113 protein-coding genes and 3 pseudogenes (1 of these 116 only partly in view) are annotated in these 112,485 nt (G+C 67.9%); 51 read left to right on the forward strand and 65 right to left on the reverse strand.

The window, feature by feature from the left end; genetic code table 11:
* Positions 1-218 precede the first annotated feature (218 nt).
* Positions 219-1,703 carry a transposase gene (locus ACFXHE_RS31855; RefSeq protein WP_379388213.1) on the reverse strand — a complete coding sequence of 495 codons (1,485 nt, stop codon included), beginning with the start codon at positions 1,701-1,703 and terminating at the stop codon, positions 219-221.
* Positions 1,704-1,747: 44 nt separating this feature from the next.
* Positions 1,748-1,960, reverse strand: a complete 213-nt coding sequence (locus ACFXHE_RS31860) for a hypothetical protein (protein WP_379388214.1) — start codon at positions 1,958-1,960, stop codon at positions 1,748-1,750.
* Between the two features lie 400 nt (positions 1,961-2,360).
* On the opposite strand from ACFXHE_RS31860, the gene ACFXHE_RS31865 reads away from it, so the two are divergent.
* From ACFXHE_RS31865 to ACFXHE_RS31880, 4 genes are all read left to right on the forward strand, one after another.
* The gene (locus ACFXHE_RS31865) at positions 2,361-4,232 is read left to right on the forward strand and encodes a DUF222 domain-containing protein (RefSeq protein WP_379388215.1); all 1,872 of its coding nucleotides are present in this window, start codon (positions 2,361-2,363) and stop codon (positions 4,230-4,232) included.
* A 199-nt stretch (positions 4,233-4,431) separates the two neighbouring features.
* Complete coding sequence (locus tag ACFXHE_RS31870; RefSeq protein ID WP_379388217.1) at positions 4,432-5,274, forward strand: acyl-CoA thioesterase; 843 nt, start codon at positions 4,432-4,434, stop codon at positions 5,272-5,274.
* Between the two features lie 83 nt (positions 5,275-5,357).
* Positions 5,358-6,218: a helix-turn-helix domain-containing protein gene (locus ACFXHE_RS31875; RefSeq protein ID WP_379388218.1), complete on the forward strand. Its 861-nt coding sequence runs from the start codon at positions 5,358-5,360 to the stop codon at positions 6,216-6,218.
* Positions 6,219-6,268: 50 nt separating this feature from the next.
* Positions 6,269-7,378 (forward strand): serine hydrolase domain-containing protein, encoded by a 1,110-nt coding sequence (locus ACFXHE_RS31880; protein WP_379388220.1) that lies wholly within the window; start codon positions 6,269-6,271, stop codon positions 7,376-7,378.
* Positions 7,379-7,495: 117 nt separating this feature from the next.
* Here ACFXHE_RS31880 and ACFXHE_RS31885 read toward each other — a convergent pair whose 3' ends face one another.
* The 5 genes and pseudogenes from ACFXHE_RS31885 to ACFXHE_RS31905 all read right to left on the reverse strand — a co-directional run bounded on the left by ACFXHE_RS31885 (position 7,496) and on the right by ACFXHE_RS31905 (position 11,351).
* Positions 7,496-7,642: a DUF1059 domain-containing protein gene (locus ACFXHE_RS31885; RefSeq protein WP_354845559.1), complete on the reverse strand. Its 147-nt coding sequence runs from the start codon at positions 7,640-7,642 to the stop codon at positions 7,496-7,498.
* 97 nt (positions 7,643-7,739) lie between these two features.
* Positions 7,740-8,305, reverse strand: a pseudogene (locus tag ACFXHE_RS31890) (cytochrome P450).
* 44 nt (positions 8,306-8,349) lie between these two features.
* On the reverse strand, positions 8,350-9,702 hold the full coding sequence (locus ACFXHE_RS31895) for a cytochrome P450 (protein ID WP_379388222.1): 1,353 nt from the start codon (positions 9,700-9,702) through the stop codon (positions 8,350-8,352).
* Between the two features lie 159 nt (positions 9,703-9,861).
* Positions 9,862-10,452: a TetR/AcrR family transcriptional regulator gene (locus tag ACFXHE_RS31900; protein ID WP_379388224.1), complete on the reverse strand. Its 591-nt coding sequence runs from the start codon at positions 10,450-10,452 to the stop codon at positions 9,862-9,864.
* Positions 10,453-10,916: 464 nt separating this feature from the next.
* The gene (locus ACFXHE_RS31905) at positions 10,917-11,351 is read right to left on the reverse strand and encodes a hypothetical protein (protein WP_379388226.1); all 435 of its coding nucleotides are present in this window, start codon (positions 11,349-11,351) and stop codon (positions 10,917-10,919) included.
* Positions 11,352-11,779: 428 nt separating this feature from the next.
* On the opposite strand from ACFXHE_RS31905, the gene ACFXHE_RS31910 reads away from it, so the two are divergent.
* Both ACFXHE_RS31910 and ACFXHE_RS31915 read left to right on the forward strand, forming a co-directional pair.
* Positions 11,780-13,702: a glycoside hydrolase family 9 protein gene (locus tag ACFXHE_RS31910; protein ID WP_379388227.1), complete on the forward strand. Its 1,923-nt coding sequence runs from the start codon at positions 11,780-11,782 to the stop codon at positions 13,700-13,702.
* Between the two features lie 176 nt (positions 13,703-13,878).
* A complete protein-coding gene (locus ACFXHE_RS31915) occupies positions 13,879-14,349 on the forward strand; it encodes a DDE-type integrase/transposase/recombinase (protein WP_379388229.1) in 471 nt (156 codons plus the stop codon).
* Here the strand turns inward: ACFXHE_RS31915 and ACFXHE_RS31920 are convergent.
* The 7 genes from ACFXHE_RS31920 to ACFXHE_RS31950 all read right to left on the reverse strand — a co-directional run bounded on the left by ACFXHE_RS31920 (position 14,346) and on the right by ACFXHE_RS31950 (position 19,712).
* Positions 14,346-14,786 carry a hypothetical protein gene (locus ACFXHE_RS31920; protein ID WP_379388231.1) on the reverse strand — a complete coding sequence of 147 codons (441 nt, stop codon included), beginning with the start codon at positions 14,784-14,786 and terminating at the stop codon, positions 14,346-14,348. The two genes, ACFXHE_RS31915 and ACFXHE_RS31920, sit on opposite strands and share 4 nt — an antisense overlap.
* Before the next feature lie 85 nt (positions 14,787-14,871).
* On the reverse strand, positions 14,872-15,165 hold the full coding sequence (locus tag ACFXHE_RS31925) for a hypothetical protein (protein WP_379388233.1): 294 nt from the start codon (positions 15,163-15,165) through the stop codon (positions 14,872-14,874).
* Between the two features lie 227 nt (positions 15,166-15,392).
* Positions 15,393-15,554 (reverse strand): hypothetical protein, encoded by a 162-nt coding sequence (locus tag ACFXHE_RS31930; RefSeq protein ID WP_379388235.1) that lies wholly within the window; start codon positions 15,552-15,554, stop codon positions 15,393-15,395.
* Positions 15,555-15,574: 20 nt separating this feature from the next.
* Complete coding sequence (locus ACFXHE_RS31935; protein WP_379388237.1) at positions 15,575-15,970, reverse strand: carboxymuconolactone decarboxylase family protein; 396 nt, start codon at positions 15,968-15,970, stop codon at positions 15,575-15,577.
* A gap of 193 nt (positions 15,971-16,163) precedes the next feature.
* Positions 16,164-16,832, reverse strand: coding sequence for a hypothetical protein (locus ACFXHE_RS31940; protein ID WP_379388239.1), 669 nt, complete (start codon positions 16,830-16,832; stop codon positions 16,164-16,166).
* A 172-nt stretch (positions 16,833-17,004) separates the two neighbouring features.
* Positions 17,005-18,720 (reverse strand): GAF domain-containing protein, encoded by a 1,716-nt coding sequence (locus tag ACFXHE_RS31945; protein WP_379388241.1) that lies wholly within the window; start codon positions 18,718-18,720, stop codon positions 17,005-17,007.
* A 113-nt stretch (positions 18,721-18,833) separates the two neighbouring features.
* Positions 18,834-19,712, reverse strand: a complete 879-nt coding sequence (locus tag ACFXHE_RS31950) for a DUF302 domain-containing protein (RefSeq protein WP_379388243.1) — start codon at positions 19,710-19,712, stop codon at positions 18,834-18,836.
* 199 nt (positions 19,713-19,911) lie between these two features.
* Here ACFXHE_RS31950 and ACFXHE_RS31955 point away from each other — a divergent pair, with 199 nt between their 5' ends.
* The 3 genes from ACFXHE_RS31955 to ACFXHE_RS31965 all read left to right on the forward strand — a co-directional run bounded on the left by ACFXHE_RS31955 (position 19,912) and on the right by ACFXHE_RS31965 (position 21,720).
* Complete coding sequence (locus ACFXHE_RS31955; protein WP_379388245.1) at positions 19,912-20,412, forward strand: pyridoxamine 5'-phosphate oxidase family protein; 501 nt, start codon at positions 19,912-19,914, stop codon at positions 20,410-20,412.
* A gap of 96 nt (positions 20,413-20,508) precedes the next feature.
* Positions 20,509-20,640, forward strand: a complete 132-nt coding sequence (locus ACFXHE_RS31960) for a hypothetical protein (RefSeq protein ID WP_354845525.1) — start codon at positions 20,509-20,511, stop codon at positions 20,638-20,640.
* 156 nt (positions 20,641-20,796) lie between these two features.
* On the forward strand, positions 20,797-21,720 hold the full coding sequence (locus ACFXHE_RS31965) for a universal stress protein (RefSeq protein ID WP_379388247.1): 924 nt from the start codon (positions 20,797-20,799) through the stop codon (positions 21,718-21,720).
* A gap of 92 nt (positions 21,721-21,812) precedes the next feature.
* Here ACFXHE_RS31965 and ACFXHE_RS31970 read toward each other — a convergent pair whose 3' ends face one another.
* Positions 21,813-22,292, reverse strand: a complete 480-nt coding sequence (locus ACFXHE_RS31970; RefSeq protein ID WP_379388249.1) for a nuclear transport factor 2 family protein — start codon at positions 22,290-22,292, stop codon at positions 21,813-21,815.
* A 120-nt stretch (positions 22,293-22,412) separates the two neighbouring features.
* On the opposite strand from ACFXHE_RS31970, the gene ACFXHE_RS31975 reads away from it, so the two are divergent.
* Together ACFXHE_RS31975 and ACFXHE_RS31980 are read left to right on the forward strand one after the other, a co-directional pair.
* Positions 22,413-22,691 (forward strand): metalloregulator ArsR/SmtB family transcription factor, encoded by a 279-nt coding sequence (locus tag ACFXHE_RS31975; RefSeq protein ID WP_354845514.1) that lies wholly within the window; start codon positions 22,413-22,415, stop codon positions 22,689-22,691.
* A gap of 5 nt (positions 22,692-22,696) precedes the next feature.
* Complete coding sequence (locus ACFXHE_RS31980; protein ID WP_379388251.1) at positions 22,697-23,086, forward strand: VOC family protein; 390 nt, start codon at positions 22,697-22,699, stop codon at positions 23,084-23,086.
* 9 nt (positions 23,087-23,095) lie between these two features.
* Here ACFXHE_RS31980 and ACFXHE_RS31985 read toward each other — a convergent pair whose 3' ends face one another.
* Complete coding sequence (locus ACFXHE_RS31985; RefSeq protein ID WP_379388252.1) at positions 23,096-24,055, reverse strand: acyl-ACP desaturase; 960 nt, start codon at positions 24,053-24,055, stop codon at positions 23,096-23,098.
* Positions 24,056-24,307: 252 nt separating this feature from the next.
* On the opposite strand from ACFXHE_RS31985, the gene ACFXHE_RS31990 reads away from it, so the two are divergent.
* Both ACFXHE_RS31990 and ACFXHE_RS31995 read left to right on the forward strand, forming a co-directional pair.
* Entirely contained in the window at positions 24,308-25,063 is a 756-nt protein-coding gene (locus tag ACFXHE_RS31990; protein ID WP_379388253.1) for a sigma 54 modulation/S30EA ribosomal C-terminal domain-containing protein, read from the forward strand.
* Between the two features lie 120 nt (positions 25,064-25,183).
* Positions 25,184-25,696: a DUF2231 domain-containing protein gene (locus ACFXHE_RS31995; protein ID WP_379388254.1), complete on the forward strand. Its 513-nt coding sequence runs from the start codon at positions 25,184-25,186 to the stop codon at positions 25,694-25,696.
* A gap of 19 nt (positions 25,697-25,715) precedes the next feature.
* On the opposite strand, the gene ACFXHE_RS32000 is transcribed toward ACFXHE_RS31995, so the two are convergent.
* From ACFXHE_RS32000 to ACFXHE_RS32055, 12 genes are read right to left on the reverse strand one after another with little or no spacing between them, the layout of a single operon-like run.
* Complete coding sequence (locus tag ACFXHE_RS32000; protein ID WP_379388255.1) at positions 25,716-26,945, reverse strand: TetR/AcrR family transcriptional regulator; 1,230 nt, start codon at positions 26,943-26,945, stop codon at positions 25,716-25,718.
* Positions 26,942-27,667, reverse strand: a complete 726-nt coding sequence (locus ACFXHE_RS32005; protein WP_379388256.1) for a hypothetical protein — start codon at positions 27,665-27,667, stop codon at positions 26,942-26,944. The genes ACFXHE_RS32000 and ACFXHE_RS32005 overlap by 4 nt, the downstream gene beginning before the upstream one ends.
* A 10-nt stretch (positions 27,668-27,677) precedes the next feature.
* Positions 27,678-28,853, reverse strand: a complete 1,176-nt coding sequence (locus tag ACFXHE_RS32010; protein WP_379388257.1) for an MCE family protein — start codon at positions 28,851-28,853, stop codon at positions 27,678-27,680.
* The gene (locus ACFXHE_RS32015) at positions 28,850-29,980 is read right to left on the reverse strand and encodes an MCE family protein (protein ID WP_379388258.1); all 1,131 of its coding nucleotides are present in this window, start codon (positions 29,978-29,980) and stop codon (positions 28,850-28,852) included. The genes ACFXHE_RS32010 and ACFXHE_RS32015 overlap by 4 nt, the downstream gene beginning before the upstream one ends.
* Entirely contained in the window at positions 29,977-31,083 is a 1,107-nt protein-coding gene (locus tag ACFXHE_RS32020; RefSeq protein ID WP_379388259.1) for an MCE family protein, read from the reverse strand. Before ACFXHE_RS32020 ends, ACFXHE_RS32015 begins: the two co-directional genes overlap by 4 nt.
* Positions 31,083-32,123, reverse strand: coding sequence for an MlaD family protein (locus tag ACFXHE_RS32025; protein WP_379388261.1), 1,041 nt, complete (start codon positions 32,121-32,123; stop codon positions 31,083-31,085). The genes ACFXHE_RS32020 and ACFXHE_RS32025 overlap by 1 nt, the downstream gene beginning before the upstream one ends.
* Positions 32,120-33,142 carry an MlaD family protein gene (locus ACFXHE_RS32030; RefSeq protein WP_379388262.1) on the reverse strand — a complete coding sequence of 341 codons (1,023 nt, stop codon included), beginning with the start codon at positions 33,140-33,142 and terminating at the stop codon, positions 32,120-32,122. Before ACFXHE_RS32030 ends, ACFXHE_RS32025 begins: the two co-directional genes overlap by 4 nt.
* Positions 33,139-34,542 carry an MCE family protein gene (locus tag ACFXHE_RS32035; protein ID WP_379388264.1) on the reverse strand — a complete coding sequence of 468 codons (1,404 nt, stop codon included), beginning with the start codon at positions 34,540-34,542 and terminating at the stop codon, positions 33,139-33,141. The genes ACFXHE_RS32030 and ACFXHE_RS32035 overlap by 4 nt, the downstream gene beginning before the upstream one ends.
* Before the next feature lie 8 nt (positions 34,543-34,550).
* Positions 34,551-35,414, reverse strand: a complete 864-nt coding sequence (locus tag ACFXHE_RS32040; RefSeq protein WP_379388266.1) for an ABC transporter permease — start codon at positions 35,412-35,414, stop codon at positions 34,551-34,553.
* Position 35,415: 1 nt separating this feature from the next.
* Entirely contained in the window at positions 35,416-36,285 is an 870-nt protein-coding gene (locus ACFXHE_RS32045) for an MlaE family ABC transporter permease (protein ID WP_379388267.1), read from the reverse strand.
* On the reverse strand, positions 36,285-36,473 hold the full coding sequence (locus ACFXHE_RS32050; RefSeq protein WP_379388269.1) for a hypothetical protein: 189 nt from the start codon (positions 36,471-36,473) through the stop codon (positions 36,285-36,287). Before ACFXHE_RS32050 ends, ACFXHE_RS32045 begins: the two co-directional genes overlap by 1 nt.
* Positions 36,474-36,698, reverse strand: coding sequence for a hypothetical protein (locus tag ACFXHE_RS32055; RefSeq protein WP_354845474.1), 225 nt, complete (start codon positions 36,696-36,698; stop codon positions 36,474-36,476).
* Positions 36,699-37,192: 494 nt separating this feature from the next.
* On the opposite strand from ACFXHE_RS32055, the gene ACFXHE_RS32060 reads away from it, so the two are divergent.
* Entirely contained in the window at positions 37,193-38,092 is a 900-nt protein-coding gene (locus ACFXHE_RS32060) for an oxygenase MpaB family protein (protein WP_379388270.1), read from the forward strand.
* A 12-nt stretch (positions 38,093-38,104) separates the two neighbouring features.
* Here ACFXHE_RS32060 and ACFXHE_RS32065 read toward each other — a convergent pair whose 3' ends face one another.
* Together ACFXHE_RS32065 and ACFXHE_RS32070 are read right to left on the reverse strand one after the other, a co-directional pair.
* Positions 38,105-38,227, reverse strand: coding sequence for a hypothetical protein (locus tag ACFXHE_RS32065; protein ID WP_379388271.1), 123 nt, complete (start codon positions 38,225-38,227; stop codon positions 38,105-38,107).
* Entirely contained in the window at positions 38,224-40,284 is a 2,061-nt protein-coding gene (locus ACFXHE_RS32070; protein WP_379388273.1) for an ArnT family glycosyltransferase, read from the reverse strand. Before ACFXHE_RS32070 ends, ACFXHE_RS32065 begins: the two co-directional genes overlap by 4 nt.
* Positions 40,285-40,807: 523 nt before the next feature.
* Here ACFXHE_RS32070 and ACFXHE_RS32075 point away from each other — a divergent pair.
* Positions 40,808-42,427, forward strand: a complete 1,620-nt coding sequence (locus ACFXHE_RS32075) for a sensor histidine kinase (RefSeq protein ID WP_379388274.1) — start codon at positions 40,808-40,810, stop codon at positions 42,425-42,427.
* A gap of 83 nt (positions 42,428-42,510) precedes the next feature.
* The gene (locus tag ACFXHE_RS32080; RefSeq protein ID WP_379388275.1) at positions 42,511-43,218 is read left to right on the forward strand and encodes a response regulator transcription factor; all 708 of its coding nucleotides are present in this window, start codon (positions 42,511-42,513) and stop codon (positions 43,216-43,218) included.
* Between the two features lie 15 nt (positions 43,219-43,233).
* Here ACFXHE_RS32080 and ACFXHE_RS32085 read toward each other — a convergent pair whose 3' ends face one another.
* Positions 43,234-44,262, reverse strand: coding sequence for a hypothetical protein (locus tag ACFXHE_RS32085; protein WP_379388277.1), 1,029 nt, complete (start codon positions 44,260-44,262; stop codon positions 43,234-43,236).
* 307 nt (positions 44,263-44,569) lie between these two features.
* Positions 44,570-44,830, reverse strand: coding sequence for a hypothetical protein (locus tag ACFXHE_RS32090; protein ID WP_379388279.1), 261 nt, complete (start codon positions 44,828-44,830; stop codon positions 44,570-44,572).
* Between the two features lie 42 nt (positions 44,831-44,872).
* Here ACFXHE_RS32090 and ACFXHE_RS32095 point away from each other — a divergent pair, with 42 nt between their 5' ends.
* Complete coding sequence (locus tag ACFXHE_RS32095) at positions 44,873-45,772, forward strand: hypothetical protein (RefSeq protein WP_379388280.1); 900 nt, start codon at positions 44,873-44,875, stop codon at positions 45,770-45,772.
* 89 nt (positions 45,773-45,861) lie between these two features.
* Positions 45,862-46,842: an AraC family transcriptional regulator gene (locus tag ACFXHE_RS32100; protein ID WP_379388281.1), complete on the forward strand. Its 981-nt coding sequence runs from the start codon at positions 45,862-45,864 to the stop codon at positions 46,840-46,842.
* Between the two features lie 101 nt (positions 46,843-46,943).
* On the opposite strand, the pseudogene ACFXHE_RS32105 reads toward ACFXHE_RS32100, so the two are convergent.
* A pseudogene (locus ACFXHE_RS32105) lies at positions 46,944-47,232 on the reverse strand (hypothetical protein); the annotation flags it as partial.
* Positions 47,233-47,537: 305 nt separating this feature from the next.
* Between ACFXHE_RS32105 and ACFXHE_RS32110 the strand changes: the two are divergent.
* Positions 47,538-48,308 carry a 2-phosphosulfolactate phosphatase gene (locus ACFXHE_RS32110; RefSeq protein WP_379388283.1) on the forward strand — a complete coding sequence of 257 codons (771 nt, stop codon included), beginning with the start codon at positions 47,538-47,540 and terminating at the stop codon, positions 48,306-48,308.
* Between the two features lie 56 nt (positions 48,309-48,364).
* Here ACFXHE_RS32110 and ACFXHE_RS32115 read toward each other — a convergent pair whose 3' ends face one another.
* A complete protein-coding gene (locus ACFXHE_RS32115) occupies positions 48,365-48,853 on the reverse strand; it encodes a MarR family winged helix-turn-helix transcriptional regulator (protein ID WP_379388284.1) in 489 nt (162 codons plus the stop codon).
* A gap of 56 nt (positions 48,854-48,909) precedes the next feature.
* On the opposite strand from ACFXHE_RS32115, the gene ACFXHE_RS32120 reads away from it, so the two are divergent.
* The 4 genes from ACFXHE_RS32120 (at position 48,910) to ACFXHE_RS32135 (ending at position 52,345) form a co-directional block, all read left to right on the forward strand.
* On the forward strand, positions 48,910-49,116 hold the full coding sequence (locus ACFXHE_RS32120; RefSeq protein WP_379388286.1) for a hypothetical protein: 207 nt from the start codon (positions 48,910-48,912) through the stop codon (positions 49,114-49,116).
* Positions 49,117-49,376: 260 nt separating this feature from the next.
* A complete protein-coding gene (locus ACFXHE_RS32125; protein ID WP_379388287.1) occupies positions 49,377-50,036 on the forward strand; it encodes an arsenate reductase ArsC in 660 nt (219 codons plus the stop codon).
* A 48-nt stretch (positions 50,037-50,084) separates the two neighbouring features.
* Positions 50,085-51,044: a LysR family transcriptional regulator gene (locus ACFXHE_RS32130; protein ID WP_379388289.1), complete on the forward strand. Its 960-nt coding sequence runs from the start codon at positions 50,085-50,087 to the stop codon at positions 51,042-51,044.
* A gap of 176 nt (positions 51,045-51,220) precedes the next feature.
* Positions 51,221-52,345, forward strand: a complete 1,125-nt coding sequence (locus ACFXHE_RS32135) for a PLP-dependent cysteine synthase family protein (protein ID WP_379388291.1) — start codon at positions 51,221-51,223, stop codon at positions 52,343-52,345.
* A 27-nt stretch (positions 52,346-52,372) separates the two neighbouring features.
* Here the strand turns inward: ACFXHE_RS32135 and ACFXHE_RS32140 are convergent, their stop codons facing one another.
* Entirely contained in the window at positions 52,373-53,572 is a 1,200-nt protein-coding gene (locus ACFXHE_RS32140) for an erythromycin esterase family protein (RefSeq protein WP_379388293.1), read from the reverse strand.
* A gap of 112 nt (positions 53,573-53,684) precedes the next feature.
* Here ACFXHE_RS32140 and ACFXHE_RS32145 point away from each other — a divergent pair, with 112 nt between their 5' ends.
* Positions 53,685-54,404 carry a MerR family transcriptional regulator gene (locus ACFXHE_RS32145; protein ID WP_379388511.1) on the forward strand — a complete coding sequence of 240 codons (720 nt, stop codon included), beginning with the start codon at positions 53,685-53,687 and terminating at the stop codon, positions 54,402-54,404.
* 60 nt (positions 54,405-54,464) lie between these two features.
* Here the strand turns inward: ACFXHE_RS32145 and ACFXHE_RS32150 are convergent.
* From ACFXHE_RS32150 to ACFXHE_RS32165, 4 genes and pseudogenes are all read right to left on the reverse strand, one after another.
* Positions 54,465-55,274 (reverse strand): annotated as a pseudogene (locus tag ACFXHE_RS32150) (GAF domain-containing protein); the annotation flags it as partial.
* Entirely contained in the window at positions 55,265-55,543 is a 279-nt protein-coding gene (locus ACFXHE_RS32155; RefSeq protein ID WP_379388294.1) for a hypothetical protein, read from the reverse strand. The gene ACFXHE_RS32155 and the pseudogene ACFXHE_RS32150, both read right to left, overlap by 10 nt.
* Before the next feature lie 138 nt (positions 55,544-55,681).
* Positions 55,682-56,083, reverse strand: coding sequence for a nuclear transport factor 2 family protein (locus ACFXHE_RS32160; protein ID WP_379388296.1), 402 nt, complete (start codon positions 56,081-56,083; stop codon positions 55,682-55,684).
* A gap of 50 nt (positions 56,084-56,133) precedes the next feature.
* Positions 56,134-56,712, reverse strand: coding sequence for a TetR/AcrR family transcriptional regulator (locus ACFXHE_RS32165; protein WP_379388297.1), 579 nt, complete (start codon positions 56,710-56,712; stop codon positions 56,134-56,136).
* Between the two features lie 42 nt (positions 56,713-56,754).
* On the opposite strand from ACFXHE_RS32165, the gene ACFXHE_RS32170 reads away from it, so the two are divergent.
* A complete protein-coding gene (locus ACFXHE_RS32170) occupies positions 56,755-57,612 on the forward strand; it encodes a phytanoyl-CoA dioxygenase family protein (RefSeq protein ID WP_379388299.1) in 858 nt (285 codons plus the stop codon).
* Positions 57,613-57,615: 3 nt separating this feature from the next.
* On the opposite strand, the gene ACFXHE_RS32175 is transcribed toward ACFXHE_RS32170, so the two are convergent.
* The 7 genes from ACFXHE_RS32175 to ACFXHE_RS32205 form a co-directional block, all read right to left on the reverse strand.
* Positions 57,616-57,780 (reverse strand): hypothetical protein, encoded by a 165-nt coding sequence (locus ACFXHE_RS32175; RefSeq protein WP_364611846.1) that lies wholly within the window; start codon positions 57,778-57,780, stop codon positions 57,616-57,618.
* 210 nt (positions 57,781-57,990) lie between these two features.
* Positions 57,991-59,646 (reverse strand): DEAD/DEAH box helicase, encoded by a 1,656-nt coding sequence (locus ACFXHE_RS32180; protein ID WP_379388301.1) that lies wholly within the window; start codon positions 59,644-59,646, stop codon positions 57,991-57,993.
* 236 nt (positions 59,647-59,882) lie between these two features.
* Positions 59,883-61,238: a M1 family metallopeptidase gene (locus ACFXHE_RS32185; protein WP_379388302.1), complete on the reverse strand. Its 1,356-nt coding sequence runs from the start codon at positions 61,236-61,238 to the stop codon at positions 59,883-59,885.
* A complete protein-coding gene (locus tag ACFXHE_RS32190) occupies positions 61,238-65,137 on the reverse strand; it encodes a Pls/PosA family non-ribosomal peptide synthetase (RefSeq protein WP_379388304.1) in 3,900 nt (1,299 codons plus the stop codon). The genes ACFXHE_RS32185 and ACFXHE_RS32190 overlap by 1 nt, the downstream gene beginning before the upstream one ends.
* A 164-nt stretch (positions 65,138-65,301) precedes the next feature.
* Positions 65,302-66,246, reverse strand: a complete 945-nt coding sequence (locus ACFXHE_RS32195; protein WP_379388306.1) for an alpha/beta hydrolase family esterase — start codon at positions 66,244-66,246, stop codon at positions 65,302-65,304.
* A 47-nt stretch (positions 66,247-66,293) separates the two neighbouring features.
* The gene (locus ACFXHE_RS32200) at positions 66,294-66,830 is read right to left on the reverse strand and encodes a gluconokinase (protein ID WP_379388307.1); all 537 of its coding nucleotides are present in this window, start codon (positions 66,828-66,830) and stop codon (positions 66,294-66,296) included.
* An 8-nt stretch (positions 66,831-66,838) separates the two neighbouring features.
* Positions 66,839-68,248: a GntP family permease gene (locus tag ACFXHE_RS32205; protein ID WP_379388308.1), complete on the reverse strand. Its 1,410-nt coding sequence runs from the start codon at positions 68,246-68,248 to the stop codon at positions 66,839-66,841.
* Positions 68,249-68,389: 141 nt separating this feature from the next.
* Between ACFXHE_RS32205 and ACFXHE_RS32210 the strand changes: the two genes are divergently transcribed.
* A complete protein-coding gene (locus ACFXHE_RS32210; RefSeq protein WP_379388309.1) occupies positions 68,390-69,109 on the forward strand; it encodes a FadR/GntR family transcriptional regulator in 720 nt (239 codons plus the stop codon).
* A 48-nt stretch (positions 69,110-69,157) separates the two neighbouring features.
* Here ACFXHE_RS32210 and ACFXHE_RS32215 read toward each other — a convergent pair whose 3' ends face one another.
* Positions 69,158-69,601, reverse strand: coding sequence for a hypothetical protein (locus ACFXHE_RS32215; RefSeq protein ID WP_379388310.1), 444 nt, complete (start codon positions 69,599-69,601; stop codon positions 69,158-69,160).
* 253 nt (positions 69,602-69,854) lie between these two features.
* Between ACFXHE_RS32215 and ACFXHE_RS32220 the strand changes: the two genes are divergently transcribed.
* The 3 genes from ACFXHE_RS32220 (at position 69,855) to ACFXHE_RS32230 (ending at position 73,990) form a co-directional block, all read left to right on the forward strand.
* The gene (locus ACFXHE_RS32220) at positions 69,855-71,357 is read left to right on the forward strand and encodes a serine/threonine-protein kinase (protein WP_379388311.1); all 1,503 of its coding nucleotides are present in this window, start codon (positions 69,855-69,857) and stop codon (positions 71,355-71,357) included.
* A gap of 217 nt (positions 71,358-71,574) precedes the next feature.
* Positions 71,575-72,750 (forward strand): cytochrome P450, encoded by a 1,176-nt coding sequence (locus ACFXHE_RS32225; RefSeq protein ID WP_379388312.1) that lies wholly within the window; start codon positions 71,575-71,577, stop codon positions 72,748-72,750.
* Positions 72,751-72,760: 10 nt separating this feature from the next.
* On the forward strand, positions 72,761-73,990 hold the full coding sequence (locus tag ACFXHE_RS32230; protein ID WP_379388313.1) for a cytochrome P450: 1,230 nt from the start codon (positions 72,761-72,763) through the stop codon (positions 73,988-73,990).
* A gap of 95 nt (positions 73,991-74,085) precedes the next feature.
* Here ACFXHE_RS32230 and ACFXHE_RS32235 read toward each other — a convergent pair whose 3' ends face one another.
* The gene (locus tag ACFXHE_RS32235; protein ID WP_379388314.1) at positions 74,086-75,504 is read right to left on the reverse strand and encodes an amidase; all 1,419 of its coding nucleotides are present in this window, start codon (positions 75,502-75,504) and stop codon (positions 74,086-74,088) included.
* A 264-nt stretch (positions 75,505-75,768) separates the two neighbouring features.
* On the opposite strand from ACFXHE_RS32235, the gene ACFXHE_RS32240 reads away from it, so the two are divergent.
* Both ACFXHE_RS32240 and ACFXHE_RS32245 read left to right on the forward strand, forming a co-directional pair.
* On the forward strand, positions 75,769-76,176 hold the full coding sequence (locus tag ACFXHE_RS32240; RefSeq protein ID WP_379388315.1) for a hypothetical protein: 408 nt from the start codon (positions 75,769-75,771) through the stop codon (positions 76,174-76,176).
* A gap of 213 nt (positions 76,177-76,389) precedes the next feature.
* Positions 76,390-77,415 carry an alpha/beta hydrolase gene (locus ACFXHE_RS32245; protein WP_379388317.1) on the forward strand — a complete coding sequence of 342 codons (1,026 nt, stop codon included), beginning with the start codon at positions 76,390-76,392 and terminating at the stop codon, positions 77,413-77,415.
* A gap of 10 nt (positions 77,416-77,425) precedes the next feature.
* Here ACFXHE_RS32245 and ACFXHE_RS32250 read toward each other — a convergent pair whose 3' ends face one another.
* Positions 77,426-77,950: a PadR family transcriptional regulator gene (locus ACFXHE_RS32250; RefSeq protein ID WP_379388318.1), complete on the reverse strand. Its 525-nt coding sequence runs from the start codon at positions 77,948-77,950 to the stop codon at positions 77,426-77,428.
* Between the two features lie 118 nt (positions 77,951-78,068).
* On the opposite strand from ACFXHE_RS32250, the gene ACFXHE_RS32255 reads away from it, so the two are divergent.
* On the forward strand, positions 78,069-79,373 hold the full coding sequence (locus ACFXHE_RS32255; RefSeq protein ID WP_379388320.1) for a carotenoid oxygenase family protein: 1,305 nt from the start codon (positions 78,069-78,071) through the stop codon (positions 79,371-79,373).
* A 214-nt stretch (positions 79,374-79,587) separates the two neighbouring features.
* Here ACFXHE_RS32255 and ACFXHE_RS32260 read toward each other — a convergent pair whose 3' ends face one another.
* Positions 79,588-81,126 carry a hypothetical protein gene (locus ACFXHE_RS32260; protein WP_379388321.1) on the reverse strand — a complete coding sequence of 513 codons (1,539 nt, stop codon included), beginning with the start codon at positions 81,124-81,126 and terminating at the stop codon, positions 79,588-79,590.
* Positions 81,126-81,752, reverse strand: a complete 627-nt coding sequence (locus ACFXHE_RS32265) for a hypothetical protein (RefSeq protein WP_364611792.1) — start codon at positions 81,750-81,752, stop codon at positions 81,126-81,128. The genes ACFXHE_RS32260 and ACFXHE_RS32265 overlap by 1 nt, the downstream gene beginning before the upstream one ends.
* 212 nt (positions 81,753-81,964) lie before the next feature.
* Here ACFXHE_RS32265 and ACFXHE_RS32270 point away from each other — a divergent pair, with 212 nt between their 5' ends.
* Positions 81,965-82,129 carry a hypothetical protein gene (locus tag ACFXHE_RS32270; protein ID WP_379388323.1) on the forward strand — a complete coding sequence of 55 codons (165 nt, stop codon included), beginning with the start codon at positions 81,965-81,967 and terminating at the stop codon, positions 82,127-82,129.
* A gap of 36 nt (positions 82,130-82,165) precedes the next feature.
* On the opposite strand, the gene ACFXHE_RS32275 is transcribed toward ACFXHE_RS32270, so the two are convergent.
* A complete protein-coding gene (locus tag ACFXHE_RS32275; RefSeq protein ID WP_379388324.1) occupies positions 82,166-82,564 on the reverse strand; it encodes a hypothetical protein in 399 nt (132 codons plus the stop codon).
* 531 nt (positions 82,565-83,095) lie between these two features.
* On the opposite strand from ACFXHE_RS32275, the gene ACFXHE_RS32280 reads away from it, so the two are divergent.
* A complete protein-coding gene (locus ACFXHE_RS32280) occupies positions 83,096-84,727 on the forward strand; it encodes an ABC-F family ATP-binding cassette domain-containing protein (protein WP_379388325.1) in 1,632 nt (543 codons plus the stop codon).
* 130 nt (positions 84,728-84,857) lie between these two features.
* Positions 84,858-85,103 carry a helix-turn-helix domain-containing protein gene (locus ACFXHE_RS32285; RefSeq protein WP_379388327.1) on the forward strand — a complete coding sequence of 82 codons (246 nt, stop codon included), beginning with the start codon at positions 84,858-84,860 and terminating at the stop codon, positions 85,101-85,103.
* Between the two features lie 157 nt (positions 85,104-85,260).
* On the opposite strand, the gene ACFXHE_RS32290 is transcribed toward ACFXHE_RS32285, so the two are convergent.
* From ACFXHE_RS32290 to ACFXHE_RS32305, 4 genes are all read right to left on the reverse strand, one after another.
* Positions 85,261-86,220: a hypothetical protein gene (locus ACFXHE_RS32290; RefSeq protein ID WP_379388328.1), complete on the reverse strand. Its 960-nt coding sequence runs from the start codon at positions 86,218-86,220 to the stop codon at positions 85,261-85,263.
* Between the two features lie 11 nt (positions 86,221-86,231).
* Positions 86,232-86,696, reverse strand: coding sequence for a hypothetical protein (locus ACFXHE_RS32295; RefSeq protein WP_379388330.1), 465 nt, complete (start codon positions 86,694-86,696; stop codon positions 86,232-86,234).
* A gap of 192 nt (positions 86,697-86,888) precedes the next feature.
* Positions 86,889-87,305, reverse strand: a complete 417-nt coding sequence (locus ACFXHE_RS32300; protein ID WP_364611778.1) for an acyl-CoA thioesterase — start codon at positions 87,303-87,305, stop codon at positions 86,889-86,891.
* A gap of 345 nt (positions 87,306-87,650) precedes the next feature.
* Positions 87,651-88,148 carry a cupin domain-containing protein gene (locus ACFXHE_RS32305; protein WP_379388332.1) on the reverse strand — a complete coding sequence of 166 codons (498 nt, stop codon included), beginning with the start codon at positions 88,146-88,148 and terminating at the stop codon, positions 87,651-87,653.
* 71 nt (positions 88,149-88,219) lie between these two features.
* Between ACFXHE_RS32305 and ACFXHE_RS32310 the strand changes: the two genes are divergently transcribed.
* Positions 88,220-88,726: a MarR family winged helix-turn-helix transcriptional regulator gene (locus ACFXHE_RS32310; protein WP_379388334.1), complete on the forward strand. Its 507-nt coding sequence runs from the start codon at positions 88,220-88,222 to the stop codon at positions 88,724-88,726.
* Positions 88,727-88,835: 109 nt separating this feature from the next.
* On the opposite strand, the gene ACFXHE_RS32315 is transcribed toward ACFXHE_RS32310, so the two are convergent.
* Positions 88,836-89,414 (reverse strand): TetR family transcriptional regulator, encoded by a 579-nt coding sequence (locus ACFXHE_RS32315; RefSeq protein ID WP_379388335.1) that lies wholly within the window; start codon positions 89,412-89,414, stop codon positions 88,836-88,838.
* 86 nt (positions 89,415-89,500) lie between these two features.
* Here ACFXHE_RS32315 and ACFXHE_RS32320 point away from each other — a divergent pair, with 86 nt between their 5' ends.
* A complete protein-coding gene (locus tag ACFXHE_RS32320) occupies positions 89,501-89,824 on the forward strand; it encodes a hypothetical protein (RefSeq protein ID WP_379388336.1) in 324 nt (107 codons plus the stop codon).
* Positions 89,825-89,866: 42 nt separating this feature from the next.
* Here the strand turns inward: ACFXHE_RS32320 and ACFXHE_RS32325 are convergent, their stop codons facing one another.
* Both ACFXHE_RS32325 and ACFXHE_RS32330 read right to left on the reverse strand, forming a co-directional pair.
* Positions 89,867-90,433: a helix-turn-helix domain-containing protein gene (locus ACFXHE_RS32325; RefSeq protein ID WP_354845361.1), complete on the reverse strand. Its 567-nt coding sequence runs from the start codon at positions 90,431-90,433 to the stop codon at positions 89,867-89,869.
* A 201-nt stretch (positions 90,434-90,634) separates the two neighbouring features.
* A complete protein-coding gene (locus ACFXHE_RS32330) occupies positions 90,635-93,427 on the reverse strand; it encodes an aconitate hydratase (protein WP_379388338.1) in 2,793 nt (930 codons plus the stop codon).
* Between the two features lie 249 nt (positions 93,428-93,676).
* On the opposite strand from ACFXHE_RS32330, the gene ACFXHE_RS32335 reads away from it, so the two are divergent.
* The 6 genes from ACFXHE_RS32335 (at position 93,677) to ACFXHE_RS32360 (ending at position 99,633) form a co-directional block, all read left to right on the forward strand.
* A complete protein-coding gene (locus tag ACFXHE_RS32335; protein ID WP_379388340.1) occupies positions 93,677-94,219 on the forward strand; it encodes a DUF6676 family protein in 543 nt (180 codons plus the stop codon).
* A gap of 298 nt (positions 94,220-94,517) precedes the next feature.
* Entirely contained in the window at positions 94,518-95,933 is a 1,416-nt protein-coding gene (locus ACFXHE_RS32340) for an NlpC/P60 family protein (protein WP_379388341.1), read from the forward strand.
* Between the two features lie 603 nt (positions 95,934-96,536).
* On the forward strand, positions 96,537-96,842 hold the full coding sequence (acpM, locus tag ACFXHE_RS32345) for a meromycolate extension acyl carrier protein AcpM (RefSeq protein ID WP_379388513.1): 306 nt from the start codon (positions 96,537-96,539) through the stop codon (positions 96,840-96,842).
* 9 nt (positions 96,843-96,851) lie between these two features.
* A complete protein-coding gene (locus tag ACFXHE_RS32350; RefSeq protein WP_379388343.1) occupies positions 96,852-98,102 on the forward strand; it encodes a KasA/KasB family beta-ketoacyl-ACP synthase in 1,251 nt (416 codons plus the stop codon).
* Positions 98,089-98,826: a TetR/AcrR family transcriptional regulator gene (locus tag ACFXHE_RS32355; RefSeq protein ID WP_379388345.1), complete on the forward strand. Its 738-nt coding sequence runs from the start codon at positions 98,089-98,091 to the stop codon at positions 98,824-98,826. The genes ACFXHE_RS32350 and ACFXHE_RS32355 overlap by 14 nt, the downstream gene beginning before the upstream one ends.
* Positions 98,827-99,357: 531 nt before the next feature.
* Positions 99,358-99,633 (forward strand): helix-turn-helix transcriptional regulator, encoded by a 276-nt coding sequence (locus tag ACFXHE_RS32360; protein WP_379388346.1) that lies wholly within the window; start codon positions 99,358-99,360, stop codon positions 99,631-99,633.
* A 147-nt stretch (positions 99,634-99,780) separates the two neighbouring features.
* On the opposite strand, the gene ACFXHE_RS32365 is transcribed toward ACFXHE_RS32360, so the two are convergent.
* The 3 genes from ACFXHE_RS32365 to ACFXHE_RS32375 form a co-directional block, all read right to left on the reverse strand.
* Positions 99,781-100,179, reverse strand: coding sequence for a DUF6463 family protein (locus ACFXHE_RS32365; protein WP_379388348.1), 399 nt, complete (start codon positions 100,177-100,179; stop codon positions 99,781-99,783).
* Positions 100,180-100,283: 104 nt separating this feature from the next.
* Entirely contained in the window at positions 100,284-100,679 is a 396-nt protein-coding gene (locus tag ACFXHE_RS32370) for a DUF6463 family protein (protein WP_379388349.1), read from the reverse strand.
* Complete coding sequence (locus ACFXHE_RS32375; protein WP_379388351.1) at positions 100,648-101,931, reverse strand: ubiquinone/menaquinone biosynthesis methyltransferase; 1,284 nt, start codon at positions 101,929-101,931, stop codon at positions 100,648-100,650. Before ACFXHE_RS32375 ends, ACFXHE_RS32370 begins: the two co-directional genes overlap by 32 nt.
* A 94-nt stretch (positions 101,932-102,025) precedes the next feature.
* Here ACFXHE_RS32375 and ACFXHE_RS32380 point away from each other — a divergent pair, with 94 nt between their 5' ends.
* Complete coding sequence (locus ACFXHE_RS32380; protein ID WP_379388352.1) at positions 102,026-102,586, forward strand: TetR/AcrR family transcriptional regulator; 561 nt, start codon at positions 102,026-102,028, stop codon at positions 102,584-102,586.
* A 254-nt stretch (positions 102,587-102,840) separates the two neighbouring features.
* On the opposite strand, the gene ACFXHE_RS32385 is transcribed toward ACFXHE_RS32380, so the two are convergent.
* A complete protein-coding gene (locus ACFXHE_RS32385) occupies positions 102,841-103,842 on the reverse strand; it encodes a helix-turn-helix transcriptional regulator (protein WP_379388354.1) in 1,002 nt (333 codons plus the stop codon).
* A gap of 114 nt (positions 103,843-103,956) precedes the next feature.
* Here ACFXHE_RS32385 and ACFXHE_RS32390 point away from each other — a divergent pair, with 114 nt between their 5' ends.
* The 5 genes from ACFXHE_RS32390 (at position 103,957) to ACFXHE_RS32410 (ending at position 108,775) form a co-directional block, all read left to right on the forward strand.
* Positions 103,957-104,418, forward strand: coding sequence for a VOC family protein (locus tag ACFXHE_RS32390; protein ID WP_379388355.1), 462 nt, complete (start codon positions 103,957-103,959; stop codon positions 104,416-104,418).
* Positions 104,419-104,785: 367 nt separating this feature from the next.
* A complete protein-coding gene (locus tag ACFXHE_RS32395) occupies positions 104,786-105,256 on the forward strand; it encodes an HIT family protein (protein WP_379388356.1) in 471 nt (156 codons plus the stop codon).
* 384 nt (positions 105,257-105,640) lie between these two features.
* Positions 105,641-106,768, forward strand: coding sequence for an SDR family NAD(P)-dependent oxidoreductase (locus ACFXHE_RS32400; protein ID WP_379388358.1), 1,128 nt, complete (start codon positions 105,641-105,643; stop codon positions 106,766-106,768).
* A gap of 52 nt (positions 106,769-106,820) precedes the next feature.
* A complete protein-coding gene (locus ACFXHE_RS32405; protein WP_379388359.1) occupies positions 106,821-107,702 on the forward strand; it encodes an LLM class F420-dependent oxidoreductase in 882 nt (293 codons plus the stop codon).
* Between the two features lie 119 nt (positions 107,703-107,821).
* Positions 107,822-108,775, forward strand: coding sequence for an amidohydrolase family protein (locus ACFXHE_RS32410; protein ID WP_379388360.1), 954 nt, complete (start codon positions 107,822-107,824; stop codon positions 108,773-108,775).
* A 59-nt stretch (positions 108,776-108,834) separates the two neighbouring features.
* Here the strand turns inward: ACFXHE_RS32410 and ACFXHE_RS32415 are convergent, their stop codons facing one another.
* Positions 108,835-109,482: a TetR/AcrR family transcriptional regulator C-terminal domain-containing protein gene (locus ACFXHE_RS32415; protein WP_379388362.1), complete on the reverse strand. Its 648-nt coding sequence runs from the start codon at positions 109,480-109,482 to the stop codon at positions 108,835-108,837.
* Positions 109,483-109,556: 74 nt separating this feature from the next.
* On the opposite strand from ACFXHE_RS32415, the gene ACFXHE_RS32420 reads away from it, so the two are divergent.
* Entirely contained in the window at positions 109,557-111,068 is a 1,512-nt protein-coding gene (locus tag ACFXHE_RS32420; RefSeq protein ID WP_379388364.1) for an FAD-dependent monooxygenase, read from the forward strand.
* Between the two features lie 135 nt (positions 111,069-111,203).
* On the opposite strand, the gene ACFXHE_RS32425 is transcribed toward ACFXHE_RS32420, so the two are convergent.
* A complete protein-coding gene (locus ACFXHE_RS32425) occupies positions 111,204-111,887 on the reverse strand; it encodes an alpha/beta fold hydrolase (protein WP_379388366.1) in 684 nt (227 codons plus the stop codon).
* Positions 111,888-112,021: 134 nt separating this feature from the next.
* Here ACFXHE_RS32425 and ACFXHE_RS32430 point away from each other — a divergent pair, with 134 nt between their 5' ends.
* Positions 112,022-112,485 carry the beginning of an AAA family ATPase gene (locus tag ACFXHE_RS32430; protein ID WP_379388368.1) on the forward strand. It continues 2,257 nt past the right edge of the window, so 464 of the gene's 2,721 nt are visible here — the first part of the coding sequence; the start codon lies at positions 112,022-112,024; the stop codon falls past the right edge of the window.

A 112,485-nucleotide genomic window follows, 5' to 3' on the forward strand; every position in this document is an offset into this window, starting at 1 on the left:
CCCACCGCAGCAGTATCGGTCACATCGATCGTTGTCGTATCAGACATCAAGTGCCACTCCTTGATTCGGAGTTACACCGTTGTTTTTACAGTCCCGCACAATCCGCTGTAGAACAGCAGTTTCCGGGCTGTTGCGAAATGGTGTGGGTGCGTGGTGTAGGGGTGCTCGGTGTATTGCGTGCCTGTTGAGGAGGGCCGCCGCGTAGCGGTCGGCCCTCCTCAACAGGTGGTGGGGGTGAGGGGTGCGGTGTTGATGGCTTTGATCAGGTTGTGGACCAAGGCGTGGAAGCTGAATTCGGCGGTGGCGCGGTCTAGTCCGCGGCTGGTGAAGCGACGGAATCCGAGGTTGTGTTTGGCGTGTCCGAACGGGGTTTCGGCGATATGGCTGCGTTGTTTGTAGAGGGTGTGGCCTTCGGGGGTGCGCAGTCGATGGGCCATCGCTTGCAGCGGGGTCGCCTCGGGTGGGGGCGGTCCCTGAGCGGGGGTTCGGGTGGCGGCGTTGTCGACGGCGCGGGTTTTGCCGATCGCGATGAGCCGGTCCGGGCCCGGGGCGGTGAGATTGTGGTGGCTGAGGTAGCCGGTATCAGCCAGCAAAATCCCGATACCTGCTGAATTGTCTTGCGGTGCAAAGGGTTGCGCTCGATCTGGTTGATGGGTGTCCAGTAGCGTGGCAGCGGCAACCGCAGCGGCCATAGTGGTGGCGAACGCGGTCGCGTCGTTGGGATTGTTGCCGACTGTGGTGGCGATGATCAGGCCGTCGGTGCTGGTGACAGCCTGGCAGTTGAAGCCTTGCAACCAGCCTCCGCCTCGTAACGGCATCATCCGCGAGGCCGGATCGGTGATATTGCGCTTGCGTTCACCACCACGCCGACGGGATCCGCCCGAGGCGGGCGCGGCCGTGACGGGTTCAGTTTCTGATTGCTGGTGCGCGGCAACGGTTTCGGTGACGGCCCGTTCCCAGGCCAGGCGCACCCGCTTCACCATCGAGTATTGCTCCACCGGCGCCGGTGCGCGGCCTGTGCGGCGGCGATCGTAAGCGTCGATCTCGGCTTGCTGCGCCGCGCGCGCCTGCCCCAGATTCCGGGCCAGCATCTCGACACGGATTTCCGCGGGCGGCTTGCCTTTGATCGCCGATCCCGACTCGTCGCGGCGTCGCCGGTGATCGGCGACCAGCGCGTCGCGGCGGGCTGTCTTGTTCTGCGCCCGCGCGGTTTTCCGCGCCGCGACCGCGTCGTCGGCGGCTCGTGCTGCCTCGGTCTCGGCTTCCAACTCGGCCAATGCCTGACTGATCCGCGCGGCGCGCGCTGAGGGCTCACCCAACTCCGCCGGCACCGCATCGGCGCGGTGCTCGGGTCCGAACTCGGCGTCCTCGGCGGCATCGCAGGCTGCATGAGCGGCCGCTGCCGCACGCGCGGCCACCCGCGCAGCGTCGGCCACCGCTTGCTCGGCAGCGGCCTTGCGCAGCCCGTCAGCGCTGCGGTTCGCGGCCAGCGAGGCGTTCGAGGAGATCTTCACCGAGTCCATGGCCACCACCCCCAACCGGCCCAAACCCAGCCGCGCACACAGCATCAGCACCTGCGCGAACAACTCCTCGGCCACGTCGGTCATCTGCGCTCGGAACCGGGCGATCGTGACATGGTCGGGGGTATTACCACCGCAGATAACCCGGAAACCGACATCACGCACACACAATCGCTCGATCACCCGCGAGGACCGTTGTCCTTGCGCCCACGCCCAGATCAACACCGTCACAGCATGTCGGGGTCATAGCCGGCGCGCCCGACACCACCCGTGCGGCGCAGCGCATGCAACCCGGCAGCATCGAGCTGAGCGACCGCCTCGATCACCAACCACACCGGATCGCCCTCGGGCAGCCATTCCCGCATATCCGGCGGCATCAGAAACTGCTGATCACGCTCAACCCGGCGATACCCCTTGGCCACCACCGCATCCAAATCCACCCCCGGCCACGACACACCGAAAACCGGTGAGGGCCAGCCGCTGACGCGGCCGACCCTCACCCAACCATTTCGCAACAGCCCGGAAACTGCTGTTCGACCTCCGATAGTGCGAGATTGGACCGTCATCCGCAACTCGGCATGTGCGGATGGTTGAGATGTCATGTGGCTGATGCCATGTGGGTCGCGAGGATGCAGTTGACGGGGCCCGCGCCGCGAGATGGGCTGAGGCCGGGGACCTTCCGGGCTGCTGTGTGGCCGGTTCGAACCGCGCGGGTTGCGGCGTCTCACGGCGCTCGATGCGTGCTACCGTCGACTAAAGCTGATATTAGCCAATGATTTACTGTGCGTGTTGTGGTGATCCTGCTGTCGTGTCGCGTTATTCGAAACTATGATCGAATACATGGTCGAGTCCGCTGATGACACGCTTGCTGCCGCCGAGGTGGTGGAGCGGCTCCAGGTCGTGCACTCGATGATTGCCACAGCCCAAGCCGAGGAGATCGGCCTGATGACACGGCTGTATCGGCTGCGCCGCGCGCAGCAACTCGCACTCGGGGTCGGAGCCCGGTACGCGGGGGAGGATGCAGCCACCGAGATCGGGATCGCGCTGCGGGTGTCACAGCGCTCGGCGGACGGGTTGATCGGGGTGGGGTTGGGGTTGGCGCACCGGTATCCGGTGACCCGGGCCGGCTTCGCGGCGGGGCGCTTGGATCTGGCGCGGGTGCGTGCGATCAGCGACGTTCTCACCAATGTCTCCGACGATCTGGTTGCGGTGCTGGAGCCACGCATCGCGGCGTATGCGGAAACCGCTGAGCCGCAGCGGGTGCGGCGCACGCTGCGTCGCTGGTTGCTCGAGGCCGACCCGGCCGGGCAGGCCGCCCGCCGTAAGGCCGCCGAAGCCGATCGGTATGTGAAGGTCACCGCTGCCGACGACGGCCCCGCGCAGGTGGAGGCGGTGCTTCCCGCCGCTGGAGGGCAGGCACTGTATGAGCGGTTGCGGGAGATGGCGGTCACCCAGTGCTGCGGCCGTGATCCGCGTACCACCGGCCAGCGCCGTGCCGATGCGTTGGTGGCCTTGGCCGACGGCAGCGGCCAACTCACCTGCCGCTGCGGGCAGCCCGACTGCCCGCGCGCCGCAACCGCCGACCCACTCCGCTTGGCACGTAAAGCGTTGGTGCAGGTGGGTATATCGGCTGAAACCTTGGCCGGGCTGCGTGACAACCCGGCGCTGCTGGCCGGGTTCGGAGCCATCGACGCGGACCTGGCACGCCAGATCGCCCGCCACGCCCGCTTCACCATCATCACCGACACGGACATCGCCACCGCCGTCGGCACCACTGCTGCCGTCGGCACCGGCATCAACGCAGCAGCCGCCACCATTGCAGCCCGCACCGGCATCAACGCAGCAGCCGCCGCTACCGTTGCAACCGGCACCGGCATCCACACTGCCGCCAGCACTGCCGTCGCCACCGGCATCAACACTGGCGCCGGCACTGCCGTCGCCACCGGCATCCACACTGCCGCCGGCACTGCTGTCGCCACCGGCACCAGGGTGAACGCTGCTACCGGCGCAAGCTCCGCCACTCGGACAAGCGCCGCCACTCGTACGAGCGCCGCCACCGGAACAGGCTCCGGTATGGACACCAGCGCCGTCAGAGGTGCTGGCGCTCGCGTCGACCTGGCCGCAATCGTCGAAAACCGCAGTGTCGATAGTGAACTGCGGTACCGCCCTGGTGCGCGTGTAGCCGCGCGGGTGCGGGCCCTGGACGGGGGCTGCCGCGCGCCCGGCTGCGCGGTGCCCGCTGTCGCCACTGATCTCGATCACCAAGACCGTTTCGACCACGCGAACCCTGAAAACGGTGGCCGCACAGTGGAAGCCAATCTGGGTTGCCGGTGTCGTCGACATCACCGGCTCAAGACCCTGGCCGACAACGGGGTCAATGGGTGGCAGGTCCTCCACCACCCCGACCGGTCTGTCGAATGGCGCACGCCCACAGGCGGATCGGTCACCACCAGCCCCGAGGGCGCGAAGTTCCTGTTCCCGCGCCTGCCGGTGCCACCGCTCAGCGCCACCGGCGTCCCCGACGCCGAACCCGTGCAGCCGTTGATCGATCCGGGCCCGGTGGCCAACGCCATGACCGAACTGGTGCACGTCTACTGCACGCCTGCCCAGCGACGGAAAGCGCGAACACGCATCCGCGCCCGCCGCACACCCACCGCCATCTCCCCGCTCACTCTCTCGGCTACCGAGCGCGATGACGATCCGCCCTTCTGACCAGGCGGCCGTCCGAGATGATCTCGGCCTTACGCTGATTATGGTGCGTTCTGCGGACTTGAGACTGAGGGTGCAGGCTGGCCCGGATAAGGTCCCAGCGTTGCGCTTTCACCGACTCGCGCAGCGGTCGAACACTTCGCCATGCCGCTCATCGGGAATCGCCGATCGCGTGCTTTCCGGCGTGTGCAAATATTTCGCAATGGCTGGTGGAACGCATATGTGGCCGGTGGTCGACCTGGCCGATCTGCTCGATGTCCTCGATCTGACCGAGGTCGGGGCGGGTCGGTTTCGTGCTCGCAATGTCACCTCGACGCTGCCGACGACGCTCGGGAGCCAGACGCTCGCGCAGGCCGTGGTTGCCGCGGAGCGGACGGTGCCGCACATGGCCGTGCAGTCGCTGCACGGTGTCTTTCCGCGCGGTGGGTATGCCGACCGGGACGTCGATGTGGCGGTCGAGGTGGTGCAGTCGGGGCGGGCGCTGGCGACGGTCCAGGTGTCGTTCTCCCAGGAGGGGCGCGAGCACGCGCGGGTGCTGACGATGCTCAGCGCGGAGGAGCCGGACTTCCTCAGCCATGGTGCGCACCTGCCCGAGGGGGTGCCGGGGCCGGAGGAGTGCGAAGAGCTGCCGTGTGCGCTGTTGCCCTGGGAGGTACGGACACTCGGCGGAGCGGACGCGCTCGCGGCCGAACTGTCGGGACCGCCGGCCCTGGATGTGTGGATGCGCTGTGACAAGGCGCCGGATCTGCCCGGCCTCGGTCGCGCGTTGCTGGCGCACGGCAGCGAGGGCTTCCTGGGCCCGGTCGCGTTGCGCCCGTACCCGGAATCCGAGATCGCGCGCCGCGGCGGCCGAGGCGCGTCCGCGATGCTCACCCAGACCGTCACCTTCCATCGGGCGTTCACGATGCACGACTGGCTGCTACTGCACTGCGAGAGCCCGTTCGCCGGTGGCAGCCGGATGTACGGTCGCATCCAGATCTTCACCCAGTCCGGTGATCTGGTGGCGTCCGTCTCCGCCCAGGGCCTGATGCGCCCGGCCGGCTGACCAGCCGCGTCGAGCCTGCGGCCACGACCTGGGCCCACCGTTCGTCACAGAGGTGAGGCCGCCGGGTTTGTAGCCTGGACGGGGTGGATGCTGTGGACTTCGGTGACGAGCCCGGTGCGGGGTGGGATTTCGCGGGTCCGGACGATGCCGGATGGCCGGGCGGCGCGATGATCGGTTATCGCGATATGGGCAGGGCCGGGCTGGATCTCCGGGTTGCCGGGACGACGGCGGTCACCGTGGTGATCGGCTTCGGTGCCGGCACCGTGCTGGTCGATGATGTCGTCGGCCGGCGAACTCTCGACGGGTTCGTCGCAGGGCTTGCCCTTTCGGCCATGCGAGTTCGCAGCGAACGAGCCGCGTGTATGGAGATTCGCCTGTCGCCGATACAGGCGTACTCCCTGTTGGGTGTTCCCCCAATCGATTTGGGCTGCGGCGTTGCCGCGCTGGAGGATCTCTGGGGACCGCGGGTTCGGGTACTGCGCGAGCAGCTCGCCTCCGCCCCGGCGTGGGGCGAGCGTTTCGCACTGACGAAATCGTTTCTGGCACAGTGCGACACCCCGAATCGGTCGCCGGACCCGGAGGTGCTGGAGGCCTGGTTTCGAATCGAGTCCGCGCACGGCCGGTTGCGGATCGGCGAACTCGCCCGATCGCTCGGCTGGAGTCATAAGCGGCTGGGGTCGCGGTTCGAGTCCCAGATCGGTCTCACTCCCAAGCGGGCGGCGATGCTGGCCCGATTCCGGTATGCCGTCGACAAATTGATGGCGGGCCAGTCCGCCGCCGACGTGGCGGCGGAGTGCGGGTACACCGATCAGGCTCACCTGTGCCGGGATGTATCGATCTTCGCGAATGACACCCCGAGGGCTCTCACCACACACTATTTGCCCGCCATCGCCCGGCACCGGTACCGGGCCTGGGGAGAATTTTTCCAATACCGGGCCGGGTAGCCCGGCCGATAGTGGTGGCCACCGACATCGACAACGAGAGGACACGTGTCGTGACCACCACCCTCGATTCCACGCAGCTGCAGGCCGCTCTGGACGCCGTCCACCGTGCGGGCATACCGGGAATCTTCACGGAAGTCCGCGCCGGTGACCAGATCTGGTGTGGCGCAGCCGGAGTCGCCGACGTCGCAACCGGCCGGCCCGTCACCAGCGATATGCGCCACCGCGTCGGCAGCATCACCAAGACGTTCACCGCAGCCGCCGTGCTACGGCAGGTCGACAACGGTGAGATCGAGCTCGACGCACCGATCGGCAGCTATCTGCCCCGCCTGGTTCCCGGCGATCGGGGTGGGGCGATCACGGTACGGATGTTGCTCAACCACACCAGCGGCCTAGCCGAATACCTGCCCCATGCCTACCCGTCACTCGCGGCCTTTCCGAACCTGGCGCGGACGACGCCGGACAGCCTGGACGACAACCGATTCACCCGCTTCCACCCGACCGAGCTGATCGAGATGGGTGTCTCGGCGCCCGCCACCGGGGCCCCGGGTGGCACCCCCGGGATCTACTCGAACACCAATTACCTTCTGCTGTGCGAACTTCTGGAGTCGGTGACCGGTGCCTCGGCCGAAAAGTACATCACCGCAGACATCATCGAGCGCGCCGGGCTGCGCGACACCGAACTCCCGGCCGGACCGCACATCGACGGTCCCCACTCCCTGCACTACGAGTCGTGGTTCGGCATGATCGAACCGCCACGCGACTACAGCGTTTTCGACATGTCGTGGGTCGGACCGGCGGCGTCACTGATCTCCACCGTCACGGACCTGAACCACTTCTTCGGCCTACTGCTGGCCGGCGAAATCATCAGCAGCCCGGCCCTGGCGGAGATGCAGCGCACCGTTCCGGTCATCTCGTTCGAGGGAAAGACCCTCGACTACGGTCTCGGCCTCCAAATGCTGCCGGCCCCCGGCCCCGCCACCTTCTGGGGCCACGACGGCTCCGTCTGGGGCGGCGGCGCAATCTCGATGACCAGCGTCGACGGCACGCGCCAACTGTCTGCCGCCGTGAACCTCCAACGCTGGAACCGTCCCGCCATCGCGCCGCAGCCTCATCCCATAGACGCTGCCCTGCAAGCGTTTATCCACCAGGCGCTCGCGTAGCAGCGTGTCCGGCCATCGAAGTAGCAGGGGACACGACCGCGGGGGAGCTCGGCTCGTTCGCAGCCGGGCCCGGCCGCCCGCGAGGATCGGGGCGACCGTACGCCTGCCCGAACCGGATCAGTACGCGAGGAAGAGGATCTCGTCGCGGGAATAGTCGTGATCGGGGTGCCGCTCGGCGAGGTGGGCCTGGGTCTTCTCGACCAGGTCGTCCTCGTTCTCGCCGCGAATGTATTCGCCGCAGGGGCAGCTCAGGCGGGTCTTCATCATCTACTCCCAATGTGATTGCGGGGGACAGCTTCTCGTCCGATCCGCGCCGATCGAGTATGCACCGGGCGATCTCCCCGGCGATACGGCGGCCCGGCTACTCGTACCGGACCCGCCAGTGCTTGATGCCGTTGATCCAGCCCGACCGCAGCCGCTCGGGTGCGGCGACCTCGGGCAGGTCCGGCATCGCGTCGGCGATGGCATTGAACATGAGATCGATCTCCAGCCGGGCGAGATTCGCGCCGACACAGTAGTGCGCGCCGGTGCCGCCGAAGGCCAGGTGCGGATTGGGGTCGCGGAGAATGTCGAACCGGAACGGGTCGTCGAAGGCGTCCTCGTCGAAATTGGCGGAGCTGTAGAACAATCCGAGCCGCTGGCCCCGCCGGATCGGCTGCCCACCCAGTTCGGTGTTCGCGGTGGCGGTGCGCTGGAACGCGGTCACCGGCGTCGCCCCGGGTTGCGCGAGATCTCCTTGATGTCCTCGTGTTTGGTGACCACCCAGTAGCCGCCGTCGCGGAATCCGCCGGACTGGGCATCGGTCTGCGGGTTCCACCACACCGGGGCGGTGCGGCGCAGCCGGGCGAATTCTTCGACGGGGTTTCGGGTTTCCCATAGCTCCGGATCGGTGAAATCGAATCCGGGGGGAATGGACGGCGCGGACACAGCTGCCTCCTGACGGGCCGACATCATTGTGGACCGGGACGAGCTCAGCGACGGCGGCGCCGATAGCGGACGCGGCATGGCTGCTGCAACTGCACCACCATCTTGGAATGGTCGTTGCGGTAGCTCTCCGACGGCTGCGCCAGCTCGAATTCCCAGTCCCGCAACAGGATCGAGAAGATCGCCTTGAGCTGCATGAGCGCGAACGGTGCGCCCACACAGCGGTGGCGGCCCGCGCCGAAGGGGATCCAGGTCCAGCGATTGACCAGGTCCTCCTGCCGCGGATCCAGATACCGGCCCGGGTCGAAGGTGTCGGGGTCCGGGAAGTCCTCCGGTATCCGGTTGGAGATGGCGGGCGTGGCGGCCACCATGTCGCCCGCCTCGATCCGATGCCCGCACACCTCGAACCGGGCACGGGCGATACGCATGAGGATGATCAGGGGCGGGTGCAGGCGCAGCGCCTCCTTGAGCGCGGCCTCCAGATTCGGAATCTGGCGCAGCGCATGGTGACTGACCTCCGCGCCGTCGGCGTACAGCTCGTCGAGCTCGGTCACCACCGTGGCCAGCGTGTCCGGGTGGCGCAGCAGTTCGATGATGGTCCAGGCCGCCGTGCCGGAGGTGGTGTGGTGCCCGGCGAACATCATGGAGATGAAGATGCCGGTGATCTCGCTGGCCGAGAAACGCGGCACGCCGTGCTCGTCCTTCACCGAGATCAGGACGTCGAGCATGTCGCGATCGTCCTTGCCGGTCGGCGGATTCGCCTCGCGCTGATCCATGATTGCCTGCACCAGCTCGACCAGTGCGGCGCGGGCCTCGTCGCGGCGGCGGAAGCTCTCGATCGGCGCGTAGGGGTCGACGTAGGCCAGCGCGTCGGTGCCCTGCTCGAGTTCGTGGTAGAGATGCGCGAACCGGGAGTCCAGCTGCTCCCGGAACTTGGGGCCGATCAGGCAGGCCGAGGACGTGTAAATGGTCAGCTCGGCGAAGAATTCGAGCAGATCGATCTCGCCCTCGTCGGTCCAGCGGGCCAGCATGCGATCCACCTCGCGGGCAATGGTGGCCGCGTGCCCGCGCATGTGGTCGGCGCGCAGCGCCTGATTGTGCAGCATCTCCTTGCGGCGTTCGGGTGGCGCGTCGAAGACCACGCCCTCGCCGAAGATCGGCTTCATGAACGGGTAGGCCGCACCCTGATCGAGGTCTTCGTCGCTGGCGCGGAAGAAGAACTCGTTGGCCTCGGCGCCCGACAGCAGGATCACATCGCGCCCCGCGAGTTCGAAGGCTCCGACATCGCCGCATTCGGCGCGCACCCGCCGCATCAGCGCGATGGGATCGGTGCGGAACTCCTCCAGGTGTCCGTGCTCATCCGCGCCCCCGGACACTCGCTGCGGCTTGACCAGTGTCATTGGAAATCCCTCCACGAATAATCTTGTCCGGACACGTGATGGACATGTGTCTGGACGGTACTATGGTCGGCGGCGTGCGACAAGGTCCCCGGCCGGTTTCGGACGTTGAATCGGATCGGCGGCCGCGTGCTGTGCGGGCCTGTGTTCGGTGCCCGTCGATCACTCGGCCGCAGGATCTGCCAGCAGTCGGCGCGCGGACCGTTCCAGTAGGTCGGCGACCTGCTCGTAGGAGAGCAGGCCCATCCCGGCCTGGAGCAGCGCGCCCGCGTAGAGCAGCTCCAGCATCGAAACCCGTTCGGGGTCATCGGATCCCAATGCCTCGGCGAGCCGGCCGCGAATCTCCCGGCCGATGCGCACCCGCAGGTGCCGGACATCGGGATCGTCGCCCAGCAGTGCATTGCTGACCGCACCGGCGAGAGCCGGGTCGTTGGCCACGAGCAGGGATACCTGACGCAGCACGGCGACCACCCGGGTGGCCGGGTCCCCGGTGTCGGTGTCCAGTTTCGGGGCCGCGACCAGTCGCCGCCAGAACACCTCCGAGATCAGGTGCTCCTTGGATGAGAAGTACGTGTAGGCGGTGGCGGTGCCGACTCCCGCGGCGGCGGCGACCAGCCGAATCGTCGTGCCGGAGAAGCCTTCCCGGGACAACACCTCGACTGCCGCCGTGGTGAGGCGGTCGACGGTGTCGGCCTGCTTCTCGGTGAGACGCCGTCGGGTTGCCTCGATACCGGTGGATGCGAGTTCGGACATGTGTCTGGATGATACTGACGCCACGAAGTCTGGACTAGTGTCTGTATTGGCTTCCAGGTCTGTGATAACGTCGCTGGACCTGCGGAAGGGTCGGCATGCAGATCACCGACGCGATGATGGACGGTCAGCTGCGTGCGACCGGTGTGTGGTTGCGGCGCATGGGGTCTCGGCACAGTGAGAGGCGCCTTCGCATTGCCGGGGCTCTGGTCGACGGGCTGCTGTGGCTCGCGCGGGCTGAGCCGAGTGGCTGAAATCCGACGACAGCGCCCGATCGAGCTTTGATCCAAGCAGTCCCGTTGATGAACGGGCTTCCGAACACCGGCTCCCCGGGCGTGCAGTCGCTCAGGGCGAGCCGGGTTCGCGTTCGTCAGATCATCGTTTTTCGAACGCGGGGGAGGATGACGCAGCCGGGGTCGCCGCATCGTCAAGCAAACTTGTCGCAGGCGGCTCGTTGTGTCCGCGAGTCAGCCTTCGTACTGCTCTCGGATGTCGACGACTTTCCCGTCGACAAGGTGAATGGTGGCGATCGGGGCCCATGAGCTCCAGTGGTCGGCTTGGGTTTTCATCGCTGTGAGGGTGCAGTGTGCCGAGTCGACGGGGAAGCCGCACATCGCGGGTTGGGGTATGGAGGTGATGGTGACCTGGTCGGAGAGCGGCACGGTGAGGTTCGGTCCGCATGCGGCTCGCCATTGCTTGGTGGATGTTCGGGCGTAGTGGACGAGGCTGTACGTCAGCTTGTTATCGGCAGACAGGTTGATCAGCTCGTCGATTCGGTCGCTCGGGTCAAGGGCCTGGACGGCGTCTGTGCAGGGGCGTGGTGGCCGCGGGTTCCGCAACAAATACCTCTGGGGGTTCCCGTAGAACTCGCCGAATTTTGGGCGGATTCGAGGTTCTGCCACCCCCACCGCCGCCGTTCACGAGGTCGCACTCACCACCGCAGAGATCAGAGACGCCGAGCAGCGGCCGTGACCTGCGCCCGCGCCGCCGGCGCTTCCAGGGAAGCAATCGCCCAGGCCGCGAACATCACTCGCCAGCCCGCCCACGAACACTGGCCAAAGATCACCCGCTGATCGTCTTCCGAACGCCAGGCATCGGTGAATGCCGGTGTCGGCTGCCGGGATCTCCGACCAGGAGAAGTAGGTCGGCATGCAAAGGTGAAGGTGCCGCTGCAGCTCGCTTGGGGCTGAATTGCGCTGCGCTGCTGCCTGTTCCGTGATCCCGGCGGTGGGGCGTCGGCGCGGCTGCTGTTGCCCGAACGCGCAAGCCGCTGACCTGCGCAGCCGTGCCTCATCCTTTTCTCATATTGCATCGGGCAGGGTGAAGCCCCATGTCCACCTTCCGACCCGGTATCACCTGGAGCCTGTGCTCCACCACAGTTCTGGCAGCTCTCACCCTCGCGATCACCGCCTGCACCCTGCCCATGGACGGAACCAGCCCCGACGGGGAAGGCCCGTCCGGCACCCGCATGCCCGCTATCCGGGTCAACCAGGCCGGCTACGCCGTCGGAGAAACCAAACAGGCCTTCGTGATGGGTTCGGGGACGGAACTGAGCCAGGCCGGCTACCGGGTGGTGGACGAACACGGCACCACCCTGACCACTGGCCAGGTCGGCGCCCGCACCGGCACGTGGAGCAGCAAGTACCCGGCAGTCCACCTCGTGGACCTCACCAGCCTCGACACTCCCGGCAACTACCACCTCGAGCTCACCGGCACCGCGTCCGGGAGCTCCCCGACATTCCGCATCGCGCCCGCCGCGCAACTGTTCACCCCGCTCATCGAGGACAACGTGCGTTTCTTCCAGGCCCAGCGCGACGGCGCGGACGTGGTGCCCGATGTGCTGCACCGCAAGCCCGCACACCTGACCGACCGCCACGGCACCGTGTACGCCACTCCTCGATACAACGAAGAAGGAAACGAACTGCTCGATGCGGCGCTGACCCCGATCGGCGGGCCCGTCGACGTGTCCGGCGGCTGGTCCGATGCGGGTGACTTCCTGAAGTTCACCCACACCACTGCCTACAGCACCGCCGATCTGTTACTGGCCCTGCGCACCGCACCCCGGGCCGCGGGCCTGGCACGGGAGGCCGACCAAGGTGTGTCCTGGCTGGACAAGATGTGGGACGGCACGACGGGCACCCTGTACGCCCAGGTCGGCATCGGCGCGGGCAACGACAACATCCACACCGACCACGACATCTGGCGGCTACCCGAGACCGACGACGACCTGAACGTGCAACCCGGCGACCCGGACTACCTGATCAAGAACCGGCCGGTGCTGCGGGCCAACGAGCCCGGCGCACCGATCAGCCCCAACCTGGCCGGACGCGTCGCCGCGGTGTTCGCGCTCGCCTCCCAGAACAGTGCCCACCGCGACCCGGTCGCCGCCAGGTCCTGGCTGGACAAAGCCGCCGCCGTCTACGCCAAGGCGAACACCGAGCCCGGCGACGCGTTGATCACCGCGTTCCCGCACAACTTCTACCCCGAGGACTCCTGGCAGGACGACATGGAGTTCGGCGTCACCGAAATGAGCCTGGCCGCCACCGCATTGGGCGATACCCGTGCCGTCGACTGGAAGCAGCAGGCCACCCACTGGGCGGCGCAGTACATCTCCTCCGACACCAAAGGCACCCTCGGCGTCGCCGACGTCAGCGCACTCGCCCACGCCGATCTGCTCTCAATCCTGAAGACGGACAACGAGAACGGCGCGAACCTGCAGGACGACCTGCGCCGGCAATTGGACGACGGGGTGAACCGGGCTGCCAAAGACCCCTTCCGGGCAGGGGCGGTGTACACCGACTTCGACTCGGTACCACACACTTTCGGCCTGGTCGCCACCGCACTGCTCTACCGCAACGCCACCGGCGACCACCACTACGACGCCTTCGGTACGCAACAGCGCAGCTGGGCCCTGGGCACGAACTCCTGGGGCATCACCTTCATGATCGGTGCCGGTGAGGTCTACCCGCACTGCCCCGAACACCAAGTGGCCAACCTCGCCGGCAGCCTCGACGGCACCGGTGACATCCTGCGCGGCGCGGTCGTGAACGGCCCGAACGCCGCCGACAAGCTCGACGAACTCAACACCTTCCCGACCATGAAGCGATGCACCTCCGATCCCGGGACACCCTGGACCGATTTCGACGGACGCACAGCCCGGTTCCTCGACGATGTCGGTGCATGGCAGAGCGTGGAACCCTCGATCGACTTCACCTCCACCGCAATGCTTGCCTTCGCCCTGTCGCAGAGCTGAAACGTCAGGGCCAGCACCGGTCGGAGTGAACCGGTGTCGAAACTCTCCGATCCAAGCAGCGACACCACAACCCGGCGTATGACCGCCGGTAAACCTGCTTACCGCGCGTCAGCCGCGCCCGTTCCGGCCGGTGACGACCCTCGCCGGCGACGCTGCGTCGCTGCCGGATCTGGTGCGTGGCGAGTTCAGCCGATCGGCCCGGCGTCCGATTGGTCGGCGACATCACCTATATCCGCACCGGTGAGGGGTGGCTGTACCTGGCGACGGTGCTGGATTGCTTTTCCAAGAAAGTCCTCGGGTACGCGATGGCCGAGCATATGCGCACCGAACTCGTGATCGACGCATTGCGGATGGCCGCGGGTGCCGTGGACTTCACACCCGGTGTCACGATCTTCCACTCCGATCGCGGCACCCAGTACCTGTCCACGGAATTCGCTGCGGTAGCACGGGAATTGAACGTCAGGCGTTCGGTCGGGCGGACCGGGATCTGCTTCGACAATGCCTGGGCAGAATCGTTCAACGGCACCCCGAAGAACGAGCGGGCTCATCGCACGCACTATCCGACCAGAGAGCACGCCCGCGCCGACAAAATCTCACTGTCCGAAAGTTTTCCGGCACCTCACAGGCTGTCGCGTAATCCGGTCTAGGTGGTGGTGGTGCCGGACCAGCCGAAGCTGAAGCTGTGTCCCTTCGAATTGCACTGGATCGCGCCGCGCCCGCCGCCACTGCACGTAGCGCCCGCGTAGCTGATGGTCGAGCCGTATCCGTTGCCCTGCGGAAGGGTGCTGGCATCGGAACGACCGTAATGACCGAACACGCCGAAGGTCGGGTGCGCGGGCAGGAACGGCACATCGATGGCGAGATCGGTCACCGGAATCATGTTCAGCCACTTGGCGATGCCGGGCGCGATGTCACAACCCGCGGTGCCGTCCGACTTGATCGAGCACTGCGCGGGACCCGTGTTGAAGTAGACGGTGTCACCGATCATGTAGTCGTTCGGATTCACCGCATCAGCATTGGCGGTACCCGCACCGACCATCGAAATCGCTGCTGCGGCCACGGCCATACCAGCGAAGGCACGCATTCTCATTCGCTCTCCCCTCGGAGTTCAGTCCGACCCGAGCTCGGACATTACACGTTACGGGCTTGAAGGGACGAGCTTCCCTGAGTCAGTTAACGATACGATCAGACGGCACGAAGTCGAGGCAATCGGTGAAACCGCCATCGGGCTGCGGTCGAGAAGATCGATCCTGACGATCGAGGTTGGTGAACGCCGCCAACTCCCGGTCCCACTTCGCGCCACCGATCCGGGCGGGATTGTTCGCCGCGAACCGCCGCGCGGAGATCGCGCACGCGGCGGTGAATGCCGCCGCGGCCGGCGTCGTGTGCGCCGGCAGTCGGTCAGCGCTCGCCGACACCACGGAAAGACTCGTACGACAGGCGACCTTCGCCCTGGTCTGCACGACTCGAGATCCCATCAAATCCGCTCTGCTGCAGGCACTCCAGCCCAGCCCGCGGCCGGTCGGCCGCTGACCGGAGCACGTCACGGCCATCGGCGACGACGAGGACAATGGGCAGCCCGGGTCGGTGATCGGGTGGGCGGCCGCGACCTCGCGGCATAGGGCAAGCGGTCCGTCCGCAGGGTTCGCGGTCACGCGATGGAGGCCATGTCGGCCGGAATCGGGGTGGATCAGCGGGTGAGGATTCGCCGGATCCAGCTGTCGCGGGCGGCGTTCTGATGACCCGGGCACCACTGGTCGGCCGGTACGGCGGCGCGGACCTGGGCGACGTGGGCGCCGCAGCCGGACCAGGTGGTCTTGCCGCAGGTCCGGCATCGGGCGGGATGGCACATGGGTAGTTTCTCCGGGGTGGTCAGGCGGGGGAGTCGCCGGATTCGATGGCGTCGGCGAATTCGCAGAACGCCTCGTAAGCGCGGGCGCCGTGGATGGTGGCGGGGCCGCCGTGCATGAGGAAGGTGACGCCGATGGCCTCGGCGGCCTCCTGTCTGGTTGCACCGGCGCGCGCCGCGGCCTGACCGTGCGAGGCGATGCAGCCGTCGCAGCCCTCGACCACCCCGATGGCCAGCGCGATCAGCTCCTTGGTCTTGCGATCCAGCGCGCCCGGCGCGAACGCCGCCTTGCTGAGCTCGCCGAAGCCCTTGTACACCTCGGGAATCGCACGCCGCAGCTCCCGGTGCAGCGGGGACAGCTCGTTCAGGACGGCCTTGCCGTGCGGCGAGGCGTGGGCGACGTCGGTCGGTGCGGACATGGCTACTCCTTCGGTTGCTTCGGCGAAGCGCGGCATCGTCCGATCGGCCGCGTCGCGGATACCCGGTGGGGTATGAACCCAAGCTAGCATACCCCCAGGGGTATGTGCCGCGATGTGCCTCACATCTGCCGTCCCGAGCGAGGTGCCCCGACTCGCCCGGCTCGGGATCGGTTCCGAGGCCGGGCGCTGACGGTCAGTTCAACCCGAGGACCACGGCGTTGCCGTCGTGATCGCCGGTGGAGGCGGTGGCGGTGTTGTACGTGTTGCCCAGCGGCACCGTCCCGAGATCGGTTCCGCCCTTGGCGAGCACCGCGGTGCGGACATTGTCGCGGGCCTGGGTGAAGGACACGTAGGCATGGGTGACCACTTCGAACTTCTCGCGACTGAAGGCCGCAGACCACACGAATCCGCCGCCGGGCAGCGGGGCCGGGCCGAAAACCCTGCCGTGGTCATTGGTTTCGATCGCGATCGCGTCGGAGAAGGCCGAGTCACTGCCGTCCGGCGGCTGCTGGGCGTAGAGCTGACCGTTGATGCGCCCCTGATATCCCGTGCTGTGCAGCCACCGCACCGGGAACCCCGCCGCCGAAAGCTGGTCCGTCAGCTTCGAAGTGGCGGCATCGGCCGTGGTGGAGGTCCGATCGACGAGCAGCACATCGATGGGCTCGAACAACGACTTGCCCTGATACTGCTGCCCCAGCCAGTCCGCGACATCCCCATTGGACTGCAACATCCACACCCCGATCGACCCGTACGCCGTCGAGACGCTCGTCCCCGCCACCGGCGGCGTCCCCGTCGAACTCTGGGACGTTCCGGTGGGCAGATCGGACGACCCGGTCGGCAGCGCGGCAGCCCCCGGCGCCATCACGACAACCGCCGCCGCAGCCACCGCCAACGAAATCGACCGAACCCGAATGACAGAGCGAGACAACATATTCACCTTTCACCGACGATCCACAGGTCTTAGCAGAGAAAGGCCGACCAAAGGACCGTTACGCCCGATGAAGCCTCGGACCGATGGGTTCCGAGGCGGCGGGTCAGTGGAGCGGGGCCGACCAGCGGAGGCGGGTGCCGGTGTCGTCGGGGTTGGGGAGGATGGTGAAGGTGCCGCCCAGTTCTTGGGCTCGGTGGGCGAGGTTGGAGAGGCCGCTGGGGGTGATGTTGTCGGGGATGCCGGTGCCGTCGTCGGAGACGGTGACGGTGAGGTCGTCGGCCACGTCGAGGGAGACGGCGAGGGAGTGGGCGTTGGCGTGGCGGACGGCGTTGGAAACCGCTTCTCGGACAACGGCTTCGGCGTGGTCGGCGAGGACGGGGGCCACGACGGAGAGGGGGCCGGAGGTGCGCAGGGAGGTGCGCAGGTCGATGTCGGTGGTGTGCTGGGCGATGACCTGTTCGAGGCGTTGACGCAGGCCCGGGGATTGGGCGTTGGCGCCGTGCAGGTCGAAGATCGAGGTGCGGATTTCCTGCACCACGTCCTGGAGGTCGTTGACCACATCCGACAGGCGCTGCCGGATTTCGGGGGCGCGGGTGCGGGCGATGGTGCCCTGCAGGCTCAGGCCCGCGGCGAACAGGCGCTGGATCACGTGGTCGTGCAGGTCGCGCGCGATGCGGTCGCGGTCGCTGAGGATGTCGAGTTCGCGCACCCGCTGCTGGGCTTCGGCCAGCTGGATGGCCAGCGCCGCCTGCTCGGTGAAGGCCGTTGCCAATTCCAGGGTTTCGGCTGAGAACGGGGGAGCGGAGATCGGCCGGACGATGACCAGCGCGCCGAAGGTGGCGCCCTGGGCGTGCAACGGGAGGATCAGCGTCGGGCCGGGGTCTGCGATCGGCTTGCCCAGATCGATGTCGCCCGCGTCGTCGAAGCTCAGCGGCGTGCCCTCGGTGATCGCCTGTCCGATCGCGGTGTCGGTGGTCCGGACGACCAGGCTGCTGGGCCCGGCGCCGGGCCCGGCCCAGCGTGCGATCCGCAGCTCCCGCGTCTCCTCCGCCGGAATATCCGGATCGTCCTCGATGGCCAGGAACGCGCGTTCGGCCTGGGTCAGCGTGCGCACATGCTCGACCACGTGCGCGAGTACCTCGTCGGCGGCGGTCCCGGCCAGGAACGCGGTGGCGGTGTCGCGGGTGGCCTCGATCCACGCCTGCCGCGCGCGGGCCGATTCGTACAGCCGCGCATTGTCGATGGCGATGCCGGCGGCCGCTGCCAGCGCCTGGACGATCACCTCGTCGTCCTCGTTGAACGGCAGCCCGTTCTTCTTCTCGGTCAGATACAGGTTGCCGAAAATCTCGTCCCGGATCCGCACCGGTACCCCGAGGAAGGTGTGCATGGGCGGGTGGTTGGCCGGAAACCCCACCGACGCAGGATGACTGGCGATGTCGTCGAGCCGGATCGGCTCGGGCTGATGGAACAGCACCCCCAGCACACCGCGCCCGGCCGGGAGGTCGCCGATGGCAGCAGCGGTGTCGTCATCGATGCCCTCGTGCACGAACTGGGTGAGGTTCGCGTCCACGCCGCGCACGCCGAGTGCGCCGTAGCGGGCGTCGACAAGGCTGATGGCGGTGCGCACGATGGTGCGCAGGGTCTGGTCCAGATCCAGCCCGGCGGTCACCGACAGCATGGCCTCGACGAGTCCGTCCATCCGGTCGCGCGCGTCGATGATCTGATCGACCCGATCCTTGACCTCGGTCAGCAATTCACGCAGTCGCAACTGCGACAACGTGCTTCGCACCGAGTGCTCGGCATCGGAGGGGGAAGTCATCTGAAGGCATCCTGGGGCTGTTGCGGGCGAATCCGAGCTATCGCTCGCCCACAGTGTATTGGCGCTGCGCCGGATACCGCCGCCGGAGCCGCAGGCGCCGGGGCCGGATCAACTCACCCGGCTACCGCGGCCGGGTGGTGCAGCGCGGCCAGCGCCGCACCGAGCAGCCGGTGTGCCTCGGCGGCAATACCGTTGAGCGCGGGTTGCGCGAGCGTGCCTACCTGAACCTCGGGATCGGCTGCCTCGATCAGCACTCCGGTCTCGTTCTCACGCAGCACGATCCGGCTGGGCAGCAGCAGACCGGCCCGCTGGTCGGCCTCCAGCGCTCGCGCGGCCAGCCGCGGATGGCACACCTCGAGAATCAGGTAGTACCCGATGTGCTCACCGGCCTTCTCCCGCAGTATCGTCTGCATGTCGATCTCGGCGACGACACCGAAGCCCTGCCGGTGCAACGCTTCTCGTGTCCGGGCGGCGGCGTCGGTGAGATTGCCGTCGAGATGTACGGAGATCGCGGGTGCGGGTGCGACCGGGACCCGGATTTCGGTGATCAACTGCCGCGGATCGCTGACCTCGTCGGGGCCGACCAGATATGCCTCGGTCGGTGGCCCGATCGGTGTGCAGCCCGTCTCGCGCACCCAGTCGGCCAGCGCGCGGTAGGCGGCGTCCAATCCGCCGTAGCCGCCGCGGTGGCAGGTGCGTGCGACCAGCGTCGACGGCAGCACCACCAGCTGCGCCCCGGACGCGGGCCCGAGATTGGGCGCGGGCTCGATGGGTAGTCCGAAATCGACCTTGATGGAATCCCCGGCAGGCGACTCGTGATGAAACGTAATGGTGGGTGCGCCGGAAGCCGTCAGACCGGCACGGTCGGCCACCTCCGCCATGCGCTCGACGCCCGCGACAATGGCGTCGCTGAGTCGATCGGGCGGGATCTCGAGGGGAATCTGCACAACGGTCTGCGGCGCCGTCTCGCACAGACCGATTCGATAGTCCATCACGTGCCTCCTGTTCGACGGGTGTTTCTTCAGAGTCCGACTCGGGGCCGGGTCCGCCACAGAGGCGAATGTCCCCGCGCCCGAGGTAGAAACGCAGTGCCACTCGGAGATCAGGACGGTCATCGAGGACCTTAGGCCCTGCCGGGCAGGAGAATTCAATGGTCCTATGGAGATCGAATGCCCATCGAATCGATGAACCATGACGGGAGACGACGGCATGAACCGTTTCCGGGCCGAGGAGGCCGCGCGGAGCGCGGCCGAGGAGGCCGCGCGCAGCGTGGTGGACCTCTCCCGGGACGAGTCGATGCGCCTGCTGGCCAGTGTCCCGTTCGGCCGGGTGGTGTTCACCCGTGACGCGTTGCCGGCCATCCGGCCCGTGAATCACATCGTCGACGGAGAGACCCTCATCGTGCGGACGCGGCTGACGTCGCGACTGACCTCGACCGTGCGGGCCGACTCCGATGTGGTGGTCGCCTACGAGGCCGACGATATCGATCGGGTGACCCGATTGGGCTGGTCGGTCGTGGTGACCGGCCTCGCGCGGACCATCACGGCCCCGGACCTGGTGGCCCGCTACGATGCGCTGGTACGGCCGTGGGTGGACGGGACCATGGACACCATTGTGTCCATCGAGCCGACGCTGGTCACCGGTATCCGGCTGGTCGAGCGGGAATCGATCGGGGCCGAGCCGCTCCGGTGAGCGACGATCCGGCTACCATCCACGCTGCCACGTCTCGGATGGTGTGCCGATCCGACGACGCCGTCCGACCCGACCGATCCCGAGAGGACCACCATCATGTGTCAACCGACTCCCTGCGACTGCGGCAAGATCACCTGGGCCGGCTGCGGCGAGCACATCGACCAGGTCAAGGTCAGCGTTCCCGCCGAGCAGTGGTGCGACGGCGAGCACGAGACCGCCGGCGAATAGCCGCCGATCCTCTCCCGCGACCATCGGCCCGCGGCGGGGCGGTCTTTGGGCCCCTGGTCCCGTGACCATCGGCCGCAGTGCCGGCACCCCGGTGATTCATACCGTGAGGGTGGGCGGCGATCCGCCGCCCGGTAAACGCACCGCCGGGAGATGGCAATGGCTGAGCAGGAATACGACGATCCGCACCGACTGGTCTCCGCGGGAGTAGTCGTCGGAGTGGACGGGTCGTCGGGATCGGACATCGCGCTGCGCTGGGCAGCTGACCTGGCGGCGCGCCGGGGCCGCACGCTGCAGGTCGTCCACGGGCTGGACCTGGTGGGCACCAGTGCCGTGGTGGGCCCGTATGCGGTGGTGACACCCGAGGTGATCGACGCTGCACAGGCCAAGGGCCGGGAGGTGGTTCGGCATGCGGTCGAGACCGCGCGGGCCGCGCACCCCGATCTGCAGGTGACGGCGCACCTGTTCAACGACTCCGCCGCGGGATTGCTGATCGACTTCAGCGCCCGCGCCTACGCCGTGGTGCTCGGCGCCACCGGGACCACCGGAACCTTCGCGCATCTGGGCTCGACGCTGCTGTCGGTCACCTCGCATGCGGCGGGCACTGTGTTCGTGGTGCGCCCGGATCCCCAGGCGGACAACATCGTTCGTGATTCCGGTCCGGTGGTGGTCGGCATCGATTGCGGCCCGGTGAGTGAGCCCGCCATCGCCGCCGCGTTCGCCGAGGCGTCGGAGCGGGGCACGGACCTGGTGGCCGTGCACGTCTGGAGTGACTGGAGTGCGGGGGTGTTCGCCGGCGATCATCCGACTCCGATGCTCGACGACGTCGAAGCCGTCGAGGAGTCGGTCCTGGCCGAACGGCTCGCCGGGTGGCAGGAGAAATACCCCGACGTGACCGTGATCCGCCGCGTCCACTTCGCCGCTCCGGCTGCGCACCTGCAGGATTGGTCCAAGCACGCACAGCTGGTCGTGGTCGGCAATCGCGGCCGCGGGGGATTCCTGGGCCTGCTGCTCGGGTCGACCGCGCACTCGCTGGTGCAGCACGCCCACTGCCCGGTCATGGTCGTCCACGCGGCCGGCTGACGCCCGCACCGCCGATAACCCTCGGCCGGCCCGCACCCTCGTGAAACCCGTTCGGCCACCGCCTTTCCGCGGTACCGGGCGAATCCCCGTCGTCAGCGGGTTTCGAGCATGTTCCCGAAGTGCCCCGTACGCCAGATGATGCGGTTCCGCACCTCGGTCATGCGCCAGCCATCGGGGGTGTGGGCCACGTCCGCGGTAACGACGCCGCCTGCCGTGAACGAACGCTCCAGCATGCTCGACTCGACGGGCATGTCCTTCCACAGATGTATCGCAACGAGATTGGCCCGCACGTCGGCCTTATCACCGTCGATCGCGACATCATGACCGGTGAGCAGATGCTGCGTGGCGTCGAAGCGAGCAAAGCTCACCACATGACTGCCCGCGATACTCGCGGGTCCCGTCACAGCCACCCCGTTCGGCCGCACGATTCGCCCATCGCTGGCAAAAATCTGCTCGAAACGTGTTACGTCGAAGCACATCTCGTCCAGGACGCGAAAGTAGCTGTTGAATACCTTGGTGATCCGCGCAGTGTCGACCCAGCAGTCGACTTCGTCCCGATCGATTCTCGGCACAAGCTCCTCCTTCTAGCTGTCGCCCCCGACGCTAGATCCTGACCCGACGTCAGTTTCAAGTCCGCGCCGTTGTTTCAGGTCCGCTTGACAGGCAAGTGGTCACTTGCCTATGGTCGGGTGGTGGGCGATATTTTCAAGGCCCTCGCCGATCCCACGCGGCGGATCATTCTCGATGAATTGGCCGAGCGGGATGGGCAGACGCTGTTCGAGATCTGTGCCCGGCTCAGTGGGCGGCATCAGCTGAGTTTGACGCGGCAGGCCGTGTCGCAGCATTTGGCCGTGCTGGAGGAGGCCGGGCTGGTCGAGACGCGGAAGCAGGGCAGGTACAAGTTCCACCACCTCGATACGACTCCGCTGGCCGCCATTCAGGAACGGTGGCCGGTGCACAGGAAAGGGTAAGGGCCGTGCGGATTTACATCACCAGCGTGTTCGTGGACGACCAGCAGAAGGCGCTCGACTTCTACACCGGTGTACTTGGCTTCACCAAGAAGCATGATGTGCCGCTGGGCCCGGGGGCCCGCTGGCTGACCGTGGTGTCGCCGGAGGACCCGGAGGGCGCGGAATTGCTGCTCGAACCGGATGAGCATCCGGCGGTCAAGCCGTACAAGGACGCGCTCGTCGATGACGGCATTCCGGCCGCCTCGTTCCAGGTGACGGATGTGCGGGCCGAATTCGAGCGGCTGAGCGGTCTCGGGGTGACGTTCACGCAGCAGCCGCTGGAGGCGGGACCCGTCACCACCGCCGTATTCGACGACACCTGCGGGAATCTGATCCAGATCGTCACCCCGGCCTGACCCGTCCGCTCAGACGCGGGCGCGCTCACGGGCGAGGGAGCGGTCGCGCTGCTCCTCGAAACGCGGAATCTGCACCTGGTGGAGATTGTCGAGGTAACGAGCCAGCCGCTCCCGCGCCTGTTCACCCTGGGGCCCGAAGTCGGTGCGGCCGAAGACATTCCAGTGCCGCAGCACCGGCATCAGCACGTCCTCGTAGTGCTGGCGCAGATCGTAGATCCCGTGCTTGGCCATGAGGACACCGTGGCGGCGGAAGTTGGGCATGCCGGTGCCGGGCATGCGGAAGTTCTCGACGATCAGGTCGATGGCCGCCATGGCCTGGTCGGGCACGAGGTCCAGGGCCGCGCCGCACAGGGTGCGATAGAAGATCATGTGCAGGTTCTCGTCCAGGGCCAGCCGCTGCATGATGCGGTCGGCGACTGGGTCCGCGCAGACCTCGGCGGTATTGCGGTGGCTGATCCGGGTGGCCAGCTCCTGGAAGCTGACATAGGCCACCGAGTAGAGGAAACCGGCGTGCGCGGCCGCGGTGCCCGGATCGACGGGCGCGGCGAAACCATTGGTCATGTGGGTCATCCGGTCGTTCTCCAGCGCAACCGGATCGACGCCGCGGGTGACCACCAGATAGTCGCGCAGGACCACGCTGTGCCGGTTCTCCTCCGCGGTCCAGCGGCCCACCCACGTACCCCACGCCCCGTCGCGGGAGAAGTTCTCCGCGATCTCGCGATGATAGGAGGGCAGATTGTCCTCGGTGAGCAGATTGGTGATGAGCGCGGCCTTTGCCACCTCGGAGAGCCCGGATTGGTCCGGGTCCCAATCGATTCCACCGAGCTGCGCGAAATTTCGACCCTCGTCCCAGGGCACGTAATCGTGCGGATGCCAATCCTTGAACACCGACAGATGCCGGTCCAGCGCCTGCCCGGCGACCGGCTCCAGTTCCACGAGAATCTCCCGCTGCGTCAGCTCACGCGCCACGAGTCCTGTCCGCCTTCCTGTCCGATGAGTGGAGGCCATGCGGCCACCGCCCACCGTTCCGGGCCGCGCCCGAGCGCGACAGAGCCGAAAGTCCCGACCGGACCGGGACTTCGATCGTGGAATCCGGAACCCACCGAAAGGTGCGCCTCGCCACCTGATCCCGGGACCTTCGGCCCTGTTTGCGCCGCAGTGACCGGTGCTGACATGGACGCGTCGACATCAGGGTCGATCACCACCAGGAGGTCGTGCAGCGTGTACGCGGACGAGGTCGCCACCATGCCGGAATCGTTCGTCGAGGTGATCGTGGACGGCGCGGCCTCCGTGCAGGAGATGGACCGGGCTCGCGCCGAGCTCAGGGAGGTACTGCGCCGCCACGGCCTGGCCGGCAGCGCGCGCCTGCGGCTCACTCGCGGCGACGGCACGTCGGTTGCGCAGGTCAACCTTTACGTCGCCGGAACTCCGGTGCGCTGCCAGATCGACGGCCCCCGCACTCTCGTCCTCCGCTTCGCCGCCGAACGCCTCGACCGCTCACTGAATCGCCAACTGACGCAAGCACCCTCGCGCTGGGCGCCCGACCCGGACCGCGCGCCACTGGTCACCGTCGGCGAGGAACGCCCCATCGTCCGCCGCAAGCACTGCGTGCCACAGCGGTGCGACCCGGCGGCCGCCGTCGCGACCATGGACGCCCTGGACTACGACGCCCACCTCTTCACCGACCTCGACACCGGCGAGGACGCCATCGTGTATTGGGCCGGGCCCCTGGGCGTCCGGATGGCCCGCCAGCGCCGGGCATGCCCGCCTCGCGATTTCGAGCATCTCCCGCTGACCATGAACCCCTACCCGACCCGCATCCTCACCGAGTCGGCCGCCGCTCTCCGCCTGTGCGGCTACGGCCTGCCCTTCCTCTTCTTCACCGACGCCGAGGATGGCCGCGGCCGCCTGCTCTACCGCCGCTACGACGGCGATCTCGGCCTTGTGATCGCGACGTCGGCTCTCCCGGTCTCGTAGCGGCGGCCCACACCGGGTCGGGCGATCGATCACAGTGTCCTCTCAGCGACGTTTCGCTAAACCTCGAGTACGGCCTCGTAGGCTCACCGCCGACGTCATGACAGGAGAGTGCGGATCATCATGGGACCCACGACCATCAATGGGCTGCCGGCCCACGTTCTGTTCGTTCACGCTGTGGTTGTGCTGGTGCCGGTGACCGCACTACTCGTCGTGGCCGCGGTGCTGTGGCCCTTGGCGCGGCGCCGGATCGGCGTGCTGTTACCGGTGGTCGCATTCCTCACCCTGGTGTTCGTGCCGCTGACCACCCACTCCGGTGAATGGCTCGAACACCACACGCCGCGAGATCCGCTGTTGCGCGCCCACACTCACCTCGGTGACGATCTGCTCGTCTGGTCGGCGGCGACGTTCGTGTTCGCCACCGTGTGGTGGGCGATGCACAGTGAGCGCGCGCGGGACCTCCTGCGGCGGCGGGTGCCCCGGGTCGATGCGGTCTCCGGTCGCCGGGCGATCGCTGCCATGGTCGCGGTGGCTGCCCTCGCCGTGTCCGTCGGATCCGTCGTGCAGGTCTATCGCATCGGGGACAGCGGGGCGAAGGCCGCCTGGCACGATCGAACCGCCTCCCAGGCCAGGTGATCCCCGGTGGCCCGGCATGTCAGAGGGCGACGCGGCCGAAGAGGACGGACTCCATGAGGCGAATCACCCACTGGCGCGGGTAGATTCGCTCGTCGTCGCCGAAGACGCGGCCGTAGTCGACGACCAGCCCGAGGGCGGCGTGCACGAGGATGTGCCCTTCGGCGCGACTGAGCTCGGGCCGGACCCGGGCCAGCAGGGTCGCCCATTCGGCGACGACGAGGCGTTGCACGACCCGCAGTGTCGCGCGTTCGTCGTCGGGGACATGGCCGAATTCGGCGAAGTAGACGAAGATCAGTTCGCGTTCGTCGAACGCTCCGGCCACGTACATGTCGACGAGTTTGGCCAGAGCGTCGGCGGGACCGGAGGATTCGGCGAGGGTCGGGCCGATGACCGCCGACATGCGGTCGGCGGCCCGCCGGAACGCGGCATTGAGCAGGTCGCCCTTGCCGCGGTAGTAGCGGTATACCGCCGAGGGCGAGGGCAGTCCCGCTGCGGTGGCGATGTCCTCGACACTGACATTCGGGTAGCCGCGTTCGTAGAACAGCCGGATCGCCCGATGCAGCAGTAGTTCGTGCTTGAGTATCGGCGGCACCTCCACCGCGCGCGGCGCGGCCGCCGGGAGTCCGGGCGCGGGCAGGTCGGCCTCGACCAGCGCCCAGCAGGCCGAATTCAGCAGGGTGGCCGTGGCTTTCGTGCCGAGTGTGATGCGGTGATCGCCCAGGCCGCTCGCCGTGCTGAAGACGCCCACTGCCCGGACCCGCCGCTCGTGATCGGACAGTTCGGGCCGCACCTCACCCATCAGACCGCCCAGCGCGGTGAGAGCGGTCGCGAAGTTCCCGTCCACCGTGCGCTTGTCGGCGTCGTCGAGGTAGCGGAACTCCCAGCGCGCCAGCCCGACCGTGGTCCGGTTGGCGATGGTGCCCGCGATGATCCCGTCGATGGCGTGCCCGAGCCGCCGCCGCGCGGGCCAGGCCGCGGCCTCCGGCGGCAGGCGCACTGCGGCCACGGTCAGTGTGCCCAGCCGCAGCAGTTCGCTCGCGAACAGCGCGTATTTGCTCGGGTAGTGCCGGTACAGCGCGGCGGAGGTGATCCCGAGCCGGGCCGCGATGTCCTCCATGCTCACCCGGTGATATCCGAGTGCGGCGAACTCGGCCGCCGACACCGCGGCGATCTGGGCCCGCCGGTTCTTGGGTCGTCGCCGCACCGCCCGCGCTCCCGGGTCGGAGGCGGGCGTGGTGGCGCGGTTCACGACTGCGGCTGTTGTGCCAGCGGCGAATTCACCTTGTTCACCAGCCACCGGTCGCCGGACCGCTCCAGCCGCATGACCATGGACAGCTGCCCGGGCGCGGGCTTGCCATGGGTGCCGAGGCTGGTGATGGTCTGCCCGATGACCACGATGACCACGATGGCCTCGGCGGAATCGCGGTCGGCAGTGCGGACCGCGCACTGCACGTCGGTGGCCTTGGACACCACCTGGCCCTGGGTGAGCACGTCCCGCAGATCCTTGCTGGTGGAATCGAATTGCTTGCGCCAGTCACCGGTCGCGCCGCCCAGGACGGCGGTGAAGTAGGCGTCGAGGTTCTTGGCGTCGTAGGTGGCCAGCAACGGCGCGTACTTGCAGGCCGCGGCCCGGGCCTGCTCCTGGGCGGTGAGCAGATCGCGGTGGTGCGCGTCCTGCTGGTGGAAGACGATGCTCGAGCCGATCGACCCCGCGAGCGCGAGCACGACGGCGGCTCGGGCCACGATGCGGCCGCGCTTGCCCAGTGTGGGTACGGATACTCGCGGCAACCGCGACTTCTTCACGTGCGCAGCGGCTTTCGGAGCGTCGGCGGGCTCCTGCGTCGCCTCGGTCTCCGCAGGCCCGGCCTGCTCTGCTTCTATGGTGGCCTTGTCCGCAGCATCGCTGACGGTCTCGGCACTCACCCCGTCGGCCTCCGCGGCCGTATCGTGCTGAATCGTGTTCTCGCTCATGGGAAGTCTCCTATCGGGGGACGGGCTGGGACATTTCGTTGCCGGTGGCCCCCGGCGGCTTGGTCACCCCGTTGTCGGGCACGTCGGGCCGTGGCGCGTCGGCCGAGCCGCGGATCTGCAGTGCCGGATTCGAGGTGACGCAGTAGTTGTAGAGCCGGACCCGGGTATCGGCCTGGACATCGGTCGGCACCACCGGGATGGTGTCGTAGTCGCAGCTGGGCCGGGGCCAGGGGTCGACCAGGGTGTTGTACGCGCCGTCGTGCGCGGGGATCCCGAGCGCCTCGGTGCCCACCCGCAGGGCGGGGAACAGCGCGGCGATGGCCGGCGCGCGCAGCTTGGCGGCCTTGGTGACGGCCACGAAGTTGGTCACCAGATTGGTGATCGGGTCCTGGGTCTGGGTGATGAACCCGTTGAGGGTGGCCAGCTGTCCCGGTCCCTGCTGGAGCAGTGTGCGCAATTCCTGGTCGGCGGAGGCGAACTGGTCGAACAGCACGCTGCCCGCCTTGGTCAGCGTGCCCAGGTCGGGCTGGGCGTGCTGGGTGGTGCCCGCGATGACCTCGAGGTTCTCGATGAGCTGGCGGGTCTGGGGGAGCAGGTCGTCGAGCCCGTTCATGGCCCGGCTGATGCCGGAGATCATGTTGCGCAGCCGATCCGGGCCGCCGGTCAGCGCCTTGTCCAGCTCGTCGATGATGACGTCGAGCCGGTCCGGGTTCATGCCGCCGATCAGATCGCTGAGATTGGTGAACACCGACTGGATCGGCACGGGCACGCTGGTGCGCGCCCGCTCGACCAGCGAGCCGTCGTGCAGATAGGGCCCGGTGTCGGAGTCGGGCCGGAAATCCAGGTACTGCTCGCCGGCCGCCGAGAGTCGCCCGACCGCGACGGTGCCGCCGATGGGAAGCTGTGCGCTGTCGTCGATCTCGGCGACCGCGGCCACACCGTCCCCGGCGACGTGCACGTCGGTGACCTTGCCGATCCGGCTGCCCCGGAAGGTGACGTCATTGCCGGGCAGCAGCCCGCCCGAGGACGCCAGCTCGACGGTCACATTGTAGGTGTGCGGAATCGGGTTGAACCGCAGCACATATCCGCCGATGTAGCCCGACCCGACCACCAGCACGACGATGAGCCCGATGTTCGCGATGGCGATGCGATGCCGCACCACCCAGTGCCACAGTGGGGGATTCATCGATCCCCTCCCTGCTGCGCCGGGCCGGGCTGCGTGTCCGGCTGCCGGGGCGGGCCGGTGAGCCGGCCGAACACCTTCTCCAGCACCTGCGCCAGGCTGCCGATGAACTGCCCGGCGTCGCCGAGTTCGGGCCAGCGGCTGCCGCTGGGGTCGGTGAGCGCGCCGACGCTCAGATACGACACGGTCGCCGCGACCGCCAGCGCTGGTCCGCGCAGGCTGGCCATGAGCGACGGGTAGATGGTGTGCAGCCCGTCCAGCGCCCCGGTCAGCTGATCGCTCTGCGCGAATCCGGACATGAGCGCCTGGATGCTGTTGAACAGGCTCACGAAATCCCCGCCGCTGGTGTCGGCGAAGTCGCCGAGCGCGTCGGTGGTGGTGGCCACCTTCGACAGCAGGTCCACGATCTGCTGATTGCTCTCGGTCAGCAGGGCGATCAGCGCGGGAAAGGTGTCGGCGGCGGCGCCGAGTTGCGCCTTGCGCCGGGCCAATTCACCCGAGAGCGAGTTCATCCCGCCCAGCACCTGGTCGATATCCCCGGTGCGGGCATTGAGTGCGCCGATGGCGGCGGTCATCTCGGTGATCAGATGGGACAGCTCCGGCGCCCGGCCCGCGAACATGGAGTTCATCTCGCCGGTGATCTTGGCGGCCTGATTGATGCCGCCGCCGTTGAGCAGCAGCGAGATCGACATCATGAGCTGCTCCACCGACGCGCCCGCCGCGGTGTGATCGGTGCCGATGGTGTCGCCGTCGCGCAACGGATCCCCGGCCTCCTGCGCGGAGGGCAGCGTCATGGCCACGAACATGTCACCGAGCGGGGTCGCCTGCCGCAGCTCGACCGTGGTGCCCTTCGGGAGCCGGATGTCGTCGCGGATGAGCATCTGCACGTCGGCGATGAAGTTCGTGCTCTTGATCCTGGTGACCACGCCGATATCGGTGCCGCCGATCTTGACGTGCGCGTGGTCGGGCAGATTCAGCGCATCGGCGAAGGCCGCGTGAATCGTGTACCCGGGCGCGCCCAGGCCGGGCTTGGGCATGGGGAGCGTGTCCACCGTGACCGCGCACCCGGTGGTGGCGAGCAGGGTGGCGGCGGTGAGCAGTCCGCCGAGAGCTGTTGTGCGTAGTCTCATTTCAGGTTCGCGATTCCCAGTAGTGCGGCGGTGAGGCCGAAGTCGGGGCCGAAGTCCTGGACCTTGCCGGTGCGGCAGCCATCGAGGCGCATCTGGATGCGCTCGCAGAAGGTCGACAGGATCTCGCCGTCGAGCAGCGACTTGTCGAGCAGGCCGTGGAGCCGCAGCGCCTGATCCTCCTTGCTGGTGGCATTGGCGATGTTCTGGAACAGCAGCGGCCCGACGTCCACGATCTCGGTCAGGCCGCGGGCATTGGCGCGCATCTGATCGGTGATGGCCACGAAGCGGGTGAGCGCCCCGGCCAGCTGATCCCTGTTCTGCCCCACCAGGGTCGAGGTATTGGTGACGAAGTCGTCGAGCTGCCGCAGCACCGCGTCGATGCCGGGGGCCTGGTCGCCCATGAGGTTCACCAGCTCGGTCAGCCGCCCGCTGAAGTCCCGCACCGTCTGATCGTTGGCGGCGATGACCTGGGTGATGTCATTGAGTTTGATGATGGTGTTGGAGATCTGGTCCTTGTTGGCGAAGGTCACCTCGAAGGCCGAGGACAGCTGGTCGAGGGTCTCGCGCAGCTTGTCGCCATTGCCGTTGAGCAGCGGGAACAGCACCCGGCTGGCCATCGGGCCGGTGGTGTTGTCGCCCTTCAGCGCATCGCCGAGCTGGGAGAAGGTGGCCAGGATGCGGTCCAGCTCGACCGGAACTCTGGTGCGCTGCAACGGAATGTAGGCGCCATCGGTCAGGGTGGGGCCGTCGCCGGTGTAGGCCGGGGCAAGCTCCACGTGACGATTCGTGATCAGCTGTGGATTCACCAGTGCTGCAATGGCATCGGCGGGAATCTTGACATCCCGGTCCAGCGACATGGTGACCTGGACGTAACTGCCCTTGGGCGTGACGGTTTCGACGGTCCCGACCGGAACCCCGAGCACCGCAACGTCATTGCCCGCGTACAGGCCCGCCACGTTCTCGAAGTCCGCGGTGACTTTCATTTGCCCGCCGAGATACTCCTTCGACAGCGAGGACACCGAATCGGGCAGCATGCCGCACGCCGAGGCGAGCAGGAGCGCGCCGCCGGCCGCGGCCAGCTTCATTCGTCTGCGCTGTGTCATCACTTGCACCCCTGGACGGCCTGCGCGAAGCACAGCCAGTTGTCCGGGAACAGCCACGGCGCGTACACATTTCCGTACGGGCCGTCGCCGAGCACATTGTTGAACTGCCGCAAGGTCACCGGCATGATCTGGTACAGCCGGTCGAGGTTGCCCTTGTTCTTCTCCAGGCCCTCCGACATGGTGTTCAGGTCGGTGATGAGCGGGCCGAGCTGGTTGTTGTTCTCCAACCCCATCTGCTGCAACAGCTTCGACAGCGACGCCACATTGTCCAGCAGCTGCTTGAGCAGCGTCTGGCGCTGCTGCACCGCGCTGCCGATGGCCTCCCCGCGGGTGAGCAGCAACAGCACGCTGTTCTGGTTGTCGGCGGTCAGCTGCGAGACGGTGTCCATGCTCTTCAGCAGGGTGTCCACCTCGTCGCGCCGGTCATTGATCACCTTCGCCAGCGCGCCCACACTGTCGAGTGCCTGCACGGTCAGCTCGGGGGAGTTGCCCATCTGCTGATCCACCAGATCCAGCGCCTGCCGCAGCTTCTGCGGATCCAGCTTCTCGACGCGCTCGAAGCTGTTCTTGTACTGCGGATCCTGGATGACCTTGCCCAGGTTGTAGGGCACCGAGGTGTGGTCGAGCTTGATCCGGTCGCCGGGCAGGGCCCGGCCGGCGCCGGGCGTCAGATCCACGTGCAACCGGCCCAGGATCGTCGACATCTTGATGGCCGCGTGTGCCTCGTCACCGAGCTGAATGTCGCGGTGCACCCGCATGTCCACCAGCACCTTGCCGTTGTCCAGGTTGACCGCGCTGACCTGACCGACCTCGATGCCCGACACGTCCACGGTCGCGCCCGGCCGCAACCCGGCGGCCTGGGCGAACTCGGCGTGAATCGTCTTGTCGCCCAGCTGCGCCTGCTCGATCAGGGTGGAGCCGACCAGCAGCAGCACCACGAATGCCGAAGCGATCAGGCCCAGCCGCAGATAGCGGTTGCGCAGGAAGCCGGGATAGCGGATCGAGGGCCGGCGCAGCGCCGGAACGCGCGGCCGCCTCATCGGCACACCTCCGAATGGGATTGGCCGCCGATCTGATCGAACAGACCGGGCGGGAGCAGCACGCCCCACAGCGAGACGTCGAGGCTGCACAGGTAGGCATTGCCGTACGCGCCGTAGCTGCTGAAACGCGCGACGCCATTGAGAATGTCGGGCAGTTCGACAGCTGCCTTGTCCAGTGAGGCGCCGTTGAGCAGCAGCAGAGCGACACCGGCGGAGGCGTCGGTCTGGGCCTCGGCCGCGCCGGGCTTGACCTGGGTGAGCACGTTGACCAGCGAATTCGTTGCCGTCGCAACGCGTTCCACCGACGACTTCAGTGTGGAGCCCTGCGTGTACAGCGCCTCGGTGAGTGCCCGCGCCTGGGTGATCAGCGTTTCCAGCTCATTGCTGCGGTGGGCCATCCCGGAGATGACGCTGCTGAGATTGCCGACCACCTGTCCGAGAATCTCGTCGCGCTGGCCGAACGTACTGGCCAGCTGTGCGGACTGGGTCACCAGCGCGCTCAGCGAGACGCCATTGCCCTGCAGGGCCTGAATCAGGGTCTCCGACAGCGAATTCACCTGATCCGGTTGCAGCACGCTGAACAGCGGCTCGAAACCGGACAGCAGCGAGGAGACGTCGAAGGAGGGTTCGGTGCGCTCGATCGGGATCTGCCCGCCCGGCGCCATCGGCTCACCGGCGTCCTTGCCGGGCATCAGCGCGATATAGCGCTGCCCGATGAGGTTCTGGTACCGCACCAGCGCCTTGGTCGTGGTGGTCGGATGCTGGTCGTCCTCGATGCGGAAGTCGACCCGGGCCCGGTAGCCGTCGGTGAACTCGATCTTGTCGACCCGGCCGACGCGCACCCCCGCCATACGGATGTCGTCGCCGATCCGCAGCCCGAGGACATCGGAGAACACGGCGGAGTAGTCGTGCGTGCGGCCGGGCACCGAGCGCTGCAGCGTGGACCACATGGTGTAGGTCAGCACGACCGCCACCACGGCGAAAAGGCTGAAGCCCGCCAGGGCTTTTCCGGAACTCACGAGGCGCCTCCGGTCTCGGCGGGGACCAGCGATCCACCGGCCAGAATGGGGGTGAGCAGCAGGACCTGTGCGGCATTGGGCCTGCCGCCGACCAGGGCGGCGATGGCGTCGGTACCACGCAGCCCGGCGGGCTGGGCCGCGGCCGGATTCGTCTCGGTGGCCGCGGCCGGTGCGGTGAGCCCCGGGATCGCCGGTGGACCGGGGATCGTGGGCAGGCCCGGGATCGCGGGCAGGCCGGGTGCCGCCGGCTGGGTGGCCTCGACGGGCGCGGGCCCCGCGGCCTCGAGCCGCTTGGGCATGAGCTGCTGCGGAAACTCCTGCGCCGGAGCGGTTTCCGGCACGGTCACACCGCCGCAGCGGGGCCCGGCGAGGTCACCGTAGTGCGGGCAGTCCGCCGCAGTGTACTGCTGGAACGGCGTGAAGGTCACGTCCATCCGCCAGACCATCTGCTTCTTCGGGCCGAAGGTGAAGGTGCCCTGCAGACGCTGCAGCGCCGTATTGAGATTGGCGATGGCGGTCGGAATCGCCTGCGGGTCCTGGGCCAGGCTGCCGAACAGCTGGTCGAGGCCCGACACCAGGAACTTGCCGGAGTCGGGATTGCGGGCGAAGAGCCCGTTCACCGTGTCCACGGCGGTGCTGCCGCTGGTGAGCAGGTCCATGAGCGCCGCGCGCTGCTCGGTGAGGGTGCGCGCGGTGGTCACCGACTTCGCCAGTGTCCCCACCAGATCCGGGGCCGACTCGCTCAGGGCGGTGGCCGCGCGACCGAGATCGCCCAGCAGATCCCCGATGCCCTCGATGCCGCGCACCTCGGTGATCCAGTGATCGAGCCGCTCCACGGTGGAACCGGGCACGCGCGCCGACGGATCCAGCGCCGCGGACAGCGTGGACAGCACCCGGCCCAGCTTCTCCGGCTGAATATTGGTCAGCACCGTGCGCAGCACATTGAGCGTGGTCTGCAGCTGCACGGTCGCGCTGCTGGTGTCCTCGGGAATGGTCGCGCCCGCCCGCAGGGTGTCCCCGGTGGGCGTGGCGTCGACCAGTTCGACGGCGGTCACCCCGAACAGGTTGTTGGGAATGACCCGCGCCGCAACGGTCGCCGGAATAGTCCCCGCCACTTGCGGTTTCAGCACCAGCGCGGCCCGCTGCCGCTCACCCTTGGCCACCACCGACACCTCCTCGACGCGGCCGACGACCATGCCGCGGAATTTCACGTCGGCGTGGTCGGGCAGCCCGTCGCCGGTGCTGGTGAGCTCGGCGGTGACCGCCACCTTGTCCTCGTAGCGGCCGTTGTAGCGCATCGCCAGCAGATACAGCAGCAGCGATACGGTGGCGATCAGGGCGAGTCCGGCCAGCGTGAGCTGCCGGGCCGTAGGGCCCCGCCCGCTGGGATCGAGAATCATCGAAACACCTATCCCGAGATGCGGAAGCCGGGGTCGATACCCCAGATCGCAAGGGTCAGAAAGAGATTGACGAAGACCATGACGACGATGACCATCTTGATGGCCTGCCCGGCCGCCACCCCGACGCCCTCCGGCCCGCCGGTGGCGACGAAGCCGTAGTAGCACTGGATGAACGTCGAGATCATCACGAAGACCATGACCTTGAGCAGCGACCAGAACACGTCCGGTCCCAGCAGGAACTGGAAGAAGTAGTGGTCGTAGGTGCCGGCGGTGGTGCCGCCCAGGAACAGCACCGACAGCTTGGTCGCCAGGTACGCCACCGCCAGGCCCACGCTGTAGAGCGGGATGATGGTCAGCGTGGAGGCGATCATGCGGGTGCTGATCAGATACGGAAGCGGCCGGATGGCAAGGGATTCCAGCGCGTCGATCTCCTCGGAGATGCGCATGGCGCCCAGCTGCGCGGTGAACCGGCACCCGGCCTGAATTGCGAACGCCAGGGTGGCGATGACCGGCGCGATCTCGCGGGTGGTGGCGAAACCGGAGATGGCGCCGGTGAGCGGCGACATGGTGAGCAGGTTCAGCGCCGTGAACGACTCCATGCCGACGGTGATGCCGCCGAAGCCGCACAGCGCCACCACCACGCCGATGGTGCCGCCGCCCACCACCAGGGAGCCGTTGCCCCAGCCGATGTCCGCGGTCAGGCGCAGCACCTCCTGGCGATAGTGCCTGAGCGCGAACGGAATCGCGAGCAGGGCCTGGAAGAAGGTGATGACCTGGTGACCGAGGCGCTGATTGGCCCGCACCGGGACGGACACCACATTCGTGGCCATCCGCACCGGTCTGAGCGCCGGGGGAGTGTAGGTCGTGCCCACCTCACACCACCTTCGACGGCAGCAGCGTGTTGTAGAGCTGGGTGAGCACGATATTGGTGGCGAACAGCATGAGCGCCGAGCTCACCACCGCCGAGTTCACCGCATTGGCCACCCCGCCGGGGCCGCCGTGCGCGTGCAGGCTGATATCGCAGGCGATCACCGCGGTCAGCAGGCCGAAGACGGCCGCCTTCAGCACCGCGATGACCAGATCATTGGCCACCGCGAAGGACGCGAACGAGCCGATGAACGAACCCGGCGTCCCCGACTGGGCGTAGACGTTGAACATGTAGGCGGTGGCGAAGCCGACGAAGACGATGAACCCGCACAGCAGCATGCTCACCAGCACCGCGGCCGCGATACGCGGCGCGACCAGCCGCCGGACCGGGTCCACGCCCATGACCATCATGGCGTCGATCTCCTCGCGAATGGTTCGCGAGCCCAGGTCGGCGGTGATGGCCGACCCGACCGCGCCCGCGATCATCAGCGAGGTGACCAGCGGCGCGCCCTGACGGATGATGCCGAGCCCGGCCACCGCGCCGATGAACGTGGTCGCGCCGACCTGGTTGACCAGCGCGCCCAGCTGAATCGACACCACCACCGAGATCGGAATGGCCACCAGCACCGTCGGTGCGGCCGACACGCTCGTCATGAACGCGCACTGCTTGATGAACTCCTGATACGGGAACCGCCGTCGCAGGATCGACACCACCAGCTGCCGCAGCGCGTCGCGGCCCAGATCGACCTGTCGCCCAAGGGTTTCCAGCGAACGCTGCGGATGCCGCCGCCACAGCCCCCGCACGCTCTCACCGATCCGCTCGAGCTCGGTGGGTTCGGCATCCGGTGCGGTGGAAGGCTTTTCGAGTGTCGTCATCAGGCTATGTCCTCGAGATAGCGCTGCAGCAGGACCAGCAGATAACCGGCCACCGAGAGGCCCGCGGCCACGGTGCACAGCACGGCCACCCACAGCCCGAAGCGCAGCACGGGATTGACTTCCATACGCCCACCGAGGATCTTGATGCCGATCACCAGGATGTCGATGAGCCAGACCAGCGCCATCATCTACGTCATGCACACATTCGAGAAGGTGAGCACAGGCCAGCACACGATGGATCCCAGGAACGAGATGATCACGTCGATGCCGTGCAGCTGCTTCAGATGCGAGGTGTGGGTCAGGGTCCAGATCACCCCGACCAGCCCGTAGGGGATGCCGAGAATGATGAGGGTCCCCAGGAACTCCGACACCTTCATCTCGTAGCTGAGTAGCCGATCCAATCGTTTCAGCATGTCGCGTATGTCCTTTCGCTTCCCTGCGGCCTCGGGCGCGGTGCGTGCCTCATTGCCGGTGCCGCGCTGTCCCCGATGCCGGTGCGCCCCGGGCCGCTTCGCGAGAGCTGCCCGCAGCAACGTATGTTACTGACGATTCTGAGAAGTGGAAGCGGTTCCGATGATCTTTTTCGCTCAATATCCTCTGCATTAACGCCGGTGCTGGATCGTTACTGTCGGATCCGAGTATCTAAGTTATTTGAAATTCCTACGCCAAACGATCGTCTGAGAACGAGAATAGTCAGTAACATAGCAGCCGTGCCGGGGTGCTCGGCGCAGGTTCGGCGAGGAGTGTCCGATGCAGGCAGGGGTCGGGTGTGCCGTGACCACCACGGAGAGAGGGAACCCATATGACGACCGGGGCAGCGCAGCCGTCCGGCTGGAATGATGATGAGGCACAGTCGAATCCGGATCCGACAGGGGAGAGGGGCAGACCCCGGGTCCGGCGGATCTCGGTGGCGTCCGCACCGGCTGCGGGAGTCGCGGCGAGCCTGACCCTGGAGCAGACGCGCATCCACATCCCTGGCGTGCACCGCCCGGACACCAAACGGCCGCCGAAACTCGAAGACGCGATGGACTTCTGGCAGTTCTCGGGGGCCGCCGCGAATGTCGCCATGCAGATGGCGCGACCCGGCGTCGGCCACGGGGTGGCCGACAGTAGGGTGGAATCCGGCGCGCTCATGGTGCATCCCTGGAAGCGGTTGCGCACCACGGCCTCCTATCTGGCGGTGGCCATCCTGGGCACGCCCGAGGAGAAGATCGCCTTCCGGGAAGCGGTCAATGTGGCGCACCGCCAGGTGAAGTCGGAACCCGGTGCGGCGGTGAAGTACAACGCCTTCGACCGCGACCTGCAGATGTGGGTCGCGGCCTGCCTCTACATCGGGTTCGAGGACTCCTACCAGCTGCTCAACGGTCGGATGAGTCCCGACCAGGCGGAGGCGTTCTACTCCACCGCCGCGCCCCTGGGCACCACGCTGCAGGTGACCGAGGAGATGTGGCCCGGGACCCGCGCCGAGTTCGACGAATACTGGGTCGAGGCGTGCCGTCAGGTGGCCGCCGACGACAAGATCCGCCGCTTCATCGAGGACCTACTGCACCTCCGCATGATCCACTGGTATCTCCGGGTCATCTTCGGCGGACTGCTGCGCTTCCTGACCGTCGGCTACCTGCCGCCGTACTTCCGCGAGCAACTCGGTGTGGAGTGGACGGCCGCCGACCAACGCCGCTTCGAGCACCTGTTCCTGTTCGTCGGCTTCGTCAACCGCTTCATCCCGAAGTTCCTGCGCACCATGGGCACCCGCACCATGATGGCCGACGTGCGCCGGCGCATACACCGGCACAGGGCGCTGATCTGACCGCCGGTCCGATCAGTTCGATTGCACCCCCTGCGGCTGGGTCCAGCGGTCGATCACGAGATTGTTGGCGGCCGAGGCGAAATAGAGCTCGATCGCCGGCCCCGGACGGGGCCGGCGCAGCTGTTCGTGGCTCACGCACTCACCGGCTGGGACAGGTCGTAGACGGTGGTTCCGCCCACGGTGACGGTGGCGAAGTGGGACTTCACCCACTCGGTGATCTGGGCGGCGGTGGAATTCGAACCGCCCATGGCGAAGCCCTCCAGGAAGTACCGGACCTGACCGGTCGACACATACTGCTGGAACTGCTCGAGGGTGGGAGAGTTGTCGCCGCCGGAGAAGCCACCGATGGCCATGACCGAGGTGCCGGACTTCAGGGCGAGCGTCGCCGCCGACATCGAGCCGACCGACGCGGCCGACCAGCGTCCATCGGTGTGCGCGAGCAGGCTGACCAGTTCGGCATTGTTCCCGGTATCGGAACCCGGTCCGTGCTCGCCCGGCGCGGCCGACGCGTCACTGGGGCCGCCACTCGGAAAGCCTTCGGGCCGTTGGCCGGAGTCTTCGATCGGCGACTGGCCGGGAGCGTCCACGCCGGAGCCTGGACCGCCCGCGGGCATCGCTCCGAAGGGCCGGCTGGTGGGCCCCGAGTTCGGACTGCCACCGCGGTGGCCCTGACCAGCGGTCGCGATCGCCCACGCTCCGGCGCCGCCCAGCCCGAACAGCAGGCCGGCGGTGGCCAGTGCGACGGCGTAGCGGCGGGAGCCCCGGGTGCCCGCGACCAGGGCCAGTGCGACCAGGACCGACCCGGCAAGGATCGTCCAGCGCAGCCACGGCAGCCAGTCGGGAGTGCGGTGCAGCAGGACGAAGGACCAGGCGCCGGTGACGGCGGCCATGGCCGCGAGCGTCAGACGCGCGGCGGGATGCCCTGCCCGGGACCGCAATTCACGCACCGACAGGGCGACCAGCGCGCCGATGGCCGGGGCCAGGGCGACCGTGTAATAGGGGTGCACGATGCCGCTCATGTACGAGAAGGTCAGTCCCGTGACCAGCAGCCAGCCGCCCCACAGGATGAAGGCCGCCCGGGTGCGGTCCGTGCGCGGGGCGCGGCGGGTGAGCCAGAGCCCGGTGACGAGCCCGATCAGCGCGGCGGGCAGCAGCCAGGAGATCTCCGCGCCCATCGCCGAATTGAACAGGCGGGTAATGCCATTGGCACCGCTGAAGCCGGGGGCGCCGTGCATGCCCTCCGGCAGGTCGAACTCGCCCCCGCCGGAGCCCGGGTTGCCGTGGCCGCCGAAGATCCGGCCCAGGCCGTTGTAGTCGACCGCCAGCTGCCAGAGGCTGTTGGTGGTGGAACCGCCGATGTACGGCCGCGAATCCGCTGGCCACAGCTCCACCAGCGCGATGTACCAGCCCGCCGAGACCACCACGGCGAAGCCGGCCAGGATCAGGCTCCAGATCCGCTGCCGCAGTGGCGCGTTGGCCGCGATCAGATACGCCAGGGCGAGTCCGGGCAGGATGAGGAACGCCTGCATCATCTTGGTGAGGAAGCCGAAACCGACTGCGACACCGGCCGATACCAGCCAGAGCGTCGGCGCGGAGAGCAGACGGTCCCCGGTGGCCGTGATCGCGCGGACCGTGCAGTAGGCGGCCGCGACCAGCAGCAGGACCAACAGTGCGTCCGGATTGTTGAATCGGAAGATGAGCGCGGCCACCGGGGTCAGCGCGGCGATCGCCCCGGCCGCCAGGCCCGCGCCCGGTCCGCTGAGCCGGCGCACTGTCGCGACCAGCAGACCCGTCGAGGCGACGCCCATCAGCGCCTGCGGCAGCAGGACCGACCACTGGGAGAAGCCGAGCAGTCTGCCGGACAACCCCAGCACCCACAGCGCCGCCGGCGGCTTGTCCACGGTGATGGCATTGCCCGCGTCGAACGACCCGAACAGCAACGCCTTCCAACTCTGCGACCCGGCCTGCGCGGCCGCCGAGTAGTACTCGTTGGCCCACCCCGAGTTCGTGAGGTCCCACAGATACAGCACCGCGGTCACGGCCAGCAGACCGAGCAGACCTGCCCGCGCCCACCGCGGTTGCTCCGGAGGCCCGAAAAACACTCGCCCGAACCAGTTCTCACGATCCGATCCGCGGCGCTCGGTCAGCCGGTGCGCCCCGGCCACCCCCGGCCGCTGCGTCGTCGATGTCATATCCACGTCCCTTCATTCACCGCGATGCCGTTGCTCCGGCGCGGTTCTCGAGGCCGATCCTGATCGACCGCCCTCGGGGGAATGTGGCGCGAACCTGGGAACCAGCTGGCAATGCCGCGTGAGCACCCTGCGCCTCCGCTGTGATCCCGAACTTCGTGATCCAGGGTGGCGGCCTGACTGCCGACGTGCAGCAGAAGTCTGCCAGGCAAACACCGCGGCCGCGCGCGGCCACCGCAGTCCGTGAGGGCTTCTGCATCGCGGCTGCCTGACAGACCGTGCTGCGGCGTGCGGTCGCCATGCGCGAGATATTCGTCGACTGCGATGTGCCCGGTGTCCAGGCATGCTCCAGGTCCCGGCCGCGGGCCGAGCGGTGGTTCTCGAGTTGGCCAGAGGTCGGGCGGATACGGTCGGGTCGGTCCGGCCGTTGCGGGGCGGTGGAAGGAGTTCGTGGTGGTCCGGGAGCCGGAGGGTGCTGGGGCGGGGGTCCGCCGGAGCGGGGCTGGGCTGTGTTTAGGTGGGTGGCGTGAGTGATCTACCGGCCCGCGCGGCGCGCGTAGGGGGTGATGCGGCGCGACGGGCTCGGGGTTTGCGGCGGTGGACCCTGCGGACGCGGCTGCTGGTGGCGGTCGTGGTGATCGCGGTGGTGGGGCTGACGGCGTTCGGGGTGCTGAGTGTGGCGGCGCTGGGACGGTCGGAACTGGCGCGGATCGATGGGCAGTTGAATTCGGTGGCGGTGGATATGGCCGCCCAGAGCCATCCGCCTCCGCCGCCGCGGTCCACCTCGACGGTGCAGGGATTGCCGTCGACGTTCCAGATCCAGTTCTTCGACAGTGCTGGGCAGCCGGTCGGGCAGATCGGGGTCGGCGCGAACGATCTGGCCCTGCCCGCGATGGACCGATCCGCGGTCGAGGCGCGCGGGAGCAAGATCTTCGAGGTCGACGACTCGCACGGGACACCGTGGCGGGTGCGCACAGTCGCGCAACCGCCCAACGAAGACCAGCCGGACGGCGGGACGGCCGCGGTCGTCATGCCGCTGGACGGTTATTACGCGACGGCCCGCGAGCTGCGGACCATCGAATTGATGGCGGGCGCGGGACTGATCCTGGCGCTGGGCGGCGTGGCGGCCTGGCTGGTGCGCGTCGGATTGCGGCCGCTGTCGCGCATCGAGCACACCGCCGAGGCCATCGCGGCCGGTGATCTGGATCGCCGAGTCGAACACGCGGACATCCATACCGAGGTCGGGCGCCTGGGGACCGCCTTCAATGTGATGCTCGAGCGGTTGTCCACCACCATGCGGCGGCTCGAGGAATCCGAGTCGCGCATGCGGCTCTTCGTCGCCGACGCCTCGCACGAACTGCGCACTCCGCTGACCTCGATCCGCGGCTACGCCGAGCTGTACCGGATGGGCGGCGGCGCGGACCCGGCCCAGGTCGCCACCATGATGCGACGCATCGAGGACGAGGCCGCGCGCATGGGTGTGCTCGTCGACGATCTGCTGCTGCTCGCGCGGCTCGACGAACAGCGCCCGCTGGATCTGACCGACGTGAACCTGTCCACCGTCGCCGACGAGGTGGTGCGGGACGCACGGGTCCGGCAGCCGGAACGCGTTGTGCGGCTGCGTCTTCCGGACGAACCCGTCCACGTCGTCGGCGACGAGCACCGGCTCCGTCAGGTGCTGACCAACCTGGTCGGCAACGCGCTCGTGCACACTCCCGCCGCGGCGGAGATCGATGTCCGGATCCGGTGGGCAGTGCCCGCCGAGACGGTGGACGGCCGCGCAGAGTCGCCCCGGACCGGGACGGCCGGTGTCGAGCCGCGCGGCACCGGGGTGGTCGCGGCGGCCGGGGCGGAACTGCCCGCGGGCGCTGTGGCCGTGATCGCCGAGGTGTCGGACACCGGGCCCGGCATCCCGCTGGAGAAGGCTGAGCACGTGTTCGATCGCTTCTACCGGGTGGACGAATCCCGTTCGCGCGCTGGTGGTTCCGGCCTCGGCCTGGCGATCGTCGCGGCCGTGCTGACCGGGCACGGCGCACGGATCCAGCTGCTCACGGGCGCGGGCTCCGGCACCACGTTCCGGATCGTGTTCCCGATATCGGACACGCCCGGCGCCACCGGCCGGGGTTCACAGGAAACGCCCAGCTGACGCCGAGCTCGAGCGGTGGTGGCCGCAACCAGGATGACCGGTATGAATCGGTGTGGGACGCGGGTGCGCATAGGGTGGCGAGCGTGAGCGATCGCGCCCCGGCGGGGGCGGCGACCGTGCTGGTCGTCGACGATGAGCCCTACATTCTGGACCTGCTCTGTTCCGCGCTGCGGCTGAGCGGGTTCGAGGTGTACTCGGCCGACACCGGGCGCGGCGCGCTGGAGGCGGCGACCCGGCGGCGACCCGATGTCATGGTCCTCGATGTCATGCTGCCGGACCTGGACGGATTCACCGTCGCCCGGCGGCTGCGTGCGGCCGGCAGCGAAGTGCCGGTGCTCTTCCTGACCGCCCGCGACGCCGTCGAGGACCGCATCGCCGGACTCAGCGCCGGCGGCGACGACTATGTGAGCAAGCCCTTCAGCCTCGAAGAGGTGGTCCTGCGGTTGCACGCGATCCTGCGCCGGACCCGGCCCGGCGACGAGGACGGACCCGGCCGGCTGCGCTTCACCGACCTGGAACTCGACGCCGGCACCCACCTGGTGTTCCGCGCCGGTGAACAGATCTGGCTGTCCGCAACGGAATTCAAGCTGCTGCACTACCTGATGCTCAATGCGGGCAAGGTGGTGAGCAAGCGCCAGATCCTCGATCGCGTCTGGCAGGCCGAGGAGGGCCGCGCCGACCGGGTGGTGGAGACCTTCGTCAGCCAGCTGCGCCGCAGGATCGACACCGGCCACCCGCCGCTCATCCACACCGTGCGCGGCGTCGGCTACACCCTCCGCGAATCCCCCTAGCGCGGACTCCGGCGATCACACCCGATCGAGGAAACCGTTGCCGTAGTCGATGTTCCGGGCATCACGCAGATCCGCGTCCGGTGTGAATCGCAGCGTGTCGGTACGATCCCACAGTTCCATTCCGGCTATGGCGGACTGGCAGTCGCGAATGCAGCGGCGGACGCCATTGCGGATTCTCGGCGGCAGCTGCAGCGCATCCATTTCTGCCGTAATTGCCTGGGCCGCGGCCTGATTGTCGGCGATCCGGACGTCTATCGAACGGCGGACTTCCGTGACCGCCTGCGGCAGTTCCATTCCCAGATGATGCTGCAGAGTCGTCACCAGATTGATGGTGTCCTCGGAATCGGTTTCGATTGCCAGCGAATGCAGATCATTGATCAGGCACATGATATCGGCGGTGGTGGCGATTATCTCCTGATACGCGGGACCGTAATACAGGGCGTCGGGAATTTCGGTGTGCTCGATCACCTCCGCCAAATCGACCGTCGGCAATACCGTGCACGCGTCCCGGCGTAGTCGCGGATATTCTTCCGGACTCGGCGACTTGCCCGCCTGACGAAATGCATTCTCGCGCGCGTGACCGACCAGCCACAATTCCAGATTCAATGCGAATCGGCGCGCCCAGGCCTCGGAATTACGCGGGAAGGTACGGGTGCAGAGATTGGACAGAGCTGCGATGACGGGCGGCACCGGACCCGCGACCCCGCGCTCGTGCACCACCTGCAATGCGGCGTGCCGGAGGCGGTCGTAGTCGTCGAGCCGGCCCGTGGTGATGGCCAGATCCTGCAGATCGTCGAAGACGAAGAATACGGTAATCCATTCGGCGACCAGGAGCATGTCGGCGAAAGACGAGGTGGGGCACCAATACGCCGAGAATCGCGCGTACCCGAGCGATTCGAACTTGCGGGCCGCCGCCTCGTCCTGGAGCAATCCGAAACGCTGTGCCCAGATCTGAACTCTTTCCTGCGCTCGATCGCTCATCGAATGCCGTTGCGGCGGGAACGGAAGCGGGATCTCCAGGTGCCGCAAGTCCTGTTCGTTCATCGGTAACACCTGGGTTCACTCGGGTGGAGGCGGGATCCCTCCGGCGATCAGCGTAACCGACATTTCGGGCAGATATTCGCGGATTCGCAAGATCCGCAGAGCGGCAACCAATTTCGCCGGGACCGCAGACGGCCGCGCGACAGCTGCCGGAGGTACGGTGAAGGGGTTCCCGTCTGGTCCGCAAACCCCTGCGAGTCATCGTGTACGAGGAATCCACCGCCGCGGTCCGCAAGCACGCCCTGATGTCGTTGTGGCAGTTGATCAGGGTCGTAGACGAGGACCCCGACGGCATGATCAGCGGGTCGCCCTACGCTACGGCCGGCGTGGTCGGACGGCTGTGGCAAACACCCCGAGTGCTGCCCGCGACGCTGGCGCGGCCGGGGCTGAATGCGTTGGCGCGCACCCAGAACGGCGACGGCAGCTGGGGGAGTCCGCACGCCCCGGCGCGGTATCGGGTGCTGCCCACGCTGGCGGTGGTGTGCGCGCTGCGGGGGCTCGCGCCGGACGCGCCGATCGATCGCGAGTGGGTGCGCGGCGCGGCACGGCGGGGGAGCGAGTTCCTCTTCACGGATCCGGAAGTCTTTCTTCCAGAACGACTGCCCAGTCGCCGGTGCTCACCGCGACGGCCCTCGGGTGGCGCGGCGCCGAATTCGCCGGAGCCGAGCGGTATCTCCGCCGCGAAGGCGTCCGCCGGCAGGGCCTGTGGCCGGTGCTCGCGCCCGTGGTCAACTTCGAACGGGCGACGGCGGCAGCGCTTTTCGCACGCCTCGGCTTCCCGTTGCCGCCCGGGTTCACCGCATTGTTGAGCGCCTCGCTGCGATCGGCCCTCGGTGCGGAGTGCATGGCGGTCGCCCCCGGCCTGCCCCCGGACGCGGACGACACGGCGACGGCGGTCTTCACCCTCAACTCCTGGGACGATCCGGTGGATCCCCGCTGGCTGCTGCGTTTTTCCGGCGCGGAATCGCCACTGGTCACCGCACACCTCCTCGGGGTACTGACCACGGTGGCGCGGCGGGCGGGGCACGATTCGTACCGTGACAGACAGGTCGCCGCGGTGCGCCTGCTCGTCGAAACGCAAGAACTGGACGGTCATTGGGACGACCGGACGGTCGCCTCGCCGTATCCGCCGACCGCCGCCGCGGCCATGGCGCTGGTTCGCGCGATCGCATCGGAGTTCTCCGCCGACGCCTTGCTGGCGGTATCCCGGGCGATCGCCTGGTTGCTCGCGACCCAGCGGCCGGGCGGATCCTGGGGCGTGTGGCATCCCACCACGGAGGAGACGGCCTGCGCGGTGCACGCGCTGTGCGTCTGTGTGAACCCGTCGGCCGAGCGTTCGGTGGCCCTTGCATTGCGCCGGTCTCACATTTTCCTTGCCGATTGCTATGACGCCGGGACGGCCGATTCGACGCGAACCCCATTGTGGCACTACAAAGATCTTGGATCGCCGCTTAGAATCGAGCGTCTGTATACATTGACCGCCCTGCTCATGAGCGGTTCACCGCTACGGTGAGGCCATGGTGGGGACCTTGGTCACCAACCACGGACGGAACTCGTTCGAAACGTGGTTGCTGAGCGATATGTGGTGGGAAGATTACCGACGTGGAGCAAGCCGTTTTCGGCGCTGTCGAGATCTCGTCGTCCTCGACCCTTTCGCCACGTCAGGCGTTCGAGCAGTGGGAAGCCCTGATGGCGGATGCGGTCGCACCGTCGGTGATCGAGCCATTGCGCACAGGTCACTGGCACGGACAAGTTGCCACAACTCAATTCGACGGATTCGCGGTGTCGCGCATGCAGGCCAGCGCGCAACGGGCATTGCGGACAAAAAAGATGGTGGCGCAGTCGACCGGTGAGTTCTTACTGGTGAATATCGTGCTCGAAGGAACGAATTGGACCGAGCAGCGCGGCCAGACGGCCGAATGCGAGCCCGGCACCATCTCGTTCTTCGACAGCGGCGTGCCGCTGGAGAGCCGCACCACCGACAATTGCCTGTCGACGCTGGTACGCGCCCCGCTGCAGCTGGTGCTCGAGCACTCCGGCCTCACCCGCGACCAGCTACCCACCGCCACCGCCGTCCCCGCCACGGGGGCGCTGGGCGTGGTCGCCGGCTTCTTCCGCAATCTGGCCGACCTACCGCCCGACGACATCGCGCGTGCGGTCACCGTGTTCGGCAGTGACGCCGCCGGCATGATGGCGTCGGCGTTGCTGCTGGCGAACGGCGAAAGTTCGCCCGGCCCATCGGATTCGCTCTACACGCGGCAGCAGGTGCTGGCCTACATCCGCAAGAACTTCACGAACCCGGACCTCACGGTCGACGAGATCGCGCATGCCTGCCTGATCTCGCGGCGCACGCTGTACCGGGTCTGCGAGGGGTTCGGCGAGCCGGGCGGGATCGTCCGCCGCACCCGGATCGCCCATGCCCGCCGCCTCATCCGCGCCGACCCCTCCCGATCCCTGGCCGCCGTCGCCGCCGCGTCCGGTTTCGCGACGGACCGCCACTTCTATCGGGCTTTCCGCGAGGAAACCGGGCTCACCCCAGGCCAATTCCGCGACCAGCTCGGGCCCCGCAACCGCACGCGCTGAGCCACAACAGGATTGGTGAGCCGTCACCTCCTGTGCTCGAATCTCGGTTCCTGATCAGGGACGGGGTCGTGCCCGCAGAGCACCAGGTCGAGCTGGTATCAATCGAAGAGGGGCAGCCAGCTCTCGCGGATGCCGAGATCGGCGCCGTTGAAGTCGGAGATGGCGGTGGAGAACGCGGTCTGACATATGACCACGAGAATCGGGGACGGTGAAATAGGTTCGGAAGGCGTCGTATCCGATCGGGCCGTTGCCGAGTTCGTTCTTGTGATTGCCGGGTGCGGGCATCCACGGCCGATTCCGTGCGGAACGGCCATTACTGGTGAACCAGTCGTTCCAGGTCCGCACCCGGTCCTGCGCCAGGGCGGCGTAGCAGAGATCGCCGTTTGACAGCGTCGAATGCCACGACACCACCGCCTCCCGCGCCGCGTCCGCGCCATACTGCAGATGCACCCCGCGCACCGCGGGAGCCTCCGAATCCGTTGGCTTCCGCCACAATTCGGCCGCCCCGCTCCCGCCCTCGCAGCGCAACCCCACAGTGCCCGCCTCTGGACCACTGCTCTCCTCTGCCATGCCTCGCAAGCTAATCGCGCCCCGAACGCCCCGGCATGCGACAATGCCCACTCCTACTGGCCGGAAATCGTGGTCGACGCACAGCGAAAACCATGTGGACGGCGTACGCGGAGAGGGGAATCGGAATGTCGGAGCTGCCCGCATGGTCGAGGCAGGACGGGTACGGAGTGCGATTCGAGTGGGGGCTGACCGGTGCGCGGGCACTCGGGCCGGGCTGTGCGGTGCTCGTGGTGATCGATGTGCTGTCGTTCACGACCGCGGTGTCGGTCGCCGCCGAGGCCGGTACGCGGGTGTTCCCGTATCCCGCACGCGATTCCACGGCAGCGGACTTCGCGGTGTCCCGGGATGCCCGGCTGGCCGTCGGCCGCAGTGCGATGAGCGCCGCGAATCCGTGGTCGCTGTCCCCGGCCGCACTGCGCCGGGCGCCCGCGACGGAACGGCTGGTGCTGCCGTCGCCGAATGGGTCGGCCATTTCCGCTGCCGTCGAGGGGATTCCGGTGGTGGCGGCCTGCCTGCGGAACGCGTCGGCGGTGGGCCGGTGGATCGTGAAGCAGGGCTGGGGTACCGGGGATCGGCCGGTCGGGGTGATCGCCGCCGGTGAGCACTGGCCGGGGCGGGAAGTGTTGCGCCCGGCGATCGAGGACTGGCTCGGCGCCGGTGCGGTCATCGGGGCACTGTCGGAGCACAGAGCCGGACCCTTGTCACCGGAGTCGATGGCCGCGCACGCCGGCTACTCGGGCATCCCCGACGTGCCCGCGCTGATCGGTGACTGCGCCTCCGGACGGGAGCTGGCCGCCATCGGATTCGGCGACGATGTGGCGATCGCTGTCGAGATCGACAGCAGCGCAGCGGTTCCCGTACTGAGCGGCGACAGCTTCGCCCACACCGCGGCCTGACCCTTACCCGCCGTGGTGAGATTCCGTGCGGCCGAAGAGAATGCGACGCCGACGGATCAGAGTTGGTAGCTGTCGATATCGAGGTCGGCCGGGGTCTCGCCGCCGGCGCGAGTGAAGGCCGTCAAGGCGCGGATCAGGTCGGAGCGGTCGGCTTTCGGCATCTGCTCCACGACGGCGGCGAGCTCGCGGCCGCGGTGCGTGGTCACCGCGTCGACGACTTCGCGTCCGTGCCCGGTCAATTCGATGATGAGCTCGCGGCGGGAGTCCGGATTCGGTTTGCGGTCCACCAGTCCCGCGCCGACCAGCCGGTCCACCATGCGAGCCGCGTTCGAGGGCTGGACATCCAGCGCGGTGGCCAGTGTGACGACCTTCGACGGCCCCCGGGTCGAGAGGATCATCAGGGTGCGGAACTGCGGGATGGTGATGGAGTCGTCGACCAGTGCCAGCGAGCGCGCCGAGAGCGCGACGAGCAATCGCGACGCGCCCAGCAGGGCATCGGTGATCTCGTCCACCGACTCCGCGGCCACCGCGTCCTTCGCCGCCACCACTACCTCCGCACGTTCTGCCGCTGCCTGATTGCTCCTATCCTGCCGGTTGCTCCGTGAGCGTGTGCAGCGGCGACCTGGTGGTCGCCTGGCGTCCGCCGGGCTGGAAGATCGGCATCGCCACCGCGCTGGTGGGATTCCTGGGACTGGCCCTGCTGCATTGGCTGTACCGCCGTGAGCGCCGGGCCGGCGACCTCGAAACTGGGCTGCCCGCAGACGATTTCGACCCGCTCACCGGGCCGCTGACACCGGTCCTGGTCTGATCGGCAGGGACGTGGCCCGCGTGGCGGGTGCACGGGTGTGACCGGTTTCGCCACGATGTCCGGTGCATGGCCGTGATCACACTTGCCCGTTGTGTCCGAATGTTCGCTGTGCGCGAAGCCGTTCGACGAGCGGTGCCGGGCCGGGGTTTGATGGTTGCGTACCGGTAGCGGTTACCTATCACCGCGAGCTGGTGGCGTTTCGCGGTCCAGCGGCGACCAGAGGACGGGGATAGGCTGACCAACGTGCAGAGGGAGCGATCGTGAACGAGACATCCGGCGCCGCCCTGCCTTCCACCGCTGCTGATGCGGACCGGATCTTCCCGGAGGAGGCCTCGGAACGGCTGACGGCGGAATTCGGGACGGTGGTGGACGCCATCACCGTCACACGCATCCTCGACAACTCTTTCGCTCACCTCGACGCCATCGGCATCGACCGCGCCCGACTGGCCGGGGTCGCCGAGCGGTTCGCGCGAGAACGGTTGACGGCCTTGGCCCGCGTCGAGGGACGCGCCATCCGCACCGGTCCGGCCGTGGTGTTCGTATGCACGCACAATGCGGGACGTTCGCAGATGGCGCTCGGATTCTTCAATCGACTGGCCGGGGACCGGGCGTCGGCGTGGTCGTGTGGCTCGGCGCCGAACACTGCGGTCAATCCGCTCGTCGTCGCCGCCATGGCCGAGCGCGGGGTCGACATCGCCGACGAATTCCCGAAGCCCTGGGCCGATGAGCTGATGCGGGCCGCCGATGTGGTCATCGACATGGGCTGCGGTGACACCGATCCGATCATCGCCGGGCACCGCTTCGAGCAGTGGCCGCTGCCCGATCCGGCGGGCGAGGGTATCGAGGAGATCCGCGGCATTCGCGACGCGATCGAACTCCGGGTTCGCCGCCTGGTGGCCAATCTCGGACTGGCGGCCTGACCAGCGCCTTTCCCGGCCCCACGACCTGGTGTGCCTAGGATGGGGACCATGCTGGAGATCAGGCAGCTGAAGATCTTCAGGGCGGTCGCGCGGACCGGGTCCTACTCCGCCGCCGCCCGGCAGCTCGGCTACACCCAGCCCGCGATCAGCCAGCAGATCAAGGCCATGGAACGGGTGCTCGGCACCCCGCTGGTGACCCGGTCGGGCCATCAGCTGCAGCTCACCGAGGCCGGTGCGGCACTGGCCCGGCACGCCGCGACCGTGCTCAGCAGTCTCGACGCGGCCGAGGCCGAGATCCGGGCGCTCACCGAACTGCGGGCCGGGACGGTCCGGCTGGCGGCGTTTCCGAGCGCGTGCAATCTGCTGGTGCCCAAGACCATTGCGCGTATCCAGGCCGCGGAACCCCGGCTGAAGGTCGCCCTGATCGAGGCCGAGCCGCCGGAATCGGTGGCCATGCTGCGGGCGGGGGAGTGCGAGATCGCGATCGTCTTCGACTATCCGCACGGCAGGGTGCCGGACAGCGAAAGCTCCTGTGGCGCAGCCAGTCCCGACCTCTCCGAGCTGAATGCGCACACCTTGCTCACCGATCGGCTGCGGGCACTGCTGCCGGCCGGGCACCGCCTGGCGGGGACCGCACGCACCACCCCGATGCAGCTGTCGGAACTGGCGAAGGAGACGTGGATCGCGGGCTGCCCGCAGTGCCGGGGACACCTCGTCGACGCCTGCGCGGACGCAGGATTCCATCCGGACATCGCCTATGCCACCGAGAATCCGGGCGCGGTCGCCGGATTGGTCGCCGAGGGGCTGGGCGTCGCGCTGGCCACCGAACTCGCGCTGTCCGGTGTGCCGGCGCCGGGGGCGGTGCGCTCGCTGCCGGTGGAACCCGCCATGGAGCGGCGGGTGCTGGCGGTCACCCTGCCCAAACTCGAGGCGGTTCCGGCGGTGCGCGCGGTCATCGGCGGACTGCGGGAGTCCGCGCGGCTGGTGGAGGCCGCCGTCTCGCACTAGCCCCGATGGTGGCCTCGGCGTACGGGTCACCGCGCCGAGCCATTAGCGGAGCTTTCACCCCCTATTACAGATGCTTGGGAAATATCGCCCCAGGTCACACTGGGAAACGCCGATTGCCGGATAGCGTCGAAGGTGCCCTGCTCCGCTTCGCGGGCCTGAACCAGAAGGACACCGAGATGGCTGTGACCCAGGACAACACGCTCGTCGACGAGACCGACATCGACCGCTCCGACCCGGAGTACCGGAGCTGGCTGCGCGAGGCCGTACGCAAAGTGCAGGCCGACGGCAACCGCTCCGCCGACACCCACCTGCTCACCATCCCGCTGCCGCCGGAATGGGGCATCGACCTCTACCTCAAGGACGAATCCACCCATCCCACCGGCAGTCTCAAGCATCGGCTGGCGCGGTCACTGTTCCTGTACGCGCTGTGCAACGGCTGGCTGCGGCCCGGACGCCCGGTGGTGGAGGCGTCCAGCGGATCCACCGCGGTGTCGGAGGCGTACTTCGCCAAGCTGATCGGCGTGCCGTTCATCGCCGTCATGGCGCGCTCCACCGTGCGGTCCAAGATCGACCTCATCGAATTCCACGGCGGCGCCTGCCATCTCGTCGACGACCCCAGCGAGGTGTACGAGGTCGCGGCCCGGCTCGCCCGGGAACGGGGCGGCCACTACATGGACCAGTTCACCTACGCCGAGCGCGCCACCGACTGGCGGGGCAACAACAATATCGCCGAATCGATCTTCCGCCAGCTCGAACAGGAGCGTTACCCCGAACCGAGCTGGATCGTCGCCACCGCGGGCACCGGCGGCACTTCCGCCACCCTGGCCCGCTACGTCCACTACACCCAGCGCGCCACCGGCATCTGCGTCGCCGACCCCGAAAACTCGGCGTTCCTGGAAGGCTGGCGCACCCTCGACCGAAACACCACCTCCGCCAAGGGATCCCGCATCGAGGGCATCGGCCGCCAGCGCATCGAACCCAGCTTCCTCCCGCACGCCATCGACCGCATGATCCGCGTCCCCGACGCCGCCTCGGTCGCCACCGTCCACCTCCTGCAGCGCCTGCTCGGCCGCCGCTGCGGCGCCTCCACCGGCACCGGCGTCTGGGCCGCCTTCGCCGTCATCTCCGGCATGCTCGCCCGAGGTGACCGGGGCAGCGTCGTCACCCTCCTCTGCGACCCGGGCGAACGCTACCTCGACAAGTACTACAGCGAGGCCTGGCTCGCGGGACAGGGCATCGACCCGACGCCGTATTCTGTTCGGCTGGAACAGTTTCTGCTCACGGGTGAGCTCTCCCGTTGATGCATCGGTTCGCTGCCGCCGGTTCCCCTACCAATACTGATGGCGCTTTCCGTCGGTGTCGGCGATGAAGACGACCGCGGCCGCGCCGGACAGGTCGGCGAGGGTGAGTGGGATGTGGCCGGGCACAATCGGTGTGCTCGTGCCGGTGGACGGGGAGAGTGCGGCGCGCAGGGGCGGTGCTGGGAAGAGGGTGCGGTGGGGTGTGGCTGCTGCCAGTGAGTGCTGGAGTGTGTTCGGGTCGGGGGCGGGGCTGGCGTCGGTTGCCACGAACAGGTAGCGGTCCGCGAGCGTCATGTGGACGAGCGCACCGGCATTCGCCCAGCTCTTGGCGTCATCGTGGGCAGGGCTCAGGAGGGCGTTGTGGGCGAAGACCAGGGATGGACCCCGGTGTTGTTCCTGGGCGACTATGGCAAGGAGGTTGTCGGCCATCATTTCGACGCGGAGGCTGAAGACGGCGTCGATGCGGTCGGGGGTGTCGGTGGCCATGGCGGCGTGGTAGCGGAGCAGGCCCTGCGCGGTGCGGGCGTGGGACACGGCTCGGTCGTAGGCGGCGGGGTCGGCGGGGCGCAGGCCGGGGGACGCGCGGTGCAGTGCGCTGGCGAGGTCGTCGGCGAGCAGGCGCAGGGCGTGGGCTCGAGGGGAGTTGCCGATGGATGCCGCCGGGTCGTACATGGCGGCCGGATTGGTCCAGTCGGTGTCTTCACCGGCCAATTCGTCGAGTTTGCTTGCTGATTCGGGGCGCAGGGCGGCGGGCAGGCAGTCGGCGGCCCGGGCGAGGGCATGGCGTGGGCCGGGGCCGCCGGCGTATTCCACCGGGGCATCGAAGCCGTGGAAATGCACCCGATCCTCCGGCGCGCGGGCGGCATTGTGCGCGCGGAGCCATTCGACGAGTTCGCGATTGCCCGGCACCGCGCCGAAACCGTGGCTGAACCCGGTGGCAAGCACGGTGTCGATCTCGGTGGCCGCGCCGCACACGTAGTCGTCGACAATGGACGCGGCGAAGTAGTCGGTCTCCAAAACGATTGACCGGTAACCCCGTTCGACGAGGTGACCGAGAACGTCGTTGCGCAGCAGCGGGAATGCGGCGATGCCATGTGTCGGCTCGCCGAGCGCGAACAGGGCGGGCGGTTCGGTGTGGGTGGCGAGCAGGTCGTCGAGGGCGCGGCCCAGGTTTTCCGGACCGTCGATCGGGCGGCCGATGGCCTGTATTGCGGTGGCAGTTGACATGGAGACCCCTTCCAGAAGGAACTGCCTTCGACACTATCGTTGAAGGTTCGAGTGAAACTTGCCCGAGCGTGACCACATATCAGATGTTCGAACCCTCAAACGGAGGTGCGATCTGCGACCCATCGATCTCGCGCGGGAGCACGGATTGTCCGCACAGGCCATCCGCAACTACGACGAGGCAGGCGTCCTCCCGCCCACCGAACGCAGCGAGACGGGCTACCGGCGCTACACACCCCTGCACGCCCAGGCCCTGCGCGCCTTCCTGGCGCTACGCCGTGGCCACGGCCATCAGCCGGCCACCGACATCATGCGCGCAATCAACCGCCGCGACACCGAAGCCGCCTACCGGCTCATCGACGCCACCCACCTCGCCCTGCACGCCGAACGCGTGACCCGAGCCGACGTCGCTAGGGCCCTGCACAGCCTGTCCACCCCGATCCCGCCGGATACCCCGCGCAGGCCGCTGACCGTGGGCGAACTCGCCCGCCGCCTCGACCTGCACCCGGCGACCCTGCGCACCTGGGAAACCGAAGGCATCCTGCATCCCGACCGCGATCGCGCCACCGGCTACCGCCACTACGGCCCGGACTGCGTTCGCGACGCCGAAATCGCCCGCCAACTGCGCCGCGGCAACTACCAGCTGTCCCAGATCACCCAATTCCTCGACGCCCTCCGAACCGCAGGCGATACAGGAGCTCTGACCGTCTTCCTCGACACCTGGCAAGAACGCCTGACCACCCGCAGCCGCGACCTCCTCACCGGCGCAGCCCAACTCGACGCCTACCTCACCCTGCTCGATCAGCGCGGCCCCGAGGCGATTCGGGATCGGTGACGGCCATGTTCCCGACGGGGGCATCCGCTGTACGGCCAGCCCGGTGGCGAACAGACGCTGGATGACCCGGTCGTGCAGATTGCGTGCGATCCGGTCGCGCTCGGAGAGGACATCGAGCTCGCGCATGCGGAACTGATTGTCCGCCAGGCGTAATGCCAGCGCCGCCTGACCGGCGAAGACCGTCATCATGGCGATGGCGGAGGCGTCGAAATCCGGTTCGCCGGGCGCGCGCAGCACGCCCAGCACACCGAGCATGGAGCGGCGGGCCCGCAGGGGGAGCAGCAGCACCGGGCCGAACTCCGTCCGCAACTCCGGAAACGGGTTGAGCGCCAACCCTTCCGTGGCCACGCATTCGGCGGTGCGGAATACGGTGCCGGTGTGCGAGCCCTCGATCGGGATGCGGCGCGACAGCAGCGCGGACGCGGGTACTCCCGCACCCGCCGACACGATCAGTTCGGTGACCGCGTCATCGGAGAGCTCCAGATCCTCGGGCAGCGCCACGAACGTGCACACCGAATCCGTCAGTGTCAGTGCGCGATCGGCGATCAGCTCGATCACCTCGGCCGGGTCGCCGCCGCCCAGCAGTTCGGTGGCCACGTCGCGGATCGACTCCAGCCACAGCTGCCGCAGTTGCGACTGCGTGTAGAGCCGGGAGTTCGCCACCGCGATACCGGCCGCGGCGGCCAGTGCCCGCACCACCACCTCGTCGTCCTCGGTGAACTCCTGGCCGTTCACCTTCTCGGTGAGATAGAGACTGCCGAACACCTCGTCGCGCACCTTCACCGGGACGCCCAGGAAACTGTGCATGGGCGGGTGATGCTCCGGAAACCCGATCGAGGCCGGATGGTGGGAAAGATCCTTCAGCCGTAGCGGTTTTCGTCGTAGACGAACACCGACAGATTGTCGCCGCTGCTGCGCGTCTCCCGCACGCCCAGCGCCCCGTAGCGGGCGTCGACCAGTTCGATGGCGGTGTGCACGATGGTGCGCAGCGTCTCGTCCAGATCCAGGCCGGAGGTGATGACGAGCATGGCGTCGATGAGCCGATCCATGCGGTCGTGCACATCCACCACCTGCGCGATGCGCTCCTGCACCTCGGCGAGAAGTTCACGTAGCCGCCACTCGGACAGGGCCTCCACCATCGGAGTTCTATCGCCTGGATAAGGCATCGGACCGCCCGACATGCGGGGGGATTCTTCCACTCCGGCGATTTCGCGCGCGACCAAAGCACAAACATCCCAAGCGGTTCGGGGAGCGAGTGCGTCGGGTTTGCCGGAGCGTCAGGGGTGGAGGGGTTGCCGGCGTGGGACTACGCGGCGATGGCTGATGCGCCAGCCGGAATCGGTGCGGACGACGAGGTCCTCGTAGGTGACACTGGCGGTGGTGCCGTCGGTCCTGACCGCGAGGCCCTTCGACAGGGCCTGCACGGTGTCGGATGTGCTGGGCGACACCACGATATTGGTGACGTGATGCCCCAGCGGGTTGCCGTCGCCCAGCTGGAGCGCCATATCGCGCAGGGCATCCCGGCCGGTGACCACGCCCGCGCCGTAGGCGGTCAGGTCGTAGGCGATGTCCTCGGTGAAGACCTCCCCGAAGCGGTCGAAGGCGCCGGCATCGCTGAGATGTCCGTGCAGGGCGAGCAATTCGTGAATGGCCAGCCGGTCGGCCGTGGAGATTGACATAGCACGCAGTGATACGCGGCCGCTGGCGCGATCGCCAGTTGTTTTGCGGATCAGGGCAGGGACAGCGACGCGGCGGTGAAACGCCAAAGACGTTCGGCGGCAAGGTCGACGGGCGGACGGGGATGCACGCGCAGCTGCTGGGCGATGCCGTGACGCAGGCCGCCGATGACATACGCGCCCGCGCTGTCGGGGTCGAGATCGGCGGGGATCTCGCCGGTGGCCTGCCCGCGGCGGATATTCGTGGCGGCCGCGTCGCCGAGATTGCGGATGTAGACGGCCTCGATCTCGGTGAGGCCCGGATCGGGCGCCGCGCGGTTGAGCAGCAGCGCCGCGAGCGGGTGCTCGAAGTGGAAGGCCACGAAACAGTGGGTGCGGGCGCGCTCGCGGGTGGCCCAGTCGCCGTCGGCCGGGAGTCGATCGTCGGCGATGGCCCGGCTCAGGCCCTCGTAGAAGTCGTCCCAGATGGCCGCCAGCAGACCGACTTTGGAGCCGAAGTGGTGGTACATCGCGCCGGTGCTCAGTCCGGTGCGGCGGGTCAGCGCGCTCAGCTCCAGGGTGCCGTTGGCGTGGACCAGTTCGTCGCGGGCGGCGTCGAGTAGTTGTTGACGTCCGATCGGTGCTCGTGCCACAGTCGAACAATAACAGAACTCAGTTATGTAAAGGATGGCGGGATGAGCGCGAAGGTGACATCGCTACGCGATCTGGACGGCGATCTGGCCGGAACCTACCGGCGCACCGCGAGCAGCGGCGCGAGCGTGGATCCGGCGGTGGCCGCGGCCGATCTAGCCGCGGTCGAGCGGGACGGCTACGTGATCCTGCACGACATGCTGACTCCGGCCGAGCTCGACCGGATCCGGGAAAGTGTTGTGCCACTGCTGGATCGGATCGGCCGGAACAATTTCGAGGGGCACTCGACACAGCGCATCTACAGCGTGCTGAACAAGACTCGCGCCTGCGACCGCATCGCCGACCACCCGCGGGTGCTGGCCCTGCTGGACCGGCTGTTCCTGCCGAACTACCTGCTGTCCATGCTGCAGGTGATCAACATCCTGCCCGGCGAGCAGGCGCAGATGCTGCACACCGACGACGGCTTCTACCCGCTGCCGCGGCCGCGAAAGGGGTTGGGGGCGGCCACCATCTGGGCCATCGACGACTTCACCGCCGAGAACGGCGCGACCGACATCATTCCGGGCAGCCACCTGTGGGGCGACCGCCTGCCCGGGGAATCCGACCGTCGCGAACCGGTGGTGATGCCGGCGGGTAGCTGCGTTTTCTTCGTCGGCACCCTGTGGCACGGCGGCGGTGCGAATCGCTCCGCGCATCCCCGCCTCGCGCTCACCGCCCAATACTGCGAACCGTGGCTGCGCCCCCAGGAAGCGTTCACGCTCTCCATGACCCGCGATACGGTCCGCGCGGTGTCCGAGGATATTCGCCGAATGCTCGGCTACAGCATTCATCCGCCGTTCATCGGACAGGTCGACGGCATGCACCCCAAGCGGCTCCTGGAACCCGGCGCACCCGCTCTGTAATGCTCAGCTGGCCAGTTCCCGGGCCAGCTGCACGGCCGCTTTCATATCCGGCGCGTACCCCACCCGCCACTGCAGCCGATCGACCGGCGTCACCGAGACCCGATAGCGATTCTCGACCCGTTCGAACTTGACGATGACCCGCTCGCTCAATGGGGCGTCGGTCTTCATGACTTGCTCTCCTGACCCCTGTCAAAGCGTCCGGGACGACAGATGAGAATTCACGAGGTAAGAGCGGGTAGCAGCTTGCTATTCAATAACTGTAGAAAAATCTGCGCCCGCTAGATACGGGCAAATGTCACATTCTGGACGCACCCTCCCGCGCGCCGCCGCGCCGCGGCCGCACCGGCGAGGTGGCCGCGGCGTCGGTCGTCGGGGGTGTCAGTTGCCGCGACGACGGCGAGGGGCGCCGTCGGTGCGCTGGGATGCGGTCCGGCCGGCGGTGCCGCGGGTACGCGGTTCGGCGGGGGCACCCTGCCGCGCATTGGCCGTGCCGCGGCGCTCGGTCCGGGTGCGGGTGCCCTGGTCCTCGTCGCGGGTGCCGCCGGTACGCGGATTGTGGCCGTTCGACGTGCTCGTGGCTGAGGCTCGAGGCTTGCCGCCGGCACGGCCTCCGGCGCGGCGGACGGGCCGGCCGTCGGTGGCGGTGTCGTGCTTGCGGGCCGCGGGGCGGTCGGGGGTGCGCGCATCGTCGGTGTTCTGGGAGCCCTGCCTGCGGCGGTTCCGAGGTGCGGTCTGCTTGGCGTCGGTCGCGGCCGGGCGGGTCCGCTTCTTGGGCTGGCGGGCTCCCCGCGTGGGCGAGGCGGCCGACGTGTCCACGCGGTGCGGTGCGGCGACCTCGGCCGCGGGGAGGGCGACCAGCGGGGCCACCTCGCCGATCAGCTGCGTGACCGCCGGGGAGTCGGCGGTGACCGACTGCGGGGTGGCGGTGATCTTGGCCTTGCGCATGAGGGCGGCGAGGTCGGTGCGCTGGTCGGGCAGGACCAGGGTGATGACGTCGCCGTGGTTGCCGGCGCGGGCGGTGCGGCCGGAGCGGTGCAGGTAGGCCTTGTGCTCGGCGGGCGGATCCACGTGGACCACGAGTTCGACGCCGTCGACGTGGACGCCGCGGGCCGCGACATCGGTGGCGACCAGGACCTTGGCGGTGCCGGAGGCGAAGGCGGCGAGGTTGCGATCGCGGGCCGGCTGGGTGAGATTGCCGTGCAGGTCGACGGCGGGGATGCCGGCGGTGGTGAGCTGGCGGGCCAGCTTGCGGGCCTGATGTTTGGTGCGGGTGAACAGGATTCGGCGCTCCGACCCGGAGGCCAGGCGGTGCACGACCGCGCGCTTGGCCTCCGCGGTCGGCACCTCGAACACGTGGTGGGTCATGGCGGCGACCGGCGAATTCGCTTCGTCCACAGCGTGTTTCACGGCATCCGGCAGGAACCGCTTGACCAGCTTGTTGACGCCGTTGTCCAGGGTGGCCGAGAACAGCAGGCGCTGACCGTCTTCGGGCGTGGCGGCCAGGATGCGGGTGACGCCGGGCAGGAAGCCCAGATCGGCCATGTGGTCGGCCTCGTCGATGATGGTGATCTCGACCGAGTCCAGGCTGATCAGGTCCTGCCGCATCAGATCCTCGAGGCGGCCCGGGCAGGCGATGACGATGTCCACGCCCCGCTTCAGCGCCTGCACCTGCCGATGCTGGGAGACGCCGCCGAAGATGGTGGTCACCGACATGCGGTAGGCGGCCGCGAGCGGCTCCAGGGTGGCCGCGATCTGGGTCGCCAGCTCCCGGGTCGGTGCGAGCACCAGCCCGGCCGGGTGATTCGGCGCACACCGCTGCGCGCGCAGGCCGAGGCGATCCACCATCGGAATGGAGAACGCCAGGGTCTTTCCGCTGCCGGTCCTTCCACGCCCGAGCACATCGCGCCCGGCCAGCGAATCGGGCAGGGTGTCGGCCTGGATGGGGAAGGGCTCGGTGATGCCGGCGTTGGTGAGCGCACGGACCAGGGGGTCGCGGACGCCGAGCGCGGCAAAGGAGGCAGGGGCAGAAGTCATCGGTGTTGCAGTGCCTTTCGGGCATCGGGGTGTGCCCGAGCCGTGCTGCGGATCTCGGATCCGCGCCGGGGGCACAAGGTGGCGAGATTGCCAGTGGGCAAAATCGATCGCCGTAAGGAAAGCTAAGCCGCGCAGTGGGGGCTGCTTGGAGGTTCGTAGCGATCTACGACGCTGATGTGACCGTGCGTGTGTCTGGGCCCGGCACATCCATGATCAACAACGTGTTCGCTGGGAGTCTACCCGGTATCGGAATTGGCCCCGAACGCGGGGAGCGCGGGTAGTTGGGGTAGGGGCCGGGCGTGTAGCCAGCTGTCCCAGAGTGATCGCAGTGACCTGGTGCTGTAATGCCCTGCCAGGTCGGTGAATTCCTCGGTGGTGATCGAGGCGTGGCGATACCGCGCGGTCCACTCGCGCAGCAGATCGAAGAAGACGGGATCACCGAGTGTGAGCCGCAACGCATGCAGTGTGAGCGCACCGCGCTTGTACACCCGGTCGTCGAACATGTGGTCCGGTCCGGGGTCGGCGAGCAGGAGGTCCTGCGGCAGCCGCGCCAGATTCCGGTGTGCGGTGCGCGCCAGCTGGTCCGCGCTCGGCCCGCCGGCCTCCTCCGACCAGATCCATTCCGCGTAACAGGCGAAGCCTTCGTGCAGCCAGATGTCGCGCCAGCGCGCGATGGTGAGGCTGTTGCCGAACCACTGGTGGGCCAGCTCGTGCGCGACCAGCCGCTCGTAGCCGCGCCGCCCGTCGCAGTGGTTCGCCCCGAAGACCGAAATGCCCTGCGCCTCAATGGGAATCTCGAGTTCGTCATCGGTGACCACCACCGTGTACGCCTCGAACGGGTACGGCCCGAACTTCTCGGCGAAGACCTCCATCATGCGCGGCTGCCGCGCGAAGTCGTGCTCGAAGGCGGTGCGTAGCCGCGGCGGCAGCACCGCCTGCATGGGCACCGCGCCGCGCGGCGCGTCGACCCGCTGCTTGCGGTAGTGGCCGATCTGGATGGTGGCCAGGTACGTGGACATCGGCTCGGGCTGCTCGTACACCCAGGTGGTCTGGCTGGCCTTGGTCTGCTTGCGCACCAGGGTGCCGTTGGCCTGCGCGTAGTACGGCGAGTCGGTGGTGATCGAAATCCGGTAGCTGGCCTTGGAACTCGGGTGATCGTCACACGGGAACCAGGAGGCCGCGCCGTTGGGCTGGCTGGCCACCAGCACGCCGTCGGTGAGCTCCTCCCACCCGACCTCGCCCCACGGGCCGCGCAGCGGCCGAGGCGGGCCCGCGTACTGCACGGTGAGCGCCAGCACCCCGCCCGCCGGAATCCGCTGCCGCGGCGTGATCACCAATTTGCCGCGCTGATGGGTGAATTTGGCGGGCTTGGCCCCGTTCACGAACACCTTGGACACCGCCAGCGACTGAGACAGGTCCAGCGCGAACCGATCTCGCACCCCGGTGGTGACCGCGGTGATGTCGGCCCGCCCGGCCAGCCGGTTACTGGCGACCTTGTACACCAGCTCCAGCTCGTAGCGGGAGACCCGGTAGCCGCGATTCCCGTTCTGCGGCAGGTAATCGTCGATGGGCTGGTCGAGCCGGTCGGGCATCAGCGACCGCCCTCCGGCCAGGGCGCGATGGGGTTGCCCCACCAGCGGGTGGACGGCGGCACGCTGTCGCCGCGCATGACCAGCGAGGCCGGTCCGATGGTCGCGCCCGCGCCGATCACGCTGGCGGGCAGGGCGACACAGTGCGGTCCGAGAGTGGCGCCCGCACCGAGGGTGACGGTGTCCATGGCCATGATGCGGTCGTGGAACAGATGGGTCTGCACCACGCAACCGCGTTCCACGGTCGCGCCGTCACCGAGTGTCACCAGGTCAGCCTCCGGAAGCCAATAGGATTCGCACCATACCCCGCGGCCGATGGTGGCGCCGAGTCCACGCAACCAGACATTCAGCACGGGCGTACCGGTCGCGGCCCGCGCGAACCACGGCGCGGCAACATGCTCCACGAAGGTGTCGGCGACCTCGTTGCGCCACACGAAAGAACTCCACAGCGGATGCTCCTCGGTGCGAATCCGGCCCACCAGCAGCCATTTCGCCAGCACCGAGGCCGCGCCGGCCGCCGCGCCCGCCGCCAGCAGCACCACACCGCTGAGCAGTGCGGCGGGCAGGTGGCCGAGGGTCCGGGCCAGCCAGGCCAGGGCGAACAGCACGCCGAGGCCGATCGCGAAGGTCACGAACACCGGGATCAACCGGCAGGTCTCCACCACCGCGCGGGCCACGCGCAGCCGGAACGGCGGATCGAAGGTGCGTGCGGTGTCACCGGATTCGGCGGCGCGGCGCAGGCGGGTCGGCGGGCTGCCCAGCCACGACGAACCGGCCTTCGCCTTGGACGGTGCGGCCGACAGCACGGCGACCAGGCCGTTCTTGGGCACCCGCCGCCCGGGCGCGGTCATGCCGGAGTTGCCGAGGAAGGCGCGCTTGCCGACCTTGGCCTCGCCGATGCGCAACCAGCCGCCGCCGAGTTCGTAACTGGCGACCATGGTGTCGTCGGCCAGGAACGCGCCGTCGGCGACCACGGTGAACTTCGGCAGCAGCAGGACCGTCGAAACCTCCACGCGCTTGCCGACCTTCGCGCCCAGCAGGCGCAGCCACATCGGGGTCAGCAAGCTGGCGTAGAGCGGGAACAGGAAGGTGCGCGCGGAATCCAGCAGCCGTTCGGTGGCCCACGCCTGCCAGCCCGGGCGGCTGCGCACGGGGTGATGGCCCTCGGTCAGCCCGATGCCGAGCAGCCGCACGGCCACGATGGTGACCGCGGCGTACACGCCCAGCACCAGCAGCATGGCCACCGGCAGGACGGCGAAGGCGCGTTCGAATCCGGCTGCGAGCGTCCGGGTGTCGTGAATCCACCAGGCGATCAACAGACCCCCGGTGGCCAGCGCGAAGATCGGTACCGCGGCCAGCACCATGGAGGTGATGCCGAAGATCGCCACCCAGTGCGCGGCCCGCGCGGGTGTCTCGTCGGGCCAGCGGTGCTGTGCCCGGCCGACTTTCACGGCGGGCGAGCCCGCCCACTCCTGTTCGGCCTTCACCTTGCCCGACACCGAGGAGCCGGGCGCGATCTCGGCATTGCGGCCGATCCTGGTGCCGGGCAGCAGGATCGAGCGGGCGCCGATCACCGCGCCCGGCCCGATCTCGATCGGCCCGATGTGCACGAGATCGCCGTCGATCCAGAAGCCGGACAGGTCCACCTCGGGTTCGACGCTGCAGCCGTCGCCCAGTTCCAGCATGCCGGTGACCGGCGGCAGCGTGTGCAGGTCGACGCCCCGGCCCACTTTCGCGCCCAGCGCCCGCGCGAAGGGCACCATCCACGGTGCGCCCGACAGGTTCTCGGCGCCGCTGGCCTCGGACAGTCGCACGGCCGTCCACAGCCGCAGGTGCACCTGCCCGCCACGCGGGTAGGTGCCCGCGCGCACGCCGCGCAGCAGCAGCCGGGAACCGGCCACGCACAGTGCCATCCGGCCGGGCGGGGAGATGAAGAGCAGGAACGCCACCAGCATCCACCACCACGACAGGTGCGGCAGCCACGGCAGCGACCCCGACCAGGCGGCGACATTGCCGACGATCGCCAGCCAGGTCAGCCATTGCAGACCGGTCAGGGTAGTGAGCGGAATCGTCGCCAGTACCTGGAACAGCTGCGCCGACCGGGGCACCGGCCGGACCAGTCGCTCCTCGACCGCGGCGGTCGGCGCGAAACCGTCGAGCAGGGCGGCCAGGGCGCCCAGCCGCGGATGGTCGTAGAGGTCCGCGACGGCGATGCGCGGCTGCCGTTCCCGCAGCGCCGCCACCAGCTGGGCGGCCGCCAGCGAGCCGCCGCCCAGATCGAAGAAGTCGGCGTCGGGGTCGGTGACCTCCGCGCCGAGAATCGAATCCCACAGTCCCGCGACCCACCGCTCGGTCTCGGACAGACCGCTCTCGGGGGTGGCGACGATGGCCTTGGGCAGCGGCCAGGGCAGCGCGTCGCGGTCGACCTTGCCGGAAGTACGGGTGGGCAGTTCCCCCACCACGGCCAGTCGCGGCACCAGCGGGGCCGGAAGCTGTTCGGCGAGAATGGTTCTCGCGGCGGTGAGGTCGTAATCGGCCCCGGGTCCGGTCAGGTAGCCGACCAGGATCTTGTTGCCCGCCTTGGTGGTCCGGATCGCGGCCGCCGCGCCCGTCACACCCGGCAGATGCCGCAGCGCGTTGTCGATCTCGCCGAGCTCGATGCGGCGGCCACCCAGTTTGATCTGATCGTCGGCCCGGCCCAGGAAGACCAGTCCCTCGCGATCGTTGCGGACCAGATCGCCACTGCGGTAGGCGCGTTCCCAGCCGACCGATGGCAGCGGCGCGTACTTCTCGGCGTCCTTGGCCGGGTCGAGATAGCGTGCCAGCCCGACGCCGCCGATGACCAGCTCACCGGATTCGCCCTCGCCCACCGGATCTCCGGCCGCGTCGACGACGGTCAGGTCCCAGCCGTCCAGCGGCAGCCCGATCCGGATGGGGAAGCCGCCGTCCAGCAGCGCGGCGCAGGCCACCACGGTGGCCTCGGTGGGGCCGTAGGTGTTCCACACCTCGCGCTCGGAATCCTGGTTGCCGGCAAGCCGTTCGGCCAGCTCGGGCGGCACCGCCTCACCGCCGAAGATGAGCAGCCGCACGGGTTCGAGCGCCTCGGCGGGCCAGGTGGCCGCGAGCGTGGGCACCGTCGAGACGATGCTGATCTCCCGGCGGACCAGCCACGGCCCCAGATCGGCGCCGGTCCGCACCAGCGCGCGTGGCGCCGGGACCAGGCAGGCGCCGTGGCGCCACGCCAGCCACATCTCCTCGCACGAGGCGTCGAAGGCGACCGACAGTCCGGCCAGCACCCGATCCCCGGGCCCGATCGGCGTGTCCTGGAGGAACAGCCGCGCCTCGGCATCGACGAACGCCGCGGCATTGCGATGGGTCACCGCAACACCTTTCGGTGTGCCGGTGGAGCCGGAGGTGAAGATGATCCACGCGTCGTCGGCGGGCGTGGGCGCGGCCGTCGACGTGACCTGGTCGCCGGATTCCCTTGCCACTCCGGTGGATTCGATCCCGGCCGCGGTCACGATGGCCGAGACCCGGGCCTCCCCGAACACCAGCCGGGCGCGTTCGTCGGGATCATCGGCGTCCACCGGCACGTACGCGGCTCCGGCGTGCAGGACCGCCAGGATCGTGATGTACAGCCCGCGCGTGCCGGACGGCATCCGCACCCCGACCCGGTCGCCCGCCCGCACCCCGGCCGCGGCCAGGCGCTCGACCTCGAGCGCGATCTCCGCGAGCAGCTCCGCGTATCCGAGCTCCACCTCACCGTCGTCGAGGGCGGGTGCGTCGGGGTACGCCGCGGCGGTGGCGGCGAGAACATCGACCAGTGTGCGGGCCGGCGGCGCGAGGGCGGCCCGCAGCATCGGGTTCGCGACTATCTCGGTATCGGCCTGCTGTTGCGGCATTAGGTGCTGCCCACCTCTCGTGGAACCATCCGGCGCTTGTGCGTTGGTTGTTTCATACGAGAGTTACCGACAGGCAAACTGTGAGGCGGCCATTGGTCCACGGTACCGGTACGTCCTGGTCGTCCCGTGTTCACCTGGCGGCCGTGCGTGGATTCGCCGGGCGGCTAGGCGTGGAACTGTGCGAAGAATTGCCAGATCACGTCGGTGGCGTCGAACTGGTGGGTGACCTTGCCGACAATCACCTGCGGCAGGTATTGCGGGCCGTCCGGCCAGGTGTGGCCGCCCTCGGCGATCGAATAGAGCTGGACCTCGGCGCCGTTCGCGCAGTCGGAGGACTGGACGGTCACGGTGGTGCCGTCGTCGGTGCGCTGCGGGAGCGTGGTCGTGATGGCCGCGTCGCAGGAGTTCTTCTCCCGCCACAGCTGCTGGGTGTCGTCGACCGAGAGCACCGGGCTCGAGCCCGCGCCGTGGTGGCCGGAGGTGACGCGCACGACACCGCCGCCGTAGGGGACGATCGGGTCGGAGGTGCCGTGGATCTCCAGGACCGGCAGGGAATGGGTTGGGGTGCAAGCGGATACGTCGGCCTGGGGGAGCGGGCCCGCCACCGGGGCGATGGCCGCCAGCTTCCCGGACAGGCGGCAGCCGAGGTCCTCGGTGAACATGCCGCCATTGGACATGCCGGTGGCGTAGACGCGGGTGGGGTCGACGGAGTCGTTGGCGATGATCCGGTCGATCACGGCCGCAACGAAACCCACGTCGTCGATATTCGCGGCGCCGGCATTGGTGTCGTCGCCGCGGCCGTCGTTCCAGGACTTCTCGTAGCCGTTCGGGTAGACGGCGATGAAACCGTCGGCGTCGGAGGCCTTGTCGAAGCCGAAGGAACCGGCCATGTTCTCGGCATTGCCGCCGCCACCGTGGAAGGCGAGCACGGCGGGCACCAGGCCCTGGGGTCGGTTGGCGGGGTAGTGGACGATGTATTGCCGCTGCAGCCCACCGTATTCGAGGGTGACGGTGGTGTCGCCGGCGGCGCGGGCCTGCGGGTGCCCGCACCCGGCGGCCATGAAGGCGGTGGACAGCAGAATCGCTGCGGCGAATCTCGGTGCGTTCACGCGAGTGATCGTAGAGAGGCAGCCTGAAGCTGAGCTGAAGCTTCGTGTCAGCTGTGAGCCCGGATGGCGGCCAGTGCCGCGGCGGCGACTTCGTGTGGGGGAGGGCCGATTTCAATGCTGAGAATATGCTCGTCGGGTCCCGGCGCCTCCAGGGTGCCGAGCTGGGAATCGAGCAGGCCCGGCGGCATGAAATGGTCCATGCGCGCGATGAGGCGGCGCCGCAACTCGTCCCGGGATCCCGTGAGATGCAGGAAGGTCAGCACCGCGCCGGGGTGTCCGGCGAGGCTGCGGCGCAGCACGTCCCGGTAGGAGCGCTTCAAGGCCGAACAGGTCACGACCGCCGAGCGGCCCGCCGTGAACTCGTCGGACATCCAGGCCGCGATGGCCTCCAGCCACGGCTCCCGATCGGCGTCGGTGAGCGCGTGGCCCGCGGCCATCTTGGCGATATTGGCGGGCGGGTGCAGGTCGTCGCCCTCCAGGAGATCCCAGCCCAGGCTGCTGACCAGCATGCCCGCGACCGTGGATTTCCCGGATCCGGAGACGCCCATGAGCACCACGATCTGCGGTCGCGCGGGGGTTGCCATCGCTGCTCCTAGACGACCGCGCTCAGGGCGAGCACGCCCGCCAGCCCGGCCAGTGAGATCACGCATTCCATCAGGCTCCACGACTTCAGCGTCTGCACGACGTCCAGGCGCAGATACTCCTTGACCATCCAGAACCCGGCGTCATTGACGTGCGACAGGAACAGCGAGCCCGAGCCGATCGCCAGCACCATGAGCGACACGTGGGAGGTGCTGAGCCCGGCCGCGACCGGAGCGAGAATGCCCGACGCCGTCACCGTCGCGACGGTGGCCGACCCGGTGGCGACCCGGATCAGCGCGGCCACGAACCAGGCCAGCAGCAGCACCGGCAGGCTGCTGTCGCGAATCGCGTCGGCAATGGTGCCGGCGATGCCGGTGTCGACCAGCACCTGTTTGAAGCCGCCGCCCGCGCCGACGATCAGCAGAATGCCCGCGACCGGCGGCAGCGCGCTGTTCATGGTGTCCGCCAGGGCGTCCCGCGTCATGCGGCCGCCGCGGCCGAGCACGATCATGCACACGATCAGCGCGATACCCAGCGCGACGACCGGGGTGCCGAGCACATCCAGGACCTTCTTCACCTGGGACCCGGACTTCGGCGAGACCACGTCGAAGACCGCGCTGCCCAGCATCAGCACGACCGGCAGCAGGATGGTGGCCAGCGTGGCGGTGAAGCTCGGCCGCGGCCCCTTCTCCGCAGCGGGCGGCCCGGCGGGCTCACCGGTCGAGAACAGTTCCGGCACCGGCACATTCACCCAGCGCGCGGCCAGCTTGCCGAACAGCGGCCCCGCGATGATCACCGTCGGCACCGCGACCAGCACACCCAGGCCCAGCGTCAGTCCCAGATCGGCCTTGAGCGCCGCCACCGCGACCAGCGGACCCGGGTGCGGCGGCACCAGCCCGTGCATGGCCGACAGGCCCGCCAGCGCCGGAATCGCCACCGCCATCAGGGGAAGTCGCGACCGGTTGGCGACCAGCAGGATGACCGGCATCAGCAGCACGACGCCGATCTCGAAGAACATGGGCAGGCCGATGATCGCGCCCACCAGGCCCATCACCCACGGCAGCGCCCGCGGCCCGGCCCGGTTCACCAGGGTGTCGACCACCTGATCCGCGCCGCCGGAATCGGCGAGCAGCTTGCCGAACATGGCGCCGAAGCCGATCAGGATGCCGACGCTGCCCATGGTCGAGCCGAAGCCCTTCACGAAGGAGGCCACGGTGTCGGCCGCACCCAGCCGGGCGACGAGCCCGACCGTGATCGCGCCGATGGCCAGCGCCAGGAACGGATGCATTTTCAGCCAGGTGATCAGGCCGACGATGAGGGCGACACCGAGCACGGCCGCGGTGATGAGCTGGGCGCTGCCGGTGTGCCGGGTGGCCGCGTCGGCCAGGTTCGCGACAGCGAGGGGTTCGAGGTTGGGCATGACGCTTCTTCGAGTCGAGGTGGAGTGATCCAGGGCACAGAGCCCAATATGGAGGACTATATCAAGCCGTGCCACGAATACGTACTACGTATTCCTCTCTGGATACCGATAGATATGCCTCGGATGTGTGACACTGAAGCCATGGTCGATCGCGCCGAGTCCTCGCCCCTGCACGAATCGGTGCTGGATCGGCTCGGCTCCGACATCGCCTCCGGCGGCATCGCGCCCGGCACACGCATCTCCTCCGACGAGATCGCGACCCGCTTCGACGTCTCCCGCACCGTCGCCCGCGAGGTCGTGCGCGTGCTGGAATCCCTGGGCATGGTCAGTATCCGGCGGCGGGCGGGCATCACCGTCCTTGACCCCGCGCACTGGCAGGCGCTGGACCCCAAGCTGATCCGCTGGCAGCTCGCCGGCCCTCACCGCTTCGCCCAGCTGGCCTGGCTGGCCGAACTCCGTTCCGGCATCGAACCACTGGCCGCCCGCGGGGCCGCCGCGCACGCGACGCCGGAGCAGTGCGCGGCCCTGACCGCGGCGGTCATGGGCATGTCGGCCACGGCCCGCGCCGCCAACACCGCCGCCTATCTCGACCACGACATCGCCTTCCACGCCACCCTGCTGGCCGCGTCCGGCAATCCACTGCTGCAGGTCTTCGCCCCGATCATTCGCGAAGTCCTCACCGGCAGAACCGAACACGAGCTCATGCCGGCGCAGGCCAATCCGCAGGCCCTGCAGCTGCACGCCGCCGTCGCCGCGGCGATCCAGTCCGGTGACGGCCCCGGCGCCGAATCCGCCATGCGCGAGATCGTGTCCGAATCCGCCACCGCGATCGCCTGCCTGCGGCCGGCGACGCCCGAATAGCGCTGCGGCCAGGGCGCACAGCGCTCGCTCAGGGCACACGGGGCTCGCTCAGGGCACGATCAGATACCACTCCGCCCACGGGCCCTGCAGCGGCCAGCTGTTGGCGAACAGCTTGGCCAGTCCCATCCCGACCCACAGGTCGACCGTCTGGGTCTCACCCGGACCAGCACCGGTGCGGACATAGACATCCCGCGAGCCGCCGCCCGCGGACCCCAGCCAGCCCAGCACGATGTGATTGCCGCACGGCCCACCCAGATACCCCAGCGGTGTCACGTGCGCGGTCACATGGCCGGGCATGCCGTGCGCGGCCTCCAGACCCACCGCGATCTGCCCCGCACAGAAATTCGCGTCCCCGAACGTGAACACCGTGGTGCCGAACGGCGCCCACTGCGGCAGCCAATCCGCCTGCGCCGGGGCCGCGCCCACCCCGCCGACGCCCAGCGCCAGCCCGGCGGCCGCGATCACCCCCGCCAGCATCCGTACAGTCCTCATCATCGGATGTCCTTCCGGCCGGCCGAATTCCACGACCGCACAGCCCGGCTCCCGCCATTCGGCCCGAGACGACCCCCGACGACTCGCCCCGTTGCGCGCGGAAGTCGTTCCCCTCCAGCGTATCCAATCCGCGCACCCCGTTTACCCCCGTTTCGTGCCGGATGCCGGGCCGCGGAACCGGTTGGGGCGGGCGGCGGACTCGGCCCCCGGTGCCCGGTATTGTCTGCGGTGCACGTGGATCGGGAGGATTTGGTTGGCTGAGCAGCTCCGAACCGGCGTGGTCTTCGCCGGATATCGGGTCGAGCGACTACTGGGTGCCGGTGGGATGGGTGAGGTGTATCTGGCCCACGATCGGGACCTACCCAGGTTCGTCGCATTGAAGCTGCTCAACCGCGTGGCCAGCGATGACGACGAGACCCGGCAGCGTTTCCTGCGGGAGGCGAACATCATTGCCCGGCTGTCGCATCCGAACATCGTCACCATCTACGCCCGCGGCGAGGAACAGGGACAGCTGTGGCTGGCCATGGCCTACGTCGACGGCTCCGATCTGGCCGCCGAGCTGCTGGACGGGCCCCTGGAACCCGCACGCGCCGCCGCCATCACCGCCGACCTGGCACGCGCCCTGGACTACGCCCACGAGGCGGGCGTGCTGCACCGCGACGTCAAGCCCGCCAATGTGCTGCTGACCGCCCAGCCGCGAGAGTGGGCGCTGCTCACCGACTTCGGCATCGCCGAGTCCCGGCACGAGGTGCGCGGCATCACCGAGAACGGTGAGGTGGTGGCCAGTTTCCAGTACACCGCGCCGGAGCGTTTCAGTGGCGAGGCCCGGGTCGACCGCCGCGCCGACGTCTACTCCCTCGGCTGCACGCTGTTCGAAATGCTCACCGGTGCACCGCCGTTTGCCGACACGGATCTGCCGCGGCTGATCTACCGGCACGTCCGGGCCCCGGTGCCCTCGGTGCGGGAACGGAATCCCGCGCTGCCCGCCGCCCTGGATCCGGTGCTGGCCCGGGCGATGGCGAAGAATCCCCGGGCTCGATTCGCCACGTGCACCGACCTGTCGGTCGCGGTGAGCGAGGCGATCGAGGGCGCGCGGCCTCGGACACCGGCGCCGCCGCCTCGGGAGACGCACAGCCACAAGGCGATTCCATCGTCGCGCCAGTGGACTCGCTCGCGCACCCTGCTGGTGTTCCTGGCCGTGGCGCTGCTGGCCGGAGCGGTGGCCGCCGCCGTCGGAATCCTGACCACGCTCGCAGACTCGGGCTCGCACAGTGCGGCCGGGGCCCCGACCAGCTCGACGGCGGCAGTACCCACCCGCCGCAGCACGAGCGTCGTCCCCACCTCGATCACCACCTCCGCGGGCGCGGCCGCGGCCGCCGACGGCTGCCAGTCCCGCCGCACCCCCGACGGGGTGACCGGCACCGATCCGGGCGGCATCGCCAGCGGCCCCGACGCCGTCCTCGCCTTCGAGTACGCCTACTACGTGCTCCGCTCCGGCAGCGTCGCACGGGAATTCGTGGCCGAGGACGCGGCGAATGTCGCGGAAGCGGCCAAGATTCAGAGCGGCATCGACTCGCTGCCCGTCGGCACCCGCTACTGCGTGCAGGTCAGCCGGATCGCCGACGCCGACGACGACCACTGGGCGGTGAAGGTCGCCCAGCAGCGTCCCGGCGAACTTCAGGACGTCTTCACCCAGACCGTCACCACCCGCACCGTCGGCAGCCGAACCCTCATCACCTCGATTGTCGAGGAGTAGGACCGGCAGTTGCCGTTTCACAAAAGGGGTGGGTGTGCTGCGAGGCTGCTAGGGTTCGAAGCGTTGACTCGACGGGGACGACCCGGTGGGTCCGGTGAAAGTCGTTCGTCGGTAGGGAGTTTCGGACTTGGAGTCGACAGGATCGTGGGGCGTGGTCTCGGGAGCTGGGGGATGCCCGGTACGTGGCGGGTCGCCCGTCGGCGTGGCAGAGCCCCGGATGCTGTTGGGAACACCGGAATTCGCGGCCGATCCGCATCGCGCCTATCGCGAGATGCGTCGGCAGCACGGCTCCATGGTGCCCATCGAGCTGGCGCCGGGGGTGCCCGCGACGCTGGTGGTGAACTATCGGACAGCGCTGCGAATCCTCAATGACCCCGAGCACTTTCCGGCCGATCCGCGGGTGTGGCAGGAGGGCATCCCCGAGGATTCGCCCATCCGGCCGATGATGCAGTGGTACCCCAACGCGCTGCGCAACGCGGGCGCCGAGCACACCCGCTACCGGCAGGCCTACACCGCCGGTATCGACGGGATCGACCTGCACGCTGTGCATTCCACGGTCGAGGAGATCGCGAGCCGGCTCATCGCGGGCTTGGCCGTCGAGGGCGGCGCCGACCTGGTGTCGCAGTACGCGCTGCCGCTGGTGTTCGAGGTGCTCAACCAATTGGTCGGCTGCCCATCGGATATCGGCCAGCGGGTGGCCACCGGCATGGCCGCGCTGTTCGACACCGTCAATGCCGCGTGGGGCATGCAGACCCTGGCCGAGGCGCTCATGGAGCTCATCGCCATGCGCCGCGCCGAGCCCGGCGACGACGTCACCTCGCGCATGGCCCACCACCCGTCCGCGCTGAACGACGAGGAGATGCTGTACCAGCTGGTCAGCTTCTACGGCGCGGGCCTCGAGCCCATGCAGAACCTGATCAGTAACACCCTGCTGCTCATGCTCACCGACGACCGTTTCGGCGGAGACATGCTGGGCGGCAGCCTATCCACCCGCGACGCGCTCGACGAGGTGCTCTTCAACGACCCGCCGATGGCCAACTTCTCCATCAGCTACCCGCGTCAGCCCATCCTCATCGACACCACCTGGCTTCCCGCCCATCAGCCGGTCCTGATCAGCCTCGCCGCCTGCAACAACGATCCCGAGATCGCGGGCGGCGACCGCACCGGCAACCGGTCGCACCTGGCCTGGAGCGCGGGCCCGCACGCCTGCCCGGCCCGATCGGTGGCCTACCTGGTCGCGCAGACCGCCATCGACCAGTTGCTGGACGCGGTGCCGGACCTGACGCTGGCCGTCCCGAAACACGACATCTCCTGGCGACCCGGTCCGTTCCACCGCGCCATGGTGGCACTGCCGGTCGAATTCCCGATCAGTCCCGCGCCGCGCGCGGTGTAAGGAGCGCTCCATGTCCCAGAGCCCGATCGTGCTGGATGTCACCGGCACCGACATCCAGGGCGAATCCGCCCGGATCCGCGAGCAGGGCCCCGTCACGCTGGTCGAGCTGCCCGGCGGCGTGATGGCGTGGTCGGTCACCGACCAGGTCGTGCTCAAGACCCTGCTGGCCGATGCCCGCGTCTCCAAGGATCCGCGACAGCACTGGTCCGCGTTCATCAACGGCGAGATCACCGAGGCCTGGCCGCTGCTGCCCTGGGTGGCCGTGGAGAACATGTTCACCGCCTACGGCGCCGATCACCGCCGGCTGCGAAAGCTGGTGTCCCCGGCCTTCACCCACCGCCGCACCACCGCCATGCGCGAGCGCATCGAGGCCATCGTCGCCGAGCTGCTCGACGAGCTGGCCGCGCTCCCGGCGGGCTCGGTCGCCGACCTGCGCTCGCTCTACGCCTACCCGGTGCCGATCCGCGTGATCAGCGGTCTCATGGGGGTGCCCGAGCACCTCGACGCCGCCATCCACAAGTGCGTCGACGGCTTCTTCGACGGGTCCCTGTCCGCCGAGGAGTCGATGGCCAACTTCCTCGAAATGTACGAGCGCGTGGGCGAACTCGTCGCCTACCGCCGCGACAACCCGGGCGACGACATCACCAGCGCCATGATCGCCGCCCGCGACGACGAGGACGGTTCGCAGCTGGCCGACAAGGAACTCGTCGAAACCCTCATGCTCGTCATCAATGCCGGGCACGAGACCACCGTGAACCTGCTCGACCAGGCCATCGTCGCCCTGCTCACCCACCCTGAGCAGCTGGCCACGGTCGTCGCCGAGCAGGCGTCGTGGAACGACGTCATCGAGGAGACCCTGCGGTTCCAGTCGCCGGTGGCGCACCTGCCGCTGCGATACGCGGTGGAGGACATCGAGATCGACGGCTTCACCATCCCCAAGGGCGAGGCCATCCTGGCCTCCTACGCCGGCGCCAGCCGCGACCCGCGGATCCACGGTGCGACCGCCGACAGCTTCGACATCCACCGTGACACCAAGGACCAGCACGTCGCCTTCGGCCACGGCGCCCACCACTGCCTGGGCGCCCCGCTGGCCCGGCTGGAGGCCGCCATCGCGCTGCCCGCCCTGTTCGAGCGCTTCCCGAACCTCCGGCTGGCCACGGACGCAACGGAATTGACCCCGCTGGGCAGCTTCATCTCCAACGGGCACGCCAGCCTGCCGGTGCGGCTGGGCGGCGAGTAGACACGACCGTTCGCGGGCCGGGCGCGAACCCGGCCCGCGAATGCGGCTCCGCGGCGGGGCTCGACAGTGGATCGGCCTCGGGCTTCGAGAGTGAATCAGCCTGCGGCGATGGGCGGCCGCACGGTGCCGAATCCGGTGGCCTGTTCGAAGGCGTGTCCGACCTCCAGAACCAGGCGGTCGGCGCGATGCGGTCCAACGATCTGCAGGCCCACCGGCAGCCACGCGGTGGTGAATCCGGCGGGCACCGACAGGGCCGGACATCCGGTGGCACTGATGAAATACGCCGACCGCATCCAATCCAGATAGGTGTACATCGGCTCGCCGTCCACCGTGTCCGGATACTCGAGCTCCACATCGAACGGCGGTACCTGGCTCACCGGCAGCAGCAGCACGTCATAGCGTTCGAAGAACTCCCGCATCCGATGGAACAGCATCGTGTGCAGCACTTCGGCTTCGGCGATGTCGCGCCCGCTCAGCGCCAGCCCCTGCTCGATATTCCACACCAGCGACGGCTTGACCAGATCCCGGTGCGCCAGTAGCGGTTCCAGCGCCAGCGCGAACAGCCACGCGCGCAGCGTCCGGAAAACCTGTTCTGCCCCCGACAGATCCGGGCAGTCCTCGGTCACGACCGCACCGAGCTCGGAGAACACCCGGACCGCCGGTTCGAGCACCTCCCGCACCGCCCGATCGACCGGTACCGCGCCGCCCAGGTCCGGCGACCACGCCACCCGCAGCCCGCGCAGATCCCGGTCCAGGGATCCGGTGAAGATCGAGCCGGGTTCGGTGATCGCGATGGGACTGCGCGGATCCGGGCCCGCCAGCACCGACAGCAGCAGCGCCGCATCGGCCACCGTGCGCGCCATCGGCCCCTGCACCGTCAGCGTCGCCCACGCGTACGGATCCGGCCAGGTCGGCACCCGGCCCGGCGACGGTCGGAAACCCACCACATTGCAGAACGATGCCGGATTGCGCAGCGACCCGCCCATATCGCTGCCGTCGGCCAGCGGCTGCAGACCGCACGCCAGCGCGGCCGCGGCGCCGCCGCTGCTGCCGCCCGCCGACTTGCCGAGATCGTAGGGATTGCGGGTGGCGCCGAAGATCGGATTCACGGTGTGCGAGCCGGCCCCGAACTCCGGCACATTGGTCTTGCCCACGGTGATGACCCCGGCCGCGTGCAGCCGCTCGACCAGCAGCTCGTCGCGCTCGGGGATCTGCTGCGCCAGCAGCGGGCTGCCGTAGGTGGTGCGGATGCCCGCGGTGTCGTGGGTGTCCTTGTGCGCCATCGGAATTCCGTGCAGGGGACCCGGTTCGGCCCCGGCGGCCATCCGCTGGTCGGCGGCGCGGGCGGCGTCGAGCGCCTGCTCGCCGACCAGGGTGACGATGGCATTGACCTTGGGATTGATCCGCTCGATCCGATCCAGGTGGGCGCGCACCACCTCGACGGCCGAGACCTGGCGGGCGCGCAGCCAGCCGGCCAGCTCCCGCGCGGACGCGTAACAGATGTCGGAATCCACCGGCGCTCCTCATGATCCGGATGCGATTGCCTCGGCTCCCATAGTGACGCTCGCAGCCCGAATCCTCGACCCCTGTCGCACGCCCGGCTATCCGGCTCGATGGCTGCCGCGTGGTTGCGGGGTGGATGGGGACTCGCCGCGCGGTGCGGTTCCCCCGCTTCCCGGGGGCCGCCGGTTGGGCGCTGGAGCTTCGGCGCGATACTGGCCGGGCGTCTTTCCACGTGTGTTCAGCGATCCAGATCCGTCACACAGGAGGAACGAAACATGATCATCATTCGGAACCATCACCGCTCGACCGTCACCGCCGCTGTCGTCGCGGCCCTGGGCGCGGGGGTGCTGCTCGCCGCGGCGCCCGCGCTGGCCGCCAACTCCATCACGGTCGAGTCGGCGGGAGCCTCGTCGATCGGCATCGACTACACGTGCGAGGCGTCCGCGGGCGTCGCCGGCATCCTGGCCATGGTCGGCGATCCGAACGCGGACCGGCCGGCCGCCACCGGCGAGCAGGACTCGTTCACCTGCGACGGCTCCCAGCACGCCGCGACCATCGCGATCACCCCGGTGGCGGGGGAGACGCCGCTGGTATCGGGCGCCCCCGTGCAGGTCCGGGTCGCGCTGGTCGATCAGAGCCAGACCGTCGTCTCCGGGACTGCGAGGTTGCTCACCCTCGGCTGAGCCTTCGGTGCGCAAGCTGTTTTCTGCCCGACAACATTCGGAAACCTGCCGTTAGAAAGCGGCTGCCAGACTCGCCGCCGCGCGCCCGATGAGCATCCCGTCGGGCCGCGGACGGCCGTCGCCGTCGGAGCAGAACAGTCGCCAGGTCAAGCGCGCCGGCGGCACGCGAGAACCAGGACCCCGGACGTGCGATACCGCTCGATGATTTGCAGCATGGCAGTAATGGCTGCGGCGGGGCTCGTCTCGCTGTCCTCGACGCCCTTCGATCCGGCGGCGCGCGCCCAACCGGATGTGATGACGCCCGCCGGTCCGGGGACCGCGCCGGTGGCGCCGGACGGTTCGGCCATTGTCGGCACCCGGCGCGTCGACGAGCGGCACCTCGAACTCACCGTGCACTCCGCCGCCATGAACCTCGACTTTCCGGTGGATGTGCAGTTGCCCGCCGACCGGTCCGCGCCCCGGCCGGTGCTCTACATGCTCAGCGGCGGCAGCGGCGGCAAGGGCGCGGCCTCCTGGGATCGCCGCACCAATGCCTTCGACTTCCTGGCCGACAAGGACGTCAATGTCGTGCAGCCCATCGGCGGCGCGGCGTCCTATTACGCCGATTGGCGGCAGCCGGATCCGCGGCTCGGCGTCATGAAGTGGACGACCTACCTCACCGAGGAGCTGCCCCCGCTGATCGATGCCGCGCTGGGCACCAATGGCGTGAACGGTCTTGTCGGAGTATCGATGTCGGGGACGTCGGTCCTGCAGCTGCCGATCGCCAAACCCGGCCTGTACCGCTCGGTGGCGGCCTTCAGCGGCTGCGCGCGGATCGCCGATCCGGTGGGTGAGATGTATGTCCGGATCACGGTCGGGTTCGGCGGCGGCGACGCGGGCAATATGTACGGCCCGTCCGGTGACCCGATGTGGGCGGCCAACGATCCCTACCTGCACGCCGACGCACTGCGCGGGCTCGACCTGTACCTGTCCAGCGGCAATGGCATGCCCGGGCCGCACGACAAGGCGGGGGACCGCCACTTCGCCGGTGCCGGAGACAGTCTCGCGAACCAGATCCTGGTGGGCGGCATTCTCGAGGCCGCCGTCGACCAGTGCACGCACGCCATGGCCGACCGGCTCGCGGACCTGGGCATCCAGGCCACCGTGGAACTGCACCCCTACGGCACCCACTCCTGGGGTTACTGGGACGACGAGCTGCCCGCCTCCTGGCCGGTGCTGGCCCATGGGCTCGGGTTGTAGCGCGGGCCGGTCAATCCTGTTCCGGCGGTAGCTGTTCCAGCGCCCATCGGGCCCAGTCCCGGTTCATGGCGGTGGCCCGGGCGCCGTATTCCAGCGCGAGGTGGCCGTAATGCGACAGGTTACTGTCGGTCCAGTCGATGTTCTGCTCGAGTTCGCCCAGTTCGGCGTGGGCGTGTTCGGCGCGTTCCGCGATGCCGGCCAGGTAGGCGCGGGCCTGCTCGGGCGGCAGGATGCCGAGGAAGAACACGCGCAATAGCGTGTCATTGCGCGTCACCTGTTTCGGCCGGGTGGTGGTGAGCCAGGTGCGCAGGTCGTCGAGCCCGGCATCGGTGATGGTGTATTCCTTGCGGCCACGCGGGCCTTCGTCGCTGACGGCGATGAATCCGGTGTCGGCGAGTTTGGTGAGCTCGGTGTAGATCTGGCTCTGCGTCGCGGGCCAGACATTGGCCAGCGAGTGCTTGAAGGTCCGCAGCAGGTCGTAGCCGCTGGCGGGACCGTCGGACAGCAGCCCGAGCAGGGCGTACCGGAGACTCATGCCCCTACCTTACATTCCAGTATTGACATGTCGAGCATGGAGGCTCAATCTTGGACATGTCAGAATTGGAATGTCGCGACGTCGAGGAGCCCGCTCCTCCGGCAGGCAGGTATCGAACATGACCACACCTCCCCACCTCACCGGCAACTACGCGCCCGTCGCCGACGAGCTCACCACCCACGACCTACCCTGCACCGGAACGATTCCCGAGGAACTCACCGGCTGGTACCTGCGCAACGGGCCCAACCCGCACGCGGCGGCCTCCAAACACTGGTTCCTCGGCGACGGCATGGTGCACGGTGTGCGGATCGAAGGCGGGCGCGCGGTGTCCTATCGCAATCGGTGGGTGCGCACCAGCACCTTCACCGACGGCGCCCGGGGCATCGACGAGCAGGGACAGCGGGATTTCACTGCGGGCGTGGCGAATACACACGTCATCCGGCACGCCGGACGCACGTTCGCGCTCGTCGAATCCTCGTTTCCCTACGAATTGACCTGCGATCTGGACACTCTGGGACCGCACGATTTCGACGGCAAGCTCACCACCGCCATGACCGCGCACCCGAAGACCTGCCCGGTCACGGGGGAGCTGCACTTCTTCGGCTACGACTTCTCCGAGCCCTACCTGACCTATCACCGCGCCGACGCGGCCGGCGCGCTCGAGCTCAGCCGCCAGATCGAGGTCCCGGCCGCGACCATGCACCACGACTTCGCGCTCACCGCGAACCACGTCGTATTCATGGATCTGCCGGTGGTTTTCGACCTGCCGACCGCCATGACCGGTACCGGCATGCCGTTCCGGTGGAACGACGACTACCAGGCCCGCCTCGGCGTACTGCGCCGCGACGACCCGCACGGTGAGGTGCGCTGGTTCGCCATCGAACCCTGCTACGTCTTCCACACCCTCAACGCGCACGAGGAAGACGGCCGGATCGTGCTGCACGCCATGCGTTATCGGAGCATGTGGCGCACCGACTCCCGCGACTTCGACGAGGGCGCGACCCTGTGGCGCTGGACCATCGACCTCGCCACCGGGGCGGTCCGCGAGGACCAGCTCGACGACCGCATCGCCGAATTCCCGCGCATCGACGACCGCCTCGCGGGCCGGAACGCCCGCCACGGGCACGTCTCGGTCTCCGACGGCGGCACCGGCGCGCTGCTGCGCTACGACCTCCACACCGGCTCGAGCACCGTCCACACCTTCGGCCCCGGCCGCCTCCCCGCCGAGGCATCCTTCGCCCCCGCGGACGAAACCCCGGGCGGCGCAGGCTATCTCATGTCCTACGTCTACGACTCCGCCGAGGACCGCAGCGACCTCGTCATCCTCGACGCCACCGACCTGGCGGCCGCACCGGTGGCCACCATCCACCTGCCCCGGCGCATCCCGTACGGCTTCCACGGGAATTGGCTGCCCGACCACTGAGGCGCGGGGGTAGTCGGGCCACCGACCCCTGCCGGTTTCCAGCCCTGCCCCCTGGCCGACAACTCCGGGTGCTCACCGTCGAACTCGATCCGGCCCAGCCGACCCGGCTGTAGGGAGGCGACCGCCATCGATCACGGCTTCCCACATGCCTTTCTGGATCTACCCGTGACCCGCAGCGTCATCGCGGGCAAGTCGACCGTCACACCTTGGTGAATCAGTGGGTGCGGGATAGCGTCAGGCCGAGACGCTCGATACTGAACTCGTTCGTGGTGACGCGGACCGGCGTATCGGTGAAACGGCGTGCTGCCAGCGCGGTCTGGAGGAACTCGCGGACCGGCGCCGGCTGATCCGCGAGTGTCGCGAGGGTGTCCGCGGGGATCTCCATAGTGCCGTCGAAACTTCTGGGCTGATCGGTGATTCCGGACGCCTGGACCGTCTGGCGGAGTCCGTCCACGGTGTGCAGGGTCAGGTCGAGGTGGCTGCCGTCGGCGAAGTCCAGGCGCAGCGGGGTGGGGGAGACCGCGACATCGAAGGACTCGATCCGCACGGCGACGCCCGACGCGGTCCGGCCCGCGTAGGTGTACGGCGATGCCGCCACGGTGTCATCGGCCGAGGGGTCGGTGCCGGTGTTGTCCAGCAGGCGGCCTGCCAGCGGAAGGTCGGTGGGTACGAAATCCCAATGGTCGGCGGTGAGTTCCTTCACCCAATAGCCGGTGCGCCCGCCGTCGACGCCCTCGACGCGCAATTCGCGTGCGTCGGAACCGATTCCGGTCTTGTGCACGGAAACCCGATCGGTGATCCGGCCGGGAATCCTGGGCTGCCGCAGCCAGTCCGGCGCGGGTAGCTGGATCGCCGCGTAGTGATCGTCGATCCGCTCACCGAGCATGTCGGGCGCCGCGGGCCGTCCCCGCTGATCCTCGTAGGAGTAGCGGAAGAACACCTTGTCCGCGCCGGAGATGTCGAAATCGTAGAGCCGCGTGTAGAGATTGCCGAACCGATCCACGACCAGCGTGGTCGATCCGCTGGTGGACAGCGCCACCGCGCGGAAGCGGCCCTGGTCGGGTGTGGGCATCTCGTAGCTGTGGTCCAGCGGCAGCCACGGGTCCACGTAGTGGATGCGGTGGCCGTCGTCGGTGAGCGCGAAGACGTGCGACACCTTCGCGCCGCCGACATTGTGGTCATTGCCGGCGGTGTCGCGCCAGAGGCGATCCTCGTTGGGCGACAGCACCGACCAGGTCCAGGCGATCGTGCCCGGCGGCAGGGTGTTGCCGGGGCCGGTCCACAGCGGTGTGCCGTAGCGGCTGCTCCAGTTCCAGTCCGCGGGTGCGCTCAGGATGTGGTCCATGGTGAAGAAGCGGCCGTCGACGTCGATGGCCATGAGTTCGTCGTCGTCCGCCGAGACGCCGGCGATCCGGCCCGCCATGCACCCGGGCAGCGGCAGCGTGCGCCAACCGCCCTGCGCGGCCGCCTGTTTCACGTAGACGGACCCGTCGCGCACGGCGAAGGACCAGCGGCGGTTGAACGTTTCCACGGTGGTCCGCAGGAAGACCCGATCCGGTAGCGGGACGGCGGCCGCCGGGAAGGCGTCGAGTCCGGCCGTGGTCTCGTCCGCGTCCAGTTCGGGCGTGCCGACCGTGCCGAGCAGCGTGCACGCAGGTGGTTCGGCGGACGCGATCTGCGGGGGCGCCGCCACCGCGAGCGCGAGTCCGGCGGCCGCGGCGAGCACACCACGCCGAACTGCGGGTTCGGGCATCACAACCACCCGAGGGAGCCGAAGACGATCAGAGCGAGGGCGTCGATCCCCAGAATCGCGCCCACGGCAATGGCTTTCGCCCGCACCGTCTTCAGGTCGTGGACATAGAAGCAGGCGACGAAGAACGGCACGTATCCGAACAGCCAGATGAGGTACGGGAAGCCCGCGTGCCACCAGGACCAATCCCAGGTCAGCACACCCGCCTTGTTCAGCAGCACCTCCACGCCGACCGCGGCCGCGGAGTTCGCCGCGATGAGGACCGGCCGGTTGGGCAGGCCCAGGATGCGAACCTCCTTGGGCGGCAGCATCTTCGCCGCGGCCACACCCATGATGGCGAACATGAAACAGATCTCGATATTGAGGCCGATGAGGATCTGATACGCCGTCGGCCCCGTCGCGCCCCACACCGGCGCCCGCCCGGTGGCGTGGAAGACCAGCGAGTTCCAGATCTCGTTGAACCAGTCCATGCCCCACAGGGCCAGCCCCGCGAACAGCACATTCCAGTTCCGTCGTTCGACCTCGGTCGCATAGACGTAGATGACGACCAGCAGCAGCGGAATCACGTACCACTTGAACTGGCTGCTGTCCCGCAACAGCTCGAGCGCGGCCCGCGCGTGATCGGTCATCGCCGAAGCCCTCCTCATCACCGTTGAGCCTGGCGAGTGTGTGACAAATCAACGTGAAATGTCAACATGTAAGCCAGAATTGCCGGTGCCCGGGATCGGTTTTCGTCGGGCGACCGCCCGATGGCACGTCGCCGGATCGCGCCTACCTCCGCCTCATGGTCCGATACCGCGGTCGGCGTCACCTGTGACGGCTGCCGGCCGCTGGCCGAGCTGTGCAAGCGGTAGAGGCGGCAGGCGGCCGCTATTACGCGTGCCCGATCTGTTTCGACGCCCAGCAACTCGACGCCGCTGCACTCACCGGCAATGCCGAAGTCCAGGGCACCATCCCGATGTGGCAGTGGATCGGTGACGATCCGGCCGTCAGCTTCAGCTACTGAGATCGCAGCATTCAAGAACCGGGCGGTGCGTCCGGACTATTTTCCGAGTGTCGGGCAGACATCCTCTATTGTCAGACCGACCAATTTCGCCGCGGCGTCGTGCGAGAGGTGAATTCCGGAGGTGGTGGATTCTTCGAGCGCTTCCTGATAAAGATCGTCGGCCTTGTTCGCGCCATTGTTCAGGTCGGTGCAGACGCCGGCGGCCAGGGAGTAAATGGCGGCGGTCGATTCGGAACCCGCCCGGAGATTCACGTCCGTCTTGAAATTCGGGTCGTTAGAAATGACCTTGGCGGCCGCGGCGTAGTGGAGGAACCGTTGTTCGGCGGCGAGCCCCGACGTCGAGGACGGCGTGGACGATCCGCCGAACACGGCGTTCAGGACGGCGATACCCGCCACGATGACGCCGACGAGCACCAGCACCCTGGCGGCCGCCACGACGAGCGACCTGAGTGGAATTCGGGCGGCCGCGCCGCGCGGAAATTATCACCCGCCCAGTTCGATTACGAGACTCAATAATGTGAATGCAAGCCTACGTTCGATTTCCGAGTCGCGAGAGACTCATATGAGCGGAATCGAATAGAGTCGACGGCCGTACTCTCAGGCCCATGACGAATCCGAATGTGCACCGGGTAAGTATAGGTGCCGAAGCGGTAATCCGACCCGCCATCAACCCAATTCATCGTCGATTGGAATGCGTGTCGTTCCTATTCGCTACGGCGGCGCGCACCCCCGCTGTCCCACCGGCGATGTGCCTCGCGAGCGGCCCTCGCCGGGGTTGCCCGCCGCGCGCCGACGGGCTCCGGGAGTGTGACCGCCGTTACCCGGTTCCCGGTCTGCGGTAGCGAGGGATGTGCTCGATTCGGTCCCAGGGAGGTGGCCCCGGTAAAATCGGTGGTTCTTGTGTGCCGCGATGGCGCACACTCGTTCAGTTAACTACCGGCATCCGCTGTACCCGAGGAGACGCTTGTGATCACCGCGACCGACCTGGAGGTCCGGGCCGGAGTCCGCACCCTGCTGACAGCGCCGGGGTCGGCGCTGCGGGTGCAGGCCGGGGATCGGATCGGACTGGTGGGGCGCAATGGTGCCGGGAAGACCACCACCCTGCGCATTCTCGCCGGTGAGGGTGAACCCTACGCGGGCAAGGTCATCCGTTCCGGCGAAATCGGCTATCTGCCCCAGGATCCGCGCGAGGGCAACCTCGATGTGCTCGCCAAGGATCGCGTGCTGTCGGCGCGCGGGCTCGACGCCCTGCTGCGCGATATGGAGAAGCAGCAGGCGCTCATGGCCGAGGTCGCCGACGATGCCGAACGTGAGAAGGCCATCCGCAAGTACGGCCGGCTCGAGGAGCGCTTCTCCGCCCTCGGCGGCTACGTGGCCGAGAGCGAGGCCGCCCGCATCTGCCACAGCCTGGGCCTGCCCGACCGGGTGCTGAACCAGCAGCTGCGCACCCTCTCCGGCGGTCAGCGCCGTCGAATCGAGTTGGCGCGCATCCTGTTCAGCGCCTCCGACGGCAGTGGCGGCAAGTCCGACACCACGCTGTTGCTGGACGAGCCCACCAACCACCTCGACGCCGACTCCATCACCTGGCTGCGCAGCTTCCTGCAGAACCACGACGGCGGCCTCATTGTCATCTCCCACGATGTCGAGCTGCTCGGCGACGTGGTCAACAAGGTGTGGTTCCTCGACGCCGTGCGCGGCGAGGCCGACATCTACAACATGGGCTGGAAGAAGTACCTCGACGCCCGCGCCACCGACGAGCAGCGCCGTGTCCGCGAGCGCGCGAATGCCGAGAAGAAGGCGTCCGCGCTCAAGCAGCAGGCCGCCAAGCTCGGTGCGAAGGCCACGAAAGCCGCTGCGGCACACCAGATGGTCAAGCGCGCCGAGCGCATGCTGGCCGAGGCCGACGAGATCCGGGTGGCCGACAAGGTGGCGCGCATCAAGTTCCCCGAGCCGGCCCCCTGCGGCAAGACGCCACTGATGGCCACGAACCTGACCAAGCTCTACGGGTCGCTGGAGATCTTCACCGGCGTGAACCTGGCCATCGACAAGGGCAGCCGGGTCGTGATCCTCGGCCTCAACGGTGCGGGCAAGACCACCATGCTCCGGCTGCTGGCCGGGGTGGAGACCCTGACCGCGGGGCAGATCGAGCCCGGACGCGGCTTGAAAGTCGGATATTTCGCCCAGGAGCACGACACTCTGGACGATCAGGCCACGGTCTGGGAGAACATCCGCCACGCCGCACCCGATGCGGGCGAACAGGATCTGCGCGGTCTGCTCGGCGCGTTCATGTTCTCCGGCCCGCAACTGGAGCAGCCCGCCGGCACCCTGTCCGGCGGTGAGAAGACCCGTCTGGCACTGGCCGGTCTGGTCTCCTCGGCCGCGAATGTCCTTCTGCTGGACGAACCTACGAACAACCTGGACCCCGTCTCGCGTGAACAGGTGCTCGACGCGCTGCGCAGTTACGCGGGCGCGGTCGTACTGGTGACCCACGACCCGGGCGCGGCCGAGGCGCTCAACCCCGAGCGGGTCATCATGCTCCCCGACGGCACCGAGGATCACTGGTCGCAGGACTACCTGGAACTGATCCAGCTGGCGTGAGAATGCGCCTCCCACACGGAAAAACGCGTGGTCGCCAAAAGTCGGTGACTCACATCACAGCGTTTCGTTGATCACAGGCATCCGAGTCTCTAACCTGGAATGAGGCGCCCACGGCGACTCGGAGGAAGCCATGAGTGACAGGCCCGCACAGGGTAAAGCCCTATTGGGTAAAGGCACGCGCGTCACCGGGAAATCCCGCGATCGCCTGCAATCCCAGTTGAAGAAGCAGTACGAGGCCGGAGCCAGCATCCGGTCCCTGGCCCGGGAGACCGGGCGGTCGTACGGCTTCATCCACAACGTGCTCGTGGAGTCGCATGTGCAACTCCGCAGCCGGGGCGGTGCGAACCGCCGCAAGGCCGCCAAGGCCGGCAAGTAGCGTCTTTCCCTTTTCCGGGAGTGGATTGCGGGTTCTCGACCGGCGAAAGCCGGTCGACGACTTGCGATTCAGGACGACCAGCCGCGAATTCGGGCGATACGGTGCGATGTTCGACGATTCGCCGCGATGTTCGAGGAAGCGCGATGGCGTGCGGCCGCTAGGGGATCACGGTCCCGTCGCCGAGAACCAGTAGGTTTGCGAGGCTCTGGAAAATCGGCAGACCGGTCTTGATTTCGAGATAGGCGAACTGCCCCTGGGGGTTCACCTCCAGGAAGTAGAACTCGCCGTCGAGACCCACCCGCAGGTCGAGCACGCCGAAAGCCAGCCCCAGCGCGCCCATCAGCGTGGTGAGCGATTTGCTCACCGAGGCGGGCAGGCGATCGGCGGTGAAGGCCACCGACGTGTCCAGGCGCGAATCCACCCGTCCCACACCGGATTGCGAGTCGATGCGCACCACCCACTCGATGCCGTCCACCCAGACGATGCGCAGATCGCTCTCGGCCTGGATGTAGTCCTGAAAGATGGTGGGGGAGTGGCGGATCGTGGCCAGCCGGTCGAAATCCGCCGGGGTGAACAGCCGGGTCTCGGTGAACGCCCCGCGCCCGGTGCCGGTGCGCTTGTAAACCACTGACCCGGGCCGGGATTCGATGAAGGCGCGCGCTTCGTCGGGATCATTGGTGACGAGGGTCTCCGGGACCGCGAAGCCGGCACGGTAGGCAGTCTCCAGTTGCACGACCTTGCGGCTCGCGGTGCGGTCGGCCCCGGGGTCGTTGACCCACAGGGCCGGGATCGACCACAGCAGTCCCTGGAGGAAACCGTCGCATTCGGCGCGGCGGTAGGTATCGTCCTCCTCGGACAGACCGGCCGGTACAGCGCAGGGGTGGGGCCGGCGCCACCACACCGAGGTGACATCGTCCAGCCCGAAGATGTGCGACAGGCTGCGGTAGGAGCCGTCCCCGCCGAGTCGGAAAGTGCCGTTCTCGCGCGGGAAGTCGCGCATATCGAGGCGAATCGGGTTGTGCCCGTGGTGTTTGCGCAGGGTGGCGGCGAGGGCGTCGCCGTGGAGGTCCTCGGCCTCGGTGACGATGAGCACCGATCCCATGGTGCGGGCGGCCATGCGCGCTTCCGTCAGTCCAGGCTGTCGCAGGCGATGCCGTCGTCGCTGCCGAGGTGCGACCGGGTCTGGCAGCAGGTCATGGTGGCCCCGCCGGCACCGGGACGAGTGGTGAGATCCAGTCCGCGGGCCCAGATTTCGGTGAGCGCGCGCAGTTCGTCGTCGCCGCGCGCAGGACTGTGGTCCGGCGACAGGGTGAGGGGACGATCGGTGACCTCGACACGACGGCGCCGCGTGAAATCGGCAGTGGCGCCGGACCGTACGCGCACCAGCACCGGGCGGCCCTCACAGCTGCCCTGCGCTGTCGCAGCATCCCACCGGGTGATGTCGAGGACATCGGTCCGATGGAAGGTCCAGGTGGTGCCGTCGCCGACACGCACGCTGATACTTCGCTCGGTGGCTGCGACAAGGTAGCCGGGTAGCGACGGCGAGGTGCTGGCAAGGATCGCCGATCCCGTTCGGTGCAGGGCGCCGGTCATGCTGAACTCCGATCTGCTCGGGATTTGCTGCGGGGCCGAGCGTGATCTGAATCATATCCCGCTGGGCACCGAATTCGGTCCGCAACGAAAGATTTCAGCTACTCCGGCAAACTCCGGCCGGTTTTCGGAAATCGCTCCCGCCGAAAGATTTTCGCAGAAAAACCCGGACCGGCCGGTGTGGTCGGCGTCCGATCAGAGACCGAGGATGTCCGGCGAGTCGGCCACCGCCCGCAGGGCCGCACCGGGATCCGCAACCAGTTTGCGGGCGGCGAGATCGAGAATGCCGGAGACGACATCGATCTCCGCCGACACCGTGCCGTCGAGTTTCACAATCTGCTGGCGCATCCGGAAGATCTTGCCGCCGGTCCATTCGAATTCGCAGCTCACCGCGACCTCGTCGCCCAGATGCAATTCGCGCAGGTACTTGACCGTCTGTTCCAGCACCACCGGCCCGATTCCCGCGGCCACCATCTTCTCGCCCGGCAGTCCGCCCGCTCGCAGCAGCTCCCAGCGCGCGTGCTCGGCGTACTGCAGATAGACAGCCTGATTCAGGTGCCCGTTGATATCGAGCTCGTACCCGCGGACGGTGATGGGGACAGAGAATGCCATGAACGTACCAACCCGGCTCGCGGCAATGATCATTCCGCGTTTTCGGTGGTCTGTGGCACACCCCTCGCCGGCGACCACCGGGCTACTGGAGAGTCAGGACGGCGTTCTCGCGTATAGCGGCGTGTTGCCGTGCCACTCTCGGTGCCGGTGCGTGACCGGTGGATCGGTCATCGTGCCCTGGATTGCGCGCTCGGGATCGTGGCGGTGCAACGGGAACCGACCGGTATAGCCGATGCGCCGCACGGCCCGCCGTGGGAATCGCGAGACCATTGACTCGGTTCGGCGGATTTCTTTGCGGCAGTGCGGGTTTCACGGTGTCGTGGGTCAGGGAGGATGAGCGCGGGATCAAGCGCGGTTGGCGTTGCGCTCGGCCCACCACTGCGGTGCGTCGATGAAGTGGTTGTCGTATTCCTGCTGGGCGGCTTCGATATCGGCCGGGGTGGCCTCGCCATGGGCGAGTCGCTCGAGGAAACGGAAGTAGCCGTGGCGTTCGACGCCGGGCATGAGGGCGATGAGGATGCGGGCCGGGCTGTCGGGGGCCGCACCGAAGGCGTGCGGCATGAACTTGGGGACGACGATCGCGCCGCCCGCGCCAACGGTGACGATCTTGTCCCCGGCCAGGACCTGGAGCTCGCCGTCGGCCACGTAGAACAGCTCGTCGGACAGGGTGTGGTAGTGCGGCATGGCGCCATCGGCGCCGCGGGTCATGGTGACCTCGACGGTGCTCACCGACCCGCCCGCCTCATTGGAGTCGATGAGCAGCCGCACCGAGACGGGCTCGCCGCCGATGATCTCGGCGTCCTGCGGCTGGCGGATGGCGGCGGGGCGGGAAGCGGTGGTCATGTCGAACTCCATGTGATTCGGTGGGAGATAATTCGCTACCGAACTATATGCCATCGAATAGAGTGTTGTCCATGGGTGAGAAGAAGACCGACGCCGTGGACGTGATCCAGGAGCAGTGGCGGCGGGAGCGGCCGGACCTGGACGGCGCGGCCATGGCCATCATCGGACGGCTGGGCCGGCTCACCGTGGTGGCGACCGAGCGGATCGAATCCGTGTTCACGGCACACGGATTGCAGCGCGGCGAGTTCGATGTGCTTGCGACACTGCGGCGTTCGGGCGAGCCCTACGAGCTCAACCCCTCCGGCCTCGCCGACACTCTCATGATGTCGCGAGCCGGCATGACCGGCCGCCTGGACCGGCTCGAGAGGGCGGGACTGGTCCGGCGGATCGCCGACCCGGGCGACCGGCGCGCGATCAAGGTCGCGCTCACCGATCGTGGCCTGCACCTCATCGACATCGTCGTCACCGAGCATTTCGAGAACGAAACCCGGATCCTCTCCGTGCTTTCCGACCAGGAGCGCGCGTCCCTCGATCGCATCACCCGGCGCCTGCTGACCGAACTCGAACGCGAGGGCTGACCCGGGCGCCGGCGCGGGCCGAGGGCCGCGCCCTCCGGGAATCGTTTCAATCGCGTTGCGCATGACCGGTGCTCAGCCCGCGATGCGGGACGCGCCCCGCGAGTGACTGTCAGGCGAGCGGATCGGGCTGGGAGCGGCCGTGGGCGATGTCGTGGAACGCGGCGCGCAGCAGCGCGGTGATCCGTTCCGGCGGTGCGTCGCTCAGTCCGTCCAGGTGCAGTAGATGGCGCCCGATCACCACGCCGATGGTGAGCGCGCCGAGCAGCCCGGCGCGCAACTCGGCCTCGTCCTCGGCGAGGTGCCCGGCGGCCTGGCGCTGTTGCGCGACCATGGCCGCGCGCACCTCGCCGGTAGCGTCCGGGTGGGTGAGCATGGACCGAATCGCCGCCAGCGCGTTCACCGGTTCCTCGGTGAGCTTGGCCGCGAGTGCCTTCAGCAGCAGTTCGGCGGCCTGCTCGGGCGTCCCCGTGATCGCTTCCACGTTCCCCACCACCGCGACCTGCGCGAACAGATTCTCCTTCGACCCGAAGTACCGCATCACGAGCGCGGGATCGGTGTCCGCCTCGGCTGCCACGGCGCGAATAGTGGTGCGGTCGTAGCCCGATTCGGCGAACAGCCGCCCCGCGGCGGCCAGGATCCGGGCCTCGGTATTCCGACGTTGCTGTGCGCGAGTGGTGGCGGGATCCATATGTTCAGTCTACGGATGTTGACTCGATTCTCCCCGCAGGCGTAGTTTCGGTCTACCGTTGTTGACTGAAACCAAAGGGGTGCCCCATGTGGTACACGGTGCTGCTGTCCGTTCTTGCCGGAGTCATGGGCGCGAATGCCCTCCCGCACTTCATCAAAGGTCTTGTCGGCGAAGAGTTCCCGAACGTCCTGGGCAACTCGCCCCTGCGGAACGCCCTCGCCGGCTGGCTCGGACTCATCCTCACCGGCCTGCTGATCCATGCGGCGGAGCTGCCCGCACACCCCTGGCCCGACGTCCTCGGCATTGGTGCCGGAGCGTTCGTGATGGCCGTTTTCCACGGCCGCGGTGGCGCCTATCGCCTGAATGAAGCACTGGGCCTGCCCAATCCGCCACGCAAGGTCGCCGCGTAACTCACCGGGGGATGATCTCAGCGCCCGGCGACCTACGGGTTGTCACTGCTTGCGGCGCACCGAGGCTTCCACGAGGTCGAGGACGGCTTCGAGGTTGTCGTTGGCGTGGCCGGAGGCGATGCGGGCGATGAGGCCGTCGAGGACCAGGTCGAGGTAGCCGAGGAGGACTTCGGTGGGGACGTCGTCGCGCAGGGCGCCGGCGGCCTTGCGGCGTTCGAGGCGGGCGACGGTGGCGGCGGTGAGCTCTTCGGAGCGTTCTTCCCAGTTGGCCCGGAATTCGGGGTCGTTGCGCAGGCGGCGAGCGATCTCCAGGCGGGTGCCCAGCCAGTCGAAATCCTCTGGGCGGGCCAGCATATCGCGCATGACCTGGATCAGACCCTGGGTGGCCGCGACCTCGGCCATACGGCCCGCGTCCTCCTGGGCCAGGGCCAGGAACAGGGCGTCCTTGTCGCGGAAGTGGTGGAAGATCGCGCCCCGCGACAAACCGGTCGCTTCCTCCAGTCGACGCACGGTGGCGCCCTCGTAGCCGAACTCGGCGAAGCAGCGGCGGGCTCCGTCGAGAATCTGGCTGCGCCGGGCGGCGAGGTGGTCGTCACTGACCTTGGGCACTGGCTCCTCCGAAACGTGTTGTGCGGGTTCTCCTTATCGATCTTGCGACCAAATCGGGGAACCCGCACGAGCGACGAGCGAAGCGGCCCGGGAGCGGGCCGCGTGGCGGGCGGCGGACCTGCGACAATCGCGAGATCCACCGCCTGCCACCACGCCTCGGCTTCGAAACAGCCCTTCGAAACCGAGGCGGTATCGCGGTGACTAGCCGCGAATCATGTTGCGCAGCACGTACTGCAGGATGCCGCCGTTGCGGTAGTAGTCCGCCTCACCGGGGGTGTCGATGCGGACGACCGCGTCGAAGACGACCTTCTCGCCGTTCTCCTTGGTGGCGGTCACCTTCATGGTCTTCGGAGTCACACCCTCGTTCAGCTTGGTGATGCCCTCGATGTCGAAGACCTCGGTGCCGTCCAGGCCCAGCGACGCGGCGGACTGGCCGGCCGGGAACTGCAGCGGCACAACGCCCATGCCGATCAGGTTCGAGCGGTGGATGCGCTCGAACGACTCGGTGATGACGGCCTTGACGCCCAGCAGACGGGTGCCCTTGGCGGCCCAGTCACGCGAGGAACCCGAGCCGTACTCCTTGCCGCCCAGCACGACCAGCGGGATGCCCGCGGCCTGGTAGTTCTGCGAGGCGTCGTAGATGAAGGCCTGCGGGCCGCCGTCCTGGGTGAAGTCGCGGGTGTAGCCACCCGAGACGTCCTCCAGCAGCTGGTTGCGCAGCCGGATGTTGGCGAAGGTACCGCGGATCATCACCTCGTGGTTACCACGACGCGAGCCCAGCGAGTTGTAGTCCTTGCGCGCAACGCCATTGGCGTCCAGGTACTGCGCGGCCGGGGTGCCCGGCTTGATCGGACCGGCGGGGGAGATGTGGTCGGTGGTGACCGAGTCGCCCAGCAGCGCCAGCACGCGCGCGCCCTTGATGTCCTCGACCGGGGCCGGCTCCATCTCCATGCCGTCGAAGTACGGCGCCTTGCGGACGTAGGTCGACTTGTCGTCCCACGCGAAGGTGTCGCCCTCGGGGGTGTTCAGACCCTGCCAGCGCTCGTCGCCCGCGAAGACGGTGGCGTAGGACTTGGTGAACATCTCCTTGCTGATCGCCGACTTGATGGTGTCGTCGATCTCCTGCGGGGACGGCCAGATGTCCTTCAGGAAGACGTCGTTGCCGTTCTGGTCCTTGCCCAGGGCGTCGGTCTCGAAGTCGAAGTCCATGGTGCCCGCGAGCGCGTACGCGATGACCAGCGGCGGGGAGGCCAGGTAGTTCATCTTCACGTCGGGGGAGATCCGACCCTCGAAGTTGCGGTTACCCGACAGCACGGCGGTGACCGACAGGTCGTTGTCGTTGATCGCGGCCGAGATCTGCTCCGGCAGCGGGCCGGTGTTACCGATGCAGGTGGTGCAGCCGAAGCCACCCACGTAGAAGCCCAGCTTCTCCAGGTACGGCCACAGGCCGGCCTTCTCGTAGTAGTCGGCGACGACCTGCGAGCCCGGAGCCATGTTGGTCTTGACCCACGGCTTGGACGCGAGGCCCTTCTCGACGGCGTTGCGGGCGAGCAGCGCGGCGCCGATCATGACCGACGGGTTGGAGGTGTTGGTGCAGGAGGTGATGCCCGCGACCACGACGGCGCCGTGATCCAGCACGAACTCACCGCGCTCCGGATCCGAAACCTTGACCGGCTTGGACGGACGCCCGGCATTGCCGTTGGCGGCGTTCGGGACAACGTTCACGTCGAAGGCGGTGCCGGAGGCGACCGGATCGCTGGCCGGGAAGGACTCCTCGAGGGCCTCGTCCAGCGCGGTGTGCGGAACCGGGTCGTTGGTGTAGTTGCGGATGTCCTTGCGGAAGGCGGTCTTGCTCTCCGACAACAGGATCCGGTCCTGCGGGCGCTTCGGGCCGGCGATGGACGGCACCACGGTGCCCAGGTCCAGCTCCAGGTACTCCGAGTACGCGGGCTCGTTGGCCGCGTCGTGCCACATGCCCTGCTCCTTGGCGTACGCCTCGACGAGCGCGAGCTGCTCGTCGCTGCGGCCGGTCAGGCGCAGGTAGTTGATGGTCTCCTCGTCGATCGGGAAGATCGCGGCGGTGGAGCCGAATTCGGGGCTCATGTTGCCCAGGGTGGCGCGGTTGGCCAGCGGCACCTCGGCCACACCGGCGCCGTAGAACTCGACGAACTTGCCGACCACACCGTGCTTGCGCAGCATGTCGGTGACGGTGAGCACGACGTCGGTGGCGGTCACGCCCGGCTTGATCTCACCGGTCAGCTTGAAGCCGACGACCCGCGGGATCAGCATGGAGACCGGCTGGCCCAGCATGGCGGCCTCGGCCTCGATGCCGCCGACGCCCCAGCCCAGCACGCCGAGGCCGTTGACCATGGTGGTGTGCGAGTCGGTGCCGACACAGGTGTCGGGGTAGGCCTGGCCGTTGCGGACCATGACGGTCGGGGCCAGGTACTCGATGTTGACCTGGTGCACGATGCCCATGCCCGGCGGGACGACGCGGAAGTCGTCGAAGGCGCCCTGGCCCCAGCGCAGGAACTGGTAGCGCTCGGAGTTGCGCTCGTACTCGAGGTCGACGTTGCGCTCGAGGGCGTCGGCGCGGCCGAACACGTCGAGGATGACCGAGTGGTCGATGACCATGTCGGCGGGGGAGAGCGGGTTGACCTTGTTCGGGTCGCCGCCGAGGGTGGTGACGGCCTCACGCATGGTGGCCAGGTCGACCACACAGGGGACACCGGTGAAGTCCTGCATGATCACGCGGGCGGGCGTGAACTGGATCTCGGTGTCGGGCTCGGCCGACGGATCCCAGCTGGCGATGGCGCGGATGTGGTCGGCGGTGATGTTCGCGCCGTCCTCGGTGCGAAGCAGGTTCTCCGCGAGGACCTTCAGGGCGTAGGGCAGCTTCTCGGTGCCGGGCACGGCCGAGAGGCGGAAGATCTCGTAAGAGTTGCTTCCGACCTCGAGGGTGCCCTTGGCGCCGAAGGTATCGATACTCGTCACGTTCAGCTCCACTCGTCTGTGAATGGGAGGGCCACCGGCGGGGCTGTGCCGATGGCTCGTCGAGGCGCGGGCCTCGTCCGTTTTCCGACATTAACAGTACGCTTGTCCTGTGAGCACATCGGGGGGCGGGTTATCGGGCCGTCGGGCCCGGGATTCCGCCCAGCGAGAGACACGATTTCGCGCGATCGGTGAGGTGAGTCGCATGGCGCGGTGAGGTGATATGACACGCCGTCCCGTACCCTGCGTTTCGTGACCGCTCCGCACTCCTCGGTTTTCACGCCCTCGAAGGCGGAACTACCGCCGAACACCGACCTGAATGCCATCATCGCCGATCTCGCCGATGATCATGTCGCCGCCCCCACCGGACGCGATCAGGAGGCCCTGGCCGCCATCGCCGCCGACGCGCGTGAGCACGGCGTTCAGCTCGACATCATTGTGGTGCAGGGCAATCCGGGCATCGAGGCGAACCTGCGCGATCTGGCCAACGAGGTCGGCAAGATCGAGCACGGCACCGTGGTGGTCTTCAGCGACGACTGGGTGGGCACCTACAGCGACCAGTTCAGCCGCGGGCACCTGGAGTGGGCCGAGGACAGGGCCAAGTACCGCGGCCCCGAGCACACCACCGACGCCGCGCGGGTTTTCGTGGATCGGCTCGAGCAGCCGGAGACCGTGTCGTGGACGGTGATCACGCTGGTCATCCTCGGTGTGCTGGTCGCGACGATCGGCGGGTTGTACGCGGTGAAGGTGCGGCGCGGGCAGCAGACGGCGGGTGCGCCGACGCCGGTCGGGTAGCGCGTTCACGCTGGGAGGCGGTGTCTCCGTTCGGGGTTCGGGTTCGTCCCGGGCCCCTTTTTCATGCCCGGATCGGGGTGTGCCGGGTCCGGTTTGTCCGCGACACGCCGAAAACGTACCGAGTGTCGCGTGTTGTGACGCGTGGTGATTGTGGGATTTACCTGCAACTTCTTGGCTACCAGTGAATTACATGCATGTGATTGTGGCGTGCCTGAGCGGCGGGATCCTGAACGTGCCGTACGGTTTCGCGATGGCACGGTTGGGGATTTTGTGCCGGATGGGACTCCAGGGAGGTGCGATGCGACGACCGGCGAAGCGACTACGACGCCCGGCGCGGGTCGCTACGGAGTTGCTCGTAGCGCTCATCGTGCTGGCATTGCCCATGGCCGGCGGGTACGCGGTACCACCGCCGCCCCCCAACCCCAGCGACAGCGACCTCAATGCCGCGGGCGCCCAGGTCGACGCCGGCGTCGGCGAGGTCGGCGCCCTCATCAACCAGGTGGCCGCCGCCGAACAGCAGCTGCAGCAACTCGACGATGCGGTCGCCGGTCGCCGTGAGGCCGTCAACAAGGCCCTGGTGGATCTGCAGATGGCCCGCGACGCCGCCGACACCGCCGCCCGCGCCGTCACCCAGTGCCAGCAGGATCTGACCGACGCCGGCGCGAAAGTCGATACCGCGCACGGGAATTTCGACAAATACGTCGCCCAGGTCTACATGCGCCCCGGCTCCACCTCACTGGTCAGCTATCTGGCCGCGCCCAGCCCCGAGATCGCGCTCAACCGCGCGCAGGTGCTGACCATCGCCTCCAAGAACCAGCAGCAGGTGGTCGACGGCCTGCGTCACGCCCAGATCGACCAGGCCAACAAGACCTCCGCCGCCAAACAGGCCCAGCAGGCCGCCGACGCCGCCGCGGCCGCCGCCGACGCCAAGAAGACCGAGGCCCAGAACGCGGTCACGGCCGCCCAGGCCGAACTCGACCAGCAGAACCTCCGCCGCAACGACCTTGTCGGGCAACGTGATTCGGCACAGCAGCGGCTGGACGCGGCCCGCGCCAATGTGGCGGGCCTGCAGAGCCAGCGCGACACCTTCGTTGCCTGGGACCAGCAGCGCAAGGCCGAGGAGGCCGCGGCCCGCGCCGCCGCGGTCGCCGCCGCCGCCCGCGTGGCCGCCGACCGCGCCGCCGCCGATCGCGCCAGCCAGGTCGGCCAGGGCCACCGCCCGCACGTTGTACAGGACACCTCACCCCCACCGAAGCGCTCCATCCAGCCCAGCCGGCCACCGGGCTCCAACTCTCAGCTCATCGAGACCGTGGTCGACCGTGCCATGTCCCAGCTGGGCGTCGTCTACGCCTGGGGCGGCGGCGACGAGGACGGCCCCACCCTCGGCATCCGTGACGGCGGCACCGCCGACAGCTACGGCGACTACAACAAGACCGGCTTCGACTGCTCCGGCCTGATGATCTACGCCTTCGCCGGCATCGGCGTCTCCCTACCCCACTACTCCGGCTACCAATACACCATGGGCACAAGGGTTCCCGTCGCCGAACGCGCCCGCGGCGACATGCTCTTCTGGGGTCCGGGCGGCAGCGAACACGTAGCCCTCTACCTCGGCAACAACAAAATGATCGAGGCCCCCCAAAGCGGCGAGGTCGTCCGCGTAGCCGCCGTCCGCGAAGACGGCATCATGCCCTACGCAGTCCGCATCGTCACCTGACCCCGTCGTCGTTGTAGGTTCTCACGGCTGAGTTCGCCCTTCTCAGCCGCAGTTCGCCACATGTGCGTTTGCGAACGGCTTATGAGAAGCCACGTCCGTACGGGTTGGTGCTGCGGTTGTTTGCCGCCTTGCTGGAGGCGCTGGTTCGGCGCGACCAGCCATAGCCGTTTTCTGATTCAGTAGCAGCGGTTCGGGGTGGGCCGCCTGCGAGTTGGTCGGAGACGTCGCTCCCCCTGCGGCCTGATCGCGGTGCTGCGGTCCACGATCAGAGGCTTGATGTCCCAGGCCCTGTGGGATTCCTCTTGGAGGAATCCCACAAAAACTTGTTCGCAGCTCCGTGTCGATTTCCAGCTTCGGGCACCAGTCGGCCTGTATACCTTTGACGGCGGTAGGGAGCGAAAGTCTTTGAGCCGCAAGTTGGTTCAATGGGGGCTTTTCCACTGTCGTCGCGATGACATCTTCGCAGGTTGACGACGACTGACGCTTGCTGCCTCTGGTTGGCTGTTCAATCCAACAGGCCGCGTGGCGAAGATGCTCGCTCAGCATCTCGTCTGGCGTCCACGGATGAACCGCCGCAATCAACACAATGGGAAGGGGTTGGCCATGGCTGCCACCGAAACTGAGATCGTTGCCGGCATCGCTGAGATCGTCGAAGAAGTGACCGGCATCGACGCCGGTGAAGTAACGATCGAGAAGTCCTTCGTCGACGACCTCGACATCGACTCGCTGTCACTGGTCGAAATCGCGGTGCAACTCGAGGACAAGTATGGCGTCAAGATCCCGGACGAAGACCTGACCAGCCTGCGGACCGTGGGCGACGCTGTCACCTACGTCCAGAAGATGGCGGCCGAAAACACCGACCTCGCAGCGGAATTGGAGTCGAAGTACAAGGAATCCCACGGCGAGTAGGCAAACAACGTGACTAATCCTTTCAGCAGGGACGGGGCCTTCCCCGACGTCGTGGTGACCAGTCTCGCGGCGACCACCTCGATCGCGGGTGACGTCGATGCGACGTGGAAGGGTCTGCTCAACTGCGAGAGCGGCATCGACGTTCTGAATGACGACTTCATTGAGGACTACGGTCTCCCGGTTCGTATCGGCGGACACCTGAAGGTGTCGCCGGATACGTTGTTGAGCCGGGTCGAGATCCGCCGTATGGCTTATGTCGAGCGATTGGCCACTGTGCTCGGTCGCGAGGTCTGGCGGAACGCTGGTGCCCCGGAGGTCGATCCGCTGCGTCTCGGAGTGGCCATCGGAACCGGCCTCGGAGGTGCGGACGCACTCATCGACTCGAACGAGAAGCTGAAGAATGGCGGCTACCGCAAGGTCTCGCCGTTGGCTGTTCAGATGATCATGCCGAATGGGCCCGCCGCCGTTGTCGGACTGGAACTGGGTGCGAAAGCGGGTGTGATTACACCGGTTTCGGCCTGTTCGTCGGGTGCTGAGGCGATCGCCAACGCATGGCGGATGATCGTTATGGGTGACGCGGATATGGTCGTGACCGGCGGTGTCGAGGGCTACATCGATGCTGTTCCGATCGCGACCTTCTCGATGATGCGCGCCATGAGTACACGCAACGATGACCCGAAGGGGGCCTCGCGCCCGTTCGACCGGGACCGCGACGGTTTCGTGTTCGGCGAAGCGGGTGCGCTCATGGTCATCGAAACCGAAGAGCATGCGAAGGCTCGCGGGGCCAGCATCCACGCTCGGCTGATGGGCGCGGGCGTGACCTCCGACGGTTTCCATCTCGTGGCCTCGGATCCGGAAGGCACCGGCATCGCCCGTGCGATGCAGCGAGCGATCCAGACCGCGGGACTGTCCGCGCGCGATATCACGCATGTGAATGCGCACGCGACGGCCACGTCCATCGGCGATGTCTCTGAGGCGAAAGCGATTCACAAGGCGGGTGTTTCGCATGCTTCGGTGTATGCGCCCAAGTCCGCCCTGGGGCATTCGATCGGTGCTGTCGGCGCGCTCGAGTCGGTGCTCACGGTCCTCAGCATCCGAGACGGGGTCGTCCCACCCACGCTGAACCTGGAGAACCAGGATCCAGAGATTGACCTTGACGTGGTGCACGGTGAGGCGCGCCGCCAGGACATCGAGTACGCGATCAACAACTGCTTTGCCTTCGGCGGACACAACGTCGCGCTCGCGTTTGGCCGGTACTGACAGCTTCATTGCGATCAGAGGTCGACGGTCCCGGCAGGGCATCGAACGATTCGTACAGGAAACCCTGCCGGGGCCTGGTGACCTGAGGCTCGACACAGCCACAGCACTTTGGCTGATTCCCACAAGGTTTGGAGGAATTCGTATGGCCGCGGGACCGCGCGCCCGACTGATCACGAACATCATCAGCACCGTGCAAGAACACGGTGTGCACGGTGTCGCGCTGACCGACCTGCTCGAGCAGAGCAACACGTCCCCAGACGCGCTGTATCGCCACTTCCCGTTCGGCAAGGGCCAACTCGTGGAGACAGCGGCGAAATCCATATCCCGGATCGGGTACTCGCACGTGAGCAGACTCGCCGACACGCTCGCCACCGCCGCTTCACTGGAAGACTGGCTCGATGAACTGTTCGCCTTCTGGCGGTTTCCATTGGAGTCCACCGACTATCGGGCAGGTTCGTTCATGATGGCCGCCGCAGTTGACGGGCTGGATCCCGAGGTGCAGTTCGCCGCCGGCCGGTCGTTCGCCGAATGGACCGCGCGGCTCGCCGACGGACTCATCGCTGTGGGGATCGAACAAACGAAGGCATGCTCGCTGGCCGGATTCCTGCTGTCATCGACCGAAGGTGCCGTGGTCCAGAGCCGCGCCCTCAAATCCAGCCACCCGTTCGATGACAGTCGAGCTCAGCTCGCCGATCTGATCCGCTATCACCTGACCACTCGCTGACAGGCGAACCGATTCCGACATCGGGGACCCATAAACGGTGCATTTCCGAACGATTCGTGAGAATCGTGGGAGGGGCTGGCGTCGGCGCGGTTGGGTGGCGGCCATGAATGATGGAGGCGGTTCGGCGTGGGCTGGTCCGGCGGGGGTTGTTTCGGAATCGGATGTGGCTGTTCGCTATCGGGCGGACAGCGGGGGGTTCATCGACACCACGTTGAGGCGGCTACCGGCGGAAGAGGTGCTGTCCGGCTGTCCGGTTCGTGAGTTCCGCTGGTGGCAAGGGCGGCAGCATTACTCCGGTTGGTACTGGGTGTGTGTCGCCGGGGAAGTCGTCGACTGCGGGCTCTTCGGATCATTCCCGGGCGGGGTGCTGGCGTCCTGGGTACGGTCCGATCGTCGCGCTCGTCCCCGCCTGCTCGTGCACCGACCCGGCGAATCGGCCAATCAGCCGACTCCGCTGATGAGTGCGAGCGGAGCAGTCGTCAGTTACTCGGTGCACGTGCGTTCGACGTAGCACGCCATGAAGGTGCGTCGATGAGTCTCGATGCCGCGGTCGGCTTCGCACTCGGCGAGCGAGTCGAACCTGCCTCGCCGCTTCCGCATTCGCTCGACAGCCTCACCGCGCGCGAATGTCAGGTCGCGAACCTGGTCGCCGAAGGCCTGACCAACAAGGCGATCGCTGACCGCCTGTCAGTTTCGCCGCGTACCGCACAGGGACACGTCGAGCATATTCTCACCAAGTTGGGGTTCACATCACGTGCTCAGATCGCGGCATGGGCAGTGGCGCAGGCGCACAACACATTCGAATGAAGCGACCAGCGGCGAACAAATCGTTCTCTGCAGGATTCCGAGAGACCGATCGACGACAACGACCCCGACCTCACCGATATGCCAATGCAGGCAACAGCTTTCGCTGAACATGCTGATCAAGCCGATCGGATGCCCGGCCGCCGACGCTCACACCTCGCTGTGCGCGGGTGCGGGCGCGGCGTGTTCGGCGGCGCGGTGAATGCCGCGCAGGAGCAGGACTGCGGCGGCCACCACCGCCGGCGCTGGGGTGGGCTCGACGATGAGAGCGCACACGCCACCCCAGGCCAGCACCATCCACGCCAGGAATACCGGCGGGACGATGCCGTTCCGGTCCATCCACACCACGAGGAGGCCGACGATCAGCAGCGGCAGGCCGAACCCTGCCGGGTTGGCCCAGAAGGCGTGGGCCGAGAGGGTGTCCTCCTGCCAGTGGCCCCACAGCCGTAGCGACAGCCAGTCCCCGAAGTGCGCGCGGCTGAGTAATAACCCGATGGCGAGATGCCCGGCGCCGATGAGCGCGATGATGCGTCCGGACCATTTGATCATGTGAATCAGACTCCTATCACGGAACTACAAGTAATGGGCGCATGGAAGGCCGGTCAGGCCGGCGTGGTCCGGCCGATGGCCCTGATCAAGCAATGGATGCCGGCCTAGCTGGGCCCCGTGGTCGCGGCGTCTCGCCTCCTGATCCAGCCCCTGTAGCCGACGGCGACGGGCACGAGGACGGTGAGGAAGCCCGACACAGGTTCGAACGCCAGCCCGAATCCGGTCAGCGCCGCGATCGCAGCGAGGATCGGCGCGGTGACGTAGCCACGGGCCCGCTCCGCCTCGATGACGGTGACACCCAGGGCGATTCCAGCGACGCCGAATGCGGTGAACCAGAACGAGAGCTCGGTGTCCTGGTCTTCGGTGACCCACATAACGGCGCCCAGCGCCGTGTGGGCGGCCCCGATGAGAGTGAGCATGCTGCCGACTATCGGGAACCGAGCTTTTGAATTCATTTTCTCTAACCGATCATCGTGGCTTGTCGGCCCAGAGGATGACATTGGTGCCGAGGAACTTCTTGCTCCATCCGATGTTCTGAAAACTCATTTCGCACAGAACATTCGCGACATGTTGGGGTGAGGTGAAGGCGAGGGTGCTGGATTCGAGGTAGGTGTACGACGACCGGTCGCGAGCAATCGTCTGCCCCAGCAGCGGAATGATCGTGCGCATTCCCCATTCGAGGATCGGCTTCAACGGGCCGCTGGGAGGGCAGGTTTCGAGGATGACGATCCGGCCGCCGGGCACGAGGACCCGGTGTTGTTCGCGAAGCACTCCGGGGAGGTCTTCGATGTTGCGGAGCAGATAGCCTTCGGTGACCGCGTCGAAGGACTCGTCGTCGAACGGCAGCCGGGTCGCGTCGGCCTGCTGCCATCGAACCGCGCCGGCCTCGGCTTTGATCCGTGCGCGAGCCAGCATCGCCTCGGAGAAGTCGGCACCGGTCACGGCGACAGTGGGATACATCTGTGCCGCCGCCAGAGCGATCGCACCTGTCCCGGTGGCCAGGTCCAACAGTTGTCCGCCCGCGGGTGGCGCGGCGCGGGTGGCCACTTCACGGCACCAGCGCGCATGGCGGCCGAGCGTCATGACGAGGTTCATCCGGTCGTAGTATCCGGCGATCTTCTCGAAGATCGTGTGTACCGCAACACCTTTGCCGTGCGAGGCCTCGGCGACGGTGTTCGCTTGCCACTCGCGGCCGATGGCACGCATCAGCGCCGGATACACACCGAGATACCGAAAAGGCTTGATACCGGCCATGTAGAGGGCGCCCAACAGGCCGTTCGGCTTCACCAGGACAGCCATCTGACCGCGGTAGCCGCCGGTTCCGTCCGGAACCCAGCCGAGGTGCATGACCGCGTGGACGGTCGTGTTGCCCATTTCGGCTGCCCATTCGTTCTCCAGTTGGTAGACGGACCGGAACGGCGATGTGCCGAGGTCCGGGCCCCGGGAGCCCGAGCGGAGGTCGGCGGGCAAGCGGTCGTACAGGGAGGGCAGCCGACCGCCGACGCCGGTATCGGGCCGGTCCCAGCCGAGCAGTGCTCCGAGCTTCCAGCGAATGGTGAACAGCGCCCGGGAGATCGCGGTATCGCCGGTCACCCCACCGCTGACTCCTTCGGCGAATTGGCGTACCAGCCAAGGGAAGTCGTCGGGGCCGCCCGGGGTGGGCAACGCCCATACGTCCTCCACGGTGAAGTCGTCGGCGATGTCGTGGATCCGCCACGGGCGGTTGGCGTGAGCGGTTGGAGGAAGTCTCACGAGCTCGGCTCCGATCTATACGGGGGCGTATAGATCGAACATAAACCCATCTATACGCCCCCGTATACTCCTTGCCGACGTGAGGAGGCACACCATGGCCGTGGCTCGCACACCGCGAGGCAGATGGATCGAGGAAGGCTTGCGTGCACTCGTCGCGGGCGGCCCCGAAGCCGTACGGATCGAGGCGCTGGCACAGGCGCTCGGTGTCAGCAAGGGCGGCTTCTACGGGTACTTCCGTAACCGGGACGCACTGCTCACCGAGATGCTCGACACCTGGGAGTACGAGGTCGCCGAAGGTGTGGTCGAACAGATCGAGCGCGATGGAGGGGACGCCAGAACCAGGCTGGAGCGGCTTTTCACCATCGTCGCCGACACGGCGGACGGGCCGGTGCGGGGCATCACCGCCGATATCGCGATCCGCGATTGGGCCCGCCGCGACGTGGCCGTGGCCGAACGCCTCCGCCGCGTCGACAACCGCCGCATGGACTACCTGCGGTCCCTGTACTCCTCGTTCTGCCCCGACGAGGACGAGGTCGAGATCCGCTGCCTGATCACCGTTTCGGTACGCATCGGCAACCACTTCCAGGCCGCCGACAACGGCCCGCGCAGCCGCACCGAAATGATGGAACTGATCAAGCAACGGCTACTGGCCTAGGTGTACCCAGTCGACCTGCGTGCAGTGATGGACAAGGGTCTGGCACGCGCAGCCGACTGGGTCAACGGAAAATCTCGACTATGGCCACCTACGACAGGTGTGACGCTCGTACCGGCGAAATCGCCGCAGCGGCAACCATATTCGGGTTCGGCGTCGCAACCGGCCTGTAGGAGAGAGGGGAGACGATGCCTCACGCGGCGGGGGTTCCAGATCTGGAGGGGTGTCAGGTTCCGGTGGCGACGGTGCCGTCGAACCTATGCCTTCGTGCGTGCGGCGCGGGCTGCGCGACGCGATAGTTCGGCGAAGGCGTCACGCAGTGGATCCGGGCCTATGACTTCGATTTCGGTGTCGAAACGCGCCAGCGTCGCTGCGAGTGCGGGCCAGGACCAGGAGCCGGTCAGCAGTCTGGTTCGGGTGGGGCCGAGTTCCTCGACGATGCCGTCGGCGGCGAACGGGGCCACCTGGGTGGCGGGGAGGGCGAGGATCACCTCGCCGTGGCATGGCCAGGTGTTCGCGCTTTCGGAGCCTTTGAAACGGGCGGCGAGGAAGGTGGCGATGTCGCCACCTGGCAGTTGCCGGGGGGTGAAGCGCGGCCCGTTGGGAACGCGAAGTGTCATCCGGTCGGCGCGGTAGATACGCCAGTCCGAACGCTGCGGGTTCCATCCGATGAGGTACCAGCGTCCACTGTGGACCACGAGGTGATGGGGCTGAACTCGTCGCGGCGGCTGCGGATCGGTGTCGTGCGGCGGTATCGGCGACTGGTAGTCGAACCGCAGTTCCTCTCTGGATCGGATGGCCGCGCTCAGCGCGAGCAGGACGTGGGTGTCGACTTGAGGGTCGGTCCCGCGCGCGGCTGTCTCGACGGCCGTGATTTCGAGCATGTCGATGCGCTGGCGCAGGCGGGAAGGCAGGACCTGGCGGACGGTCGTCAGCGCTCGTGCCGCAGCCTCTTCGATACCCGCCCCTGTTCCGGCCGCGATCCGCAATGCCACCGCCAGGGCGATGGCCTGCTCGTCATCGAACAGCAGCGGCGGCAGTTCGATGCCCGCTTCGAGCCGGTAGCCGCCCTCGGGTCCCTTGACAGCTCGGACGAGGTAACCGAGCTCGCGAAGGCGATCGACGTCGCGGCGCACCGTGCGTTCGCTGACACCGAGCCGCTGGGCGAGCAGGCCTCCCGGCCAGTCACGGCGGACCTGCAGCAGCGACAGCAGTGAGAGCAGGCGGCGGGAGGTCACCGTCGAGGAGGCGGTCGGCATGGTCGCCAGACTGCCACAGGTAGCGGACGTTCCCTGTCCGGTATTGCTGACAGGGTGGCTGTCGTCGCGGGAAAGACCCCGCGTCGAAACCACTTGTGAAGGGACCGAATCACCATGTCGGTAAACGCTGTTGCCCACCTCAACTTCCGCGGACAGGCTCATGCGGCCCTGGAGTTCTACCAGTCGGTGTTCGGCGGGCAACTCTCTGTGGCCACCTACGGTGACTTCGGGATGCCCGCCGAGTTGCCGGACGCCACCAAAGTGGTGTTCGGCCAGGTCATCGCCGACAACGGATTCCGGGTCATGGCCTACGACGTGCCCGGTGAGAACGCACCGGTCGCCCAGAACGCGCCCACCACCCGCCGCGAGAACGGCACCACCATCACCGCGGAGCCGTTCTTCCTCTCCGTGCGCGGTGACACCGTCGAGGAGGTCGGCGCGTTGTGGGAACGCCTCGCGGCCGGTGCGACGGTCATCGAAGAATTCGGTCCGGCCCAGTGGGCGCCCGGCTTCGGGATGTTGCGCGATCGCTTCGGCATCACCTGGATCGTCGACGTCGCGCGGGCAGCCGAGTAACAATCCCCTGATCGCCGAGCCCGGCCATGACTGGGAGGCCGACCCGATCGTGCCGGACGGAAACCACTCCACGCCACAGGAATTCGTCTATGATGCTCGCGCACGACGAGCGCGCTCTGATGTCCGGGCACAGGGTTCGGTCGGCGTCACCTCCCACGGCGACGACGTGGTGATCCTTCCCCCGAACGACACCCTTCCTCGCTGAACCCACCACCTCGCAATGCGATCCGTTCTCGGCGCATTCGTTCGGTCAAGGCCCCACAAGGGTGTGTCCCGCCCGAGTGGGGCACACTTCATCGCACCTCGAGTGGATCGTCCCGCTCGGCACCTGTCGGTACAGCTGATGCGGGCTCGCTAATGTGTGGAGATGAGCGATTGGCGCAGTGACCGGATCGGCAGCGCCTTGCGTGGGGCGAATCCGACAGTGATGTGTCGGCTCACGGCCGGGTTCGCCGTCATCGGTGATACTCAGTTCCTGCCCGGCTATTCACTGCTACTGACCGATGATCCTGCGGTGCAACGCCTTTCCGAGTTGCCGCGCCCGCGGCGTACTGCGTTTCTTGCCGATATGGATCGGTTGGGGGAGGCGGTCGAGCGGGCGTGTACGCGACTGGATCCGGCCTTCCGGCGGGTGAATCTGGAGATCCTCGGCAACACCGATGCCTTCCTGCACGTTCATGTGTGGCCGCGATTCGATTGGGAGCCAGACGATCTGGTGGGCGGACCGGTGTGGCTCTATCCGCCCGATCGGTGGACCGATGAGCGCTACGCGCTCGGCGCACGCCATGACCAGATCCGGCAGGCGATCACCGGCGAGCTGCATACGCTGTCCGTCTGAGGGCGGCGCGCCCTCGCCTACGGTCGTATCGGCGAGCTCGATGACTAGCCGACGTTCGGTCTCGCGAAGAACTCTTGTCCCGCTTGGTGTTCGGGCTTCCCGGAACCGCTTTCCCGGTCCGCCACTCACACGGTGGGGAGATTTGCCGACGGTGAAAAACATTCAATACCAGATCGGACATGAAACAGGACGGTCCTGGTAATTACACGTTTCGGTGACCGATGCTGGGCGCAAGAGATACGACGATGCCAGGCCGGGGGAAATCGGGATGCTGAGTCTGTGGCGACACCGGCGAGGTAGATGGAATGTTCATGTGTACATCGACTTCGACTGTGTTGGGCGTGACAATTGGATTGCTGGTAAGAGCGTTCTGGTCGGGAGTCGGTGCGGGCGGAGACGGTTTGCGGCTCGCCAGGCGGTGGGATTGTCGTTCGGTCGGTTGTGTGGCCCGGCGGCGGGTTGGGAGAGTCCGGCGCATACGCCGCCGATCGGCATTGCCGGCGGTGGAGACAGACGTTTTTGCGTGTGCGGACGACGTGGATTCGGTTCACACGGAAGGAGCTCACGATGCCTACTACTGTTTACGGCGCCGCGACCACGGCGGCCGAGATCGTCGCCGATGTTGATCTTCATGGTCGGCGTGTCGTCGTCACTGGCGCGAGTTCGGGGATCGGTACCGAGACCGCTCGGGCGCTGGCCTCCGCGGGTGCAGAGGTGACCCTGGCGGTACGGAATGTAGAGGCCGGCCGGAAAGTTGCGGAGGACATCGGCGAGAAGCTGCCGGGCGGGGTCGGTGGGGTGCACGTGGCCCGGTTGGATTTGGCCGATCCTGGGTCGGTGGCGGATTTCGGGCGTGCCTGGAACGGACCGTTGCACGTGTTGGTCAACAACGCCGGTGTGATGGCCCTGCCTCAACTCACCCGCACCCGGACCGGGTATGAAATGCAATTCGCTACCAATCATCTCGGTCATTTCGCATTGACGACCAGCTTGCACCGGTCGCTGGCCGCCGCGGGCGGTGCCCGGGTGGTCTGCGTGGCCTCGATCGGGCATTTGTTCTCGCCGGTGGTCTTCGACGATCTGCATTACCGGTTCCGCCCGTATGACCGGTGGACGTCGTATGGTCAGTCGAAGTCGGCCAATATCTTGTTCGCTGTCGGTGCTGCACGGCGTTGGGCCGATGACGGTGTCACGGTCAATGCGTTGATGCCTGGCAATATCGCCAGTACCGCGTTGGCGCGTCATATGAGTCCGGGCGATCTCGAGGCTTTCGGGGAGCAGACCGATCTGTCGTTGCCGCCGGTGAAGACGGTCGAGCAGGGTGCCGCGACATCGGTGCTGCTCGCCGCCAGCCCTCAGGTAGAGGGTGTTACGGGTCGCTACTACGAGGACTGCGCTCCGGCTCCGGAGATCAGCGAACGCGCCGGCCACACCGGTGGAGTCGCGCCCTACGCACTCGATCCGGACAATGCCGAGCGTCTCTGGCGGGTCTCGGAGGAACTGACCCGATGATTCCGAGGTTGATCCTGCCAGGGAAAGCTCGATGACGTCGCGAGGAGTAGCAATGACTACGCCAGAGAAGGCCACAGGCGACCTCGGCAAATTCGGCGTCTTCACGTTGGGTGGCGTCTTCTCCGGCGGCCCCACCCCCGAGCAGGCCCAGGAAATCGAACGCCTCGGCTACGGCACGTTATGGGTGTCTGGTTCTCCGCCCGCCGAATTGTCGTTCGCGGAGCCACTTTTGGCGGCGACAACCGCGCTGAAGGTGGCGACCGGTGTTGTCAACATCTGGTCGGCGGACGCCAAATCTGTCGCCGAGTCGTTCCATCGCATCGATACCGCCTGTCCGGGCCGATTCGTGCTCGGCATCGGGGCCGGTCATCCCGAGCACACCGAGGAATACCGCAAGCCCTACGACGCGCTGGTCGACTACCTCGACGAGCTGGACGGAAACGGCGTACCGGCTGATCGGCGTGTGCTCGCCGCGCTCAGGCCGCGCGTGCTGAGGCTGGCGGCACAACGCACTGCCGGGGCGCACCCGTACAACACCACACCCGAGCACACCGCACAGGCCCGCGACATCATCGGGCCGGACGCACTGCTGCTCCCCGAGCACAAGGTGGTGCTGTCCACCGACACCGACGAGGCCCGCGCGATTGCCCGCACGGTGATGGCGGAAACGTACAACTACTTCGCCCTCACGAACTACGTGAGCACCTGGAAGCGGATGGGTTTCACCGACGCCGACCTCACCCGGCCCGGCAGCGACAGGTTCATCGACGCCCTGGTCGCCTACGGCACCCCCGACGACATCGCCGACCGGCTGGGCGAGCATCTGCGGGCCGGCGCCGACCACGTCGTGATCCACGTGCTCGGCGGCTCGGACCAGCTGTTGCCGACGTTGACCGGGCTGGCCGGCGCGCTCGGGCTGACTCCGCGGCCATGACCTCTCGCGATGTTTCCCGACAGGTCTACGTCATTCAACGGATTCGGGACGGGGCGGTGCGGCCATGACTTCGTCCTTTCCGGGGTGCCGATCGGGTCCCGAGAGCAGGAGGTATCCGAGTGCGAGTAGATGTGCATGCCCACTATTGGACCGGCGACTATCTCGACCTGCTGGTCGATCTGGGCAAGACCGACACTGATACTCAGCGCGGCATGGGTGCCGGCGGGGGCACCGAACTCGAGGCGCGGCTGCGGCTGATGGACCGCGCCGGTGTGGATATGCAGATTCTGTCCGCGGCACCCCAGCTGCCCAATGGCCAAAACCGCGAAAAGGCCGTTGCCGCAGCACGCTTCGTGAACGACCAGTACGCAGACGTGGTGGCGCGCCACCCGGATCGGTTCCTGGCCTTCGCGACGACGCCCATGCCGCATATCGACGACTCGATCGCCGAACTCGGCCGCGCGATCGACGAATTGGGCATGGTCGGAGCCGTCATGAACACCACGGTGCTCGGACGGGCCCTGGTCGACCCGGAATTCGCGCCGGTGTTCACCGAACTCGATCGCCGCGGCGCGGTGCTGTACCTGCATCCCGCGGGCAACAGCGCGTGCAGTCCGCTGATCGCCGACTATCACCTGACCTGGATGGTCGGCGCGCCGATCGAGGACACGATCAGCGTCATGCAGTTGATCACCCACGGATTTCCGGTGCGCTACCCGAACATCAAGGTGATCAACTCGCATCTGGGCGGAGCCCTGCCGATGCTGTTGCAACGTGCCGACAACCAATGCCGGTGGGAGGCACCACAAACCCCGGACCTGCCGAGCGCTCTGGCCCGCCGGATGTGGTACGACACCGTCGGGCACGGCCATCTGCCGGCCTTGCGTGCCGCGATCGACTCCTTCGGTGCCGACCGACTGATCCTGGGCACCGACTTTCCCTACGAGGCCGACGACATCTTCGTCCGCGCCGTCGACTACATCAACAGCCCCGACATCGCCGCCGCCGATGCGAAGGCGATCCTGGAAACCAACGCCGAACATCTCTTCCGCATCTCCCCTCGACATGGCTGACTGCACCGGCCAGGGGAGTGCGGGCGTCCGTCATCATTCGCCCACGTCGAAGGTGCCAGTTATGCGGTCGCGGAGGATGCGGCGATGCCGGACAGCATGAGACGGATGCCGAGTTCGAAGCGATGTTCAGGCGATGAGCCGAGGATTACCGGGAAGGCTTGTGCCGTCAGTGGAAACGTTGCGGGGTCGATGACGGCGCTCAGTTCTTCGGGGTGAGTATCGCCGGATACTTGCCGAAACTCTTCCAGCGCTTGCTCTTCGATGCAGAAGCCGACGATGAAGTGACGTAGCAGGGCGGTGGGCAGTGCGGCGTCGGGGATCGGGAGCCCCCCGTCTCGCCAGGCGCGCAGCACCGATTCGGTCACCTGGAACGTCGCGGGGTCGGCGGCGAAGGTACCGGCGAAAACTCTTGCGCCGTCGCGGTGTTCGAGCAAGGTGCGGCGTAGGGCGACGGCCCAGTTCATGATTCGGTCCTGCCAGGGCGCCTCAGGGTCCAGGGTCGCCATCCGGGTCGCGGCGTCCGCGCTCATCGTGACCGCCATCGTCCGGAAGATGTCCTGCTTGGATTTGACGTGCCAGTACAGCGTGGGCGCTCGCACACCGAGTTCGGCGGCCAGTTCACGCATGGTGATGCCCTCGATGCCCGACTTGTCCAGCAGCTTCAGGCCGGCGCGCGCGATCACATCCCGGTTGAGTTTCTCGACCACCTGGCCAGTCTAACAATGTTCGAGTACTCTCTAACATTGTTAGAGAGAGTGTCGAATGATTCGGAGGGGCACGGATGTCTACCGAGAGCCAGAGGCCGATCATTGTGGCGGGAGCCGGGCCGACGGGCCTGACCCTGGCAACCGAATTGCGGCGCGGCGGCGCCGAGGTACTCCTGCTGGACCGCCGGGCGAATCGGGGCGTGGACGGGTCGCGGGCCGCGGGGATGCAGCCGCGCACGGTCGAAATGCTCGACCAGCGCGGCATCGCAGAACGGTTCCTGGCCGTCGGCCCGCCACGCGACCTCGGGAATTTCGCGGGCATCCGACTCGACTACAACCGGCTTCCGAGCCGCCACCCCGGCGCCTACAACATCATGCAGTCCGAGACCGAGGAGCTCCTCGAAGCCGTGGCGGCGGAGCTCGGCGTGCAGGTGCGCTGGTCCACGGAGGTTACCGGGCTGCGTCAGGACGCCGACGGCGTCGAGGTCACCGTCGACGGCCCGGATGGTCCCGAAACCCTGTGCGGCAGTTACCTGGTGGGCTGCGACGGCGGTCGCAGCACGGTCCGCAAGCTGAGCGGGGTGGGATTCCCCTGCACCGTCGCGCGGATGGTGTGCCTGATCGGCGACGTCGTCCTCGCCGAGCCGCCGCGGCAGCCGATGTTCCTCGAACGGTTCGAAGGCGGCCTGTTCACAGTGATCCAGTTCCGGCCGGGCTGGTACCGGGTGGTCACCACCGAACGTGAGCGCGCCGCGGGCCCCGGCGATCCGGTCACCCTCGACGAGCTTCGCGCCTCCACACTCAGGGTTGCGGGCACCGACTTCGGAATGCACAGTCCCACATGGCTTTCCCACTTCAACGATGCCAACCGCCAGGCCGACCGCTATCGGGTGGGGCGGGTCCTGCTGGCCGGGGATGCCGCGCACATCCACCTTCCGGCTGGTGGGCAGGGCATGAACATGGGCATGCAGGACGCCTTCAACCTCGGCTGGAAACTCGCAGCGGTGGTGCGCGGCGACGCCCCCGACGCACTGCTCGACACCTACCACGACGAGCGCCACGCCGTTGATGCCGAGACCTTGAAACTGATTCGGGCGCAATCGACTTTGGTCCAGCCCGACCCGATGCTGGGCGACCTGGTGGACGTCCTGACCGACCTCGTCGGCTTCGGCGATGTCAACACCTACTTCAGCGCCAAGCTGTCCGGGCTCGACCTCCGGTATCCGATGCCCGGAGACCACCCACTGCTGGGTCGCCGCGTCCCCGACGCGGACATCAGCTCCACGGCTGGCGACGAGCGAATCTTCGACCTGCTCGTTACGGCACGCCCTGCCCTGCTAGGCTTTTCGAACACGGCGCAGCTGACCGCAGTCGCGACCGGCTGGGCGGACCGAATCGACATCGTCACGGCCGACCGTGCGATCGAATCCTGGGACGTGCCCGGCGTCGGGACCATCCCGGCACCGTCGGCGCTGCTGATCCGACCGGACGGATATGTGGCGTGGGTAAGTGACAGCGACCCGGATCTCGCCGCCCTGCAGCGGGCACTCGGGCGCTGGTGCGGACCCGCACTCCATCACGCCTGACCCAGGAGCGACCGGCTACCCGCTTGCCGGTGACCGCCTCGATATGGGCGATGTCGCGGACCTTCGTGAAATCCGAACTGCCACAGCATGATCAGCGGTGTGCCGCCCGGAGCATCCGAGCGGCACACCGGGGCCTCACTGGAGCGTCGCCGCGGCCTTCTTGATCAGGTCGGCGACCACTCCGGGCTGCGAGACGTAGATCGCGTGGCTTCCGGGCGTTTCGACGACGGTGGCGCCGATGCGCTGCGCCATGGCGGCCTGCTCGGTCGGCGGGATCATCCGGTCCTCGGTGACGTGCAGGTACCAGCTCGGCTTCGCATGCCAGGCGGCCTTCGTCACCACGCCGCCGAGTGCGTCCAGCCCCCACGGCACCTGCGAGTCGGCCATGAATGATGCCTCCTGCGTGGAGACATCGGCTGCGAACGATTCGGCGAACTTGCCGCGATCCAGGAACAGGTAGCCGTTGACCGGCGGCAGGATGGGCGGCTGCGGCCCGTCGGCCGGGAACGTGCCGAGAAGCGTGTTGACCGACTCGCCTTGGTCGGGCGCGAAGGCCGTCACGTAGACCAGCGCACCGACTTTGTCGTGGTTGCCGGCCTCGGTGATCACCGCACCGCCGTACGAGTGTCCGACGAGGACGACGGGACCGTCGATGGTGTCGAGTATGTCGCGTGTAGTAGCGGCGTCGTCGGCGAGGGACTTCGTCGGGTTCTGCACGATGCGGACATCGAAGCCGTCGGCCGTCAGCGCGTCGTATACCCCGCGCCATCCGGCGCCGTCGACGAAGCCGCCGTGCACTAGAACGATGGTGGCACTCATCTTGTTTCCTTCCAAAGCTGGTGGACAGCAGTGAATCTACGAATTCCGGAGGCCATGACGAATCGGTCAAATGACTGTCTTCGGCCGTCGGAGCGAGGTGCAGCCGGTAGTAAGGTCTGCGTGTGCAGGGTTGGGTGTCGACAGGACCGCTTGTAGGACGTACGCGCGAACTGGGCCTGCTGCACGGCTTCGTCGAAACCGCGGTGGCCGAAGGCGGGGCGCTGCTCATGGCCGGCGAGGTGGGAGTCGGCAAGACTGCGCTGCTCGGTGCGGCGGCCGCCCACGCGGCCGGGCTCGGCGCACGTGTGCTGCGCGCGTCCGGCGTCGAGTTCGAGGCGGAGGTGAGCTTCGCCGGGCTTCATCAACTGGTCGCTCCGCTTTCCGCTGAGATCGCCGCCCTCCCGCCCGACGCCCGGCGGGCGATCGGCGTTGCCGTCGGCCTCGCGGTGGGACCCGCGCCCGATCAGCTCGCACTGACCAATGCGCTGCTCGCCCTGCTGTCCGCTGCCGCGTCTGAGTCCTCCGTACTGATGGTGGTCGATGACCTGCAATGGCTCGACCGAGCGAGCGCCACTCTGTTCGGCCTCCTCGCGCGGAG

It is taken from the genome of Nocardia sp. NPDC059229, from assembly GCF_042754165.1.
GTDB lineage: Bacteria > Actinomycetota > Actinomycetes > Mycobacteriales > Mycobacteriaceae > Nocardia.

Excerpts from the sequence above, each read along its gene's own strand:
- ACFXHE_RS32390 (WP_379388355.1), top strand. The coding sequence starts at position 103,957 with ATGTCGGTAAACGCTGTTGCCCACCTCAACTTCCGCGGACAGGCTCAT.
- ACFXHE_RS32300 (WP_364611778.1), bottom strand. The coding sequence starts at position 87,305 with ATGGCATTCTCTGTCCCCATCACCGTCCGCGGGTACGAGCTCGATATC.
- ACFXHE_RS32035 (WP_379388264.1), bottom strand. The coding sequence starts at position 34,542 with ATGATTCTCGATCCCAGCGGGCGGGGCCCTACGGCCCGGCAGCTCACG.
- ACFXHE_RS31865 (WP_379388215.1), top strand. The coding sequence starts at position 2,361 with ATGGTCGAGTCCGCTGATGACACGCTTGCTGCCGCCGAGGTGGTGGAG.
- ACFXHE_RS32370 (WP_379388349.1), bottom strand. The coding sequence starts at position 100,679 with ATGTCATCCTCTGGGCCGACAAGCCACGATGATCGGTTAGAGAAAATG.
- ACFXHE_RS32320 (WP_379388336.1), top strand. The coding sequence starts at position 89,501 with ATGTGGTACACGGTGCTGCTGTCCGTTCTTGCCGGAGTCATGGGCGCG.
- ACFXHE_RS32360 (WP_379388346.1), top strand. The coding sequence starts at position 99,358 with ATGAGTCTCGATGCCGCGGTCGGCTTCGCACTCGGCGAGCGAGTCGAA.
- ACFXHE_RS32295 (WP_379388330.1), bottom strand. The coding sequence starts at position 86,696 with ATGACCGGCGCCCTGCACCGAACGGGATCGGCGATCCTTGCCAGCACC.
- ACFXHE_RS32020 (WP_379388259.1), bottom strand. The coding sequence starts at position 31,083 with ATGACACAGCGCAGACGAATGAAGCTGGCCGCGGCCGGCGGCGCGCTC.
- ACFXHE_RS32245 (WP_379388317.1), top strand. The coding sequence starts at position 76,390 with ATGGCAGTAATGGCTGCGGCGGGGCTCGTCTCGCTGTCCTCGACGCCC.
- ACFXHE_RS32315 (WP_379388335.1), bottom strand. The coding sequence starts at position 89,414 with ATGGATCCCGCCACCACTCGCGCACAGCAACGTCGGAATACCGAGGCC.
- ACFXHE_RS32175 (WP_364611846.1), bottom strand. The coding sequence starts at position 57,780 with ATGAAGACCGACGCCCCATTGAGCGAGCGGGTCATCGTCAAGTTCGAA.
- ACFXHE_RS32055 (WP_354845474.1), bottom strand. The coding sequence starts at position 36,698 with ATGCTGAAACGATTGGATCGGCTACTCAGCTACGAGATGAAGGTGTCG.
- ACFXHE_RS32180 (WP_379388301.1), bottom strand. The coding sequence starts at position 59,646 with ATGACTTCTGCCCCTGCCTCCTTTGCCGCGCTCGGCGTCCGCGACCCC.
- ACFXHE_RS32250 (WP_379388318.1), bottom strand. The coding sequence starts at position 77,950 with ATGAGTCTCCGGTACGCCCTGCTCGGGCTGCTGTCCGACGGTCCCGCC.
- ACFXHE_RS32385 (WP_379388354.1), bottom strand. The coding sequence starts at position 103,842 with ATGCCGACCGCCTCCTCGACGGTGACCTCCCGCCGCCTGCTCTCACTG.
- ACFXHE_RS32155 (WP_379388294.1), bottom strand. The coding sequence starts at position 55,543 with ATGGTGGAGGCCCTGTCCGAGTGGCGGCTACGTGAACTTCTCGCCGAG.
- ACFXHE_RS31920 (WP_379388231.1), bottom strand. The coding sequence starts at position 14,786 with ATGCGTGCCTTCGCTGGTATGGCCGTGGCCGCAGCAGCGATTTCGATG.
- ACFXHE_RS31940 (WP_379388239.1), bottom strand. The coding sequence starts at position 16,832 with ATGGCGCCGGGGGCTGCCGCGCTGCCGACCGGGTCGTCCGATCTGCCC.
- ACFXHE_RS32185 (WP_379388302.1), bottom strand. The coding sequence starts at position 61,238 with ATGCCCGACCGGCTCGACCAGCCCATCGACGATTACCTGCCGCAGAAC.
- ACFXHE_RS32290 (WP_379388328.1), bottom strand. The coding sequence starts at position 86,220 with ATGGCCGCCCGCACCATGGGATCGGTGCTCATCGTCACCGAGGCCGAG.
- ACFXHE_RS32190 (WP_379388304.1), bottom strand. The coding sequence starts at position 65,137 with ATGCCGCAACAGCAGGCCGATACCGAGATAGTCGCGAACCCGATGCTG.
- ACFXHE_RS32420 (WP_379388364.1), top strand. The coding sequence starts at position 109,557 with ATGTCTACCGAGAGCCAGAGGCCGATCATTGTGGCGGGAGCCGGGCCG.
- ACFXHE_RS32005 (WP_379388256.1), bottom strand. The coding sequence starts at position 27,667 with ATGAGCGAGAACACGATTCAGCACGATACGGCCGCGGAGGCCGACGGG.
- ACFXHE_RS31950 (WP_379388243.1), bottom strand. The coding sequence starts at position 19,712 with ATGGACTATCGAATCGGTCTGTGCGAGACGGCGCCGCAGACCGTTGTG.
- ACFXHE_RS32025 (WP_379388261.1), bottom strand. The coding sequence starts at position 32,123 with ATGAGGCGGCCGCGCGTTCCGGCGCTGCGCCGGCCCTCGATCCGCTAT.
- ACFXHE_RS32130 (WP_379388289.1), top strand. The coding sequence starts at position 50,085 with ATGCTGGAGATCAGGCAGCTGAAGATCTTCAGGGCGGTCGCGCGGACC.
- ACFXHE_RS32365 (WP_379388348.1), bottom strand. The coding sequence starts at position 100,179 with ATGATCAAATGGTCCGGACGCATCATCGCGCTCATCGGCGCCGGGCAT.
- ACFXHE_RS32405 (WP_379388359.1), top strand. The coding sequence starts at position 106,821 with ATGACTACGCCAGAGAAGGCCACAGGCGACCTCGGCAAATTCGGCGTC.
- ACFXHE_RS32255 (WP_379388320.1), top strand. The coding sequence starts at position 78,069 with ATGACCACACCTCCCCACCTCACCGGCAACTACGCGCCCGTCGCCGAC.
- ACFXHE_RS32045 (WP_379388267.1), bottom strand. The coding sequence starts at position 36,285 with ATGACGACACTCGAAAAGCCTTCCACCGCACCGGATGCCGAACCCACC.
- ACFXHE_RS32340 (WP_379388341.1), top strand. The coding sequence starts at position 94,518 with ATGCGACGACCGGCGAAGCGACTACGACGCCCGGCGCGGGTCGCTACG.
- ACFXHE_RS31910 (WP_379388227.1), top strand. The coding sequence starts at position 11,780 with ATGTCCACCTTCCGACCCGGTATCACCTGGAGCCTGTGCTCCACCACA.
- ACFXHE_RS32170 (WP_379388299.1), top strand. The coding sequence starts at position 56,755 with ATGAGCGCGAAGGTGACATCGCTACGCGATCTGGACGGCGATCTGGCC.
- ACFXHE_RS31930 (WP_379388235.1), bottom strand. The coding sequence starts at position 15,554 with ATGTGCCATCCCGCCCGATGCCGGACCTGCGGCAAGACCACCTGGTCC.
- ACFXHE_RS32240 (WP_379388315.1), top strand. The coding sequence starts at position 75,769 with ATGATCATCATTCGGAACCATCACCGCTCGACCGTCACCGCCGCTGTC.
- ACFXHE_RS31895 (WP_379388222.1), bottom strand. The coding sequence starts at position 9,702 with ATGACACTGGTCAAGCCGCAGCGAGTGTCCGGGGGCGCGGATGAGCAC.
- ACFXHE_RS32225 (WP_379388312.1), top strand. The coding sequence starts at position 71,575 with ATGCTGTTGGGAACACCGGAATTCGCGGCCGATCCGCATCGCGCCTAT.
- ACFXHE_RS31955 (WP_379388245.1), top strand. The coding sequence starts at position 19,912 with ATGACGGGAGACGACGGCATGAACCGTTTCCGGGCCGAGGAGGCCGCG.
- ACFXHE_RS31870 (WP_379388217.1), top strand. The coding sequence starts at position 4,432 with ATGGCTGGTGGAACGCATATGTGGCCGGTGGTCGACCTGGCCGATCTG.
- ACFXHE_RS31960 (WP_354845525.1), top strand. The coding sequence starts at position 20,509 with ATGTGTCAACCGACTCCCTGCGACTGCGGCAAGATCACCTGGGCCGGC.
- ACFXHE_RS32310 (WP_379388334.1), top strand. The coding sequence starts at position 88,220 with ATGGGTGAGAAGAAGACCGACGCCGTGGACGTGATCCAGGAGCAGTGG.
- ACFXHE_RS32015 (WP_379388258.1), bottom strand. The coding sequence starts at position 29,980 with ATGAGACTACGCACAACAGCTCTCGGCGGACTGCTCACCGCCGCCACC.
- ACFXHE_RS32285 (WP_379388327.1), top strand. The coding sequence starts at position 84,858 with ATGAGTGACAGGCCCGCACAGGGTAAAGCCCTATTGGGTAAAGGCACG.
- ACFXHE_RS32135 (WP_379388291.1), top strand. The coding sequence starts at position 51,221 with ATGGCTGTGACCCAGGACAACACGCTCGTCGACGAGACCGACATCGAC.
- ACFXHE_RS32160 (WP_379388296.1), bottom strand. The coding sequence starts at position 56,083 with ATGTCAATCTCCACGGCCGACCGGCTGGCCATTCACGAATTGCTCGCC.
- ACFXHE_RS32085 (WP_379388277.1), bottom strand. The coding sequence starts at position 44,262 with ATGAACGAACAGGACTTGCGGCACCTGGAGATCCCGCTTCCGTTCCCG.
- ACFXHE_RS32050 (WP_379388269.1), bottom strand. The coding sequence starts at position 36,473 with ATGATGGCGCTGGTCTGGCTCATCGACATCCTGGTGATCGGCATCAAG.
- ACFXHE_RS32380 (WP_379388352.1), top strand. The coding sequence starts at position 102,026 with ATGGCCGTGGCTCGCACACCGCGAGGCAGATGGATCGAGGAAGGCTTG.
- ACFXHE_RS31900 (WP_379388224.1), bottom strand. The coding sequence starts at position 10,452 with ATGTCCGAACTCGCATCCACCGGTATCGAGGCAACCCGACGGCGTCTC.
- ACFXHE_RS32010 (WP_379388257.1), bottom strand. The coding sequence starts at position 28,853 with ATGAATCCCCCACTGTGGCACTGGGTGGTGCGGCATCGCATCGCCATC.
- acpM (WP_379388513.1), top strand. The coding sequence starts at position 96,537 with ATGGCTGCCACCGAAACTGAGATCGTTGCCGGCATCGCTGAGATCGTC.
- ACFXHE_RS31995 (WP_379388254.1), top strand. The coding sequence starts at position 25,184 with ATGGGACCCACGACCATCAATGGGCTGCCGGCCCACGTTCTGTTCGTT.
- ACFXHE_RS32265 (WP_364611792.1), bottom strand. The coding sequence starts at position 81,752 with ATGACCGATCACGCGCGGGCCGCGCTCGAGCTGTTGCGGGACAGCAGC.
- ACFXHE_RS32260 (WP_379388321.1), bottom strand. The coding sequence starts at position 81,126 with ATGCCCGAACCCGCAGTTCGGCGTGGTGTGCTCGCCGCGGCCGCCGGA.
- ACFXHE_RS32205 (WP_379388308.1), bottom strand. The coding sequence starts at position 68,248 with ATGCCCAACCTCGAACCCCTCGCTGTCGCGAACCTGGCCGACGCGGCC.
- ACFXHE_RS32140 (WP_379388293.1), bottom strand. The coding sequence starts at position 53,572 with ATGTCAACTGCCACCGCAATACAGGCCATCGGCCGCCCGATCGACGGT.
- ACFXHE_RS31965 (WP_379388247.1), top strand. The coding sequence starts at position 20,797 with ATGGCTGAGCAGGAATACGACGATCCGCACCGACTGGTCTCCGCGGGA.
- ACFXHE_RS31885 (WP_354845559.1), bottom strand. The coding sequence starts at position 7,642 with ATGAAGACCCGCCTGAGCTGCCCCTGCGGCGAATACATTCGCGGCGAG.
- ACFXHE_RS32395 (WP_379388356.1), top strand. The coding sequence starts at position 104,786 with ATGAGCGATTGGCGCAGTGACCGGATCGGCAGCGCCTTGCGTGGGGCG.
- ACFXHE_RS31935 (WP_379388237.1), bottom strand. The coding sequence starts at position 15,970 with ATGTCCGCACCGACCGACGTCGCCCACGCCTCGCCGCACGGCAAGGCC.
- ACFXHE_RS32305 (WP_379388332.1), bottom strand. The coding sequence starts at position 88,148 with ATGACCACCGCTTCCCGCCCCGCCGCCATCCGCCAGCCGCAGGACGCC.
- ACFXHE_RS32110 (WP_379388283.1), top strand. The coding sequence starts at position 47,538 with ATGTCGGAGCTGCCCGCATGGTCGAGGCAGGACGGGTACGGAGTGCGA.
- ACFXHE_RS31945 (WP_379388241.1), bottom strand. The coding sequence starts at position 18,720 with ATGACTTCCCCCTCCGATGCCGAGCACTCGGTGCGAAGCACGTTGTCG.
- ACFXHE_RS32210 (WP_379388309.1), top strand. The coding sequence starts at position 68,390 with ATGGTCGATCGCGCCGAGTCCTCGCCCCTGCACGAATCGGTGCTGGAT.
- ACFXHE_RS32230 (WP_379388313.1), top strand. The coding sequence starts at position 72,761 with ATGTCCCAGAGCCCGATCGTGCTGGATGTCACCGGCACCGACATCCAG.
- ACFXHE_RS32200 (WP_379388307.1), bottom strand. The coding sequence starts at position 66,830 with ATGGCAACCCCCGCGCGACCGCAGATCGTGGTGCTCATGGGCGTCTCC.
- ACFXHE_RS32215 (WP_379388310.1), bottom strand. The coding sequence starts at position 69,601 with ATGAGGACTGTACGGATGCTGGCGGGGGTGATCGCGGCCGCCGGGCTG.
- ACFXHE_RS32425 (WP_379388366.1), bottom strand. The coding sequence starts at position 111,887 with ATGAGTGCCACCATCGTTCTAGTGCACGGCGGCTTCGTCGACGGCGCC.
- ACFXHE_RS32070 (WP_379388273.1), bottom strand. The coding sequence starts at position 40,284 with ATGACATCGACGACGCAGCGGCCGGGGGTGGCCGGGGCGCACCGGCTG.